Source organism: Neobacillus sp. SuZ13, from assembly GCF_030123365.1.
Lineage (GTDB): Bacteria > Bacillota > Bacilli > Bacillales > Cytobacillaceae > Neobacillus.
On sequence record NZ_CP126107.1, the window covers coordinates 5,716,542 to 5,830,134 of the forward strand.

Genomic DNA, 113,593 nt, shown 5'->3' on the forward strand with positions numbered 1-113,593 from the left:
AACTTTCCTACTTTGGTAATCCTTGGATCATCCTTCATTTTAAACATGGCACCGTCTATTTCATTGTATTTAAGAAGTTCCGCCAATCTTTCTTCTGCATTGGATACCATAGATCGAAACTTATACATCCTAAATTCCTTGCCATTTAACCCGACACGTTTTTGAGAGAAAAAGATAGTACCTTTTGGGTCTTCCACTTTAATTAGAATTGCTAAAATAACAAAAAGGAAGCCTAAAAGAATAATTCCACATAAAGATCCGATTATATCTACCAACCGTTTTGTCAAAAGATAGCTCTTCCCATTTTTTACATGAACCGATTTTTGATTTTCTAAATAGGCAACATCTTGATTTGCTAGATTCGACACTTTCGACCCTTCCCTCTCTCTATAACATTACTTTTTCTTTTTCTAATGAAGAAACTAGATTTTTTAGGTAATCTAGCATGTCGTCATGGAGGTCATCATGCTGCAAAGCAAATTCAATCGTTGTCTTCACAAAACCAAACTTTTCACCGACGTCATAGCGCTTGCCTTCAAAGTCATAAGCAAATACTCGTTGGATTTCATTTAAGCGTTGAATCGCATCTGTAAGTTGAATCTCTCCACCAGCACCTTTTTCCTGACGGTCAAGGAACATAAAGATTTCTGGGGTTAGGATATAGCGACCCATGATAGCTAAATTAGAAGGAGCTGTACCTAGTTTTGGTTTTTCAACAAAGTTATTAACTTGATAACGTCTTCCATCCTTTTTTGATGGGTCAATAATTCCATAACGGTTTGTTTCATTATCAGCTACTTGCTGCACTCCAATTACAGAAGAAAACGTTTCTTCGTATTGATTAATTAACTGTCTTAGGCAAGGAGTATCACTTTGAACAATGTCATCTCCTAAAAGGACCGCGAAAGGTTCATTACCAATAAAGTTTCGTGCAGACCAGACAGCATGTCCAAGACCCTTTGGCTCCTTTTGGCGAATATAATGGATATCCGCTAGATTTGTAGCATACTGAACTCGTTCCAAGATATCATACTTTTCTTTCTCTATTAAATTCTGTTCCAACTCCACAGCGTTGTCGAAATGGTCTTCGATTGCTCGTTTTCCTTTACCCGTTACAATGATAATATCTTCAATCCCAGATGCCACAGCCTCTTCAACTATGTACTGAATGGTCGGCTTATCGACAATTGGAAGCATTTCTTTTGGCATTGCTTTTGTTGCTGGCAAAAATCTCGTCCCCAGCCCTGCAGCTGGAATAATGGCTTTTCTTACTCTTTTCACTTTAATTCCTCCACTATTATTCTTTTGTTTATCTACTGAACTCTTTCCTTTGTTAAAGCAAAGGGGCAAAAAAATAAATATCTAATGGAATTGCAAGTGCTTTCACACTTATTCTTTCATTAGATATTTATTTTTTTTATTAGTAATCGGGCATCTAACCCGGCCTCACATCATGCTCTTGACGACAGGCGTCTAAGGTCCCAGAAGGAACCCACAGCACAATCGAGTGCCCCCATCGATATCGGATAGGAGGCGTCGCCGATCAGGCGAATTTAGCCTGATAAGGGTGTAAATTGATAACCTGTTAACACTTATCGGCTTAATCGGTTAAAAGATGTTAAAAAAACGCTTCTTTTTAATTCGTTCGGGCACTTCTTTATAAACATGACTGCCCTCAATCACTAATTCAGCATTCTCTCGGAATAAATAAACCATCTCAGTCCCGTACTTGGTCTTTATAATGTCGTACGCTTCTCTCATCTTAAACGTACGGTTGATTGTATTATGAGCATCCGATGCAATGAAATGAGTAAGGTTCGCATCGATTAATTGGAGGGAAAAACTTTTAATCTTTTTTCCAAAGTCCCCACAGATACTTGCAGCAGTAACTTGTGTTAATGCTCCCTTTTCCACAAGCTGATAAAGAATTTCAGGACGTTCAATGATTTCCTGGTTCCGTTCTGGATGAACAATCACCGGAATAAGTCCTTTTGTCTGCAAATCATAAAACAACTTCTCCGTGTATCTCGGGACATGGCCAGACGAAAACTCTACCAATACATATTGTGTGTTATCTATTGGTAGGATTTCGCCTTTTTCATATCCTTCAACCATTTCACCGTAAATTCGAGTTTCTTGGCCTGGAAGGACATTTAAATCAATTTTTTCTTCTTGTAAAGCCTGGTTTAGCTCTATGACTCTCTCAATAATGGTTTGTTTTGGATTTTCATAACGGTTGTTCAAATGATGCGGTGTGGCGACAATCGTATGAATCCCTTGCTCAACAGCCTTCTTGGCCATGTTCACACTTTCCGACAAATCCCTTGCCCCGTCATCTACGCCAGGTAATATATGACTATGCAAATCAACCATTGGTCACACACACTTTCCAATTAACTGTTATTTTTCAACGACATTTATCATAGTAACATGGATTAGGGGCGGAATTTGTCGAAATTTGTTACCTAGAACCATAATAATAATAATTTCCATTTTGGACTTCTTTATGATTCAAGACGACACCAAGTAATTTACTTTGCGCATGTTCCAGTAATTCCTTAGCTTTTTTCGCTTGGTCAATTTCTGTTTTCTCACTATATACAACCATAATTGAACCGTCCACTTGATTCGCAAGAATCTGCGGATCAGCTACCGCTAACAATGGCGGGGTATCAAAGATAATATATTCAAATTGAGACTTTGCTTCTTCAATAAATTCTTCCATTGATTTCGAGCTTAATAGTTCAGCAGGATTAGGTGGAATCGGGCCACTCGTTAGGATATATAAATCTTTTTCCTGTGTTTCAAGAACAGTCTTTTCTAGTGTCTTTTGCTTGGTTAACACCGTTGTAAAACCAAATAAGTTATTCATATTAAATGTATGGTGGACAGTTGGTTTACGAAGGTCAGTATCAACTAATAAAACCTTTTTGCCCAACTGTGCAAAAGTAACTGCAAGGTTAGCTGCTGTCGTCGATTTACCTTCCGCAGGGCCTGATGAAGTAACCATGATCGCTCTTAATTCTTTATCTAAAGAGGAAAACTGGATATTCGTTCGAATTGTTCGGTATTGTTCAGAAATAGGTGACTTTGGAGCGAGTGCTGTGACAAGCTTACGGCTTGCGTCTTTACTATTTAGTTTCTTCTTTTTAAGAGCCAAGTGTCTCACCTCTTATTGCAGATTTTCTTTCTTGCATCTTTTGATCATCAATCGTTGCAATAACACCTAAGATTGGAAGACCTAGAAGCTTTTCGATATCTTGTTCGTTTTTAATCGTGTTATTAAAGTACTCAAGTAAGAATGCAAGAACGACACCGGCCATTAAACCAACTACAATTGCAATAGCCACATTTATTAATGGTCTTGGTTTAATTGGTGAAGGATTTTCAGATACATCAGCTTCAGACAAAATGGTGACATTATTGACATTCATGATTTCGAAAACTTCTTTTTTAAATACTTCCACCGTTTTATTGGCAATTTGCGCAGCTACCTTTGCATCAGCATCCTGAACAGAAACGTTAACAATTTGGGACTCATTTTCGTTTCCCACGGTAATCTTTCTTTTTAACTGTGCAGCTGTCATGTTTAAATCAAGTTCTTTAGAAACAATATCTAATATTCTCGGGCTGGTAATGATTATTTTATAGGTATTGATTAATTGAAGGTTTGTTTGTACTTCATTCCATGATTGTTCATTTTTCTTTTGGTTCACAAGAATTTGTGTAGAAGCCTGGTAAATCGGGGTTAAGAAATAATAACTGACCACTCCACTTATGATGGCAGCAATTACAGTTATCGACACGATTAATACTAATCGTTTTTTCAATGTCTCGAGCAGCTCTTTTAAACTAATAGTCTCTTCCATTTCGTCCTCCTAAAAGTTTGTTACAAAACATTTTCTATTATATCACATTTATTACAAAACATTGACTATCATATCATAATTTGTCAGTTATTTTGTTTTGTTGTCTAATTAATTATTACTCTATCTATTAAACACCTTTTTTACATAAATATGAAGAGAAAATATATAATTGGTAGCAATTTCAATACAAGCATTTCCTAATTCCTGATTCAAAAGGACTAGAAAGCGTTATCATTTTCTAGCTCTAAAGAAACACACTCTTCCCCTCACTCATTAATCCAATTCCTTTAAAATCCCCCTGAAAAACCACAGACAAAATCCACGTGTCATCATAAAAGTTAGAAACAGTGAACTCCATGTCCAATACCAGGTCCAGTGGTGATACTCTATTAAATCCGTATATTTTTCAATCACTACCTCTGGTAATGTCAGTACCGTGCAATAGGCACTATAGTAAAGAAACTTTACGACCTTTTTGTAGGAGTGTGGATAAAATACATTAAAGATGGCAGTGACTGTTGGATAGACAAAGAATTCATACGTGAAGCTCGCACGGTTGACATCAGCGAAGAGCCTAACAGGATAGGAAATAAGATCAAACTGGACCACTAATAGGCCAAAAATCCATGTGATCGCCTGTGCAAATAAAAAGACAGTCACGGCTAAACGAATTTTATTTTTTGGAATGAGAAAAAGCAGTCCTACTGCCAACAGCCAAACCCCGAGTAGTATCCACCATTCCAGTTTCATTCAGCTGCCTCCTGTTCGATTCGAAAAAGCTCCTTGTTTTTAAAAATCCATTGATAAATCAAGTTTGTGACTGCAAAGATACAAAAGAAATCGATCCATGTAAAATACCAGGCATAGTGGACGTATTCCACCAGATTTGTATATTTCACCAGGATGACATCATAAACCGTGATGAAGGAAATCCAAACGGATAGATAGATCAATCGAGTTTTAAATGAACGTTTTGGCTCATAGGCGATATATAACCCACAAAGGAGCGGGTAAAAGAAATACTCTGTTGTAATCAGCAAGTCTGTTGCTTTCGGAAATTCACGAACCGGAAAGGCAAGCAGGTTGAATTCGACATGCACCAGCGAATTTATCCATAAAAGTGCCTGACAAGTAAGGAGAGAAAATAGTAATTTTCTGTATTGGTTTTTCGGCGTTAAGAACATATAGGCCACCACACCACTGACCCACATAGCCATAATAAATATGTAATCTACTGACATATTGAGGACTCTCCTATACTGGCTACTGCTTACGATTAGAGGTTGTAGAACTTCTCAACTACTTTAGTAATATGTCAAAGAAGCGAAGCATAAACACAATAATAACAACTGAGATGGGGTAGGTTAGTAACGGCCTTGTATAATGGAGGCGTATCATCACATACATAATGGTATAAAAGAATGGCTCCATCCAATACGCATAGCCATTATTTAGAATCAGCAGATGCATTTTATAAAAAGGATATTCGACAATCAGCGAACCCACGACCCACTTCATAATATATAGAGCTTGCTTACTCCTTGGTTTTGAATAGGGGTAATGGCTTAGGTAGAGCAAGACCAATGCAGGAAGGTTGATAAAGGTAAAAACTACATCCACCATAGTATGAGATTTTGGAAATACCTCCGGGCTATGTTTCCAAAGCATATGATCTTTACAGAGGAGATTGTAAAGCAGGTTACAGGTGCTTACATAAAACATGGTGAGGATATATTTTTGCCAATGCCGCCAATCACCCTTCCAAAACGCCATACCTATTAGGATTACGGTTAACAATGCATACATAGTACTCCTCCCACACTGGTGAGATGACCATAAGCGCTAATTGGCCGATCACTCGCCCCTATCCATCCTTGAACATATATATTTTTAATTAAAAGTATTTTTCCCTAACGCTAGAAAAATAACCGAAATATGGTTGAAGTCATAGTAAAAGGCTGACTCCTAGTTGAGTCAGCCCTCTTGTTTATTTTACCTTAACACCACTGGAGTTAAAGTAATATCTTTTACCGCCAATCGTTTCCCAGCCCGTTTGCATTACTCCACTGATGTTGAAGTAATACTTTTTGGTGCCAAGTTTTAACCAGCCAGTTTTCATGGTGCCGTCGCTGTTGAAGTAGTACTTCTTGGTGCCGAGTTTCAACCAGCCCGTCTTCATGGTGCCGTCGCTGTTGAAGTAGTACTTTTTGGTGCCGAGTTTCAGCCAGCCTGTTTTCATTGTGCCGTCGCTGTTGAAGTAGTACTTCTTGGTGCCGAGTTTCAGCCAGCCTGTTTTCATCGTGCCGTCGCTGTTGAAGTAGTACTTTTTACCGCTAAGAGTGGCCCAACCAGTTTTCATCGTGCCGTCACTGTTGAAGTAGTATTTCTTGCCGCTAAGTGTAGCCCAACCGGTTTTCATGGTACCGTCGCTGTTGAAGTAGTACTTCTTGCTGCTTAGTGCGATCCAGCCAGTTTTCATGGTGCCATCGCTAGCAAAGTAATACTTTTTCGTGCCTATTTGCACGATGCCCGTACGGCGCACTCCATCCGATCCAAAGTAGTACTTTTTCAAATTGAGTGTTAACCAGTACGTTTGCATTTCACCGTTTTTATTAAAGTAATACACCTTCGAGCTGATGGTTCGGAAGCTATTTGTTCTCAATTTGCCATCTGTTTCAAAGTAGTAGCGTTTGCCGTTCAATGACAGCCAGCCTACGGTCATTTTTCCGGTTGTTGAATGGAAGTAGTATTTGCTGCCATTGGCATCGACATACCAGCCGATTGGCGATTTTACCACCTTAACCACCATTTCACTCATGTTCCCATGTTGATCTATCGCCTGGATAAACACTGAATTATTTACCGGCTGCTTGGGAATAGTGATAGAAAAGTGACCGTTATCGTCTGACTCCCCGGTATAGGTTTGATCTAATATGATTACATTTACGGTAACGTTTGGCTCCGTGATGCCTGTTACAGCGGTCGAAAAGATATTGATGTCATCCACTGTTGGTGCGGGTGGCGGCGTTGTATCAATTTCTAAAACTTCGACGGTTTTGCTGCTTGTATTGCCTGCGTTGTCGATTGCTTGGACCTCAAGGATGGTGCCCTTTGTTTGTGCAGGAATCGTGATGTTGAATGTTCCGTTGTCTACTGCAACACCCGTTGCGATGATTTCACTGTTTTTCACTACCTGAATGGTTGCACCAGGTTCAGACGTCCCCTTTACTGTTGGGTTCGTCGTTGTTGGTGGAAAAACGAAGTCTAATGTAAGCACTGGTGCTGTTTTATCTTTTACTGTTATCGTTAACTCGTCACTGCGATTGTTTGCAGGATCGATTGCTGTGACAACCACTTGTGTACCCGCTTTGATTGGCGTAGACCAATTAAGAGTGAACACACCATCTGTGCCAGCTGTCGCTGTGCTGATAATCTTGCCTTCGGCTTGCATTTCCACTGTTGTTCCTGGCTCAACCTTTCCTGAAATCATTATGGTTTGATCAGTCAGCTCTTCATTGATTTCAAGTTTAGCTGGCAGCGTTCCATCTAAGACGATTGCTTTTGCCGGTTGACTTACATTTTTGGCTGCATCTGTGGCTGTTAGTTCGATGAGTGTTCCCACCGTTTGTTTACTGATTGGAATGCTGAAGTTTCCATTGTTATCAGATGTCCTTGTTAATTCTGTGTCGTTTATTTTTAGAGTAACGAGGGCATTCGCTTCGGATGTACCGCTTACCACTTCGCTTTGATCTGTCACTGGATTAATTTGCGGCATTTCTGGTGCGGTTTCATCTTGAACGATGATGCTTGTTTCACTTGTACGCTTATAGCTGTCTGTTACGCTGATTGTAAGATTCGTTCCCCCAGTTTGGACGGGGATTGGAATTTCGAACGTACCGTCTGCTTTGGTGCTCCCTTCTGCAATGAAGGTACCATTTTTCAATACGTTGACTGTTGCTTCAGCATCTGTGGTTCCTTTGACCATTGCTGAGCTGTCAGAAATCGGCTTAACCTGTGGGGCTAACATTGCACCCATCGGAAAGCCATTGGCAAAAGGCTTATAGGCGTATGGCTGATAATTGAGTCTATCCCCATAACCAAGATCACTGCCATCATAAACGGAACGGTTCACTAACGTTGAATCGGTGGTACCCCAATAGTTATTGGTACCATCTGCTGCCCATCCTGGTGATGGCCCATCGAGTTTCACCGCAAGCCGATTCGTACCGAAAAAATTGTTTTCGGTAATCGTCATTGGTGCCGTACTTGTATCCCTGCGGCTAAGCTTAACATCCGTATAGCCAGAGCCGTCATTGATAAACGTATTTCCTTTTACGCTCAAGTTCCCTGGTTTAAGTCCTGTAGAGGTAAAACCGATTTTCGCTTGGTCGTGAAAGAAACTATTTTCAATTGTTGCAAAGGTGCCACTTAGTGAGAGATTTGCCTTTGAAAATTCACTATTTGTCACTGTCACCTGTAAGTCTTGAATGTCCATGTTGGCATTGCTGACCACGGTATGGTCCAACTGAATGGCCGCCTCTTTGGTCCATGTCGTCCAGGCACTAATATACATACCTTGCATTTTAATCGGCTCTGCCGCTGTTCCAAGAGCCCTCAGCTTCCCATACACAGTGAACCCATTTCCAGTCCCGGGCTTACTGATTAACTCGACCCCCGGCTCAATTGTTAGGGTCGCATATTTGCCAATCTGCACCCATGCATTAATATAATACGGGGATCCCTCCTTTTTGAACACTGTATCTTCCGTAATATAATTTGTGATAACCGTGCCTTCCGCAAAGACCGGCGTATGACCCCAGGCCAGCAACACCAGCAGAGGAAGTGCCGCACTTAGCGCCACACGCTGCAGTAACTTTCTCATCTCTTTTCCCCTTTTAATAGTCTCTTAGTTTTACTATCATAATCTATTTTAAAATATTGTTATATAGGCCAATTTGTGGAATTTGGGTTGTTCATTGAAAACGTTAACAATATTAATAACTATATAATAGATGGAACTAGGTTTTTGAGGGTGCCAGGGGGACGGATCTTGTGGCACACCGCTGGGATGTGGATTCCGTCAGTTTGGACTGGAATTTCGCTAAACTGTGGCTGGATTTCGCCAATTTCAGGAGTTATTTCGCCAAACTGCGGCGGGATTTCGCCGACTTTGACTACTATTTCGCCAAACCCATTTTTTGTATGCAGGGATATTTGTTGCTCTACTTTCAGTACCTTAGATAATATAGGTGTTCAACTTTCGGCGTGGAACTATCTAAAACCGGTAACACCTGTTATTCCATCCTACATACCTTTTGATTTTGCACTTATGCCAGTAGTTGTTATGTTTTTAATACAATACTTTTATAATAGGAATCCTTGGATTATAGGACTAATTTTTGGGGTTCTTACTGCTTTTGTGGGTGAACCAATTTTTAAACTTCTTAATATTTATAATCCAACGAATTGGAAATTTATTTATTCCATACCGTTTTATACGCTAATTTACTTTCTAGCACACAAATTAGCAGCTAGGGATAAATTTAATAAACTTAAATGATAATATCCTTGTTACATGATCCAACTTACTTTAGTTTTTAAAAAAATAAAGCTACCCAATGGCAGCTTGATGTTCAACTATTGTACCCGGTATTTAAGTAACCTTTTTTACGCCAATAAGTCCCTCTTGCCACATTTGATAAATATAAAGGGTGATTGAGATTATTGTCATTATTAATATCCCTTCAATCGGCGATAAATTTCCTGCACTGGTTGTAATGTCGAGTTTTTTCCATAAAGCCCTGAAACCAAATGAATAGATACAATCTACAATCAAATTAACAACAATGTAAATCCAAAATTTACGAAATGTAAAATAAAATATCCATATGGTCCCAACCAAAAAAACACCATAAACTGTATGTGTTTGTGCAACTTTATCCCAAGAAAAAAGAGTTTCTTTATACTTCCACCAATCATACGTCCAAGCAACTTGGTACATTATTGTATTTATCACCGTTGCAAATAAGGCAACAGGCATATATCTACGAAGAGCAGAGTTGTTCAAAAAGAATAAAGAAAGCCAGGGTAATAAAAAGAAAGCCCATAAAACTAGTTTTATCATATATAGTCTCCTTTTATTTTTATCTTATTATAGTCTTCTCAAAATTCCCTTTAACCATCCATTTATTCAACGATTCTGACCATGGGGACGGTCCTGGTGGTACATCGCTGAGGTGTGGATTCCGCCAATTTAGACTGGGATTTCGCTAAACAATTGCGGGATTTCGCCAAACCCCTTTTTAGTTACCTTCCTTAATGGATCCGAGCCTAACCAAACTCAGTGGAAAGAATCTATTTATACCTTTGAAATAGCAAAAACCCCCCCTCAGATTTAGGAGGGGGGATCTAATTTAAGCAAGCCATCATGCCAGTACCATTAGCTTATAGATATTTTCAAAATGGATGAGCAGGATACACCCATTATTTATCACTCGTTAGTTTCATAGGAATAATTTCTTCCTTACCATTCCATTTAACAGTTACCTTGATAATTTCATCCTTATCCTGTATATCGCCGCCAGTTCCTTTTGAACTGGTCCGTATATATTTGGTGCCTGGAGGGCTTTCTGACCCTCTTTCGGACCCTCCGCTTGATTTATAGTTATAACTGACAATTGAATGGGAGATATCCGCATAATCACCTTTATATTCTAGCAAAAAGCTTCTTTGACCTTCATCATAATGGGTGGACGTCTTGCCTTTTCCTGAAACCAGTATAGTTGCCGCCCAATGGGTTGACTCACCGTGAAACTGATAATTATGTTCAAAAGGTGTTGTTTCTTTGCTATTGCAGCCAGCTAAAAGCGAGCATATGAAAAGAATGAATAAAGCTATTTTTGCATAACGAAAATTTAGAATTGAAGACAAACTGACACCCTCTCTCATTTAGTTGAAAAAATTCACAGTAATTTCCTTTTTTATACAATCTTCTTCCTCCGACAAATGGTGAAATAAGTAATAATAGGTGATTGAATCTAATCAGGAGGGTTCTATATGTTAGGACATTTAGGATTTTCATATGTAGGTCTGATCTATTTATTGATGTTATGGATTCCAAACACCATCTGGAGTAGGAATAAGCCAATTGATTATAACACTACCAAGGAAAACAAACTATTAGTATTGTTGGAGCGTGTGGGGCAAGCGTGCTGTACTTGTATCATACTGATTTTTACCGATTATAACCTTGCCCCATTTTCAGCATGGAGTTGGTGGCTAATAGCCTTTTTTTTTCTAATGGTCCTTTACGAGATTAGTTGGATTAGATATTTTACCCATGAACATACAGAAGAAAATTTTTATCGCAGTTTTTATGGCATCCCCGTACCTGGTGCTAGTCTACCTGTTATGGCTTTTTTGCTATTAGGTATTTACGGTAAAGTTATTTGGCTAATCGCATCCTCTATTATAATAGGCATTGGACATATCGGCATACACATTCAACATCTAAAAGCGATAAAACATGTGTGTGAGTGAACCACGGGGACAGTGAACCGTCCCCGTTTATATTGCCAGGATGGCTAGATAGATACATACAACAGCGGAAGTAAATAGGATAACAGCTGTTACACGACTCCTCCTCATCTTAATACCATAAGCAATAAAAAAAATAGCAGCAGCTGCTTTGGAAATGCTTTGAAAATAGGCATGCTTGGAATAATATGAGCTGCTAAAAATAATTGAAATAAGCAGAGTTGTAGAGATTAGTAGTTTAAACCACAAAGGTTCTGTTAGGAATTGTTTAATCATAAATTTTATCCTGTGCATGTACGGGATAACTCCCTTCAATTTTATCCTAATTAAGCATATGCGTGTTAATCCTTCGGGAGTATAAAAGAATACACCAGCATTCTATCAATTATTAGGAACTTGAAAGTTAAACGTATTGCCGACATCCGAGGAACATTTACTTAAATGGTACTCCACTCCATTTTCATTATTTGAACTTACAATATCAGAACAAGTGGCACTTTGTTTACCGGACGCTCCATAACTATCCTGAGAAGCGTCATATGTGTATTTTATTTCCTTTCCATTATAATCCAAATTATAGAAAATTGGATCCCCTTCTATGGTATAACTTGTTATACGAACTTTATCCTTAACACCCTTATTCACATGTTCAATAAACAGATTAAACTTTTCCAAATTGCTTATTTTTCCGTGTGCGTTAACGATATCCCCATTCTTTATAGCCTCTTCGGAACGATAAGGCTTTTTTGGATTGTCACTCTGCTGGCAACCTATTAAAAGCATTAATAAAAGAACGGTAGAAAAAACAAATAAACCTTTTATTTTCATAACCCACCTCCATTAAATTAGACGTGATTACCTGATAATAGTTCCGTTTATTTAATGATCCCGCTCACTTTAGTTCATAAAAAAATAAAGCTACCCAATGGCAGCTTGATGTTCAAATACTTTGGTATAACTAAACTCATAAGGAACAAGCCATAGCCTCACCACAATGGTTTGTCATGATCTCTCTTCTTCTTCTCCAATTGTTTATTAAGCAGTTTGAGAAAATGTAACTGAGCTTTTGGACTATTCATTAATCTCTTTACCCGAAACGGACTATCTAAATATCGTCGTGTTCTATAATTCATCACAAACAATTTTCGATACTTTTCTTCCTGATACAATTCTTGAAACCAAAGCTGTTTATTCAATTGATGGATATGGGTATCAATTCTTCTTGTATCAATACTTCTCCAATCATACAAAGGGCCTGTGATCGCTATGATAACATCAAGAATATAAGATATTTTCAATTTTCTTACCTCCTAAAGGAGAACATGGGGACCATTCTGGTGACTCAGAATCTACCTTTAATAATTAAAGAAACGCGCCCGTTTGTTTAAGTATAATTCTTCACAATCTTGTTCTCCAAAAAAGGAGTTACCCAAGAAGCATTTATAAAAAAATCACGAAGCAATCACTTTATTATTTCCCCCATTGTTACATTTACGTCAATACACTGTTTCTCTAACTCTAATACGGTTTATAACATGTTGGTTATAAAAAAGAATGAATTAAAAATAGAATTGCAAAAGCAACACCAGACCGCAAATGCCACTTCCGGTCCATCCTCTGATATCGAAATAGTCCCGATATAGGAACTGGAAGCAGGACTAGTAAGGAAAGCAATCCACTTATATTATTAAAATCAAATTTGAAACCATGCATAAAGACAGTTACTGTATGCAAGATTATAAAAGCGATGGCAATAATTGCTGCTGGAGTATGCCATCTTCGGGCATAACGCAACAAAGTGGACAACCACTTTTTAACCTTGCTTTGACCTTTCAGCATACGTAGCCTAATAATACGAAGAAGCACATAATAAGCAAGTACAAAAAATAAGGCAATTCTTGCATTGGAGCCAAAACCTTTAAATGTATGTTCAAACTGCCTGCTGTGCAGAGTGTTTAATGAAAGCTGTAATAGTCCCTTAAGTTCCCAAAGCATCATCGAAGCAGCGACAATAATCGTTATGATTACCAATATTCGTTCTTTTATAGGAATCAATCCTTGTTTTTGGACCTTGATTTCCCGTGTATTCATTGATCTGTCCTCCTATAAATAGGATAAGTGTTTACACTACATTTCTGCATTTTTAAATTTAAAAACAACATTTAGATTCTTAACTTGGTCATAGTCACCGAAACCCCATCTTCTACTTAAGTACCTGATAGATTAAATAAAATACTTCACATCGTTTAAATTAATTCTGTACATTCGGTTTCATCACTACGTTGTTCAAATAAACTAAATAAGCCATATAAATGCCTCCATTTTTTTATAAAACAAACCACTTAAAGTTAAAATATCCTTCAATTTTATTTAAATACAATATAGCACGATAAATAAATGCATTTTCTATATTAATGAATTCTTAATTATAAATTAATTGAAAAAATAGGTTAATATGAATAAGACAAAAAGCTATTCACTTTTCTAAGTTAACTCTATTCAGAAGTCCATTATTGCAAAAATAAACCATCCTGAAACACAGGATGGTTCTGAAATTTTAATTCAATTTGAGTTTTACAGGAGTGAACTGTTCCTACCCCTTTAGTTCAATAAAAAAGCCGTCGAAGCAGCTGCTGGATTTCAACTCTTGGAACCCATTACTTTAAGTGCAATACTTTACAATCTTCTTCATAAATCAAACAAGAATGGTGATTCCTTAATAAAGCATCCCCCCGTTTTTATAAGAAAAGCATTTTAAAATTTTAAAATGTTTTATAATCAACAGGATTTATCCCAACCGCATATACCTCAACTAATATCTCTCCTAGACTGGGAATTGTTGTTTTGACTTCTTCTACCTTCATGTCTCTCCAATGGAAACAAGAAATATGATTTAGTTGACCTTTATGTACTTTCGTGTTAATTTGTATATGCAAATGATTAAAAGGATTTGATTAAATGAATGAAGAAGAACAGGTATTAATTCATTGTCTTTACTTTACAGCCAGCCGATTTGCTCGTAACATTACAAAATTAACCGAAAAGACATTTGATTTCGGTGACCTTGCACCTTCATATCTTTACATGATAATGATTGTGAAGTTCCATCCGGAAATCACACAGAAGGAACTATGTCATAAGTTATCTATTGCACCTTCCACAAGTACGAGGTTTATTGATAAACTTGAAAAATTTAAGCTGGTCACCAGAAAAATGGATGGAAAACAAACACTGATTTCTTTAACTGAAGAAGGAGAAAAGGTGTACCTGCAGTTTCGGGTTTCTTTAAAGGAATTGTTTAATAGTTATTCCGAAATCTTAGGACGCGAGTTCAGTAAAGATTTAAGTAAAACTCTTCATGAAGCGAGCAATAAGTTAGAAAGAGAACTGTAATTTTTTTACCCATTCATTTGTATATACAAATATTTAGGAGGATTAAATATGTCAGAAAAAATATTGCTAATTGTCGGTGCTGGATCAGGGATTAGCTTAAATACAGCAAGGAAATTCGGAAAAGAAGGTTTTAAAGTTGCTCTGATTTCCCGCAGTATGAAGTCATTACAAAAATATGAAAATGAACTTAAAAATGATGGGATTGAAGCAACAGGATTTCCAGGGGATGTCTCTTCAGTAGAATCTATAAAAACAGCTATTGATGCGGTAATTAAAACTTATGGAAAAATTGATGTACTTTTATACAATGCTGCTGCAGGAAGACCAGGCAAACCAACAACATTAAGCGCTGAGCAATTAGTAGAAGATTTTAAAATCAGTGTAGCTGGAGCTCTTACTAGTGTAAAAGAAGTAATTCCCTATATGCCAAATGGAACCATTTTGTTAACCGGTGGCGGATTAGCTCTTCACCCCTATGCTGACTATGCTTCATTAGCAATTGGAAAAGCAGGTATTCGCAATTTAGCATACAGCTTACATCAAGAATTGAGCCCTAAAGGAATTTACGTTGGAACATTAACGATAAATGGGTTTGTACAAGAAGGAACCTATTTCTCAGCTAAAAATATTGCGAATACATTTTATAGTATGTACGAAAATCAAACGGAAACAGAAATTATCTTTGAAGAAAAGTAAAATTTTTTAAAATTACATTTGTATGTACAAATATTTAATTTTCAGGGAAAGAACAACAATAAGTGAAATCAAAACTAGAAAAAAAATATACAAAAGGAGACTTACTAATGAAATCTCTTGTAATTATCACCCACCCAAATTTGGAACAATCTCGAATAAACCGCACTTGGATGCAGGAATTAAAAAAACACGAAGAAATTACGATTCATACGCTTTATCAAGCGTATCCGGACGGGAAAATAAACGTAGCACACGAACAAAACCTATTAAAATCACATGACCGTATTATTCTTCAATTTCCATTCTACTGGTACAGCACGCCTTCTTTGTTAAAACAATGGCAGGATGAAGTGCTCTCTTACGGCTGGGCATATGGCGAAGGCGGCGACAAGCTTCACGGTAAAGAACTAGGTCTTGCAATTTCAACCTTTGGACCGGAAGATTCTTATCAGCCTACTGGCTATAATCATTTTACCATGGAGACCTTAACAACTCCTTTACAGCAAACAAGCAACCTCATAGGTACCCGTTTTATGCCGTTATTTGTGCTGAATGGTGTTATGCATGTCACAGATGAACAACTTGAAGAAAATGCAAAAGCATATGTAAATCACGTTCTTCAGCCATCCTTAATTGAAGCTTAATAAAAATATTTAAAAAAGGTATTTCTTACAATGAAATACCTTTTTATAATTTTTGTTTACGTGTACAGAAGAAGCTTATCAAGCTGGCGGATACAATCATTTCAGCATAAGCGAGTTAACCAAACCATTTCAGGCAACAGCCAACTTGACCGGCATGCGGTTCTTGCCCACTTTTACGAAACAGGGAGTACGCTTCTTAACGAACGAACAAGTCCTCGAAAGTGCTAAGAGCTGGTATGTCATTTGAAAAATAACTTTTAGAAAAGAGGTCTTGTAATGAATTATAAATTGTTAGGAAGAAGCGGCTTACGAGTATCTGAATTAGCTTTAGGTACAATGACGTTTGGGGAAGACTGGGGATTTGGCGCTTCTAAGGAAGAAAGCAAAAAAATCTTCAATACTTTCGTTGAAGCTGGTGGGAATTTTATCGATACGGCTGTCAATTATACGAATGGAACAAGTGAAAAATATGTTGGGGAATTTATTCGTGAAAAGCGTGAACAGTTTGTCGTTGCGACTAAATATACACTGAACACTCGCCCACACGATCCAAATGGAGGCGGTAACCATCGAAAAAATCTTGTTCAATCCGTTGAAAAGAGCTTAAAACAGCTTCAGACCGATTATATTGATTTACTTTGGCTTCATGCTTGGGATTTCATGACACCGGTTGAAGAAGTAATGCGTGCACTTGACGATTTAGTTCGTTCCGGAAAAATCCTTTATGTTGGAGTCTCGGATACTCCTGCATGGGTTGTTTCACAAGCTAATATGTTGTCCACTCTCCGTGGTTGGACTCCGTTTATCGGCTTGCAAGTAGAGTACAATTTGTTGCAGCGGACTCCAGAAAGAGATTTATTACCAATGGCACGCGCTTTAGATATTGGGGTTACTGCATGGGCACCAATGGCTGGCGGTGCACTAACGGGAAAATACCGTAATCCTTCAGCTGAAAAAGGGAGATTATCACCTCTAAGTGCACGCTTAAATGAACGCAACCGGGCTATTGCTTCAGTTGTGGAAGAAATCGCAAAAGAACTAGAAGTTTCTCCTGCCCAAGTTTCCATAAACTGGGTCCGTCAACAAGCTGGTACTGTCATTCCGCTAATTGGTGCAAAACGAGAAGAACAAATGAAAGACAATCTTGGAAGTTTGGCTTTCCTTCTTTCGGAAACCCATCTTACCCAATTAAATGAAGCTAGCAAAATTGACCTGGGGTTCCCACATGATTTTCTTGCATCTGAATCTGTATTAAATGCCATCCATGGAAAAACATTTGGAAAGATTGAAAAAAAATAATTTTAAATTGCTTGGGGAAGGGGAGAAATAGATGAAGGGGAAAATTTGTTTAATTACTGTAGGTAACTCAGGGATTGGTAAAGCAACATCCATATAATTAGCTAAAAAAGGAGCAACAATTGTTCTATTATGCAGAAATGAGGAACGAGGCAAAAAAGCGATTCAATATATTATTGAAGAAACAGGTAATACCCAAGTAGATCTCCTTCTTGCTGATTTATCATCTCAGCATTCAGTCAAAAAAGCAGCAGATCAATTTAATAAAAAGTATAACAAGTTAGATGTTTTAATTAATAATGCTGCAGTCTTTTTAGCAAAACGTTCTGAAACTGAAGATGGAATTGAAACCACGTTTGCCACAAACTATTTATCCCATTTTATCCTTTCCCACCTCTTACTGAAGCCGCTTGAAGCAAGTGGTGAAGGACGAATTATTAATGTAGCCTCCAAGCACAACGGAATTAAAATGAACTTTGATGACCTTATGACCAAACAAAATTATGCTTTTTTCAGAGCAGTAGGTCCTACTAAATTAGGTTTAATTTTATTTACAAAGGAATTTTCAAAGAGGCTTGATGGAAAGTGTGTTACCGTTAACAGCCTGCATCCAGGAATTATCCGCTCTAATCTTATGCATGACATGCCTTGGATTCTACGGACGATACTCAAAACGTTCTCAGCTAATCCGAAAAAAGGTGCGGTTACACCAGTCTATCTTGCTTCCTCCCCTGATGTTCTTGGCGTTAGCGGTAAATTCTTCGTTAACTGTAAAGAAACAGAAACGACTGAAGCGGCAAATGACCAGGATTCTGCCCGGAAATTATGGGATATCAGTATGAGCTTAATCAAGCCTGAAATCCTCTTTTAGCGGCACCAAGTTTTTTGAGATATGCACTTGATAAAAAGGATTTTATCGTTTCTCTAAAAAAACTTGACCTAAACTTTGGTTTAGGTTGTATCTTTTTAAATGTATTTAATCAATATAAACATTGGAGGAATTTAAATATGACAAAATTCGCTTTTGTAACTGGTGCTAATAAAGGTATTGGCTATGAGATTGTCCGTCAATTAGCAGAAAAAAATTATCACGTTTTTTTAGGAGCTCGTAATGAAGAACTTGGACAAAAAGCTGTACAATCTTTAGGCTTTTCGAATGTTTCCTTTGTTCAAGTAGATATTTCAGACTCTCAATCCATTCAAAACTCAAAAATTAAAATCCTTGAAGTTACGGATCACTTAGATTTGTTAATCAATAACGCTGGGATTGCACTCGATTTCGGTATTTTACCTAGTGAATTAAAATTAGAAACCCTGCGTCAAGGATTTGATGTTAACTTCTTTGGAACATTTCAGATGATCCAAACCTTTTTACCTTTAGTAAAAAAATCTCCGCGTGGAAAAATTGTAAACGTCACTACTGATATGGCTTCGCAAACGATGTTTGACAATGGGCAAGCAGGACAACTAAATATATTAGGCTATAATTCATCAAAAACTGCGGTAAATTCTTTAACATTAGCCTTTGGGAAAGAATTCGGGACAAACGGTCCTGAAATTCTAGGAGTTACACCTGGTTTTACCACTACTGACCTTAACGGCAATGCTCCTGGAGGCAAAACACCTGCGGAAGGTGCACAAATTATTGTTAATTATGCCGTAAGTAATACCATTTATAATGGTAAAATTCTGAATCAAAATGGGATCATTCCTTGGTAAATGAATTACTATGAATTACACTATTGGACAAGTCGCCAACCTGAATCATTTATCCATTTCTCAATTACGTTACTATGATAATCAAGGACTGTTCCCCTTTCTCAAAAGAACCGAAAAAGGGGACCGAGTTTTTGATGAAGATGCACTTAAATTTCTGGAAATTATTTTATGTTTAAAAAATACCGGAATGCCAATCAAGGACATTAAACAGTTTGTAGATTGGTCAATGGATGGTAAAGATACTATCACTCAACGACTAGAAATGATGAAGCAACAAGAAATCAATGTTCTACAACAAATTCGTGATTCAGAAGAAAATTTAATAAAAATTCAACAGAAAATTGTAAGACTTGAACGTGAAATGGATGAAAATCATTAATAGATTGTATAAAGCAGAAAAGACCAACGTACATACGTCTGGTCTTTTTTGTGAATATCTAATATAAATCCGTAATTAGGCATTCTATAGCATATCTTATATTAAAAAAAGCTGGACGACGGTAGCTAATTCCTCAATATTGTCCCCTTAAGTAAAAAAGATATATTCTGGGATTATTCCATCTCTAAAGCATTTGCTTTAGTTACATGAACTGTACCAAATGGATGCTGTGGAGGAGCATATATAGAATAAAGTTTTAAAGGGATATTACCTGTATTGGTAACATTATGCCAGGTTCCTGCAGGTATCATAATGGCAAAATCATCATAAACATTTTGTACAAAGTTTAAATTGTCTTTTCTGTTGCCCATTTGAACAATCCCTTGACCTTGTTCAATCCGTAAGAATTGGTCAACGTTAGGGTGAATTTCTAAACCGATGTCTTCACCAACTTTAAGACTCATCAATGTAACTTGCAAATGATTTCCTGTCCATAAAGCCGTTCGATAAGTATTGTTTTGCTTCGCAGCCTCATTAATATTGACTACAAAAGGTTTCCGCCCATAATCTTTTATCTTGTTTCTTGGGTCATCATATATATTCCAGTAGTAAGGCTGTCTTATATAATTATTATACATTGGGACATTAGCACAATAATCATTAGGATGATATGGGTATGGAAACATCCAAGGGGTATAGTACATTTTATTCAATCCCTTCACAGATTTATACAAATTATCGTATGCACTATTTATGGGAATGTACTTATGTGCAGGGCGAATTTAGCCCAAAACAGTTGGTCCATTTAATGGAACTATTGAACAAAAGATAAACACAATCTTCAACTAAACTGCTTACGTTAGTTCAAAAAGAAAAAGGGATTGCGCAGCAGTCCCAATCTTAAACTCTTGCACCCAGATAGTTTAAGTACAACATTTCACAAACTTTCTTGTGGAATAGGAAAAAACCGACCTTCATATTGAAGAATCGGACTCGTTAATTAGCTCTTTATTAATTGTTCACTGTTATCTAATGTACTATCTACCCTCCCCCTAACTTAAAGGTTGTGGGGAACCAGGTGGAACGTAAAAAGGTGGTACTCTAATCCATCCGCGTTTACGCATTAAATGTTTTAATCTAGTTGCGAAGGCAAATTTTTCTGTTTGAAACTGAATAAATAATAAACCAACATCTGTACGAATCGATTCGGATGCAGCACCAGCAGAACGCATAATTAAACTTACAATTTTTAAAGATAATTCATTTGCTATGACATCATCTGTTAATTTAACTCCAAGTGGAATACTTTTAGAGTCAGATATTGGCATATCTTCAGGTGCAGGAGGTAGAGGAATTCCTTCCTTAATCATGAAATCATGGAGGCGTTCCCTTTGACTGGTTCCTAATTTCATATCTTCTTCAAGTATTGCTTTTAGTTCATCATCTGTTGTGGTATTTATACCTGATTGAACAGATACTTTAGCTAATTCTAGTCCTGCTAAGTAAATCCAGCATGACATCACTTCTCCGACATGAAGTGGTTGGTCTTCGTCTTGAACTGTCAGTGATTTCATGGCATCAATAACTGTTTCCAATAAATTTACCATACGAATCCCTCCTGAGCTGGTACTATACAAATATTGTTTGTATAGAAAGGGTTTTTATTCAGATGTCAACACCAGCAAAATTTCAACCTAAAAAAGAAAAAAGGAGCAAAAAATAAGGCATCCTTTTCTAAAGTAATGCACCCCGTTAATTTAAGTGTTTCTTTTCACAATGTTGCTATGAACCGTCTTATTTAAGAACTAAAAAATGTTTAAGAGAAACTAGAACGGGTACATAACAAATGTAAGTCAAATAGCAATTCCAAATTTCACTAGGAGGGATCTTATTATGGCAAACAAAAACGATAACAAAGGTACTATGACAATGGAAGAAGTAGGACGTAAAGGCGGAGAAGCGACTTCACGTACTCACGATAAGGAATTTTACCAGGAAATCGGGCGCAAGGGCGGAGAAGCCACCTCTGAAAGCCACGATAAAGAATTCTATCAGGAAATTGGGAAAAAAGGCGGAAAAGCCCGAGCAGAACAACGTGATAATGATTAAAGCTTGTCTATAAAGGGAGGAGAGAATTCTTCTCTCTTCTTTTTATCCCCCACCTAGTCCTTTACCACTAAACTGCCTCGTTAGTCGAATAAAAAAAGACCGCCACTGCGATCCATTTTTAACTCAAGCACTCGTTACTCTAAGTACAATCGTTCACATATTGGGAAATCTTAAAAACTTTTTTAAAAGCTTGTCCTGGTTTTGTTTTCTGCCGTACATACCAATTTGTAATAACCTAATAAAATAAGCAAAAGGATTGGATCAATAATAGCTGAATGCCATAATTTCCACTTACCATTATTAAAGTAACCCCAAGGTTCGGGAAGTAATGTAATTGACTCATAAATTAAGATAGCTATTGTGAAGAAGAAAATATAAGAAATTTGTTTTGTAAATTTGCTTCCAAAAGGAAACCAATTCAAAAACATTATGTTTACAGGTGGTATTACAAGCAAATGTGGAAGAATAGTTGCCCACTCTAATTGATTTTTTTCGAAATACCAATATCCTTCATATTTATAAACCACAAAAACGTCAAATACACTCTGAAATGCTACCGAAAATGTCCAAATATGAAGAATTTGATTGAATGTCAGTCTTTTATTGATTTTAAATGCAATAAAATTAAATATAATTATTACGGTAATTAGACCTATCATTAAACCCCTCCCTATTCATATAATTACCATTTTTCTGGAAGGTGATTCAGTTTTTTATACTGCAATTACTAAATCCAATGTTCAACTATACAGCTTCCGTTAGCTTAAGTGCAATCCTTCACAATTATGCTATGTAATTATAATAAAAAGGAGGATACCATTTCGATTCCATCCTTATCTAATATTCCTTTTCTTTTGGTCGCAACAAAAAACCTCCTATATCGTTAAGTACACTAAAGTCAATAATCGGTGTAATTTCTTACATGACCGTTATATTGACATTTTGACTAAACGATATAAGAGGTTGAAAAATGCCATGTAGGCAATAGTTTTTTATGCGCCTTAGAGGATTCGAACCTCTGACCCTACGCTTAGAAGGCGTATGCTCTATCCAGCTGAGCTAAAGGCGCATTTATGGCTCCGCAGGTAGGACTCGAACCTACGACCGATCGGTTAACAGCCGATAGCTCTACCACTGAGCTACTGCGGAATAATTAATAATGTTTCCTAAACTTAGTCATGTTACAAGCATGTCCCCACCTCAGTAAGTAACGCAAGAAGCGGCTCGGCGTGTACAACTCGCAGCATATTCATGATGCGTTGCTCGTCTCTACTCACTGAGCTACTGCGGAACAATATGATGGGCCTAAATGGACTCGAACCATCGACCTCACGCTTATCAGGCGTGCGCTCTAACCAGCTGAGCTATAGGCCCATATTGGAGCGGGTGATGAGAATCGAACTCACAACATCAGCTTGGAAGGCTGAGGTTTTACCACTAAACTACACCCGCACTATCAAAATTAATAAAAATGGCTGGGCTAGCTGGATTTGAACCAACGCATGTCGCAGTCAAAGTGCGATGCCTTACCGCTTGGCTATAGCCCAATAATTTATAAATAAATGGGGCGGCTGATGGGAATCGAACCCACGAATGTCGGAACCACAATCCGATGCGTTAACCACTTCGCCACAACCGCCATTATAGAATCATTTGGCAGGGGTAGTAGGAATTGAACCCACACCAAAGGTTTTGGAGACCTTCGTTCTACCTTTAAACTATACCCCTATACATGGTGGAGGGGGACGGATTCGAACCGCCGAACCCTGAGGGAGCGGATTTACAGTCCGCCGCGTTTAGCCACTTCGCTACCCCTCCATATAAAAAGGTGGCTCAGGACGGAATCGAACCGCCGACACAAGGATTTTCAGTCCTTTGCTCTACCAACTGAGCTACTGAGCCACACAAAATCTATATCAACAGCAGTTACCTACTGGGGATAAAAGTACGGTCTGGACGGGACTCGAACCCGCGACCTCCTGCGTGACAGGCAGGCATTCTAACCAACTGAACTACCAGACCAATTGCGGGGACAGGATTTGAACCTGCGACCTTCGGGTTATGAGCCCGACGAGCTACCAGACTGCTCCACCCCGCGATAATAGAAATTATTAATTTTGGAGCATGCCCCATATTTTGTTACTGACCGCCCCTATTTCAGAAAGCTTATTCAAGCAGCGGCTCAATCGTTGCACTGTAGATGATTCGAAGTAGCAAGTTCGAACGTGCTCCACCCCGCGACAACTAGAATAGGTTAACATTTATGGAGGAGGAAGAGGGATTCGAACCCCCGCGCGGTATGACCCGCCTGTCGGTTTTCAAGACCGATCCCTTCAGCCAAACTTGGGTATTCCTCCAAATTAAATATAAAACTAGTGGTGGACCTTGTAGGACTCGAACCTACGACCGGACGGTTATGAGCCGTCTGCTCTAACCAGCTGAGCTAAAGGTCCAAGTTTAAATAATATATGGTAGCGGCGGAGGGGATCGAACCCCCGACCTTACGGGTATGAACCGTACGCTCTAGCCAGCTGAGCTACACCGCCATAATATCAATTTAAAATTGTTGGTGGAGTCTAGGGGGATCGAACCCCTGACCTCCTGCGTGCAAAGCAGGCGCTCTCCCAGCTGAGCTAAGACCCCGTATGATTTTAAAGAGTGGTCGGGAAGACAGGATTCGAACCTGCGACCCCTTGGTCCCAAACCAAGTGCTCTACCAAGCTGAGCTACTTCCCGTTAAAGTGCGCCCTGAGAGATTCGAACTCCCGACCTTTTGATTCGTAGTCAAACACTCTATCCAGCTGAGCTAAGGGCGCATATAAAATTTTAAATTTAAAGTGGTGCCGAGGACCGGAATCGAACCGGTACGGTAGTCACCTACCGCAGGATTTTAAGTCCTGTGCGTCTGCCAGTTCCGCCACCCCGGCAAAAATAGAGAGCGGAAGACGGGATTCGAACCCGCGACCCCCACCTTGGCAAGGTGGTGTTCTACCACTGAACTACTTCCGCATATAAAAATTAAATGGTGCGGGTGAAGGGAGTCGAACCCCCACGCCTTGCGGCGCCAGATCCTAAGTCTGGTGCGTCTGCCAATTCCGCCACACCCGCATATTAATTTTAAATGGTGAGCCATGAAGGACTCGAACCTTCGACCCTCTGATTAAAAGTCAGATGCTCTACCAACTGAGCTAATGGCTCAAAAAAGCAAAAAAAATAAATGGTGCCGGCTAGAGGACTTGAACCCCCAACCTACTGATTACAAGTCAGTTGCTCTACCAATTGAGCTAAACCGGCAAAATATGGTGGAGGATGACGGGATCGAACCGCCGACCCTCTGCTTGTAAGGCAGATGCTCTCCCAGCTGAGCTAATCCTCCAAAATGGTGACCCCTACGGGATTCGAACCCGTGTTACCTCCGTGAAAGGGAGGTGTCTTAACCACTTGACCAAGGGGCCAGATAAAATGTTGACAAAAAAAATAACCCAGATGGGCTAGCCTGGCAACGTCCTACTCTCACAGGGACGCGTGTCCCAACTACCATCGGCGCTGAGAAGCTTAACTTCCGTGTTCGGTATGGGAACGGGTGTGACCTTCTCGCCATTGCTGCCAGACTATTTAATTGAGGTTTCATTCCCTCAAAACTAGATAATGCAGAAGAAGTTTGTAAACTTTGAGTTCACCTTAAAAATGGTTAAGTCCTCGAACGATTAGTATCAGTCAGCTCCACATGTTACCACGCTTCCACCTCTGACCTATCAACCTGATCATCTTTCAGGGTTCTTACTAGCTTGCGCTATGGGAAATCTCATCTTGAGGGGGGCTTCATGCTTAGATGCTTTCAGCACTTATCCCGTCCGCACATAGCTACCCAGCGATGCTCTTGGCAGAACAACTGGTACACCAGCGGTGCGTCCATCCCGGTCCTCTCGTACTAAGGACAGCTCCTCTCAAATTTCCTGCGCCCACGACGGATAGGGACCGAACTGTCTCACGACGTTCTGAACCCAGCTCGCGTACCGCTTTAATGGGCGAACAGCCCAACCCTTGGGACCGACTACAGCCCCAGGATGCGATGAGCCGACATCGAGGTGCCAAACCTCCCCGTCGATGTGGACTCTTGGGGGAGATAAGCCTGTTATCCCCGGGGTAGCTTTTATCCGTTGAGCGATGGCCCTTCCATGCGGAACCACCGGATCACTAAGCCCGACTTTCGTCCCTGCTCGACTTGTAGGTCTCGCAGTCAAGCTCCCTTGTGCCTTTACACTCTGCGAATGATTTCCAACCATTCTGAGGGAACCTTTGGGCGCCTCCGTTACTTTTTAGGAGGCGACCGCCCCAGTCAAACTGCCCACCTGACACTGTCTCCCACCCCGATCAGGGGTGCGGGTTAGAATTTCAATACAGCCAGGGTAGTATCCCACCGACGCCTCCACCGAAGCTAGCGCTCCGGCTTCTCAGGCTCCTACCTATCCTGTACAAGCTGTACCAAAATTCAATATCAGGCTACAGTAAAGCTCCACGGGGTCTTTCCGTCCTGTCGCGGGTAACCTGCATCTTCACAGGTACTATAATTTCACCGAGTCTCTCGTTGAGACAGTGCCCAGATCGTTACGCCTTTCGTGCGGGTCGGAACTTACCCGACAAGGAATTTCGCTACCTTAGGACCGTTATAGTTACGGCCGCCGTTTACTGGGGCTTCGATTCAGAGCTTCGCTTGCGCTAACCCCTCCTCTTAACCTTCCAGCACCGGGCAGGCGTCAGCCCCTATACTTCGCCTTGCGGCTTCGCAGAGACCTGTGTTTTTGCTAAACAGTCGCCTGGGCCTATTCACTGCGGCTCTTCGAGGCTATTCACCTCAAAAAGCACCCCTTCTCCCGAAGTTACGGGGTCATTTTGCCGAGTTCCTTAACGAGAGTTCTCTCGCTCACCTTAGGATTCTCTCCTCGCCTACCTGTGTCGGTTTGCGGTACGGGCACCTTTTATCTCGCTAGAGGCTTTTCTTGGCAGTGTGGAATCAGGAACTTCGGTACTAAATTTCCCTCGCTATCACAGCTCAGCCTTCGCGAGAGGCGGATTTGCCTACCTCTCAGCCTAACTGCTTAGACGCGCATATCCAACAGCGCGCTTACCCTATCCTCCTGCGTCCCCCCATTGCTCAAACGATAAAGAGGTGGTACAGGAATATCAACCTGTTATCCATCGCCTACGCCTTTCGGCCTCGGCTTAGGTCCCGACTAACCCTGAGCGGACGAGCCTTCCTCAGGAAACCTTAGGCATTCGGTGGATGAGATTCTCACTCATCTTTCGCTACTCATACCGGCATTCTCACTTCTAAGCGCTCCACCAGTCCTTACGGTCTAGCTTCAACGCCCTTAGAACGCTCTCCTACCACTGACATCAAAGATGTCAATCCACAGCTTCGGTGATACGTTTAGCCCCGGTACATTTTCGGCGCAGAGTCACTCGACCAGTGAGCTATTACGCACTCTTTAAATGGTGGCTGCTTCTAAGCCAACATCCTGGTTGTCTAAGCAACTCCACATCCTTTTCCACTTAACGTATACTTTGGGACCTTAGCTGGTGGTCTGGGCTGTTTCCCTTTTGACTACGGATCTTATCACTCGCAGTCTGACTCCCACGGATAAGTCTTTGGCATTCGGAGTTTGTCTGAATTCGGTAACCCGATGAGGGCCCCTAGTCCAAACAGTGCTCTACCTCCAAGACTCTTACTACGTGAGGCTAGCCCTAAAGCTATTTCGGAGAGAACCAGCTATCTCCAAGTTCGATTGGAATTTCTCCGCTACCCACACCTCATCCCCGCACTTTTCAACGTGCGTGGGTTCGGGCCTCCATCCAGTGTTACCTGGACTTCACCCTGGACATGGGTAGATCACCTGGTTTCGGGTCTACGACCACATACTCATACGCCCTATTCAGACTCGCTTTCGCTGCGGCTCCGTCTCTTCAACTTAACCTTGCATGGGATCGTAACTCGCCGGTTCATTCTACAAAAGGCACGCCATCACCCATGAACGGGCTCTGACTACTTGTAGGCACACGGTTTCAGGAACTATTTCACTCCCCTTCCGGGGTGCTTTTCACCTTTCCCTCACGGTACTGGTTCACTATCGGTCACTAGGGAGTATTTAGCCTTGGGAGATGGTCCTCCCTGCTTCCGACCGGATTTCACGTGTCCGGCCGTACTCAGGATCCACTCAGGAGGGAACGAAGTTTCGACTACAGGGTTTTTACCTTCTCTGACGGACCTTTCCAGGTCGCTTCATCTACCCCGTTCCTTTGTAACTCCATGTTGAGTGTCCTACAACCCCAAGAGGCAAGCCTCTTGGTTTGGGCTATGTCCCGTTTCGCTCGCCGCTACTCAGGGAATCGCGTTTGCTTTCTCTTCCTCCGGGTACTTAGATGTTTCAGTTCCCCGGGTATGCCATCAATACCCTATGTATTCAGGTAAAGATACTGTTCCATTACGAACAGTGGGTTCCCCCATTCGGAAATCTCCGGATCAAAGCTTACTTACAGCTCCCCGAAGCATATCGGTGTTAGTCCCGTCCTTCATCGGCTCCTAGTGCCAAGGCATTCACCGTGCGCCCTTTCTAACTTAACCTAAAAGGTTTATAACTCTTACTAAATAAGAGAGAAAAACTAAAATGGCGATTACTCGATGTTTACTTTGCTTCTTCATTACGATTATCTAGTTTTCAAAGAACGAATGGTTTGAGAGAATTGCACTCTCAAAACTAAACAAACAAAGATCGATGCACAAACTGTTTTGTCTGGCTCACAGGTCCAGCTTTATCCTTAGAAAGGAGGTGATCCAGCCGCACCTTCCGATACGGCTACCTTGTTACGACTTCACCCCAATCATCTGTCCCACCTTAGGCGGCTGGCTCCTTACGGTTACCCCACCGACTTCGGGTGTTACAAACTCTCGTGGTGTGACGGGCGGTGTGTACAAGGCCCGGGAACGTATTCACCGCGGCATGCTGATCCGCGATTACTAGCGATTCCGGCTTCATGCAGGCGAGTTGCAGCCTGCAATCCGAACTGAGAATGGTTTTATGGGATTGGCTAAACCTCGCGGTCTTGCAGCCCTTTGTACCATCCATTGTAGCACGTGTGTAGCCCAGGTCATAAGGGGCATGATGATTTGACGTCATCCCCACCTTCCTCCGGTTTGTCACCGGCAGTCACCTTAGAGTGCCCAACTGAATGCTGGCAACTAAGATCAAGGGTTGCGCTCGTTGCGGGACTTAACCCAACATCTCACGACACGAGCTGACGACAACCATGCACCACCTGTCACTCTGTCCCCCGAAGGGGAAAATCCTATCTCTAGGAGTGTCAGAGGATGTCAAGACCTGGTAAGGTTCTTCGCGTTGCTTCGAATTAAACCACATGCTCCACCGCTTGTGCGGGCCCCCGTCAATTCCTTTGAGTTTCAGCCTTGCGGCCGTACTCCCCAGGCGGAGTGCTTAATGCGTTAGCTGCAGCACTAAAGGGCGGAAACCCTCTAACACTTAGCACTCATCGTTTACGGCGTGGACTACCAGGGTATCTAATCCTGTTTGCTCCCCACGCTTTCGCGCCTCAGCGTCAGTTACAGACCAGAAAGCCGCCTTCGCCACTGGTGTTCCTCCACATCTCTACGCATTTCACCGCTACACGTGGAATTCCGCTTTCCTCTTCTGCACTCAAGTCCCCCAGTTTCCAATGACCCTCCACGGTTGAGCCGTGGGCTTTCACATCAGACTTAAAGGACCGCCTGCGCGCGCTTTACGCCCAATAATTCCGGACAACGCTTGCCACCTACGTATTACCGCGGCTGCTGGCACGTAGTTAGCCGTGGCTTTCTGGTTAGGTACCGTCAAGGTACCGGCAGTTACTCCGGTACTTGTTCTTCCCTAACAACAGAGCTTTACGACCCGAAGGCCTTCATCGCTCACGCGGCGTTGCTCCATCAGACTTTCGTCCATTGTGGAAGATTCCCTACTGCTGCCTCCCGTAGGAGTCTGGGCCGTGTCTCAGTCCCAGTGTGGCCGATCACCCTCTCAGGTCGGCTACGCATCGTCGCCTTGGTGAGCCGTTACCTCACCAACTAGCTAATGCGCCGCGGGCCCATCTGTAAGTGTCAGCCGAAACCGACTTTCAGCTTTTCCTCATGAGAGGAAAAGGATTATCCGGTATTAGCACCGGTTTCCCGGTGTTATCCCAGTCTTACAGGCAGGTTGCCCACGTGTTACTCACCCGTCCGCCGCTAGACTCCGAAGAGTCTCGCTCGACTTGCATGTATTAGGCACGCCGCCAGCGTTCGTCCTGAGCCAGGATCAAACTCTCCAAGAAAGTTGATTAGCTCATAAAAGTTACGTTGGCTCATGTTCTTGCTATTATATATAGAAGAAACACGATAATAATTGTTTGTTTGCACGATTTTGTTTGTTTAGTTTTCAAAGAACAATACATCACTTCAATCAGCGACAACGAAATTAATCTTAACATTTCGCTTCGTAGAAGTCAATTTCTTTTTTAAATTAACTTCGCCGCCTCAGCGACGAATATTAATATAACAAATAATCTGCATGTAAGTCAACTTCTTTTTGCAAAAAAGTTTAAACATATAAAGAAGTTTTTAAATGCATCATACTCTAACCCATAATTATATAAGGAAGTTCGTACTTTTTCTAACAACTGTTTCATAATTTCTTCACAGCTTGGACTCACTAATTAACTCTCCGCATCCATATTATTCTTTAAGAAACGCTACCCGTTATTTTAAGTGTAGATTTTCACAAACTCTTTCAACAAATGAATTAATGGTAATTGAAATTGTGCTTAATGTAACAATTGGAAGAAATTTAAATATTTATCTGTTAAACGAGAATAATACCTTTAACAAGAAGTGGGAGGAACAAGATGGATAGGAATACATTTGTTGAAGCACAGATTACGGAACATCAGCAAAACAAAAAATTAACTGCTTCAGAACTAGCAGATTTGTTTGCTAACTTTCAGGGAGATAGTATGTTTTCTTGTGTTTTCGAACATTTTCTTCAAGTCGTCGAAGACGATGAGGTTAAAGATTATGTAGAATTTGCATTAGCACTTTCTAAGAGACATGTTAAGCAAATAAGTGATATTTTTGCTATGGAAAAAATACCTATACCTGTTGGTTACGGGGAACAGGATGTTCGAAAAGATGCACCCCGCCTATTTAGTGATATGTTCATGATTTTTTATACTACACAAATGGCAAGTATATCAATGACAATTTATAGTGGTGCTTATGGAAATGCTAGTAGACAAGATATTATGAATTATTTTAGAAACAATATTAATGATTCAGCAGAAACTTATGAAAGAGGAATCCATTTATTACTTTCTAAAGGAATGGATATAAATTCCCCAACTATTCCTTATGCTAAAAAGGTTGATTTTGTTGAGGAAAAATCATTTATATCAATATTTACTGGAAGAGATAGACCACTTACCGCACCTGAGATTAAACAGATACATTTTCTAATCAATACTAATGTATTAGGTAAATCATTAATGTTAGGTTTTAGCCAAGTTGCCTCTTCTGAGAAAATTAGAAAATACTTTCAAGAAGGTGCAAAACTTGCAGGTAAACAAATTACAGGGTTATCCGTACAATTAACAAATCAGGACTTACCCTCTCCTAAATTAATGGATGCACATATAACAGATTCAACCAGTTCTCCTTTTTCAGATAAACTTATGATGTATCATGGGTCATTAGCAGGAAGTATAGCCCTTACCAACTTGGGTACTGCCCTTGGACAAATGATGAGGCACGATTTAGCAGCATTGATTATGGGTTTCATCCCTGCAGCTGGAAAGTATAACAATGATGGTCTAAATATGATGATTGAACATGGGTGGGTGGAAGAACCATTTACAGCTCCGGATCGAAAGAAACTCTCTGAATCTTCACCAGGGAATCAGACTTAAATTAGGAAGATAAAAGTGAATAAGAATGCGTTTGAAAAACTTTTATGGTCTATCGCATTACCTGGTTTTGGACAAATACTAAATCAAAAGTATATAAAAGGCATTTTGTTTATATTCCTTGAATTTCTGGTAAATATTCAATCCAATTTTAATAAAGCGATCATTTCGAGTTTTCTAGGAACGCTTTTTCGTCTTCTGATGAAAAATTGCGTTCTTTTTATGCATTTTACCACCATTATTTTTCAACTAACCTCCCCCGTTACTTCAATAAGAAACAGCATTACCGTTGTTCCAGTAATGCTACCCATTAATGTAATAACACTTTTTATTAATCTTGGATCGTTTCACGGGCCCTTCCAGATGTTCGGGATGGATTGAAACCAGTTCATCGTCGTATTCTATATGCTAAGCATGATCTTGGAATGCATTCAGACAAGCCCTAAACTATTAGCTGGTTTAGTTCAAGAACCAATAATGTCCTTTGTATAAATAAAGCCTATTCTTCGATTAAATTCCCATTTTCATCATAATACTTATATTTATATTCCGCAGATTTATGTTTAGGCAAATCAATCCACGCTACTGAACTTTCGTGTACTTTAAGTTCCTTTTTAAAGATTTGTCCGTTCACGTCTAATTCCACTTTTGCAATCCCATTTTCTTCATTAGTCACGAACAAAAACTTTAAATTAGGTAACTCCCCACCTTTGAGTTTGACCAGGAACGAAGCGAAAGACTGATTTTCCATCTTCTCAATATGATTCCATTCATAGTTCCCTCTTTTATTCTTGGTAAACTGAATATAACCAGGATTATTATTTAATAAAAATGGAACAATCCGCTCATTTTTTATATCCTTAATTTCTAATATTTTTATAGATTGATAGTTATATCCATCAATAGATCTAATCACCTTTAAAATGGATTCTTCATCATTACCATACTCTCTCTTCGTAGCGTTTAATATGAATGTTATTAAAATAAGTACTATGATTACTAAAACAACATAAAGGATTTTTTTATTCTTAATTACCATAAACCAATCCCCCCTCATATCTTTATTCTACAAAAATCCAGCACGGCTCCGTTAGTCAAATAAGAAAATAAGATCGCCTTCGTTGATAATTCTTTATCTCAAATACCCCTTACTAAATTAACGTTCCGATACCGTACCCCAGTGTTTAACTAAAGCACCCCGTTACCTCAATAAGGAAGATTATGACTTCTTGAAAATGCTATCTATATAATCCCGCCAATAATCAACTAACCAATTATTATATTTATGATACAAATGTACCAATTTCTCAACTTCATTAGAATGTATTAAACAACCTCTATCATCATACATATGAAATATTATGCCCTTTTCGGTGCTAATAAAGTAAACAGATTGTCCAATAGAAGGTTCTCTTCCTTGTTCATAATTTCCTATACCTTCAAGTATTTCCTTGTAGGTAATAGACTTTAATTGTGAATATACAATTTTCACTTTGTATTCATTCTTTATTTCTATTGTTTGACCCGTTATATCATCATAATCCTCATCTATATCAAATAAAATTTCCTCTTCTATATTTAAGTTACTTAATAAATCATATACGTATTCTGGAGTGGTTTTTCCAAACATAATATCCTCTGTTACTTCCCAATCTTTTATATAAACATATATAAAATCATCAGGCTTGAACACTTCTTCAAACAATGTAGTAACTCTCGTAACAACTTGATTAATTCTTTCATTTGTTCCGTTTTCATATGGCTCACCTAGTTCAAACCTTAGATGCACATCACTTGTTAAGTTAGGAAAATTATTATCTATGTACTTCAATATTTTTTCTTTCATTGGAATTACTCCCTAATATAAATTCTGTATTTGATCTCCATTCTGCTTGTAAATTCGATATCTCTATATAAGTTTCCTTCTTAAACTACACTGCTTCATTAGTTCAACAAGAAAAAGGAGCTGCGATCACAACTCCATCTTAAACTCAAACACCCGTTACTTTAAGTACAGTATTTCACAATCTAACTCGTTAATCGAACAAGGAAGAGTAGATGCATTATTTAGGCATCCTACACTGTTAGTTAATAAGCATCATTGACAAACCAGAATATTAAATTATAAAACGAAGATTTTTGTGGACTACACTAAAAAATTAATATGGGTTAGGTTGATAAAAATAATTGGGTTTTTTAATGTCATTATTATATGGTTTGTGGAAAATATGAGTTGCAGCTGGTGACAGTGGTGGAATAAGCCACGTCCAGTCGCCTGTAATAGATCTTTCACTTGCCCTTTCTTTTTCTTCGAATTTTTTGAATTGTTGTGCAGCCGTATGATGGTCTACAATACTAACCCCATCCTCCTTAAAGGAATGTAAAACTGCAGTATTCAATTCTAAGAGTGCCCTATCCTTCCATAAAGATATATTACTTTTTATGTCCAACCCCATTAATTTTCCTATTTGAGGAAGCATATTATACCGCGATTCATCCGCAAAGTTCCTTGCCCCTATCTCAGTCCCCATATACCAGCCATTAAAAGGAGCAGCGGTATACGTAATGCCGCCAATTTCTAAAATCATATCCGAGATCATTGGTACTGCATACCATTTCAAATTTAAATCATTAAACCATTTGTAATTGGGATGACGAATTGGCACTTCGAGAAGAAGCTTTTCTGGAATCTGGGCTACTTTTGGATGATGATCATTTATTTGAACAACTAAGGGTAAAACATCGAAATTTCCAAACTTCGGTTCCCATCCTAAATCTATACAGGTCTCGGTAAAGGAAATGGAGTGTGGATCCCCTAAAACACCATGTTCCGTTTTGTAACCTGCATAGCGAATTAATTGGTTATTCCATATACGAACTTTTTGGTTCGAAGCTTTTTGTGAAAAAATGGTGATTGTAGGGCGTATTCGACCCTTATTCGTTGCATATTCAATGTGTTCAAATAAGGCTTCGATAATTTCTTCTTCTGTCTTTAGGTTCCTCTTATCGATCACGTTTAATTGATCCCAAAATAATCTTCCTATACAACGGTTACTATTACGCCAAGCCATTTTTGCCCCATATTCAAGCTCTAGGTTGGTGTGTTCATAAAAACCTTTATTCCGTATCTGTTCATTCAATTCATTCAATCTATGTTCCACTTCCTGCTCTGTTTTATTTAATTCTCTATAACAGGTCCGGATAAATTCCTCAGCTTCCTTTAGTAAATCAGTAATCAAAACAAATCCTCCTTGGGTATATGGCAGATAATATCCTATTATGTAAAAAAGATCCAATCCTAAACAAATAATATTGTTTCAAAATCAACTTTACCATTTAACCCAAAGAGATTTCCATCCCATTTCAACAATCCTACTCCGTTAGCACAGGATAGGTTTATTTGGTTATGTTACTAATACACAGCTTCTTACTCATCTTGTATGGAAATTTGTATTTGTAATTGGTTTGTCATGGGATGTTTATTTTAGTTTCAAAAAGTTCAATGAAGAGGTTAAAGGTGACGATGATACACCTCAATCTATTAAACTAGCAATTATCGGAATTACTTTAATTTTCTTAGTTGGACCTTTATATTTCGGCTTATTTAATTATGCATTTAAATAAAATAGTTTATTTTTCCTGGGTCACTACTCCTATTATTTCAACCATTACCGGAGTACCCTAAAGGGTACTTTGGTTATTTTTTGAGACTTATTTTGCTCCTTCAAAATATCGGTCAAGTTCGACCTAAAAAAATAAATCCCTTATTAAACTATCTTGCTCGGATAGCTTAAGTACACTCCTTCACAATCTCTCCTATATTGCTCATTAATCCTTATAAAAATATGGTGTATCTTATTACCATTCCCTTTGGAATTACGTACTATGAAAAACCTCCAATTTACTCCAAGTCGCTTTCCACTTCTTTTTTGTGATGCGATTTTCGTAGATTTCTACTCTTTCTTTCGTCTCTGTAAACAAAGGGGTCGGTTTTACTATCAAATTGACGACATCACTAATGCCCCATGGAGCCGTTAGGATAACATGGTCATTTTCATCCAATTTCACTCCTAAAGCTGTCGCTGTTTCCGGAAACTTCGAGATTGCATCAACAGAGGATGTATAGGGCGGTACATTGCTTTTCATGTGCATTCTTGCTTCATTTTTTACAGACCATGGAATGGCAGGGTTCAAGGATTTAAGTCTTTCTTCCAGAATCTTTTCCTCTATTTCATCAATAATAGTAGGATCAAAATATATGACATCAATATCTGGGATCGGCGTTCTTTCCTTGAAATGGTGTAAAGTATCCCATATTTTCGAACGAACAAAACCAGCACAAATCCACCAATCCGGTAAATTCAATGATTTTGCACATTTCAGTATTTCCATCATCCATTGATCTTCTTTAATAAGCATCTTAATTCTTTCTTCATTCATCACTTAAACGGACTCCTCATCCAATGTATTCCTTTCAATATTCTTTAACCTTGGATACTAATCCTTCCCAACCTGATTCTCTAGAAACTATTATTTTGCGTTAAGAAAAAGTTAAGGCTCGTCAGACATAATCATTCTTGTAAACAAGAAAACAACAAATGATAAATCATCAATTTCAGTTTGGGAGGAATGTTAATATGAAGAAAAAATGGTTATTTTGGCTTCCAGTTGGCGCAGCTACGATTTGGGCAGGTTCACATCTACTTCGGGGATTTGGGCACTTTGGTCACTTCGGCGGTCATGACATGATGCAGGCAGGTGCTGGCCAAGGGATGATGCAAGGCGGTCAAGGTCCTGGCATGATGGGACATGGAGGCAGGCATGGATTTGGATTTGACTTTGGTTGGACAAAAACCCTTATCGGTGCCGGGATTGCACTCTTTGGTATCTCACTTCGCAAACATGCTGGAGATAAAGTATGGAAAAAATGGGCTGGTTACGGATTAATCGGTGTTGGCCTTGTCACCGCTTTAAAGGCAGCCCTTCCGTTTCTAGCGATTGGCGCGGGTGCTTACTTGTTGTTTAAGAAAGTTGGCTCCACTAAATCAAAAGAGTTCAGCCCCATCGGCTACACGGCACCTGTGGTAAACAACAACTCACAAATTTTGGATACATGGGAAAAGAATCTTTCTAAGGAGGAAAAGTAAAATGGGTATTTTTAATCGAGGAAAAGCAATGGTGATGGCAGATATACATGAAGTCCTGGATAAGGTGGAAGATCCAATCAGTTTAATGAATCAATATATGCGGGAATTGGACGAGCAGGTGGATCAGACAAAGGATGCGTTAGTACAGCAATTGTACTTAGAAAAACGTCATGGGCTACTGGTTGCAGAGGCACAAGTTTTGGTTGCAAAACGTACTCGCCAAGCAGAGCTTGCCGTTGCAAACGGTGAGGACACAATCGCAAGGATTGCTCTTCAAGAAAAGTTAAAAGAGGAAGCCAAACTGAAACTCTATGCAGAGCAGTATGCGGCAATGAAACAGCTGACGTCTACGCTCCGTGATCAAATTGATGTATTACTTGAAAAATACAACGAATTAGCAAACAGGCGTCTAGTGCTCCTCTCACGTGCACATGCGGCAAAAGCGCAAGAGCAGTTGCAAGCAGCGATTGCTTCCTTCAACACGGACAATGCCTTAAAGGGATTCAACCGAGTGGAAGATTATGTCCAGCAATTAGAGGCACAGGCGTTGGCCGCTTCCTACTTTATCCCATCTGCCCCACCTGTAAACTTGGAAATACAGGAAGCGGTAGAACGTGAATTGGCCCAACTGAAGGAAAGTAAGTAACATTATGAAGGAATCGAAAAAGAAGAGGAAAGGTTGGCGCTGGCTGCTTGGAGCTTTTGTTTTAAGCGTTGTTGTACTATTTCTTGGCATGCAATATGCCAAACCTGGTGGAGTGATCCACGCCTTTATTCAGGACATAATCAGTCAAGGTACTGATTTGATAAAAAACTTGGGGACTGATCTGAAATCAAACATAATCGAGCAGGGACAGGCTTTCGTACCAGATAGTGTAGCAGCAATGGTTTCACCATTGAGCACACCGTTAGGGATAAGTGCGGATGAGTTCGTTTTGTTCAGTATTTTATTTGCCGCCATAACACTCGCTGCATTACTAACAGGCTGGTACCTTCGCAAGTTTGGCAAGAAAAAATGGTTAGGCTATTGTCTTAGCTTCATTGGCTTTCTTCCCCTCCTACCTGTGATGGTTGCTGGCTCGCTAGTCTATTGGATGGGTAAAAAATATTGGATGGGTGGTAGAGTCCAGTCGAAAGTGGAATCAGTAGAACCGCGAAATCATCCGGCACCTGATAAAGGGGCCAGTCCTGTTGATGATTGGGGACAGGCATTTAAGAGGATGGAGAAATTACAGGCATAGTGAAACGAAAAGGCCGAAATAGTGCTATATAGAGGCCTTCAGGCTGTCGAAAAACTTTCGGCAGCCTTTTTATTATTCTTTATATTACATTTTATGGAGTTCAATTAGAATTTATGTGGATTTGTAATTACTTATGACATAATTTTTGATACTTATGACACATTTTAAGAGATTTATGACATATTTCAAAGCACTTATGACGTGTTTTGCGAAACTTACGACATTTACTGGATAATAATTGGAAATCAACCAAAACTTTTGGTATTTATGACATATTTCAGGGTTTTGTCAATCTCATCAATGCTTCATTCCGGGTAAATCTACCTCTTAAACTATAAATCTCATGATTTTTCTAACGACTTAACTAGTGTATGGGCGAATTATGGTGATTAATGAGCGGATTCCAATGTACAATGAGCGAATTTTCAGCCTCAATGAGCGAATTTCGATGTACAATGGGCGAATCTATGAAAGCAACAATCCAAGTCGTAACAGATGATTGGTATTGTACATTCCGACAATATGTATTTTTCATTATCTAACAACTTTTAAAATTATCCTAGTTTTTTCCTACTATATGTCCATTGTATCAGGGCTTCTTCTTCGAAAGGATCCTATGTGAAAGTCGGAACCGTTTCTGGTTCAACCTTGAGTTATACGAACAAAGGGTTAAAAAAAGGAAGAACGTATTATTACAAAGTGAGAGCCTATAAAACGGTAAGTGGAAAGAAGATTTACAGCAGTTATTCCTCTTACATGTACCGTAAGGCAATATAACGTAAAAAAAGTTAGCCTCACAGCTGAGGCTAACTTTTTTATTGAATAGCGAGTAAAGTCATTTGCTGACCCCGTTTCCCTTCAAGGGTTAGAGTTACTTTCTGCCCAAAATGTTCTACTAATTCCTTTATCAACTTTCCTGATGCTTTGGCAGTATACGTGTTTCCATTCGCCGTACTAAAACGAAATGTTCCATTAAGGTCTACGGCTTGAAGTTGCGCTGATACTTTTATTTGATTAGTTGTGGCAGCTTCACTATTGGCAGGGATGTTAATCTTTTGCCCGATTTTCAAGCTTATAGGGTCAACGGTTGGATTTAGCTCCTGAATGGATGAGACTGAGATATTTAAGGCTTTACTGATTTTAATAAACGTGTCACCGGGCTTGATCACATACGTAGCTGAACTTGGTTTTGTTGTGGCCGGTTTGTTCATAGTTAAGTAGGTTTCGCTGACAAACGCTGCTTTGCCGTTGAATTGAATCTGCGCCCATCCTTTACTAGACGATTTCACCGACACTTGATCGTTTAATTTTAACGTACCTATTACCGTACCACTCGTAGAGGCAGCGTCTCTCACTTTTAATGTTGTCGCATTTACATACATCGTTTTGGCTTGAGTGATAGCTGGCTTCGTCGTTTCACCTGGTGTGGTAAGAAAACTAGCACTCACAAAACAAACTCTTCCTTTGATCAGAATGCCTGCCCAGCCGTTTTCGACGAATGAAACCTTGACAACTTCCCCTTTTTTATAGGTTCCTATGATACTGCTGTCTGTCGTCGGATGTGACCGGACATTTAGGGTTGTCGCATTCACTGTTCTATTATGTACTTTTGGTAAAAGAATTTTTTTACCGTTAATGGAAGTCAGTCCATTGGCCTCTAAAATTCCATGCACGGTTACTCCATGTGCTGCCGCAATCGCTTCGATTTTTTCGCCGCTTTTTACCTGATATGTATATTCCTGAATAAATGCCGCATTGGCTGTGCTGGAAAAAAAGCTAAGGACAACGGTAAAAATCCCCGTCACGACTAGTTTTTTTACTGGGCTATTTTGAATCATTTGGTTAACCTGTGATACATATGTATTCCAATTGGCACGAATATCTTTTAAGAATCCTTTGATATCTAATACATTGCGAATATCAAAATAACTGACTCTTTGATCATATTCGCGTTTTTCCATTCTCGAAGTGAACTCTGGTGCACTTAATTGCTTGCTTTTTCCATGAGTCTCTTTCCTGTTAAGGGCTAATTTACCATTTACAAATAAATCGTTCGTCATATTCACTATTTCTCCTATTCCCTTTTGTCGCTGTCTTAAGGGGACGATCATGTGTCTAACACTAAATGCGGCCCATGACCATTTACCCCCCACTGTAAGATTCGACAGCATCCAGCATTTTTTGACCATATTTTAGTGATATAAGAAAATTTTGGACTAAAAAATAAAAGAACCGACAATTCTTTCTTAAATCTATTTTTTATATAAAACACCGAAAATGTAATATAAAATGGCTATCAATTTGCATATGAATTTGAAGGGCATACTATTAGTTTTCTTAGAATTTTTGATCTATGGATAGTTAGGATTTATAATAATTGAATTTTGTCTATTTTTGTAATGTTTTGATATCTTTTGTAGAAACTATTTTTATTTTTCTAAATATAATCCATAATATTTTTGGTAAGATTCCAAGCTTTTATGGAAATGGAAAATTGAAATCTTAAAAAAATATAATCTAAAGTAGTCCCAATGACGGAATGACTGATTTTGCAAGAATAAAATAGTAACAAGAATATTTTTTTTACACCAATCGGGACATTTTATGTCTATATAGGACAAATTATGTCCCAATACATTTTGTTGCAATATATTCAAAATATATTAAAAAAATTCAAGGAGGATTTATTATGCCAACAAACGTATTATCCTTAACAGCTTATCCTTTTTATATAAATGGGGAATGGAGAGAAAGTAAGTCTGGTGAAACAATTAAAATCACGTCACCTTATCTTTATGAAGTCCTTGGAGAAGTACAGGCGATTACAACTGAAGAGGTAGATGAGGCAATTTATTATGCTCATATAGCCCAAAAAAATTGGGCAGATACTTCACTTCAAGAACGGGCAAAATTTTTGTATCAATGGGCAGATGAATTAGAAAACATGCAAGAGGAAATTGCTGAAATCATTATGAAAGAAGTTGGGAAAAGTTTTAATGATGCAAAGAGTGAAGTCGTACGTACTGCCGGTTTCATTCGATACACGGTAGAAGAAGCGATGCATATGAAAGGAGAGAGTTTAAAGGGAGATAGCTTCCCGGGCGGTTCTAAGTCTAAGATTGCGATTGTTGATCGTGTTCCACTTGGAATAGTCCTAGCCATCCCTCCATTTAACTATCCGGTCAATTTAGCTGCTGCTAAACTGGCACCTGCACTTATTTCCGGGAATGCAGTCATCTTTAAACCTGCTACACAAGGCGCGATCAGCGGGATAAAAATGATTGAGGCTCTTCACAAAGCAAACTTTCCAAAAGGTCTTGTCAATATCGTGACAGGTCGTGGTTCGGTTATTGGTGATTACTTGGTGGAGCATAAAGGAATTAATATGATTTCCTTTACAGGTGGCACAAATACCGGAACTCGCTTAGCGAAAATAGCGGGCATGATTCCACTTGTACTTGAGCTTGGTGGGAAAGATCCTGGTATTGTGCGTGAAGATGCTGATTTAAATGAAGCGGCGAAACATATTATCAGCGGTGCATTTTCTTATTCCGGTCAGCGTTGCACAGCGATTAAACGCGTATTAGTTCATGACAGTGTTGCGGACCAGCTTGCTTCGATTTTAAAAGAAGAAATTGAAAAACTGGTGGTAGGTTCCCCGGAAGACGGCAGCACGGTTGTCCCGTTAATTGATAAACAGTCTGCTGACTTTGTTCAAGGATTAATTGAGGATGCCATTGAAAAAGGCGCAACCCTTGTAACAGGAAATAGGCGTGAACAAAATTTAATTTACCCTACTCTTCTTGATAATGTGACAGAAGACATGACCGTAGCTTGGGAGGAACCGTTCGGACCTGTGCTTCCAATAATCCGTGTATCCTCTGATGAAGAAGCGATTAATATTGCGAATGAATCTGAATTTGGCTTACAGGCAAGTGTTTTTACCAAGGATATTAATAAAGCATTTGCGATTGCGAATAAAATTGAAACAGGCTCAGTTCAAATAAACGGACGTACCGAACGCGGCCCGGATCATTTCCCATTTATCGGTGTAAAAGGATCCGGAATGGGTGCGCAAGGTATCCGCAAGAGCATTGAATCGATGACGCGTGAAAAAGTAACTGTATTAAATCTTACTTATTAATTTAAAGTTGAAAAATTGTAACTTTAATTCCTACTAAAGGGGCCTTGTTGGCCCTTCTTTGTTAATTTCCCTTGGAAGCTTTAAATGCAATTTACGTTGCATTGGCACCAGAAATTCCAGGGGTTCCACCAAATAAAAGGAGTTGGAAGATTTATGAAGAATACTAATAGCCCTACTATAGAGGAATTAGAAAGACGAATTGCTCATTTTGAGGATCGTCTTAAGGATTTTATTATTACCGAGGAACAAATTGAGTTTATCAAAGAAAGGTTAAGGGAACTAAAAAACGCAAAAGAGTGTTTATCATCGGAATGGGGTCGGTACCTGCCAGTCAAGTAGCGTTACAGAAAGCAGGGCTTAGTATTCAGAAAATTGATTTACCCCTTAAAGTACTTTATTCATTGATCTTAAAAAGGAATAAGTCGGTAATTGATTATATAGATGAAAATGGTTAGACATCTCAATATTTTGTATAACAAATATAAACCGCTCCTAAAAAACATTTTAAAGCGGAGACATGCATTATCAATCTTTCTGGCTCGATTTTTTGTAAATCAATAAGAGGTGAGTAGATTGAAAACAAGACAAGAGATACTTGGAGAGTTGAAAACAGAATTGCTACGGATTGGTTCAACTAACCAAAGGGATTATGATTTGTTGAAGAGGAAAGGACAAGTTTATAGTACAACCATTTGTCGCAGGTTAAAGTTAAGCTGGCCTGAAGTCGTCAAGCAAACTGGATTAAAGTTTTTTTCTACATAGAAGGAGCATTAGATAAGTCCAATGTTTATTCTTCCTGAATACCAAAGTAACAGGGGCGTTAGTTCAATAACAATTAATTAAGGAACGCACATATTATACACATCTAATATGTGCGTTCCTTTTTTTATGTGTTATGTGATTTACCCTAAACATAATAATACTAACGAATATTTCATTTTCATATAATATTATGCATTTGTATCTACTTCATTACCTTTCAGTATCATTTCTTTATATGAAGTAATTTTATGTTCTAACATTTTATTCGTTTCTTTCAGTGTCTTTATCTGGTTTTCTATGGAACTTTTATGATCTTCTAATAGTTTTAATCGATTAATTGCTGTATGTTCTCCTTCAGTATACAAGACGGCATACTCTTTGATTTTTGTGATCGGCATTTGCGTCTCTTTTAATTTTAAAACAAATTTTAGCCATTGAAGATGTGATTCAGTATATTTTCTTTCTCCATGTTCATTACGATCTGGAAGAATGATATTCTCTTTTTCATAGTAACGTAATGTATGTGTGCTAACTCCTACTAGTTGTGCCACTTCGCCAATTGTATACATAAAACCCTCCATTTTTAACCAATGATAATCAAGTGTAAAAAATAGGTTTGACTTAGAGTTTGCTCTAACCACTATAATAAATCCTAAAAGTTAACAATCAATTTTTGTTAGTATAACAAAATATTAGGAGGCAATAAAATGAAAAAATATACAGTTATTACAGGTGCAAGTTCTGGTATTGGATATGAAACAGCACTTGCTTTTGCTGCTCGTGGTAAAAATTTAGTCATTGTGGCACGAAGAACTGAGGAGCTTGAAAAACTAAAATCAGAGATCGTGAAAGTAAATGCAGAATTAGATATCGTTATAAAAACAGTTGATTTATCAAATATAAAAAATGCTTATACATTATATGAAGATTTAAAGGAATATGAAATTGAAACGTGGATTAATAACGCAGGATTTGGCAATTTTGCATCAGTTGGAGATCAAGATTTAACTAAAATTGAGAGAATGCTTAATTTAAATATCGAGGCTTTAACTATTTTAACTTCTCTTTATGTGCGTGACTATTCCACAGTTGAAGGAACACAATTAATTAACGTTTCATCAGGTGGGGGTTATACGATTATTGGAAATGCAATCACATACTGTGCTTCTAAATTCTATGTAAGTGCCTTTACTGAAGGGCTTGCACATGAATTAAAAGAAAAAGGGGCAAGCATGCAAGCAAAAGTATTAGCTCCTGCTGCAACTGAAACTGAATTTGCAAAAATATCGTATGATTTAGAAGAAAATGTTAAGTTTGAAGGACTTCTTCCTAAATACCATACAGCCAAAGAAATGGCAGGATTTATGCTTGATCTTTACGATAGCGAAAAAATAGTTGGAATTGTAGATGGTCTTACTTATGAATTTCAATTAAAAGATCCAATTTATCCTTATGCAGTAAGAATGAGAAGCTAATAAGGTTGATTTATCAGCGATATTCAAAAATTTCTGGATTATTATCTTTATACTTTTACGTATATAAGAAGTTCTTTACTAATTGTATTATCCTATCAAAAAGAGGTTCTTCCATTAGGAGAACCTTTCATATATTTGTTCAACTAACAGGTTAGGTAAGTTCAAGAAGCTATCGAAAATGGATAGTAGGAAGGGCCCAGTTTAGCGAACTGAGCCTTTTTATTTTGATTACAAAAACAGATACAAACAGCGGTACAAAATTAATTACATATTTGATTGCATTTTCGGGTTTTGTGATAGGAAACTGAACCCGTTACTCTGTTGCTCTTCTATTTTTTATAATTCCGACTTGACCGATTGGAATAATAGTATTATAGTATTTTTAAAATATACATAATCGTTATAGGGGGATTAAAATTGGATACTATCTTGATCATCATTAATATTGCCGTTTTCCTACTGCTTGTCGTTGGATTGTTCGCGATGCAGAAAAAGCATGTGTCTTTTTCTAAGCGTGTATTTACTGCACTGGGTTTGGGGATTGTTTTTGGATTTATCATTCATCTTATTTATGGGACAACGTCCAACATTACGGTAAAGTCCATCGATTGGTTTGCGATCGTTGGAACGGGATATGTAAAACTATTGCAAATGGTTGTCATGCCGCTTGTGTTTATTTCGATTGTTGGAGCATTTACGAAATTAAAGTTGACTAAAAATATCGGGAAAATTAGTTTTCTTGTGATTGCCATTCTTCTTGGAACGACGGCTATTTCTGCAGCGATTGGAATTGGTTCCGCGCTAGGATTTGGCCTGGATGGAATTCAATTAAATCAAGGGGATGCCGAAGCAGCTCGAAATGCTGAATTGGAACAAAAAGTAGTGGGCGTTCAAGACATGACGATTCCACAGCAAATCATCGAGTTACTTCCAAGTAATCCATTTGCAGATCTAACAGGTGCCCGTCCAACCTCTACAATCGCCGTTGTTATTTTTGCCGCAATTGTGGGTATGGCTTACCTTGGAGTAAAGCGAAAAGATCCGGAGCATGGGGAATTTTTTGCAAAAATCATTGATACTTTTTACGCGATTATCATGAGGGTCGTCACACTTATTCTTCGTCTTACTCCATATGGTGTACTTGCGTTAATTACGAAAGTGATGGCGATGAGTGATTATGCAGCGATCGCGAAATTAGGGAAGTTTGTGATTGCATCCTATGTGGCTTTAATTGCGATGTTTGTCGTGCATCTGCTGCTACTATTACTAGCTAAATTAAGTCCTGTAAACTATGTAAAAAAAGCATTGCCTGCACTAACATTTGCCTTTACTTCTCGTACAAGTGCGGGGACATTACCTTTAAATATCAAAACACAAACAAAAGACTTTGGTGTATCGGAAGGGATTGCTAACTTTGCCGCATCTTTCGGACTTTCCATCGGCCAAAACGGCTGTGCTGGTATTTACCCTGCAATGCTAGCCGTCATGGTTGCACCTTCTGCGGGCATCAATCCGTTCAGCCCATCGTTTATTATTACGCTAATTTTAGTAGTAGCGATTAGTTCATTTGGGGTTGCTGGTGTTGGCGGCGGCGCCACATTTGCCGCATTGATTGTTCTATCCGTATTAAACCTGCCAATTGCCATTGTCGGACTATTAATCTCAGTTGAACCCTTAATTGATATGGGTCGTACCGCCTTGAATGTCAGCGGAAGCATGACCGCCGGCGTGCTGACTGGTAAGATCACAGGTGAATTAGAGAATGAAGTTTACCAACAGCCTAGAGTAATCGAAGCTTAATAGAATTTACGGGATAGCCTTAATAAGGGCTATCCTTTTTTGTTTATCGATCATAGGGATAGTTCTAGTAGTCACTTTCACCTCAAAAATGTCCCTGTTTTTTTGAGGTGCTCGCGGACCGCCCAACTACCAACTTATAAACATTTCAATATATAGAGGATAATTTGCTTTTAAGGTGAATAAGTAATAAAAAATGATTAGTTAAAAGGAAACGAAGATCGGGGGTAAAATGGAAACTGGTATCGGAAACTTTATGAAAAGAAAATTGATTGCAACAAGTGTTTCCACTATTGTTACTACGGGACTGTTATTGTTTTTCAGCATTCAAGCTAATCCTGAAGATGTATATAATCAAGGAAATCAATTCATTGGTTGGTTTTTATTTTTTTTAATTTATATTGGAGTTATTGTCCTAATTTACGGAAATCTGGTGTCTATAGGAGTAGAGTATATTCAAAGAAAATGGTTTAGGCAGCACGATTGGTTATATGTATTAATTGTTGGTGCATTTGGATCGGTAATCGGAGTAGTTCTAAAAGAGAAAACACTTGCCTTTTATGGTATGTTTGCTGCAATACTGTATGCAGTGATTGATAAATGGCTATATAAATGGGCGTCAAAGAACAAACGTGTGAAAATGCTTTTTCTTTTTCCACTTGCTTTCCTATTCATAGCTTGGGGATATTTACAATTCATTTCTCCGCCAATGCCTCCATTTACAAAAGAAAAGGCTGTTGAATTCGCCACTGATGGTTCTGAAGGTACTACCATAGAAAAATTCCCTAAAAAAATAGGGAAATGGGAAGGCACTATTGATGGATATCAAGTAAAAAGAGAAACGAATGTCCAAGAAAAGGAAGACGAGGTTTATATGGTTACCTTTACGGAAAATTGGAGTAAGGGATCGGTCAAAGGTTATTGGATTTTATCTTATCAAGTAGAACGGGGATCTTCATCCGCTAGTGCAGAAAAAGGCACAATGCCACCGTACTACGAAAACAATTAATTCGAACCTTATAAAAAAATCAATTCTTACTTAGTAAGTATTGGCTTTTTCAAAGACCGCCGGCGTGCTAACTGGTAAGATCACAGGTGAATTAGAAAATGAAGTTTACCAACAGCCTAGAGTAATCGAAGCTTAATAGAATGTACGGGATAGCCTTAATAGGGCTATCCTTTTTTGTTTATGGTTTACGAAATCCTCCCCTGTGGTTTTTTGAACAGCACTTTTTAGCCGGAATCTACTAAACTATTAATTTCTATGAATTCACAAAGAAATAGTGAAGTTTCCGGTAACAAATGGGACAGATTCGCAAATAAACTTTCTTTTTTTACGATTATGAGGACTAAAAGTGGAGAAATTTGGCCACCTAAGAATTATATCAGCGAATAACGGGAGTTTATCAGCGAATATGACCTTTTTATCAGCGAATTCCGATGTTCTATCAGCGAATTCTCGGATTCTATCAGCGAATCCGTTTCAATGGGCGAATTTTCCCCTTTAATGAACGAATTCCCTACGATTCATTGAGAGAAAACACACTTTTATCAGCGATTTATCTCCCCAAAAAACAAAAAACAGGCATTTGAGCTGGAACAAATCATTATTTTTCCCTCTTAAGCTACTTTTTCATTAAATCTCTGTCATTAGGAGTCTGCCATTTTTTCAAATAAATTATGACACACTCTGTAGGATAAATAAGCAGATACGCTTCCAAGAATCAGAATAGAAATTGGAAAAAGATAAATAAAAAGAATAGTTAAAAGTAGGATACCCACTAATAACATTGTTTTTAATGGATAGGCGATTGCCATTGTCAGTGAATTTCGAATCATATTTTTCCAATTTGTATTAAAATGAGCCATGGCAGGAAATAGATACACCGTAATGGCTAAGAAAATTAGAGTAACAAATCCGAGGATAAAGAACGATCCGTTAAATCGCATGATGTGATAATCAAAATATAGAAAGAATGCTAACAAGAACCATCCGATCGAAATTCCAAAACTTTGCACAAAACACTCCCGAAATAATGAAAAATAGATACGAAAGATACCATTAATATCCCTGCCTGAAACCCATTTCCTCACTACACCATATAGGGCAACAGTTGGGGCCAAAGCTGCTGAAGTACTCCTAAAAAAACTAAGTAAACCATCCAACCGCTTTAGAGAATATAGGCTCCCTACACAAATGGTCATTAGGAAATCTTTTTAGAAAAATAACTTGCTCTAGGGAAAATAAAAAACCAAGGAATCCTTGGTTTTTTGTTTGTTTTTTATAACCAATATTAACGTCTAAAAGGCATTATAGTATAAAGTTATTTAAGCTATTATCCAGTCCCTCATTATTTATTCCGATATATTGTAAAGTTATTTTAGGGTGCGAATGATTTAACATCATTTGTAGTTTAGCAACGTCCTTTGTCTGTTTGTAGTACCAGTAGCCAAAAGTTTTTCTCATGGTATGGGTTCCTATACCGTCCTCTATATCCACCATTTTTGCGGCCTTATTTAGCTGTCTATAGGCTTGAATCCGTGTTATAGGCTTATCACCCTTACGGCTAGGAAATAGCCATTCTGACCCCTCTAACGTCTTTATATATTCATTTAATTCCTTGTAGACATTAGCTAAATGAATTGTTCTAGGCTTATTTGTTTTACCTTCCTTAACAGTGATTTTCTTTTTCTTCTTAATATCTTTGACCCTTAGATTTAATAGATCAGTAACACGTAAACCGGTATTGATTCCTAAAAGGAATAAAATATAATCCCGATCACCACACCACTTTTTTAAGGACCACTTCATATCGATTATCTGGTCGTAGTCTCTTAGTGGTTGAACATCCTTAATTTCATCTTTTTTACTCAATTTTGTTAACCCCTCCTTCATATTCAGTAAAACCAAGTTTCCGAATGTAACACTTTTTGTTTAACGTTAATTTAGCTTAAGATAAATTACAATAGTCCAAGAGCACGAATGTAACTTTTTATCTATTAAGTTACCAATTTCTTTTCTTTTCTCGTGTGCGAAAATCAATATAAATCCTTATTATTAATTTGGAGGGAGCAAATTGGCCAAAAAGCACAGGGTATTTATCTATTAGGGGGTAAATACTAAGTGTCCTAACCAAGCCAAATCACACCGAACCTCAAATGCTAGAGAACTTTTCGCTGGGACAATGAGTATGACAAAATAATGATAGAAGGAACTAGTAGGTGTCCTGTGGCCCGAACAACATTACTTTTCTAAGTTTATTCCCGCTTAGACTAGGAATAATGGTAATAAGGGTTTTAAGGAGGCTATTATTAAAACGTGACATTTTTAAATGATTATTTATGGACACCTTTTATGGTGTTTTCTTTAGGATTTTTATTGGTGAAATTTGCTGGAAAGAGGTCAGTTGCGCAAATGACTGCCTTCGACCTGATGTTTATACAGATCATGGGAACTGCTATAACTGAGCCAATTGTTTCAAAAAACAACTGGTCAGCTGCTTGGTATTCTTTTGCAATTGCTCTTTTATATATCATTTTATCGAGACTGGCATTAGTCAACAAGTTGAAGTATTGGATTTCTCACAGCCCCACTTGTTTAATTCGGGGAGGGGATATCGACGAAAAAGGGTTAGCAAGAGTTCGATTAACGGTTGAAGAACTTCAAGGTATCCTTCGAACCAAGGGATATACTAGCATATTAGATGTGGAGATGGCGGTGATGGAGGAGTCTGGACAGGTTAGTATCATCCCCAAGTCTGATAAAAGACCCTTACAACCCAGTGACCTAAATCTTCAACCTAGTCCTACCTTTATATCAATCCCCTTAATTATGGACGGTGATATCATCCAGCATAATTTAAAGTTCGTACATAAAAATTTGGATTGGCTGTATTCTCAAATGAGCATCCATCATCTCAGAAAAGAGGACCTACATAAAATTACTTTAGCTACTTATAATCAACAAGGTAATGTTGAGTTTGATATTAAAAAAAAGCGTGATGAGACTATTAGCACTTATAAACCGGGGAATGAGAACTAACATAAAAATAGCACTTTTCGGTTGGAGGATTAGGGTGAGCACCTGAGCTGGTAAATAGACGGAAGAATTCCGCTTAATTAGTAATTATGATTAAAAAAGGGTTAAATAGACGGAGAAATTCCGCCTATTTACTCGAAAAGTTCGAAAAAGGGAGATTTTGCTTTGCATAACCGGAAAATCTCCGTTTATTTTACTTTTGCTGGTTACTCAATTAAGGACAAGACATCTTATTTAAAATGGAGTGAATTCCAAGTTTTTATATTCCTATTAAAGAAACTCGCCATTTTTTTGAACTGACCCAAAAAAGTTAGACAAATACTTTTATGCAACTTTTAAGACTTGAGTTCGGAATTCTACTGGACTCAGGTCTTTTAATTTTGACTTCATTCTCTTGTGATTGTAATAGTAAATATAATCAGCTAATTCCCGTTCAAAATGCTCTAAACTATCAAATTCCTGTAGATAAAGGAGTTCGGACTTTAATAAGCCAAAGAAATTTTCCATGACTGCATTATCAAAACAATTTCCTTTCCGGGACATACTCTGTGTAATTTGATGTTGTTTCAATTTTTTTTGATATTTTCCCATTTGATAGTGCCAACCCTGATCTGAATGAAGAATGACCTTGTCTCCGGGCTTAAGACGTTCAATTGCTTGATTTAACATGTCTCCTACCAATGTATATACAGGACGATTCATGACGCTATAGGCAATGATCTCACCATTACACAAATCCAGGACAGGAGAGAGGTAGCGCTTCTCACCAAATAGGCGGAATTCTGTAACATCTGTTACCCATTTTTCATTCATATTCTCAGCAGTAAAATCTCGATTTAAGACATTCGGAGCTATTTTGCCTTCCTTACCTTTATAAGATTTATACTTCTTCATACGCACCATACATTTTATCCCCATATCATTCATTAAACTATTGATGGTTTTGGGATCATGGTGGAAACCTCTTTTTTCTAATTCTTTCGTGATTCGACGGTACCCATAACGACCTTTATGTTCATGGAAAATCTCTTTAATTGCATCCTTTATTTTTTCATATTTATCAGGCTGATTTAATCGTTTTTCCCAATAATAATACGTGCTGCGTTTCATGTCAGCGACTTCAACTAGATCCACAACCTCATACTTTTGCTTTAGATCAAAAATTACTTGCGCTTTGATTTTGTTTGTAATTTTTCCTGCATTTGAACTAAAGCATTCAACTTTTTTAAGTAGGCAATCTCCATTTCTAAACGTTCAACTTTTGATTGTAAAAACTCCAAAGATTCTTCGCTATGTATTGGTTTGTTGGCTTTTTGTTTCTGTGTTTCTGTTTTCACTGTTTCTTTTTTCATGGATGGACGCCCCTTTTTCTTTAATTTAAGGGCATCAATTCCATGTTCCTCGAACTGCCTGCTCCATTTTCGAATGGTAGAAGGATCAGCTATCTTAAAAATAGCAGCTGTTTCATTCGGTGACGTCCCGTAGTTATTCATATATTTTAGTACGTCTAGTTTAAACTCTGTTGAGAAACTTGTATAGGATTTTTGAAACGCTTCTACACCGTTTATCTCGTATTGCTTCACCCAAGTTTTTATGAGAGAAGAGTGTGCTCCAATGGAATCACCAATCTTTTGATAACTATCATTGCCATTCAAATAGCGCTGAGCAGCAGCTATTTTATCCTCCGAATTAAATTTAGCCATAAAAAACACCCCGTAAATGTTAGAATGGTGTCTAACATTTACGGGGCAGATCATTTTTCTATGGCGAGTTTTACTTTTTTATATTCCAATATGACTGTCATTCCGGCACGTATTTTAAGAAAAGCACCTCAAACTTTTCATTGCATGCTATCTTTGTCCTTTTATTTTCCGTTCTCATGTTTGGGAACATTACATAGAGCTAATTAAATCTGCTATTAAAATATAGCGCTGCGGTGCGTTGCCAATGTATGAAAATGGATAACAGGTCGTAACCGTCAGGGTAGCCCTCGGTTTAGGGACAATCACGGTCCGATCATCGGCATCAACAATTCGTGTTCTTCTTACTTTATAGGTAAACTTGCCCGCAGATGTCCTTACAATGAGTAAATCACCTTTTCCGATCTTTCCCAGTTGTCTAAACACCGTATCCCTGTGTCCTGAAAGAACGGAATTATCCTTTTCGCCAGGCAGCACGCTACCTGCAAAATGGCCGACTCCTTTTTCCAGTTCATCTTCATTTGCCCCATGAAAAATCGGCAAGGTCTTAGAAAGCTTCGGGATTTCCAAGTCTCCGATCCGATCCCCTATTTTGTAACGGACTGCGTAAAGTGACTTCGAATCAACTTTTTCTTTTACTGCTTTGGGTGCTATTTTTTCCTGTTTATTTTGGAATTGACTCTCATTTGTTTGTTGAAAAATGGGCCTGATGTTTGATAACACAATCCCTAATCCTACAAGGACTAGGAGGATGCTCATCCACTTTCGAGCCGGAATTTTCTTTTTCATTAGGCTTGCTCTTTCCTCTTGCGATAAAAAATAGCACCTACAAGAATCATTAATGAACCAACCAGTACCCAATCCATATAATGGCCTGCTGTATTTGGAAGTTTACCACCTTTAATCGTTCGTGGCTGCTTTTCCTTTGTGCTTATTACAGCCGTTTCGATTTTTTTCACATCTTTTACCGTTTCATCTATTAATTCAGAATTAAGCATGTCTGCAGGAAATAACACATCCGCAAGAAACTTACCCTCTTTATTATAAAGCTCGATTAACAAGCCATAACCTTGTGCATCTTTCATCTTGACAAGCTCATTAATGGTAACTGGTTTCTTTTTACTGTCCTTGACAAGATAAAACTTAGGCTTTAATTCAACGATGTTAAAGATTTCATCTACAATGCTGGCCAACTCGGCAGCCTGTTCAGTTGTAAGCTCGCTGGCCGTTTCTAAATCAATAAATGGTTCAAGACGTTTCTGAAATGATGCCATTTTTTCTTGAACCGTCGCTTCATCTAGTTTGAGGCTTTCAAAATGGGCCATCATTGCCATGATTTCGGTTTCTGTAATGCCTATTTCGGAAACAATATCCTCTATTCCATTTCCGCCGCCCAAATACAAAGCTACAGCCATATCCAGATCTTCAATCGTTTCATAATCGTCCAGTGAATCGTCATTCTTTTTCAATAAATCCTTCAATTCCTGAAGAGTCAAATCATAATCTTCAAGAAGTTCATTGAGGTTTTCATCTGTAATCGGGGTGCCGATGTCTTCTGTATAATAATAAACAGTATCCTCAAGGGCATTCATATATCGAAAGACATCCTTAATATTTTCACCTTTTTCCATTTCCCCGTTTTCGATAAGGAAGGCAACAAGGTCTGCTTCATTTTGAAACTCGTAATCTTTTATAAATTTCTGTAGATTTTCTTCAGTAATTGGCTCACCTAGCGTTTCTTTTAATTCATCAATCGTAGAAAAATCTTTCAAGCTCATATCATAGTAATATTCCAGATAGGAGTCTAAATCCTCTTCTGTCCACTTCGTTTCGGTTAAAAATGCGTTTAACTCATCTGGCGCGACTGCATTACCTACAGCTGGAAAACAACCAAACAGAAGGACAACCGCCAATAAAATCTTTTGAAATTTCATCACTTTTTTATTTCCCCCTATATTTTTTAGAAAAAAAGTGTTCCAACTATGTATTTTAGAGGAAATATGAGGGTAAAAATAGAGTCTTTTTGACGAAATATATGGAAATTAAGTAGAAGATTGTAAAAGAGGTTTCCTCACTTTATGATTTTTCCCAAAGTTAATTTACAACTTATTAAAGAACATGGTTTTTTATTTTTCGTAAATAAACTAAAGAGAAAGAAAGAAAAAGGATCAGATCCATGATTCACAAGGATCTGATCCTGTTTTAGTGATAACCTGTTAGGGACTTTCCCAAGCCTGTCACATTTCGCGGTCTAATGTTCTAGCACTGCTACTGAGCGTCAGGAAGCTGTGATTTCTCCTCTTGTTTTTCAATTTTTATAGCACATGCCTTAAACTCGGCTGTTCCGGCAAGTGGATCGGTAGCAGGATTGGTTAATAGATTTGTATTTACCTTATCAGGAAAATGAAATGTCATAAATACTAAGCCTCTTGGCTGCTTATTGCTTACTCTTATTTTAGTGATAATACTTCCTCTTCTGGAGCTTACCCTGACCGGATCACCATCGTTAAATCCATATTGAGCTGCATCATCTGGATGAATTTCTATCGCTTCCTCCGCATTTTTCACCTTCTTATAATTACTAGTTTGTACCCCAGTATTATAAAATTGGAGTCGACGTCCTGTTGTCAGCATCAAAGGATATTCCTTATCTGGGACCTCCGCTGGCGGCTGGTAATGGGTAGGCATAAATGTCGCTTTCATGCCTACATCTTTTGACCATAAGCGGCCATGGAGAAATAATGTACCTGGATGATTTTCATCAGGACACGGCCATTGCAGACCTCCTTCTTCGTCAATTCGCTTATACGTTACCCCGGCAAAATTAGGTGCTAGCAGACGAATTTCCTCCCAAATTGCCTCCGCCGACTCGTACTTCCAGTTAGCGCCCATTTTATTCGCAATATCCTGCACGATCTCATGATCATGACGGGATATGCCTGGCCCTTTTAATGCAGGACGGACTCGTTGGATGCGGCGTTCAGAATTGATCAATGTACCATCGTTTTCAGCCCATCCTTTTGCTGGGAGGACTACATCAGCCAGCATGGCGGTTTTTGTCATCAAAATATCTTGAACGACTAAAAAATCAAGATTCTCAAAAATCTTCTGGATTCGATTTCCATCGGCATCTGATTGTACAGGATTTTCGCCAATCACATAAAGGTATTTAATTTCTTTCTTTTCCATTGCATCTAGCATTAATGTCTGATGTTTCCCCATCTTTTCAGGGACGGGTACACCCCATACTTGTTCATGAAGCTTCCTGCCTTCTGGATCATTGTAATTCCAGCCGCCGACAAGGCGATTTGGCAAAGCTCCCATATCTCCGCCGCCTTGTACATTATTTTGTCCACGCAGCGGATTTAGACCAGAACCATATTTTCCAATATGACCGGTTAATAACGCTAAGTTAACTAGAGCAAAGACATTTTCAGTACCGTTATGGTGTTCCGTTATGCCTAACGTCCAGCAAATCGTTGCTTTCTCAGCGGTAGCATACAGGCGGGCAATTTCGCGAATATCTTCTGCTGGTATGCCAGTAATTTTTTCAGCATATTCCGGCGTATATTGCTGGACGGCTTCTTTATATAGTTCAAATTGTTTTGTGGCATTTTTAATAAAATCCTTATGCACTAAATCCTCTTCAATAATCACATACCCCATCGCATTCGCAAGTGCAATATCCGTTCCCACCCGAACAGGTAAATATTTATAGGCAAGCTTTGCTTGATCGATTCGGCGTGGATCAATTACAACCATTTTTGTACCATTTTTTATCCCGCGACGCATATGATTAAAAATGATTGGGTGACACTCCTGGGTATTGCTTCCCCAAACAAGAATAACATCCGTATTTTCTAATTCATCATAGGACCCTGTCGCTGCACCCGTACCAAACACAGTCACCAGACCGGTGACACTAGGAGCATGTCACGTTCGGTTGCAGCTATCAATATTATTCGTGCCGATGACCGTACGCATCAATTTGCTAACAAGATAGTTTAGCTCATTCGTCGATCTAGAAGAACTGAAGCAGCCAAATGCATCTGGACCCTCCTTCTCTTTTATGGCTGAAAATTTTTCAGCTATAAGTGTCAAGGCTTCATCCCAACTGGCAGGCATAAGCCTGCCATTTCTTCGAATGAGCGGCTCCGTTAATCTTCTATCACTATGGATGTACTCCCAGCCAAGTGCACCTTTGACACAGGTTTCTCCATGACTTGAAGGATTTTCTTTATGTCCTTTCACTTTACTGATTTTTTCATTTTCCACCTCAACATCAAGACCACATCCAGTTCCACAGAAACTGCAAATGGTCTCAACTAGTTTTACATGAGTTTCTATGACAATAACCCCTCTCTATTAACCTTGTTTTCTCGTAATTTCAAGATTCAACAATTCTATCTAGTCGAGTATAAACATTCAACGAATGTTTTCTTATAAAACCAACCGTAGTAATGCCTAATTCTTCGGCAAGTTCGAGGGCTAATTCTGTAGGAGCTGATTTGGATAAAACAACCTCACACCCAATTTTGGCCACCTTTGCTAGAATTTCAGAGGAAAGACGTCCGCTAAAAACAATCACTTTATCTCTTAATGAAATTTGATTACGTAGACAATATCCATATATTTTGTCCAGTGCATTATGTCTACCGATATCTACTCGGGAAAGAATGATTCCGTCTTTACTACATAGAGAAGCATTATGAACTCCTCCCGTTTCGATAAACTCACTTGAGCTTTTTTGCATTTCCTCCATTAAGTGAAAACATTCTTTATATGTTATTTTTACGTGAACGTCTTTAAATTTGCGTGACATTTTAGCATCATTGAAAAAAACAAATCCCTGTCTGCTCTTTCCACAACAAGAGGTTATATATCTTTTTGAGTGGAATTTTTTGTAAAAATGATTAACGTAGTTTGTTTTAACATGGGCAAAACCTTCTTTTACTTGAATCCAAATATCATCAATGTCCTCAAAACCTCTTATTACCCCTTCTGAAACTAAAAAACCAATGACCATATCCTCTATATATTCAGGGGTACAGACTAGTGTCGCAAATTCATTTTGATTCAATTTGATAGTGATCGGATGTTCGGTAACAATAGAATCTTCTATTTCTTCAATGTTCCCATGTGTATAACGGGTAATAGTTCGTTTAATAATTGTATTCTTCACTTCCACTAGTTCCTCCCCGTATACTTAACTAAAAACGCAGCCTATGTGCCTTTAATTTAAATTGTAATTTCTGCTTCTTTTTGTTTTCGAAGCTTCGAAATCTCAACACGTATTAACAATGAAAAAACTAGTGCAATGATAAATAATCCTGCAAAAAAGGTTAAGCTTCCTGCGTAAGTACCAGTTGTATCTTTAATATATGCTGCAAACATTGGACCTACGAGACCGGCCGCTGCCCATGCTGTTAAGATATAACCGTGAATCGCACCCAGCTGCTTTGTTCCAAATAAATCACCAATATATGCTGGAATGGATGAAAACCCTCCACCATAACAGGATATAATAACGGCTAGCATGACTTGGAATAAAAGAATATTTGATGTATGCGGTAATAGAAAAAACAACCCGATTTGGAGAACGAAAAATGTGGTGTACGTGTTTGGACGACCTATATAATCAGACATGGATGCCCATCCAATCCGGCCCAATCCATTAAAGAGTCCAATTGCACCCACAAGGGCCGCTGCTGCGACAGTATCGATGCCAATCGATTCCATTGCCAGTGGTTTTGCAACAGCCAAGATGGCAATACCGCACGTGACGTTGATAAAAAGCATCAGCCACAAATACCAAAAACGGCTTGTTTTCACCGCTTCGTTCGCAGTCAATTCGGATAAATCTAATCTTGGTTTAGCTGCACCTGATTCGACTTTTGCCTTATATCCCTTTGGCATCCATCCTTCAGGTGGTTTTTCCATATATAAGGAGGATGCAGTCATCAGCACAAAGTAAGCGCTCCCTAAAATAAAGAAGGTGTTGGCTACCCCCACACTTTCAATTAGGCTATTCATAATGGGACTAGAAATAGCTGCGGCAAAGCCAAACCCCATGATGGCAAGACCAGTAGCAAGTCCACGACGGTCAGGGAACCATTTTACTAATGTTGATACGGGAGCTATATAACCAACTCCAAGGCCAATTCCTCCCAACACGCCATAAAAGAAATATAGTAATAATTTCGAACCTACTAGTACCGCAAGCCCAGAACCAGCAACACCTACTCCAAAAAAAGTTGCTGCCAGCAGTCCAGCTTTTCTAGGTCCATGCTTTTCAACAAAATGCCCTAAAAAAGCAGCCGCGAGACCTAAGAACAAAATGGCAATACTAAATGTGAAAGCAACTTCAGAATCTGACCAGCCAAACAAATCTTTTAAAGGAACAGTAAAATTACTCCAAGCATATACAGAACCGATTGAAATGTGGATTCCGACACCAGCTGCCGCGATAAGCCATCGATTCTTATTCGTTTCTGCCATACAGCATAGTCCTCCTCTTTTTTATTCAATTTGAATACATCACAACCACCAATTTCTTCAATTGATCAGGCATACACCCCTTATAAGTAGTTTTGAGCACACTCCAACTTAGGGCAGGCGTCCATAAAATATCTATGCAGTAAATGCGCAGATAATACGATTTTTAAAGCGGGATGTCAGAATCATAGGTGCACTCTGTTCATAAAGAAAGAGGCGTCCCAAATTAATTAAACAGACTATAAAGAGGATACGATGTTCAATATGAGGGTAAGGTATGAAAAATGGCTGAATATGATCGTGCACAATTCAGTAAAGAAGAAGTATTACCTCATTTAGTAAAATCGTTACAGAGTGACCATAGAGGGGTTCGTTATTGGACTGCACAAATTGCTTCATCTTTTCCTGATAAACAACTAATAGAACCACTTTATTCTATGGTGAATGAAAAGGATGCTGATATAAGGTGGGCTGCTTATATTGCATTAGAGGCAATTCGTGACAAATCAGTATTATTAATTCTAAAGAATGCGTTACGAAATGAAAAAGAACCAGATAACTACGAAAAGCTGGAAGACATTATTGAAAATTATGAGTAGTTCTTCACTAACGGGTAGCAATAGTTGCAAAATTTTTTGTTATTGTCTTGACGGTTAGGATATTTAAGGGAGTAAATTATTCATCGTGTAATTCTGTATTTCGAGGACAAAATATGTTAAGGGATTGTACTGGAAAAGCACTGCCCATTTTTTAATAAGGAGTGAAATGAATGGCTGATAAAAACGATCGCAATCGAGTCGATAACGATGCTGGTGAGGCTGTAGGTGCTGTTGTTGGTGCTGTCTCTGGTGCTACCGTGGGTCTTGCTTACGGTCCGATTGGTACTGTAGTAGGAGCAATTACAGGTGGAGTGATGGGTAACAATCTCGGCGAAGGAGCCAATGAAGCTAATGACGGTGATGCGAATCGAGAAGATTAGATTAATACAAAGAGGTACATGCATTAAGACTTTCAAAAAGGGAGTCCTTTTATTTTTCTATTAATTAATCTTTTTTAGGTAAATTTCCAAAAAAGATTGTGAAATGTTTCACTTAAAGTAACGGGTAGCGTTAGTAAAACAATCTAAATTCTCAATGAAGCCAAAGTATGGATTATTTTATTCACTCAAATGCATATTTTGGTTTCTTTATTATGCAGTAGGTTTTTTATTAATTGGTAAATCTCTTGGCGTACATTGGTAAAAAAGATGGCAAGGGTGGTAAAATCTTGTGAACGTAATCAATAATGCCTAGAAAACGAAAAAGAAGTCTACCTCATAATAGAGATTAGACTTCTTTTTCGTATTATTGTTGCTTTTCAAATTGGAGAATCCCTTTGTCAACAGATACCCATCCCTTATAGCCAAGATGGATGGTATCCTTAAAGAAATATTTATCATATTCATGACTGGATAAATCTAAAATAGGAAATCCGTTCTTTTCAACCTGTTTTTTTACCTTCACATAGTAATCCGTGCGTCCTTTGGCTGGAAACCCAGTATAATCTGACCAGTAACCATTAACAGGAACGGAAACAAATAAGGGTTTTGCACCTGCTTCTTTTAGTACATCGAGAACCAGCTGCAGATCTTGATATTGTTTCGATGTTGCATAACTGGCTCCCTTTTTGTACCCGTGAAGTTTGTCCAATTTAGGTTGTAACATTGCTTTATAATAAAAATCATTCACAAAGAACGGATTGTCTGCCGCTTTTTTTGCAGCCAAATGACTGGCCGCATCTTCAAGCTCAGCCCAGGATTTGTTCTGTGTGAGGGCTGGTTTGGGATGTAGCTTTTTCAAATGAACATCGAGTAAAGAAAGAATTAAATCCCTTCGTTCTAATACATGTAAAAAGCCATAAGCAAAGGGCTTGATGACCATCGCTTTGGTTTGATGCCATTTATCATGATATAAATTCGCCTCCAAAAGCGAAGAAAGCATCCAATCACTTTTTACAACATTATAGGCTAAAAGGCGTTTTGAGCCTTCTATTACTAATGAGTGATTTACCTTTGGGTTTAACGCAAATTGGTACCCTTGTAAAACAGAAAAGTTGGGTGCGAAGTGGGATTCATCCGAGCCTTCAGGTACAAACCATTGTGGTGATAAGACGAAAACGATTCTTTTGCCCTTCAACTGATCTGCATGTGCTGAAAAGTTTAAAAAGTGAAGAAGTGCCTCCGTTCCCCCTCTTCCGACTAAAAACGGCGTGAAGCCCTGTGGATTCACATGAAAATAGTTTGACGGATGAAAAGGGTCTAATCGAGCCAATTCCGAAGAACCATAAACAGGCAAATAAGCAGGATCATCTAACATCTTTTGTTGAACCAAATATCCTTGAAACATATTGGGGTCTAATCCTACAGATTCTCGCTCCACCAACTTATCATTAATCCAAGGCAGTAACCATTGCGCTGGAAACAACAACAGAATGGAGAATAAGATGACTGCCACCATCAAGGGTTTAAAGGAGGAGCGGACCATTAACGATTCTCCAATTGACCAATAATTGCATTCGGAGTATTCCATTCTTCTCTGTCAAAATCAGAAATCCCCACTGTAATTTCTAAACGTTCTTCAATTTCAACAAGCAATGAAACCGTTCCGAACGAGTCCAATAGACCTTCCTTAAATAAATCAATATTTAAATTTTCACGTACGATATCCGTATCACAAATCTCTTCTAAAATATCTAATACTGTCTCTTTAACTGACATGATCATTCCTCCTAATATATTAAAATAATCGACCGGAAAAGATTAAAAATCCAAAGCAAATGAAGTGGAAGGTGATGACAATTGCGATTGCATGTGTCCATTTATTCTTTTTCCAGAATGAATATTTTTTGTTTTTTCGTTCAAACCAATCAAAACTGATGATTAACAGAGCATGATATAATCCATACACAATATAATGAAGTTCTAGACCGTGCCACACACCCATTAATAAAAAGAGAAGCAGATAACCGAGATAGGAAATGGTGAAACGGTTTTTAATCCACTTTTTCTTTTGCATCATGAAGGCAAATCGCATGTACACATAATCCCGAAACCAAAATGAAAGTGACATGTGCCAACGGTTCCAAAAGTCTTTAATATTTCTGCTCATAAAAGGAAGATTAAAGTTTTCAGGCGTTTTAATCCCCATAATATAGCTGAAACCGATGGCAAAATTGCTATAGCCAGCAAAGTCGAAAAATAAATATAAACTGTACAGATACATATAACAAATATCGGATAGCGGCGTATGATTTTGGATAAAAAGGGTTGAAATTAGTTTACTATTGATAAGAAACCCGATAATAAATTTATATAAAAAGCCTAAAAATATCTTATTAATTCCTTTATAAAGAAGCTCATGATACTCTTCTCTGGTTGGAACATTATCTATATCCTTTTTAAAGCGTTTATAACGGTCAATTGGACCGGAGGATATAGTGGGAAAAAACAATAAAAACGAAAGCTGTTCTTTTAAGGTTAAAGATTTTAACGAGCCATCTCGAATATCAATGACCATTTGGATATTTTTAAAGGTTAAATAAGAAATTCCTAAAAAGCCAAACCAGTAATTCAATTCGAAGGCAGGCAGGATCTTTATGAACAATAAAGGGATGATGGATAGAAAAATAGCTAGATAAAAGACCAGTGACGAATTTCGCTTTGATCGATACCGTAAATAAACAGAAACAAGGATGATCTCCCAAATGACATAGGCCATAAGGGAATACGCTTGGTGAAGGTCAGCTCCAAATGCCAGAAAGAGAATGACAACCGTAACGAAAGCATTATACCCACCTAACCTCTTTTGCCTGTATCCAGCTGCGACGACAGGGATAAGCAAGATGCCCACAATCATAAAATAAAGTAAAGTGGCATAGGGCGTCATGCAGTAACCTCTTGTAATACTCGTTTGCGGTCAACCTTTCCGTTATTTGTCATCGGAAGAGCCGGTCGATAAACAAACTTTCTCGGTATCATGTATTGCGGTAATAGAGCACGCAGTTCTTTTTTTAAATGACTGGTAACGTGAAATTCCTTTTCGAATTCATGTGGAGCGGGAACAATCACTGCTGTTAAAAATTCGCATTTTCCGTCTTTGTAATTAGGCACAATCATGACGCTTTGCACTAACGGCAGGGAAGAAAGCTGCGCCTCAATCTCTTCTAACTCCATTCGGTATCCATTCACTTTCACTTGGAAATCCATTCTTCCAGCGTAAAATAACAATCCATCTTTTTTATAGCCAAGGTCTCCTGTTTTATAAGCAGGCTCCCCATTGAAGACGAAAAATGATTTAAGAGTCAAATCTGGCTGGTTCAAATACCCTTTGCTTACATGTGGGCCTGCTATGATGATTTGGCCTTTTTCCCCATCTGGCAGTTCATCAAATGTTTCTGACAGAATATAAACTTCGCCATCTTCTTTCGAAATCCCAATTGGTAATGATTCGTACTTTTCAATCAAAGAATCATCCACTTTGATAGAAGTTGCTGCCACTGTACATTCAGTAGGACCATACGTATTGAAAATAGTGGCTTCTGGGAACCTTTTTCTCAATTTTAAAGCTGTAGCATTTGGTAAAGCTTCTCCGCAAAATAAAAATGTGGTTAATTCAGGGAGCAGAGATGCTGAAAACTGTTCATCTGATAGGCAGTAGTCCACAAAGGATGGAGTAGATGTCCACACATTCGCGGAGGACTTTTCTAGCGATAAAAATAATTCTTTTGGCGCTGCCACATACTCTTTTGGCAGCATCCAAAGGGTTCCTCCTAAGAATAAACAAGGGTACAGATCCATCACTGACAAATCAAACGAAAAAGGTGCTTGGTTTAAAAAGACTTGATGGTTTGCTAAACCGAAGTCATTCGTCATCCAGTGAGTAAAACTCATTAAATTGTTATAAGAAATTTGGACCCCTTTTGGATTGCCTGTGCTCCCTGATGTATAAATGATATAAAAGTTTTCATCGTTGAGAACATATGACTCGGAAGAAACGGTTTTTCCTTGATTCCTTACGAATGCATCTCGTAAACGATCACCATTCAAACGATGGGAAAGATGTTCGAATCCTGCTTGAGGCAGCTCAATAGGAGATAACATCATCTTAGCCCCAGAATCTTCTATAATTTTTGCCATTCTTTCATCTGGTATAGAGGTATCCACCGGTATATACGGATGACCTGCTTTAACACATGCTAGAAAACAAACAAGCATCAAAGGTTCCATATGACCATAAACCACAATAGGAGTAGAATCATCCAGCAAAAGATTGTTTAAAAAATAAGCTAAAGACTCGGACATATTATAAAGCTGCCTATAGGTAAGGCTCTCATTTCCGCATGAAAAAACGGTCTTTTCAGGATATAATTCAGACCATTTTTGTAGTTGTGAATAAAAATTCATGGTGTCACCTCTAAAATTCGTTATAAATAAAAGTACCGGAATTTTTAAATCCATAAATGGTTAGTAAGCCTAACAGAATTAAAAAATAATATAAAAATCTCATCATCCACCTTGTGGTAGGATGACAGAATAAAGATTTTACATAATGAAAAAATGAATTCATAAATGCCTCCTAACTGGGAAGTAAAGCACTTGATGATTTTACTATAAAATCCTATTTGATTTAGGATTTTAATCAAAATTTAATCCTTGGCTTTTGACAGATTAGTGGAATTTAGAATAAAGGGAGCAGGAAATGTATGAGGAATTTAATATTTTTGAAAAGGAACGGATTTTTGTAAAATATTGAGATTCCAGGATTAATATTAATCTTAGTACTTGTACTAATTGTTTTTGGACCTAAAAAACTTCCTGAACTTGGTCGTGCTGTCGGCCTACTAAGAAAAAAACTTCAGTTTACATTAGAGATTTTTATTTAATTATGCAACATTCGAATGGATAGATGATCAAATATTAATCCAATTTAAATCAGGATCCATGATAAATACCCAAGAACTTTTACACAAAAGCGCATAAACTCTACTGTAGAAATAAAAGAGGAGGATGAATATGATTCCTAATTATGATGCATATGAAAGGGTTGGTTTAGGTGGACCAGGCTCAGGTTTTGGTTTCTCTCCGGGTCTTGGTTTAGGTGGACCAGGTTCAGGATTAGGTTATGGACCAGGACTTGGTTTTGGAGCTCCTGGTTATCCGCACCCGCACCCACACTACCCGTACTACCATCATCACCACTATCCATACCACCATTATCCGTACCACCACTATCCATACCATCACCACCACTATCCTTATTAAAATTTGTTAATAAACTTGCCGTTCAAATAAAAGGGAACAGAAATTTCTGTGAAACAGGTGTGTTTCTGCAATAGTAGAAACGCCTGTTTCCTTTAGGAACGGTAGGCTGATTAGTTGAAGAACAATATGAAAAAGAAGAAGCAAAAAATTTGTGGTTAATCAGTTCGTAAAGACTTAATTAAATGAGCATAGACTTCTCAGGTATGATGAGAAGTCTAAGGAAAATGGACAAAATAGCTTATTCAGATAGCTAAAAAAGTAGTTAGGCAATATTAACATGCTAAAGTAAATATTTCTTAATGAGAAAGTAATGTCACTTTGTTAAACAAAATGAAACAGGTACCCAAAAGGGCACCTAGAGTAAAGGGAAAAAACTTTTATTTACATATAATATTCATTAGTGTCTTATTTTGTACGGGCTATAATTTATCTAACTTTTATCAATTTAGGTCTTGATAAAATTAATGGAATGCCCCCATTGGTATTAAAAAATATCCTTCAGGATTTCATGTTGTGTACAAATAGCAACATGAGAAATGAAATACCGATCATACTTGATACCCATAACCATGCCAATTCCATATTTCCGGAATCAATGGCTACATAAATCGCGGTTGGAATGGTTTGGGTTTTTCCTGGGATGTTTCCAGCAAACATTAAAGTCGCTCCAAACTCCCCCAATGCTCTCGCAAAACTCAATATTGCACCTGAAATGATCGCTTTCCGTGCAAGCGGCATGGAAATAAACATAAATAATTTGAACTCATTTGCTCCGTCCACACGAGCGGCATGCTCAATTTCTCCATCAATAGCTTCAAACCCTGTCTTAGCTGATTGATACATAAGAGGGAAAGCGACAACTGAAGAGGCTATTACAGCCGCCCACCACGTAAACATAACAGGTTGTTTAAACAATTCTTCTATCATTTGTCCTATTGGACTATTCCTTCCAAAGATAACAATTAACAAGAAACCTACGACAGATGGCGGCAATACCAGCGGTAAAAGGAACACAGTTTCAACTAAGGTCTTCCCTTTAAATCTCGTATTAGCCATCACCTTCCCAAAAAATAATCCTAAAATTAATACCCATACCCCGGAGACAGCTGCTATCTCGATGGATAGTCTGACTGGTGACCAAAAGTCAGTTGCCATTGTCTATTAATTTATTCCTTTGAATCCAAACTTCTCAAAAGTTTTCATCGATGTTTCATTTTGTAGATAATCATAGAATAGTTGGGCTTCTTTAGGATGGCTGCTGTTCTTAATCACACCTAATGGATAAATAATTGGGGCGTGAGTATCTTCCTCCGCGGTGGCAACAATTTTTACTTTTTGAGAAACTAAAGCATCTGTTTTATATACTATTCCTGCGTCCACATTGTTCGTCTCTACATATGTAAGTACCTGCCGAACATCCTTAGCATATACCACTTTTCCTTCAATCCCTTTCCAAACATTTACTTTTTCTAATGTTTCCTTCGCATATTGTCCTGCTGGCACAGCTTCAGGGGTACCAATGGATATTTTATCTGTTTTGGTAAGGTCCTCGAATGCTTTAATCGCTTTTTTTGAATCGTTTGGTACCACTAATACTAGTTCATTTCCAACTAAATCTGTTCCTTTGGACTTGTCGATTAGTCCGTCTTGCACCAGTTTATCGAATTTGTCCTCAGCGGCAGAGAAGAAAAGATCGACAGGTGCTCCTTGAGAAATTTGCTGCCCAAGTGCTCCTGATGCTCCAAAGTTATAGTTTACTTTCACATTAGGATGTTCCTTCTCAAAGGTTGCTGTAATCTCATTTAAGGCATCTTGTAAACTAGCAGCCGCTGATATCGTCAATTCCACTTTCTTTTCAGAAACTTTTTTATTCTGTTCTACTGGCTGTTTCGTTTGTTCATTAGCTGAACATCCAGATAAAACCAGTACTAATACCAGCATAGAGTAAATTAAAAGTTTTTTCATTATCCCCCTACCCTTCTAACTGTTTATAATTAGTTATAACTTATTATAATTAGTTATAACTGAAATGAATATAAGAAAAATCACATTTTTTATCAGGAATATACTTTTTAACAGGTATTCAGTTAAAATAAAAGTTGGAGGGATGTAAATGTCAAAGGAACTTTCCTATACGATCGAAGAGGTGTCGCAGCTATTAAAGGTATCGAAATTAACCCTTTATGACCTGGTTAAAAAAGGGCAGCTACCTGTATTCCGTGTAGGTAGACAGATGAGAATTGATTCAAAAGACTTGGACGTTTATATAAACAAACATAAGACAAATCAAAATACTACATTCCCACCTCCTGCTGCCGATTCTAACAGGAACGAAACAAAGGAATCCCCTAACATTGTCATTAGCGGGCAAGACCTAGTTTTAGATATATTAGGTAAACACATCGAGAAAAATTCAGCCTATAAACCATTAAGATCTTTTACGGGAAGTTTAAACAGCCTAATCTCCATGTACAATGGAGAGGGTGACATTGTTAGCTTACATCTTTTTGATGGGGATACTGGACAGTATAATCTTCCGTACATAAAAAAAATATTAGTGGGATTTCCATTTATTTTAATAAACCTTCTCTCAAGAAAAGCAGGTTTTTACGTTAAAAAGGGCAACCCTTTAAATCTCACCTCTTGGACTGATTTAAACCGAGAAGATGTGAAAATTATTAATCGAGAGAAAGGGTCAGGAGCGCGAATCCTTCTTGATGAACAACTCAGAATCAACGAGATTCCTTCTAGAAACATAAAGGGTTATGACCAGGAAGAGACCAACCATTTAAGCGTGGCTTCCGCTGTCTCGACTGGAATAGCTGATATAGGTGTGGGAATAGAAAAAGCTGCGAAAATCGTTGGAATTGATTTTGTTCCATTAATAACAGAACAGTATGACCTGGTTATTATAAAAAACCCCAAAACGGAACGACTAATAAACACCGTAAAGGAAATTTTATCATCCAGTCATTTTCAGACTGAAGTTAACTCTTTAGGCGACTATGATACATCCCAGACGGGGAAAGTTATTTATGAAACATATTAAAAAAAGAAGGCTGCTGAGTTTTCAGTAGCCATTTTTTTTATGAAAATAATATTCATTTATCTGAGACAATTCCTCTAAGAGCCGACCCCGCGGTCCTTAGGATCTGCATTTTATTATTTTCCTATGTAAAGGAAGAAAAAAGCTAAATACCACAAAATACAACGGTATGGAGATGAAGAAGCTCCAGCCATGAGGCTTCATATATCCCACTTTCCTCATTCCCCATTCAATTAACGTTGAAATGATGGTAAAAATAATGACTAAAGTCCATTTATTTGTTTTCTTAAAATAGTTTAAATAAATAACGGCTAGAGACGAAGGAATTAAGCTGTAACTTAGAAACTCTCCTATTCCCGTGATATTGGGGTTGCCGAAATCAACCAAGTCAAACATTTTTCCAAATAAGGAATCACCAATCCAAGCAAAGTACCCAATAACCCCAAATGTAATATACCATTCCCTCCACCCGATCTCTTTTTTGGGCATAAATAGTGCATATAAAAACAATAGCAACGATAAGCTGACCGGCAGCCAATTTCCTTGAGCATGTAAATCTAAATTCTTTATTATTGAACTCACTCAAATCACCTCATATTTACTATCTCCAAAATTAAAGGTGATTATTTCCAAGTTACTTTTGGGCATAGAAAAAAGACCGCCGAAGCGATCCTAATTGTTATTTTGTGTATTTCTTTTGAAGCCATATAAATACATTTGTTATCATTTTTGCTGCTATAAATCCTAATACATATATAATCAATAGATAAAAATAATTCATATTTCCATACATCCGGAACAAGCCTAACCCCGAGAGTATAGGTTTAAAAACAAATGAAAAAAATACTGCTGTAATTGTAGAATACACGTAGAAATTTTTGTTATTATTTAGCGTCCATTGATATACAAGCATAAAAGTAACCGGCACAATACTTGTATCTATAGATACACTAGGAAGGAACGGTACTAGTGGAAATGGATAATTCCACTTTCCACTATTTATCGCAAATATGTCTATGTACGCAGCTAGCACATGGATGCTATAGCCATAAAATGCGATTAAAAACATCTTAGTCTTATCAATTTTGAAGACTAGAAAGATGAGTGGGACTAAAAGTATCGCCACCATGATCCAATATTCTAAAGAGGCATATAGCACATGGTCTCTCCAATAATCAATAAATGCATCCGTTGACTCTTTTCTTAATTTCACCGCTTTATCAAATTGTACTATTCGACGGTCTGACAATTTTATCATCCTTTTAAATAGGTAATAATGTTTATGATTACCAGTAAAAAAGATAATATGCCTTACTACAAATTAATCCGATCGTTATTATACCTATCTAATTGTTCTTGTAAAATCATTATATAATTCGTCATCGCCATTCTAACGATCGAAGGATAGTAACGATTGTTAAGTTCTTCTTCACACTCCTCTAAATCCATCTTTTTTACTGCAATAATTTTATTTAATTCTTCTAAGCTCATTGAACTCCACCCCTATAAAACTAGTTTTATAGTGTAAGGATAGACAAAAATTTCATAGTTTATACCAGTCAAGCATCTTATAAAAATGTAATATTTACCCCAGACAAAGTCCATGGGGGCGGTTCTCAAAGGCAAACTAGCCTCAATAAAGCTATAAGAACCGTCCCTATGGAGTATGGAGTTATTTTTTTGCCGTCATGGAAGCAAGTGCAGATTCATTGAATCCTTTAACGATGAGCCATACTGCTAAAATCATTTCATTAGCTGCTACTGGCAGCGCCAAAATACCACCCCAAACCGAAATTTGCTGAATGACACCGAACATGACTAACAGGGCACAAATAAATACAAGCGCTGCTCCTGTTATTCCCAGGATGGGTATAAACCTGGGTACGAGCTTGGTTCTATAAAATATATAACTGTACATCATTGTATTGATACCCAGCATGAAAAGTGGCCCAAGCATAAATGTCCAATCATGTACCGCTTTTAAAATAGTACCTGATGCATAAAACGAGGCCGAATCCTGGGCACCTGCTGCTACAAATTCCCGGCTTAAGGTCAATAGGGACAGGACGCTGATTACACCAACGGTAATGATAATCGCTTCAAGAAACCTGAAGCATACATGCCAAAGAGCGATCGTTTCATTGTATTTTCTTAAAATAGGAAACATGGTAGTTGCCGTACCAACCGCTGATACGACAAGCATTAATTCCATTACAGCCCCAAGGATTACCTGGTTGGCGTGTTCGGAACCTGTAATCAGATAATCGGGACCCTTTAGGATGGGATCATATAATTTAAGACCGATTATTGCCGTAACGGCCGCCAGTATAAACAGGACTCCCACAATTTTTGCTGCCCTTTTGTTTGAATTCATGTTGTATCTCCCCTTTTTTTTATAAACTCAAAGCTTTGTATCTTCCCCATAAAAGAAGACCTCTTCCAACGGTAAGCTAAAGGCATGAGCAATTCGAAAAGCGAGTTCTAAAGATGGGGAGTAATTTCCCTTTTCGAGTGCCACGATGGTTTGCCTAGTTACCCCCACCTTGTCAGCAAGTTGCTGCTGGGTCATTTCATTATGGTTAAATCGTAATTTTCTGATGTGATTGCCGACAAGCGTCTTTCCCATATTAGACTCCTTTCCGATAGTGATAAAGTTTCGTAATGGAGCCAGTCACATCGGAAATGAATCCTGAGATTACGAGGATCATGAACATCACCTGTGAAGGCTGATAGATGATTAGCGATCCCATTGCAAAAAGAAAGCCGAGAATGAACACAAAGAAAGAATTTCGATGCGCCCTCAATTCAATTAATCTATCTAATTCATCCGCAAATGCCGGTTCTTTTTCTCTGGTTGTAATTCTAAAGACGATGTTAAAAATAATACTGATAATGATGTGGGCAACGATTGATACCACCGTCAAGATGAGGACGAAGGAACCCCAATAGCGAAAGGTTTCTTCAGACTCCAGCCCTCCTGCGGGCAATCGCGGGTACATGTACAAGCAATAAGATCCAAAAATGATTATAGCGCTGATCAACGAAACAATGCTCTTCTTTTCTTGATAAGTCATGGTTGACACCCCCTGTATGGTCACTTTTACATCGTGCATAGCATTATATGCATGATGTAAGGGAAACTTTACATGAGGTCAAAAATAATTTACACAAATAAGGGCGTCGTCTTCTATGGTTACCGTCGAGGCTATTTTTTTACCTTCGCGGGCAGCATACGACTCCTATGGTTACCGCAGATGCTTTTTTTCTACCTCCGCGGGCACCATACACTTCCTATGGTTACCGTTTAGGTCACTTTTTTTCCCCCGCGGGCATCATACGCTTCCTATGGTTACCGTTGAGGCCACTTTTTTACCCCCGCAGGCATCATACACGCCCTCAAATCCCTAAAACACACAAATAGCCAGCGAGATAACCTCGCTGGCCTTATATTAATCTTCTATATTATATATATTTTTAACCGACCATTAAGTTTTTCAAATCTGCTTTTAGGTCTGCGATTAGTTTTTCTAGGGTGATTTCTCTCTCGTTAACGCCTGTTTCATAAGCTTTTCTGACGATTTCTGAGAAATTAGATATTTGAGAGCTTTTAGCCTCTACTGACCGATCCACCTTTCTTTTCCTCCTTTAGTTTAATCTAATTGACAATTTTACTAGATTAGCAACAAGATGTAAATCTATTTCCAGTGAACTTTGTTGTAATTTAGTGAATTTTGCAAGGATTTGTTCTAATTGCTGAAAAAATAATCGACTGACTTAGTTAGGTTGCCATCTTGATTATTTTGATAATTCAGCAAATATACCAATTTTCGCTAACAATTAAGGAAATATTTACATCTTTTTCTCCGAAATACTAGCAAACTATGGTAAAATTAATAAAACTGTGAAAAAAATAGAGGTGATTTGCTAGTGAAGAAAACTATTGTTCGTGCCTTATCGACAGCTGCCCTGCTTTCGACCGTATTTGCAGGCACTGCCCTGGCCGATACATACAAGGTTCAAAAAGGCGATTCCTTATCGAAAATCGCGCAGAAATATCATACAACTGTCAAAGAAATCAAAACAGCAAACGGGTTGAAGTCGGACTTTATCTCTGTCAATCAAATGCTCAAGATTACGGTAGCGAGCAAAATGACCCAAGCATCACAGCCCACCACTTACACCGTTGTAAAAGGTGATGCCTTGATTAAGATTGCCAACCGTTTTCATGTGACTCTTGCTGAACTCAAGAAGTGGAACAATCTTAATAATACCCTCATTCATGTCGGGCAAAACCTAAAAGTTTCCGCCCCAAAACAGACAACGACACCAGCTAAGCCAGCGACACCAGCAAAGTCACCGGCCACGACAACCACGACAACGACAACAACTACGTCGAGTGTCTATACAGTTAAAAGCGGAGACTACCTTGGCAAGATTGCTAGTAAACATTCAACCTCCGTGTCGAACCTGAAATCACTGAACAAACTAAAATCTGATATGATTTATGTCGGTCAAAAGCTCAAGGTTCCGGCGAAGAAAGCACCAGTGGCACCTGCGAAACCTGTAGTCACCACACCCCCGAAAACAACAGCTCCGACAACAAGTGTGAAGGAAACGACGGATTACATCGTCCAAAGCGGGGATACACTTGGAAAGATTGCAGGCAAATATAAGCTGACCGTCAAGGATTTGAAGGCGCTCAATAAACTTACTTCCGACAATATCTTTGTCGGCCAAAAGCTAAAAGTTCCTGGGACAAAGACGGAACCAACCGTTAATACTGATCTTGCCGCAAAAATGATCGACAGTGCCAAGAAACTTATTGGCATTCCTTATGTCTGGGGCGGCAGTACGCTCAAGGGCTTTGACTGCAGCGGATTCATCTATTATGTGGCTAATCAAGCTGGGATGGAAATTGGCCGTTATTCAGCGGAAGGTTTCTATGACCGCACCTATTATGTCGACACACCGAAAGCCGGCGACATTGTCTTTTTTGAAAATACATATAAAAAAGGTATTTCTCATCTAGGAATCTATCTCGGAAACAACCAATTTATCCATGCTAACGATGATGGTGTAATGATTTCTAATTTACAAAGCTCGTATTACCAAGCCCATTTTGAGAGCTTTAAACGTTTTTACTAATATATGGACAAATTCTAAACAACGTTCTAGACTGTTCAACTATGCCGCCTTTTTTGGGCGGTTTTGTCATGGGACGAGGAACCCAGGGGACGAATCTAGTGGCACAATTAACCAAATAAAACGCCATTAGAACCGTCCCCATGGTTCCGCTTTATTGCTATAATACTAGCTAAATTATAAAAGATTAGGAGAGAAATGAATGGCTAAGAAATGGATTTCTGTGCTGATGGCAGCATTTTTGTTTGCGGTTACAATTTTTTCTTCAGCGCCGGTTGGGTTTGCTGAGGATGATGTGACTCCGTTGAAACTGAAGGCTGCTTCGGTTAATCTAAAGGATGCGAAAATTGGCGATACAATTGTGTTTACGTTTGAGGTAGAAGAGGATTTGGAGTCAGGGATTGCTGAAGATGGACATGGGATTACCATAAAACATTCATCCGGCAGTGAAATTGCCTCTAATTTGTTTTATAAAGGAGATAATACCTTTGAGTTCCGATGGAAACTCGATTCATCAACGCTAAAAGGGACTTGGTCTGTCGATTATATCTCGTTATATGATGCGGCTGGGAATAAAAGTGAATACTATCGCAATGACCCTTTGATTGAGGGATTAACTTATCATGTGGTCGATGGCGTGGAGGATACCACCCCGCCTCGCCTGACAAATATGGCGCTGTTAACAAAAGATGCGCAGGCCGGCGGACAGGTGAAAATGACCTTTTCGATCTCAGAAATTAGCGGCCTGGGAGAGTCGTACGTTTATTTTAAACATGAGCGTACAGAGAATTGGCTGCAGGGGAAAATTGTCTATAATAGCAATGCCAAGCGATATGAGGCGATTCTTGATGTCCCTAAGGTCATCCAGAACGGGAAATGGACATTAGATTTTCTTCGACTCGCTGATATACACGGAAATGAGGAATGGTATCGAGCGTCTGAACATACCTTCCTGGGTGGCAAAACGATTAACATTACGGGTGGCACTGACGACTTCGATGCGCCTGTTTTTAAATCTATTAAGCTATCGACAACAAGTGTGTATGGCGGGGATACGTTTACGGTCTGGGTCGGTGCTGAGGATAAAAGCGGGCTAAAAGAAGGAAGTATTTCCTTTAAGTCGGCTAATGGGAGCTTCTGGGCCCCGTTTGAATGGGATATGTATAAGAACATGTTCCGCGCTGACATTACACTGCCGCCTGGGCAAATGAGCGGACAGTATTCTATTGAACAAATCTATTTGAGAGATAATGTAGACAACCTAGGATTCATTTATGATCCACAGGATGGGAGTTTCCCAGTTTTAACAGTAAAATCTGTCTTTACTGGCGTGGATTCGATCTTTATGGTCCGTGGCGAAAGCTTTGATCCACTGGCCGGTGTTAAGGCTTTTTCTTCGAAAGAAGGAGATATGACCAAGTTGGTGACAGTCAGCGGTACGGCCGACTCACAAACCAACGGGATTTATTTATTGAAATATGCGGTGACGGGGCCAACTTCAGGCTTTACCTTTAAGGGCTACCGATGGATTACGGTCAATGATGGAAAAAATGTGAATCCAACAGCGAGCACGATGTATTTTAATACAGATGTGAAGCTGGGAGTTGCTCAAAATGAAAAACTCACGCTTGCAAGCGGAAGCAAAGTGACGACGATCAATCAAACCACCAGTCTAAAAACGGATGGAGCTTATCAAGTTTCAGCCGCCTCTGATGTGGGGACGTCTTCTACTTTTTCACGGGCTGCCGTGGTCAAGTTAGCGTTAGGCAATAAAATTTCCTTTGTGATTGATAAAAAAGCACCTGCTGCTCCTTCTGGATCGGTTGTGACTGACAAGTCTAGTGCTGTCAGTGGCAAAGCGGAAGCGTATGCTAATGTTGCTTTGTATCTCAATGGAAAGTTTATTAAGAATGTTAGAGCAGACCGGTCGGGAGCGTTTAAATTTCCGATTGGGAAGCAGTCCATTGGGACAGAAATAAAAGTGAATGCGACGGATCGGGCGTCGAACATGGGCCCATTCCGAACAGTAAAAGTGGTTCATGCGCCAACCCTTAATACGGTCAGTAATAAATCCGTTTCTGTTTCAGGACTGACGCTGCCTTATGCTACGGTGAAGGTCTATATTAGCGGAAAGTATTATAAAAGCGGCAAAGCCGATAGTAAAGGCAAATATAAAATCAAGATCAGCAAACAAAAGGCTGGAAAAAGCATTTCTGTTACTTCGACCTATGGGAAAGACAAAAAGGTCAGTCCGGCTGTGAAGACGACAGTATTGGATAAGATTGCACCAGGAACTCCGACTGTGTATAGAGTGTCAGCTTCCTCCTCATCTGTTTCAGGCAAGGGCGAGGCACGTGCGATCGTGTATGTGTTTAATGGCAAGAAGCAAGTTGGTAAAGGCACTGTATCAAGTAAAGGTAACTTCAAAGTGCGGATAGCGAAGCAAAAAAAGGGTTCGTATTTGTCAGTTTATTTGGTCGACAAAGCGGGGAATAAAAGTAAAAAGAAGACAGCGAAAGTGTACTAAGTTGGTGCTGGATATTTCTTAAAGGGATGACCGAGGAGGTGTAGTTTACCTTTGTGGTCATCCTCTTTTTTATAAGAAAGGACCAAGGAGACTGTTCTGGTGGCGGACATTATACTTAAATAAAGCCATGAGAACCAACCCTGTGGAGTTTTGGCATTAGTCCATTCTTTCTTGAATATATGTAGGTTAAAAGTGTAAAAGGAGTGATTATGATGTCTTTTGTTGCGATCTATACTGTCGGCAGACTAAAACATCCGTATGAACATCCTGCCTCTCGTGAGTTTTTTGAAGTGGGATACGGAGTCATGCGACAGGCTTCTCGTTCAGGGCAACTTATTGAGGAGTTTTCTTCTCATGGTGTGCCATTCCCTGAAGAAGTGATCAAAGGAGAAGGGTTTCCTATTCTTACACTAACAGTATGGAAAAGCCTTCAATCTTTATACCGTTTTACCTATTCAGGGCTACATAAGCAAGCCTTACGTGACAGGAACAAGTGGATTGAATTCCATCAAGAGAAGCAACCTACATATGTGGTGTGGTGGACGGAGAAGGTGCCGGATGTATCCTGGGAGGAGGCTTTCAAGAGATACAAATATTATCTTCAGCATGGACCAACTCCTTTTGCGTTTGACTTTAAGCACACATTTGATGAAGGCGGAGGACCCTTGGACCATGGGGACGGTTAAGTTAGCCTTAATTAAGTCAGTAATTAAAGCCATAAAAACCGCCCTCCCTGTGGTTATTTTCCTATTCTTTACTTTCTCGTGCTGCTTTTTTCCTGGCTTTTTTTACTTTGTGTCAACTCTGCTCCAAATTCAGTATCAGCGGCTTTACTACCTCCAGTATGAGGCTGTTTTCGATTGTCATTACGGTTTGTCATGATCGTCCCTCCTTTGTCATTTGATGTTCAAAAGTACTATGATAGGCTGGTTACTTACTAAAAAGTTTTAGCAGCCCATTTTAGCGTTCTTTTTTATTGACAAAATTATTCTAGAATAACAAAAAGTCCTCAACATGTGTGCTTAAGGACATAAGAAACGCCCCTGCGAAATGTAGATTGGTTTCAGAATGAACGTAAAATGGAATATATTAGTACATGTATACATATTGAATATTTAAACGTAGTATTGTATAATTATACTGGGTTGGATGGTAATCGTGGCCATCATCGTATTTAGCGTAGGTGGGGCTGGTACGAACTAAAGCAAGAGCTGGCAAGCTCTTTTTTTATTGGGGAATTATTCTATAATTATGAAAAAAAAAGACCTTTGATCAATAAGATCAAAGGTTAAAAGAAAGCTTAGTGGTCTAGTCTAAGCCTTATTAGGAGGTCTAAACTCAGAAGAATTTAAACTATAGAAATATTATCACTTTTTTAACATTATCTCAATAGGTTAACGTATTAAATATAGTTAGGATTTCCTTTTTTATTTCTATGAAATACAGATGCATCATAAATAACAACCATTTCATCATATATAACAGCCAATTTAGGAATCACCCTTCAATTCTACTTTTTTTCCACCCTTCGTTCGGTAAAGCGTTAATGAAGCTCCTTCTTCTGAATGAGGATAGTATTCAACTTCACAGAAATATCTTCCTGCACGCACTGTATCATCATATGTATCCGAACCAAACCAAATGTTGTGCTCCCCAAAGTTAGCCTCTAGATGGGCCCCTTTACCAGAGTCAATCACGATTTCACATTTCCCATCATATTTGGCAGGCTGATTTGACAATACCTCAGGTAAATCTTGAACATAACTAACGAAGAAAAATCCGAAGATCAACAGGCCCAAAAAAGAGGATCCTGTTTTCTTTAACGGTATTTGATACCTTTCTCCTTTTCTCCATTTTTCGATAAAAATAAAACCAAGATACCCTATCGAAGAAATCAATAAAAAAGTAGACAAAATTAAGATTACGTAATATCTAACCAATCATTTTTACTCCCATCCATACATAGTGGTCAAATCTCTGGGTAAGCCTATTAATACTTAAACTATGTGGACTAGACTATATCTCTTAATTAAAATGGAGGTTCTAATCATGACTTCTATATATGAATCACTAAAAGACTTCTTACAAATGAGCTTAGATGGTGAACCGAAAAATCCTCTTCACGTAGGTGAAGTTATGGCTTGCTGGACGTATCAAACCATTATGGATGAGTCTAGTGTTTTTCTTCAAATTGGATTAAACACTTCTACAGACGATGATGTAGTCAGGTGCTTGAATGAAAGTTTAAAACAATGCCAAACACAAGGTCAGAGGTTTAAGAAATTTATGATCAAAGAAGGCATTCATCTACCACCAACGAGTGAAGAGCGTCCTAATTCCAATCCTGATGGCGTCCCTTTAGGAACAAAACTAACGGACGATGAAATCATGAATGGTTTAAGTATTAAAACAGTTGCAGCTATTGTCCATTGCGCCACAAGTGCAGCACAATCAATTAGAAATGATGTTAGTACAATGTTTACTCACGCCATGTTAGAAAAAATGCAATTTGGTTCCTCTTTAAAAGACTTAATGAGAAAAAGAGGTTGGATTAAAGTCCCACCTTATTACTATCCTCCTGGGGCACCAAAAAAATAGTCTGGTGCCTTCTTCTCTGATTAATACGGAGTTCGATTTCATAGATACTTCTCCATACGAATATCCGTCCACATTTTTCCCTGCCAATATGTAAAGTTGTCGATCCGGCCGATTTCTTTGTAACCAAGCTTCTGGTAGAGTTTCTGAGCTTGTTGGTTAAATTCAAACACACCCAATTCGATCCGCTTCAGCCCCTGCTCTTTCACCTGTTCCTCCAAATATTGAATGGCTGCATAACCAACCCCTTTGCCTCGCCCGATGGTTTCACCAATCGTGATGCCAAGCCAGGCAGTTCCAGGCTCTTTTTTGAAGAGAAACGGAGGATCAACCACATAGTTCATTTCACCAATCAACTCGTCATCCAGGTAAATCAGATAGATGTAATGGTCTTCCATCCGTTTTGTTAAATCCTCGAGGGACACGATGTCTCGACGATCCAATTCAGATTGGGTTTTGTTGGGCCTCGTTAATGGAATTAATGCTGGGTCATTTTCCCACCGATTAAGCACCTCAACAATATTTGAGGTGGGTTGAGCTAATTTTATAAAAGTAGTAGTCATTTTGCTCTCCTCACGCAGGTTTTAGTTCTTGGGTCTATTTTTAAGACGAACTGACCCAATACCAATTGTCAGCATACTTTTTTATCTCTATGAAATCCTCATCAAGATCCTTCTCTATCGCTTTTTTGCCGTTGGGTGAATATACAAATCCCGAAAAATTATCTAAAAGTCCTCGAAATGTAAAGAAAAGTATGGTGTAGTGCTCACCATTTTTTACCGCAATCACCTCTCCGCCTCCCTTAGAAAGATGATCATATTTTTTCGGCAGGCGGATGAGTGAAGGGCTGTCCGGGACATTATACGTTATCTCCCCACTTTCCACCATGTTCACTACCTCTTCTCTATCACCTTTGTGCATTTTAAAATCAAGATCTAACATCGTTTCTGTAAAAGGAAAGTAGAACAAAAATACGATCGTGACTATCTGAATAGCTAATGGCTGCCAATTTTTAATTTTGAACCATTGAACAATGGCTTGTACTGTTACTACAATAAAAAATCCAAACAACAATAGCCAAACTGGTAACATTAAAAATGGGGTTATTATGTCCATAATACTCCATTGAAAAAAGCCATTTAAGATGACTAAAAGGCTGCTAACAATGGATAAATATAATAATTTCTTTTGAGGTCGCAATGTTTACCCACTTCCTATGTAAATTGTTTCCACTCTACTAATAATACCCCGATTCATTCCTCCTAAGTTACCTTTTCAATAAAAACCATGTCATTATTTATCGGCCTCTTACAAACACTCATAAAAAAAAGATGTACCAAATAGTACATCTTAAATAATGGTTCCGTACATTCGTGAATCCAAGTGATTCTAGGCTTGTCTAAACACTGTTCAATGTATAGTTACCACTTATTCACTTTTAAAGTATACTTTTACCTTTGAACTCTCTAGCATACCGTCACTTTTTACTGTTAAGTATACATATCCCTTTTTTACCCCAATCTGCTTTATACGAATTAAAACGGATGAGGATGTTGCTTTCTTTGAGGCAATTTTTTTCTTTTTTGAATTGTAAACATATATCAGGTCATTTTTCTTTAAGTTAGTAACGGAAATCAAATCACTCTTTTTCTTGTGATTGGTAATTTTCACTTTCTTGCTGCTTAAAGCCTTTGTTACTTCACCCTTAAATGAAATAGCCGTTTTTTTACTTTCTAGCATACCGCTTTTAGTGATCGTTACGTACATAAAACTAGTTTTAGTACCTAATTGCTTTAAGCTAATCGAAATAGATTTGCCGCTCATTACTTTTTTAGAAACTAGTAATTGGTTGGTCCGAGAATATATTTTGATTACGTCAGAAACAGCAATATTACTAACAGAAACAATATCACTCTTTCCTTTATTATTTGTCGTTTTCACTTGTTTTGAAGAGATGGTATCAGATTGCTCACCTAAGTAACTAATGGCTACACGATCACTCTCTATTAATCCAGGGATTGTTACGGTAACATATAAATTTCCATTTACTTTTCCTAATTGAGAAAAAACAAGTTCTGCCGACGTAGTTGTTGATTTCAGTGAACGAACTGGTAATCCGCCTGTTTTTGTCGTATAGGCCTTTATTGTTGCTCCTACTGGTATGTTTTTAAACTTGGCTACGTCTGCTTTCCCTTTATTATTTACAATCACAGCGTTTGATTTTGACGGTGCAGGTGTTAGCACTTTTTTTACTGTCATTATTGGCATCGTCGCTTTTTCACTATTCTTTTTGAAAGTTAAAGAGACTTTTGAACCTGAAGCAAGTCTTCCGGTTTTCAAAGAAAAATCTCTTCCTTCCGCAATAGGATATGGGCCATAAATCTTAGTTTTTGATGCTGATACATTTACTGATAACTGTTGAATTGTCGGTGGAGTAACCTCGACAGTTACACTAGTACCAAATGAACTATTACCTGTGATCATTTCGGATGCATCATTAATATCATTAATGTAGACCTTCTGGACATCTGTTTTTTTAGAAATTGATATGCCTGTTTTAGTTGAATAAGCTCTTACTGAGATAAAATCATCTGCGACTAGATTGCTTACTGCTAATTTATAGAACCCAAAATCATCGGTAGTCGTTACCCCTAATAGTTCTTTCGTATCTAAATTGGTTATCTCTATACCTTGATTCGGGGTTGCTCGGCCACTAATCTCTGTTGAAAGATTGGTTATTGGGTTGATTTGTAATCCTGACAAATATTCGGGTTCTCCGTATCCAATGAAATTGTCAAAAATCGGATCGAATACACACACATAAAAATTAGGAAAAACTCCACCCGTTGCTTTTTCTTTATTAAAATTCCCATTTTCGTCTGCATAGAATTCTATTAATCTATTCCGATCAAAGTAATATGGTAAATAACCAACATAATAAAGCAAATGGGCATTAGGAATGGATACAGTCCCTTTTATTCTTTCAGAAGAGTTAGACATAGGATAAATAAAAAGATCCTTTTTAGAGAGAGCAACGACCTTTTTGATGGTTACGATATCGCCTGTTGATAAATGAAAATTAAAAGTAAGAAACTCTCCAGGATTCAATTTGGGAGCTTTCATATTCCGCTGTGAGGAAGTCGCTATAACTTTGTCATTTGCAACTAAATCAACTCGCGAAAAACTATTCCCCGAAAAGGTGATATTTTCAGTGTCGGTGTTGACAGGTGAAACTTGAAATGGCCTTTCGCTTCGCATTGTCACTATTTCATCATCAACAAAATCTCCATTTTCATCATACACTTCAAGTATAATATCTTTTCCTGCACTTGGATTATAAGGTTTATAAACCAGTTTAAAATCTCCTTTTTCGTTTGCTTTAGCTCCCAAAATGGAAGGAAAACTATCGTAACCATCAAAGACCTTAATTCTAGCATTTTTAACAGATGTGTGGCCTGAAATGTATTCATCTCCAATATAATACCTTTCTATTGTCATTAAATCCGTTTCGGCCTTTACATGTAAGTAAGGATTAAAGAATGGCATGATCATACAGATAACTAAAGAATAGATAAAACTCTTACTCACCTTCATATAAACTCCTTATTTCATTTGACATATTTTTCATTTTACAATTATTAGGTATAAGCGTCTACGCTATTTGAATCATTTATAAAAATTTCCCTAAACATTTATTTGCATGCTATAGTGTGGTTTATAAAGAATTTTTTTGAAATGAGGTTTGTTTTCATGAAGGTGATAGAAACGGATCGGTTAATCCTTCGTTGGTTAACACCAGATGATAACGAGTTTATTCTTGAGCTGTTGAATGACCCTTCGTGGGTGCGCTTCATCGGTGATCGCGGGATACGTACGTTGGACGATGCTCGAAACTATATTGTATCAGGACCAATGGAGATGTACTCTAGACTGGGATTTGGTCTATTTTTGACGGAATTAAGGGATGAAGCCAGGACCCCGATTGGAATTTGTGGATTGATTAAACGGGATGGATTGGACGATGTTGACCTTGGCTTTGCCTTTTTAACTAGATTTCAGGGAAAGGGATATGGCTTTGAGGCGGCTGCGGCCACGCTAGAGTACGCAAGAGATGGGCTCGATCTGAAGCGAATTGTAGCGATCACTTCTAATGACAATGTCGGGTCTGCTCGGGTTCTTGAGAAGATTGGCATGAAGTTTGAGGATATGATTAAGCTGCCGCATGATGCGGAGGAGTTGAGGTTGTTTGGAGTGGGGTTGTAATTGAGCCCCTTGCCACCCTCTACCTACTAAAAATCCAGGCGGTTGAGCCTGGATCAGGTCATTGTCTTTTTTCTCTAGGAATCTCTTTTAATAGGAACCTTTATTTACTGTCCACTTTTCATATGTTACTGTCCGCTTTTGAGACTTTATTATCGACTTCTATTGATTTACTGTCCACTTTTACTGATTTACTGTCCAAAATCACACATTTACTATCCACAGCCTCAAGACACTCTCAAACCTACCAAAAAGACAGGCTTTTAGCCTGTCCTAGGTAACATTTATTCTCATTTTCCGGCACACCAGCCGAATTTCAAGACCTAGTTACCTTTTTTATAATAACCCAGCCGCCTACATGGGACCGAGAAAATTATATCTGCCGCTTTGGGCCATTTATCTGCCGCTTTTTCATTTTATCGGCCACTTTACGATTTTATCTGCCACTTTTCGCGATTTATCTGCCACTTGCCATTTTGCCCCTTTTTTCCTAGTTCATATAATAATTCTTCAAAAAAATAGCCCTGAAGACTGTTCGAAAACAATCCTCGAGGGCATCAAGTAATATATCAAAGGGGGTCTTGAAAAAGATTATCTTTATAATAGTTGATTATTCTTAAGAAAATCTTAACATCCTGCATTAGAAGCCGTTTCACCGCTACTTTTTAAATTTGTCTGTAATTTTACTAAAGAATGGAACCATTCCTTTAAATAAGGGTTTATATTGTTCGGTTGTCTTGATGAGAGTGTCATAGGTTTCAAACAACAATTCTATATCCACATTGTTCATGAAATCCTCCACTTTATTCTGAACAGGTTGCTCCTGATCCTGCTTTTGTTCATTCTCCTTTTTTCTGCGTCCAAAAAACCAATCTGCTCGGGAATCTGAGCTGCCTTTAGAATGGGATGTACCTCTTGGCTCACGATTGCCAAACATTATTCTTGAAAAATGGTCGACATCTCTTTTCGACCCTCGATGATGCTCATTATCCTCCAATAGCTTTCCTCCTCTCTTATTCTCTCTAAATAAGCTATGATGCGTTGTGTACCAAAGTGTGGATACTTGTCATGTAATTTATAAATAGTAACTCATAACAATCAGCTCACCTTTTGGTCCCATTCGCCGTTCCCCCTCGTCTATAAACCCGCACTTTTCATACAAAGCTTGCGCTGCCTCGTTTCCCACGTTAACGGCTAAGACCATTTCATTAATTTCCCTAAAATTCTCTTTTACAAAAGCAGGTAACCGCATTAATGCCTGTTTTGCATACCCCTTGCCTTGGTGACGAAAATCGGTTGAAAAGGCTCTTAACAAAATGGCGTGGTCATTGTCCGAATAGGGTTTGACCCCCTCATTAATATGTAAAACGAAAAACGTGACGAGCTCATTGTTTTCCATGGCTAAGATGGAAGAACGCTCGGAATCTTCGTTTGATAGTTTGATACAATCTTTTGGATCACCCGTATAGCGACGCTGGTCCTCGCTTAGTTGATACTGGCCAATTGCAACTTTGAAACTCTCATTATAAAAATAAAATTGCAATGTAGACTCCCCCTTTCAAAAAGAACGCCCTATTTTAATAGTATTATAATACTTTTACCAATAAATAACTGTCCACCATTTATTTCCTTTCTATTATATTTTAACAGGTAATTTATACTAGATTATTTGTGGCACGATTACCGTGATACATATAAACCTACCAAAAATTTAGGCGCTCGAGCTTGGATTTTTTCGAAAAATCCCCATACCCTTTTTACACGCTTATCTGTCCTTTTTCCTACTATTCATTCATATTTTGGGAGGAAAAAATTAAATTCACTTATGAGATTTAGAGGTCAACCTATTGAAATTAGAGATCATTTTGGTAGAGTTCATCGAGGATTCATGGATGGGTTTGACCCTCCAGGAAGAGGCGTGTTTATTCGGGATGGCTTTTTTGGAAGAAGATTTATCCCCTTCTTTGTCATCTTTGCTATCTTCTTCAGAGGACGCCGCATTTTCTAAAAAAACCGCTGATAAATGAATTAACATGATGAAAGGAAGAGCCTGTCTATTTTAGGTTCTTTCTTTCATTATGCCTGGAAGATTGCTTTATGTTTATTTTGAAATCTTTCTTAGTTATTGGGAATTTAATGCCGTGGTGCAGACAAAATGACCGCTGCGCCGATCAGCCAGATTCCGGCACCGACCCAATCGTATAAATCCGGGGTTTTGTGCAAATTCAACACGGTTTAGTACAATTTCTAATGGGTTATGTACGAAAATCATAGGGTTTTATACAATTAGACAATATCTGGTAAATAACCACTCCAAAATGGGGACTCAATTCGAATAAAATACAGTATAATTGCGGATTTTTCAAACAGGTTGGCACTTGTCCAATCACCTTTCCCTGTAAAAAATATAATAACGTTGAGGATAGATTTTTACATCCTAATTACCAGTAAAAGGTGGTGAAACATTCATGGGCTGCGGATATGGATATGGCGGCGGTTATGGCGGCGGTTACGGCTACGGCAGTACTTTCGTTTTAATCGTTGTACTTTTCATCTTGTTGATCATTGTAGGCGCTACTTTTGTTGGCTAATCTAACATGCCAATCGATTGAAGGCAAGAAGGACAGATTCGAGTAATCTGTCCTTCTTTTCTTACATTAACTTTTATTCTCAAACACACCTTCAGATAGTTGGATTAATTCTCTATTTCTTCCCCATAAGCATACCATTCTCACTGTCCAGCAGGCTTTTAGCTTTCTGATAATCATCCAAGTCCGCTTTTATATCTGCCTGTAATTTCTCTTTAAAATGGCGGTATGAAACCTCCCATTCAACTAAACTTTCAAAAAGTTTTGAAAAACTCGGCTTCATACTTTCCCAATTGGAATAAATGTTATTACACCTTTCCAATAAATCTTCACGGTAGTATAGTTGTTCCGCTAACTCCAGACCTTTAGCTGTCTCGACCTCAAAAACCTCTTGAATAGCATTGGCTGCCAATAATTCATTTTCGATTTGTGGTTGCACATCTAATTCCAAACGATGATCAGCATCAATTTCCAGTTCTTCTTGACTAGCATCCGTTCCCAAACGTGGTGCATGCTCTTCCAATGCCAAACGATAATCAGAAACGATTTCAAGCTCTTCTTGAGAAGCGGCTGATTCCAATAATTCTTCATGGATTTGTGTTTGCTCTTCTATTTCCAAACGATGGTCGGAATCGAAATCCGTTCCTTTGAATACCTGTTCCCACTGTTCATATAGGCCTTTAGCTGTTAGATAGTCCTCGAATTCCACGTTTTCATCTGCTTGTAATTTCTCTTGTAATTGACGGCAAGCCCCTTCCCACTCCTCTAAACTCTCCGTATCCAAGCGGCTTGAAACTTTTGGTTTCAAACTATTACAATAAGAATTAAAGTTATTACACCATTCCAACAATTCATCACGGTATTGTTTTCGATATTCCATTTCGGCACTTACCCCTCACATCTGTTATTCATTTATTTCTAATTTTTCATGACTACAAATTTATCCTATGTACTACGATTGTCCTAGGATTAGACATTTACCCATATGTAGATAACAATATGATGTTAGTAAATACACGGAGTAGGCTATTTGACTTTTTAAAAAGAGATTTAATCTTTCTAAAGTTTTTTCAATTTCAATACTAAGCCAAAATTATGGTATACAAAACGGGAAATACAAACACAATAATTTTGGAAATGAAAACATTTTATATCTGCAGAAAATAGGAGTAAAAACATGATTCTTTTTTTAGGTGAATTAATATTGTTATTTATTATTTTTATCATTAGTGTTAGGTTCCTAGGGAAAGCAGCATTAGCTCAGTTAACTGCTTTTGATTTTGGGGCGATTATTTTTTTAGCTTACTTGGCATTTGCTCCGATTGAAGTAAAAGGACCGATTCAAGGAATGGTCGGAATGCTTGTTATTACTCTTTTGCATTTTTTGATTTCAAAACTAAACCTCTATAAATGGTTTAACCATATTATTTCAGGAGAACCTACGATTTTAATCAAACACGGGAAATTAATCCCGAATAACCTGAAACAGACAAGATTCTCACTTATGGAGTTATTATCGACTATTCGTGCAGCTGGAGTACCCGATATTGAAGACATCGAATATGCGATTCTTGAACCAAACGGAGAAATAACCATCCTTCCACAAGTCGATCTAATTCCTGTTACACCAAGGCTGCTAAAAATTGATATGGAGTATAAAGGATTACCCATTGCGGTCATCTTGGAAGGGAAAATTCAACATAAGAACTTAAAGTTAATTCATAAAGACGAAACATGGTTACATAGTGAACTAGAGAAGAAGGGATATAAAGAGATAAAAAATATTGTCTATGCTTCCGTTAGAGATACGAATCATTCCTTAAATATTTATTTAGATAAATGATTGAGCTGCTACTTCCATGAAATATAAGTTTACTTCCCTCCAATCCACGAAGTGGTTAGACCAACAGTGGTAATAGCCACACATGAATAAAGAACGGAGTCTAATGAGAGTAAAGTCAGACTTGCCACAACAATAAGACCATCAATGGCTATAATTACTATGGCTATATCTACAGTAAAGGTTTTAGAAATGATTTTAGCTAGTAAATCAGTCCCTCCAGTGCTTGTCTGATATCGGAGCATTAAACCAACACCCATTCCAATGAGTACCCCTCCTATTAATGCGCTTAAAAGGTGGGAAAGGTAAATTTGCGAACGAAGCGGAGCAAGCAAATCAATAAACAAAGAAGACACCAAGAGCCCTTGTAAACTACTAAAAAAATATCCCCTTTTATTCATTGATGCGTATATACAGATTGGGAGGCTCAAAGCGACCATTGTAATCCCTGTCTGAAAATCAAAGAAGTAATGAAGTATCAATGCAATTCCAAGGATTCCACCGTCAATTAAATGATTAGGCACCAAGAACCCATTAACCCCAATTCCTAATAAAAAGCTGCCAATAATCGTAGCCATTAATTTTTGAAAAATAACGATCACCTTGTCCTGTCTTTTTTATCTATAAATATGTAGCCATTTAAAAATTAAGAATGATGAGCAAAATTTTTAATTGGCATGGCAGAAATGTATTGGATCTTTAATCAAAAACTAACCCGTAAACGGATATTCCATTTACGGGTTTTGTATTTAATACTATTTCAATAAAAATGTATGACTTGAACAATTCAAATACAACATCTCAACGCCAGATAAAAAAATAAAGAGTGGAAAATTTACTTTCCACTCTTTATTGTTGGACTGTGAATTGAAAGAGACTTTTGGTTTAATCAAATGGAGGTTCGAAAGAATAGAGTATCTGGATTTGCTGGAGATACGGAAGAACATAAGCCAATGAGCCCTGGTCAATTCCTGTTGCTTAGGAATACTTAGAAAAATAATGTTGAAAAAAATAATCAATTTGATCGCCAATGGGAATTGGGTTCCAATCTATGGGCATGTTTTTTTTGCAAGCCATCAGGGTCGGAAAAAAGATGGCAGCATGGATTTGCCTCATCATCATGACAAGAACATCCTGATCTTTCTCTCCCGTAATTTCTTGTAACGTAGCAATAATTTTGGTGAATCCCATTGTTTGCATATAATCTTTGTATTCTAATTGCGACTCAAATGAAATATTGCCCTTCCCGAGAATTTCCCGGACGAGTTCAGGATACTTTATAATTGAATTTGCAAATTGAACCATGAAGGTTTTTAATCTTTCCTTTGGAAGAATAGAATGATCATCTAAAATGAGAAAAGCTTCTCGAAAGGAAGCCAGTAACACTTTCAAAGCTTCATTGATCAATTTATCCTTTGACCCAAAATAATAATTTATTAGCGCAAGATTAACTTCCGCTGCTGCTGCGATTTTGCGCAAGGTTACATATTCAAGACCTTCTGTCTTAATTAATTCCAGTGTTGAACTCAGTATATTTTCCTTTGTTGTCCTATCTTTTTCGGAGCTTTTGGTCATCTTATAACTCCCCTAATACACTTGTTTTGGAAATTTATTTGTTAAAAACGTAAATTTAAACTTTGTTTAATTTAACACTAATACTCATGGTCTTTCTGTGTCAAGGTTCCATTATATTATTTTACCATTTGGACCTCCCATGAATAAATTTTTTCTTGACAGATCGGTGGAAAAGATATAAATTTTTGTTTAAACGTTGTTTAAAACGCCGTTTAATTAATCGTTTAGATTGATGATTAAGTTTTTAGAAAAGGAGATGATTTTCGTATGTCAACAAAAATAGAAAATAATAATGAGGCCTTTTCTATTAAAACCATCATAGGACCAATGCTTGCTGTCATTGTGGGTATGATAATGGTTATTCTTGATAGTACGGCGATGAATGTTGCGCTTCCTGGAATAGTAAAAGATTTTAAATCGGATGTTTCGACCATGCAATGGTCCATAACAGGTTATACCCTTGCATTATCCGCTGTCATTCCTTTAGCTGGCTGGATGACGGACCGATTTGGGGCAAAAAAGATATTTTTAATTACGATCGCCTTGTTTACGCTCGGTTCCGTACTATGCTCTATAGCCCAAACCCCTGAACAGCTAATCCTCTATCGGGTGATTCAAGGCCTGGGCGGAGGAATGGTTGCTCCAATAGGAATGGCCATGATTTTCCGACTTGCTCCTCCAGAAAAAATGGGTGCCGTCATGGGAACACTTGGGATTCCAATGCTATTAGCACCTGCACTAGGGCCTGTTTTAGCGGGATATCTTGTAGAATACGTTACTTGGCACTGGATTTTCCTTATAAATTTGCCAATCGGTATTATTGCCATTTTGGTTGGAATAAAATTTTTACCTAATGTTGAGCGTAAAACAGTTCCAACACTTGATTTTTTAGGAATTCTTTTAGCACCTATTGCCTTCTCCATGCTTGCCTATGGAGTAAGTGAAGGGGGTAAGAGCTGGACTTCATCTGAAACTCTGACTGGATTAATTGTAGGTGGAGCGGCTCTCCTTATGTTCATTTTCGTCGAACTTCGTCAAAAACAGCCTTTATTAGAACTGAGAGTTTTTGGATCATCTGACTTTAGAAAAGGTATTGTGATCACATGGATTTCCCAAATCGCATTATTTGGGGTTATGATTATTGTCCCGTTATTTTTGCAAACCGTTAGAGGTTACGGTGCTTTGGATACTGGATTAATTCTACTTCCACAAGCTCTAGCATCAGGTGTTATGATGCCAATCGGAGGGCGTTTATATGATAAAATCGGTGCTCGTCCTTTAGCCATAACAGGATTGTCTATTATTACTGCAGCGCTATTTATGCTTTCACGAATTTCTATGGATACAACTACTGGATTTATCATTACATGTTTAGTGATGATGGGAGCAGGTATGGGACTATCCATGATGGCTATTAATACCCATGTTCTTCAATCCGCTCCAAGACATCTTGTTAGTCGCGTCACACCATTAACGACAGCGGCTCAACAAGTCATGGTTTCATTTGCAGTAGCAGGTATGACTGGTTTCTTAACATCAAGAATCACTGATCATATGACAGGTACAACTAACCCCATTGAAGCAGCCGTTTCTGCCTATGGTGACACGTTCCTTCTAGCTTCAGGGATTGCGTTAGCTGGTGCACTCTTAGGAACCATCCTAAGCAGACCAAAACAACAGCCGGACCCTGCATCAGATGATGATTCAAATGATGCGAAAGTCGCCATGATGGCAGGGCATTAACAAGAAAAATGGATGACTTTTTCTCGATAATGGGAAAAAGTCATCCATTTTTTCTTTTAGGGGTATTAATAGCATAACGAGGTTTTCAACGATTATTCTAGATTCGGAAAATCCTAATCTCTCTGTGATTTATATGAGAAGTATAACAATCTCTTTAAGGATTTTCTGTGGGTGATTCGGCAATCTTTTTGTCGAGTAATAGGACGTAAGCCGGAACACCTTGGTCAATCATTACATTTAATATAGTAATTGCATTTGAAATCGCTTGGTTAAAGGGTTTTATAACCACTAATTGGACAATGTGGGGTGGTAAATTAATGGCAAGGGCAAAAAAGGTAGACAGGTTCTTTAATTATTTACTTCGTATGGCTTTAAATTTAAAAGCAAGTGCGAACTACTTTGCTGAATATAAATTAAACAATGTTAGTGACCTAAAAATTTTTACCGAAAAGATGAAAGAATTTGAATCTAATGGAGATACCATGGTACATGATCTAATAATCGAACTAAATAATGCTTTCATCACTCCAATTGAGCGTGAAGATATTTTAGCTCTTTCCATAAGCATGGATGATATTTTGGACGGGTTATACCATACAGCTTCTATATTTGAAATGTACTCTATAATAGAAATAGACGATTATATGCTTACATTTGTGGATGCGATCAAAAATTGTATAACCGAAATTGATGCAGCTACGAAACTGCTATCTACAAAGAATTGGCTTCATTTAAGAGAACACACAATCAAAATTAAAGAAATTGAGTCTGATTGCGACCACATTTTACGTGATGCCATAAAACATTTGTTCACCAGCCAGAAAGATCCAATCCGAATTATTAAATACAAACAAATCTATGAAGGTCTAGAAGAAATCGCTGACAGCTGCAAAGCGGTGGCTAATTCGTTTGAAACTATAATTATGAAGAATGCTTAACATAGATATCAATTCCTCAAAAAAAAGACCCCGTATGGGGGTTTATAGACCGAAGCTTTTCAACTTCGACTTGTCGATCGTTTTTTCCTGTTTCATACCTTTTTCATGTTCTTTACGGAGTAATCCACCTTGTTCCATATCCCGTTGAATCAGGCGTTTGATATATGTGGCAAACTGAATGTACTGGTTACAATGTTCTAGAAGCTCTCTTTCATAGGGGTCATCCAGGTTGAAAGGGACCGACTTGACCTTACGATTCAGTTCATTCATCCTCAAAGACCACTTTCCCCATAGAATAATATCCGAAAGCGTTGGCATATTGCGGACTGTATACTTTGGGCCCGTTCTTCCGGTAGAGGACGGGTTTGATTAGCTTTATATTTTTAAAATGCCTTTTAATATATGGGTAAAGATATTCAGCAATTCCCCCGCAAAGATATGTCGGCTCGACCAAGTCCCATTTGCCTCGAACTTCCGCCAGGATGGCTTCCGCCATTTGTTTTTCTGTTATATCCATGTGTGTTTCAGCCCCGAAAGCAAGGGTCCCGCTTTTCCTGTCAATAAAATAGCCATCTTCCACTCTTAAATAGTTCAAGGTACTACTTCCAGCGTCGATGATATTCGCAATGTCCTCCGGCCTATCATCCATGCTGAAGTATGCCCCAGATCCTTCAGGCGCAACCCTAACATCATCGATGGAAAATGTTTTCTTTACATTGTTCACCGTGATCGTGTGTGACCCTTTCAGCATTTTCTCAATCATTTCCCTGTCTTTATCCACCATGCCTCGGATCGGCTGCCCAATCACTACACAATTCCCGCTCGTTCTTCCATACTGATGAACGGCCACCAGTACTCTGATCTTTGTTTCTTCATGCGCTTTCGAAATATCTCTCGGCTCTCTGATCGCATGGCATTCCCGCCAGGCAATATTCCCCAAGAACAGCTTCTCGTCTTCATACTCGACGATGAAGTCCCCGGCTTCCATTTGGTTGCCATCAGCATTCACCAAATGAAGATGGCGGTAAGGCCCAATGGTTGACCTAAACTTAAACACATGGTCCCTTGTTCTACCTTTCACCTCGTAGGCGCCTGCATCGATTGCTAAAATCCATTTGAGATCCATTTTCCCTACCCCTTTTGTGCATATGTCATACATCTACCTAGTTTCAAACCCATTATATGATTTAAGTACCACATGTGACACACACTGGTCATACAAAACTGTTAGTGGTCAAGCCATTTCTACCGAATTTGATATATTCTCAAAATCTGCGTCATAAAGTACTGTGATGACAACTATCACTTGAAGGGAGTATTTTTTATGAAAAAACTCTCTAAATTTGTAGATGAACTCCCGATTCCGCCGATTTTAAAACCACAATGGAAGGACTCATCTTATACTTTTTATGAAGTGAAGATGACGGAATTTAGGCAATCACTCCATCGTGAGTTGAATGATACAACCGTTTGGGGCTACGAGGGCAGCTATCCGGGCCCGACCATTGAGGTGGAAAGCAACGAAAATGTGTATATCAAATGGATCAACGATCTTCCAGATAAGCATCTCTTGCCAATCGACTATACGGTTCACGGCGCCCATAAGGATGTGCCGGACGTCCGGACGGTGGTGCATGTCCACGGTGCCTGCGTGGAATGGGAAAGCGATGGCTATCCTGAGGCTTGGTTTACTAAGGGATTCGAAAAAGTGGGGCCCTATTTTAAAAAGCAAGTCTACCACTATACGAATTGCGACCATGCATGTACGCTTTGGTACCATGACCATACCCTGGGGATTACGAGGCTCAATGTCTATGCAGGATTGGCGGGATTCTACCTCGTCAGGAACCAACGTGAGCGGTCTTTGAATTTACCAAGTGGAAAATATGATATTCCCCTGCTGATTCAAGACAAGACTTTCCATCAAGATGGTTCGCTTTTTTATCCAAAGCAGCCGGAAAAACCTGTCCCGGGATTAGAAACTTCGATCGTTCCTGAATTTTTTGGCGATACCCTTTTGGTGAACGGTAAAGTAAATCCTTTTTTAAAAGTAGAGCCTCGTAAATATCGCTTTCGGCTTCTCAATGCCTCTAATAGCCGGTTTTTTCGGATAAAGCTGGATTCGGGTCAGCGGATGTACCTGATTGCGACGGAACGGGGATTGATGCAGCAGCCAATAGGTGTCAAGGACATTCTGTTATCTCCGGCAGAACGGGCTGAGGTGATCATTGATTTTACCAATCTGGAGGGTAGGAAAATTATCATGACTAACGATGCGCCTGCCCCCTTTCCAAGTGGAAAGCCAGTGGATGAGCAAACGGGGAGCGTGATGCAGTTTCAAGTGACCCTCCCGTTGTCTAGTGTTGATACGAGTGTGATTCCGGCTTCTATGATGCCTATTCCGTTCATGCACGAACAGGCGGCTACTACGTCTCGATACTTAACGTTGAATGACAGTATGGATCAGTATGGCCGTCCATTGATGTTATTGGATAATAAACAGTGGGATGACCCGATTTCCGAAAATCCAAAGCTGGGCTCCACCGAAATCTGGTATCTGATTAACTTATCTCCGGATTCCCACCCGATTCATCTACACTTAGTGGAGTTTCAAATCCTAGACCGGCGGGGGTTCGATGTTGACAGGTATAACCAGGAGAAAACAATCCATTACACCGGTCCGGCGATTCCGCCTGAACCCCAAGAACGAGGCTGGAAGGATACTGTTCGTGCGGACCCGAATCAGATCACGCGGATTATCATGAAGTTTGGCCCCTTTACAGGGTTGTATGTCTGGCATTGTCATATGCTGGAGCATGAGGATTATGAAATGATGCGGCCGTTTATAGTGATACGATGAGCTGAGGCAGTGTGAGTTTCCATACTGCTTTTTTGCATGCTCGCAAGTAAAAATGAGGAATTTTTTAAAGGCATTCCCCCAATTATTTGCATAAGGATATAGTGAATGGAGTGAATACAGTGAATGCTCAAAGTGAAAAGGCAAAGCCTGCCAAGGAGAATAGTACTTCTGATAATAATGAAGAATTGCTTTTACAGCTTGAGAAACAAGTCTCTGTTGCCGTCTGGATTCAATTTATTGGTCAAATCATGGAGGCATATTATTTATCTAAGATTATGTTGGTTAATGAGGAAGTCAGAGAGGATGTCAATGAAAGACAGATTTTACTGGGAGTATTGATTCAAACCGCAGGACAATTTCTAGAAGGTGTTGGTACGACTAAACAGCTGTATACGGATGATGAAACGCTCACGCTGGAAGCGCAACAAATCACCAGTCTCGGGGATTGGCTGCAATCTTTAGGGGTTACTTTGGAAGCAAACGCAGGTACACAAATCATTCTTGAGGAAATAAAGGAATTTATCCCATAAAGGTATTTGTGCTTTAAACTACATTGAAAAAAGGAAATGGTTATAAATGGATCAATCATTATTTAAAGAAAATGAACTAAGACGGATATTTATTCGGCCTCATGTTTTTCATTATCATCCTTTTCATTTTGGAAGTCCATTTTTCGGCGGATGGTATGGCAGCCCCTTCTTACATTCATATGGTTATGGCTATGGCTACCCTTATTATGGGTATGGTTATCCTTACTATTAGCGGGATGGAGAGTATCTAAAAATCTAGGAGTTCCAGCCTGGATTTTTAGACGCCCCTGCTTCGAAACTTGATTTTGAAACTGAATTTCCCTTCTGAAGATACCTTTTTTATAAAAATCTGGCCTTCAATTTTAGTGGGTGGGATTTTATCGGCCGTTTTTAGGATTTATCGGCCACTTGGAGCCATTTATCTGCCGCTTTTTTATTTTATCGGCCACTTAACGATTTTATCGGCCACTTTCAGCCATTTATCGGCCACTTGCCTTTTTCCATCACCAAACCTGTTCCAGTTTCCCCACTACATAAAAAAATCCAGGCACTCAAGCCTGGATTACTATCCTTATTTTTTTAAAAGTTTACCTAAGAACCTCTTCACAATTAAGAAAACCCAAGCAATGGCTGCGAAGGCTATGAAAAATGCAATATACCCCCATAATCCCACAATTGCATCTTGAAATTCCATGTTCCCTCTATTCGTGATCGCTTGTTGTATTTCTATCGCAAAAACCAAAACTACCATAAACGTGAACGTATAGAGGAATGATAGAATAGTGATCCCATAGGGCATTTTAGAGATAATTTTAGAAAAAATAAGGACAACCACAAATACAAAGATGCCGATAATACCCATAATCCAAAAGTGTAGGTCTTTATCATTTAAACCAAGATTCAAATAATCATTTGTATATAGTTGAATGAAATCATGAATATTATTTAAAAGTTCAGTAAGCATGAGAATTATTTCTTTCAATTAAACCACTCCTTCCCTACATTGTAGAATAGTCATATCATTTACGCTAACCCAAATTTCTCCACCTTTTTGTATTTTTACAGGTATAAGAGAATGATAGTTTGGCAAAAATGATGATAGTTTCAAAATCGAGGGGGTAACGAGGATGAAGGAGAATAAATTACTATTATCGGAGTTTGCTAATGAGGATGGTTTTGAACTTAACAGCTATTTAACGCACTTATTCGAATATTTTTCCAGTCTATCAAAAACTGAAGTTGCAAAAATCGAGCCAACCCCGTGATTGTTTTAAGGGGCTGGCTCTTTTTTGTTGCAGGCCAATCCTATTAATAGTAGGACAATTTAATGACTACTTTTCCTTTTTTATCAACAAAACCCGCTTTTCCGTTTTTCTTCACGTAAACCAGCCCCTCTTTGAAAGAGCGCACTTCGTCATACTGAGGGGTGATGGCGATTTTCCCTTTAGCATTCATAAAACCATATTTACCTTTATACTCAACAAGAGCTAAATAATAATCGCTCTTGTAAAAAGGCTGAATGTCGCTATATTTCGGTTTGACAAGGACTTTCCCTGTTGACGCCAGGAGTCCATATTTTGACCCTTTCTTCACTCGAATCAAGCCTTTATATTGGAACGGATCGAGTCGGTCATATTTAGGTTGAATGAAAACTTTACCTTTGCCGTTCAGCGCGCCTTCTTTGTTATCCTTTTTAAAAATAACAAAATCATCCGTAAACTGTCCATCTCCATAGGTTGCAAGTCTTAAATAATCATAGGTTGGCTTAACGATCACTGTCCCCTTTTCATTTGCAACACCATATTTATTATTTTGTCTAATAATCGCTAAGCCTTTTTTATTAAACAAACTAATCGAGTCGTAACTAAAATCGAGGATCACTTGACCTTGTTTATTTATCATTCCATACTTTCCGTTTTTAGCCACAACAGCCGCGTTTTGCCAAAATTCATAAAGTGCGCTTCCATCACCATCGTAGGCTTCCTCATACTGGGGTTGAATAATTACTTTTCCAGTTGTATCTAGATAGCCCAGCTTTCCATTTGTGATAACTGGAGCTAAACCTCTTCTAAACACACTAACCGAATCATAAACCGGTTCAGCAATAATATTCCCCTTGCTGCTAATAAAGCCCCATTTTCCGTTTAATCTCGTTTGGGCAAAACCATTAAAAACCTCAGATATCCCATCATATTTGGGGGTAACAATTGTTTGACCACTTGCGTTAATGATTCCATATTTCCCATCATTTTTTACTTTAAATAACCCTTTAGCAAAAGGGGTTATGGATGTATAAGCTGGGGTTATGATGACCTTCCCTTGCTTATTGATTAATCCTTCCTTTTTATCTTGGGAGACGGTAAAGACTCCATTCGTGTTATCTGTAATCTCATCATAGGTTGATGGAAGGATAATCTTGCCCTTTGCGTCGATGATTCCAAACTTACCGTTGCTTTTGTAGTAGGCAACACCATTATGGAAATCGCCAATCGTTTCATATTTTGGTTTCACAATCGTTTTACCAGATGTGCTGATCAATCCATACTTACTGTTCTTTATAACGATGATTGGATTATTCAAGCCAACCTCTGCAAAATCATACTGCGGTTTAACAATGACTTTTCCCTTTTGATTTATGAACCCGTACTTATTATTCTTTTTCACGCGTAATAAATTGGTTCGCTTGGATTGATCGATCGCTTGGTATAGTGGTTTAATGGCAACCTTCCCTTTTTTATCGAGCATTCCATACTTGCCATACTGCTTAAATAAAACGAGACCATTGGTAAATTCAGTACCAAGGACCTTCTTACTTGTAGCTGCATAAGTGGTCGATTGTGCCGTACCCATAAGCAAGCTAAATAGAATCATAGCAACGAGCCAAACCTTCAAATGATTTTTCATATGTCCCCCCCTTTTTTCATCCAAATTATAGCATTTAGTTCCTAAATTTATCCATTATTATTTATTGCACTTTTTTGGTGTTAATTACATTTTGGGTGTCAGGCACCTTGTGAAATTTTCACAGGGTGCCTGACACCGATTTTTTGGGTATAATAGTGAAATATGGATTTTTACAAAAATTTGACTGGGTTTGGTAAAGGGGGTTGTGGCTTTGGAGTCGACACCTGCAAGTGAGAAGATTGAGCTTTTTGGGGATCAGGTGCGGGAATTGCTGCACCCAACGGTGACGGAGGATGCGCGGCTGGTTCAGAAGGGTTTGATGTTGTACCGGCAAGGGCTGGTGAAGCAAGTACAGATATGGGATAAGCAGATTACGGCGATGGTCCAGGATGTGACGCCGTGTTATGTGAAGTTGAATTTTGAGTTTTTGTCGCAAAGTGAGTGTACGTGTCCCGCCGAGGGCTTTTGCCGGCATCAGATGGCAGTGTTTTTTGCAGCGTATGCCAGGGTCGGTAGTGTAACTGATTGGGTGGCCGAGTGGCGCGAGCCGATGCAGGAGTCGAAGTCAATTTCAAGCTGGGGTTTGCAGACGGCGAAGGATTTGATTAAGGCGAATGGGTCCTCAAAGCCAGATTATGGACGCTGGGTCCATTCGTTTGAGGTCAGTTTTGATACGCTGCTGGCGACGAAGAAGTACACGAGTCCGTATGTAATTCCGGAGTTGTTTGGAATTTATGAGCGCCGGATTCATGCGAGTGCGCCAGTAGAGCAGGAATGGCGCCTGCTGTATGAGTTGGTCGGGATTGTCGTGTCGTTTCGAAAGTTGGCTCGATTGAGTGATCAGCTAGGTCATGATGACGATACAGTGAAGCGGGCTTATTTGCATTTGTTCCATAATTTGATGGATGATGCCGAGGAGCTATCGATTAAGATTGGCACACAGTCGCTGCCGTTTGATTTTGATGAGTTTGTTGATAATTTGCGGGCGGACACGTTTGAGCTGCTGACCTGTACGCAGGGGTTGGAGTATGAGCGGATTTTCTTGTACCGGCTGTTGTGGATTCATTTTTTCAAAAAGAAGGCCTGGCGTGAAGAAGAGTTGGTGAGGATTCAGGCACGGCTGAAGGAACTGCAGGATTGGGAGAGCCCGGCGCCATTAATGCTGGCTGGGATTCATTTGAATTTCTTGCTTGGAGATGATGAGGCAGCCCTGAAGTTGGTCCGACCCTTTAGTGATGCCGAGATTGCGCCATATCTTTTGTTTTGGATTGAGTACTTATCGGGGCTGAAGGCGTGGAAGCGTGTCGGCGCGGTTATTGAGTTATTTTTGCAAAAAGTGAAGGGTTATTTGGAATGGCTCGGCGGTTATCATAGTTGCTCGACATTTGTTCGGAATGCACTGAGGGCGGTGGCGCCTTATTGTGCGGAGAGTGACCGGGTGGATTTGTATGAGCGCGCGCTGCTAGCGATGCTTCCCTATAGTTTTGGCGATTATGAGCATGTGTTGTTTGAACGGAAGCAGTATGACCGCTGGGGCGAACTGCAGGCGTTTATTGGTTTGGATTATTATGAGCTGCCGAAGGACCGGTTGAAACTGATTGAAAAGGAGCGGCCTGAGGTGCTTCTGGGGATGCTGCATCAGACGGCGCAGAAGGAGATTGATCAGAAGAACCGGTCAAGTTACCGTTTGGCTGTGCGGCACTTGAAGAAACTTCGGACGCTTTATAAGAAGTTGAAACGGGTCGATGATTGGGAGTATTTCTTGGATACATTGCTGGAGCGGACGAAGCGGCTGCGGGCGTTTCATGAGGAGTGTAAGCGGAGTAAGTTGATTGAGGGCTAGCGATAAAGAAGGTGCCGATATTGCTGGCACCTTTTGTTTTTGGCCTTTGACTCGGGTCTTGCTGGCTCGCACTTATTTGAATGATCAATCAATTTTTTATAAAAAAGGAGACAGTTTCAAATGACTACTTCTGAAAAGTATTTAAGGACTTGCGATCAAGGACACCAATTTTATAAAAGCAGCGACTGTCCGACCTGTCCAACGTGTGAGAACGAACGCAAACCAGCAGATGGATTTCTTTCAGTCCTCTCGGCACCAGCAAGACGGGCATTAGAAAACAACGGGATAACTACTTTGCAGCAACTATCCACGTTGACTGAAAAAGAGATTTTGCAATTTCATGGCATGGGACCAGCTTCATTACCTAAACTTAGGTCCGCTTTGAAGGAAAATGGGTTAGCATTCAGGGAGTAAAATCACTACCAGTCCTGGATTTGTGAAGAATCTCCATGTCTTGATACATACATGAAGCTCGCTATTGTATTGCGGGCTTTTTCTTGTTTTTATTTGCTGTCATTTTTTCTAAAATCATCAGAATAATAGGCGCCGGTATCACTTTAAAGTGATCTATTTCAATTCCGAACATCCCGCTTTCAAGATAATTCAGGCATCGCCCTCCTCTAACCAAGCATTTTTGGTTATAATAAAGAAATATGGATTTTTCTGTGAACTTATTGGGGACATTGTGGGTGTCAGGCACCAACCGTGGACACTTTTGGAATTCTGTCCATTTGTCACGGACTTTTTCTGGTTTAGTATGGATTTTATTTAGGTATATGGATATTGATTTATATATTATTTTTATTTGGACAATTTCCGTTGGGTTTAGTGCAATATTATTATGGTTTTGTACGAATTTAGGGGTTTATGTGCAATTTTTTATATGTTTTGTACGATTTTTAAGGGGTTTTGTACAATTAGACATTATTTGGAAACCTCCAGCTAGTAAAATAGCCTATGATGTTCTTTTCCCCCACTAAAAGGAGTTTTGTATCGATGCTTAAAACAAGGTTTATGAAGTTGCTGACAACCAAAATCGGGGAAGGCCGTTTTCTTCTTACTGCTGAGGATGAACAAGGTCGTGTGATGAGTCCATTTAGGTGGAAGAATCTCGTTTTCAGCAGTCATGAAGAAAGCTTCTTTGGTACGCTCCTTGAGACGGAGACCATTAATGATGTCGAAGGTGTCGTTGTGAGCAGTTGGCATTTGGTCTCGCTTTTTGCCAAGGAGTCATTTAATCGATTTATCGATTGGGATTGGAATGAACAATCCGAGATTTGCCTTGCGGCCGGCCTTGCGCTTTATGAAGGAATCCTCGAAAAAGATTGGCTGCCGGACTTTTCGGTCTGGGAGCATGGCGATTTCCGCTGGAAACTTCCTGAACGCGTCAAGGATGAGTTCGACCCATCATTTTGGGAGCAAATGATTGAAGAACCCGGCATGGATGATGATTCGACGGATCCCAACCTTTGGATGACCGGATCTCAGCTCGGGACGACTAAAAACTACATTTCCGACTTGTACAATGATGCCCTGGATGGCTACTTGACGCGGAATGCCGCGATGAAGGAGCTATTTGGACCGAAGCTCGACTTGCTCCGTAAACAAAATATTTCCGGAAGTGAACTTGCTCGCTATTTTGATGAAGAAAGCTGGCTGGAATGGGTCGGGATTAAGGAAAGCGACACGCCGTTTACGATTGGGCTCCGCCTAGATGAACCGCTTGATGGTGAAGGCGCATGGAGCCTGGATTTATTTTTACGAGGAAAGAAAAATGTTGATGATGTTTATGATGTTGAGGGTTCCGCGAAGATCCCAGCGAAGTGGCGGCCATTTTTGGAAAAAGTCGACCGTGAGCGGGAACGGTGGGTCCGCTTGATTCCGTGGTTAGGCGAAGATGGCTTTTTCAAAACGCATCTAAGTGAGGAAGAAGCGTGGATGTTTTTGACGGAGGCAAGTGAGACGCTGGTAGCCTTGGATGTCGAAATCCTCCTCCCTTCTTGGTGGCAGGCGATGAAGAATGCCAACTTGAAGGTGAAAGCGTCGCTAAAAGGTACCTCGAGCCACCGGCCATCCTTTGTCGGACTTCAGGCTATGCTTGATTTTAACTGGCGCTTTTCGATGAATGGTGTCGACCTGTCCGAAGATGAGTTTGGGAAACTTGTCGAAGAAAAAAGACGTCTTGTCTTTATTCGCGGCCGCTGGGTGAAGCTGGACCCGCAGTTTATTCGACATATTCAAGATATGATGAAACGTGCCGAAAAAGAAGGCTTGCATGTCCGCGATTTGCTTGAGCAGGAATTGATGGAGACAGAAGTGACCGAGGATGAGCTCGAGAATCCAAAGGCATTTGCCAAAATTCAAATTGAATTGAACCGACAATGGAAGCAGATGGTTAAGCAGCTGTCGGAAGTGAACGAAATACCACTCGAGGATGTACCGTCTGGTTTACAGGGAGAGCTCCGACCGTACCAGCAACTCGGCATGAGTTGGCTCTGGTTCCTGCGCCAATATGGATTTGGCGCCACCCTTGCTGATGACATGGGACTCGGGAAAACCGTCCAGCTCCTCTCCTATTTATTGAAGGTGAAAGAAGTGGTCGGTGATGAGTTAACGCTGGTGCCTGACACCCCAAATGAGGTGAAAAAGCGCCGCAAAAAAGATGAAGATGCTACCGTTGAGCCTGCTGTTAAGGTTCCGACGAAAGCTGCGCTGATTATTTGCCCGACTTCTGTGCTCGGGAACTGGCAGAAGGAGATTGAGCGGTTTGCTCCAGAGATGAATGTGTATCTGCATTACGGGTCGAATCGTCTGAAGGAGGAAGCTTTTGTCGAGAAGGCGAAAGATGCCGATATTGTTTTAACTTCCTACGGGCTTAGTCATATCGATTTGGTTGAGTTCGAATCGCTGATTTGGAGTTCGATTGCCATCGATGAAGCACAGAACATTAAAAATGCCCAGACCAAGCAGTCGAAAGCGGTACGCAGGCTGCGCGGCCGCCACCACATTGCCCTAACAGGGACTCCGATGGAAAACCGCTTATCTGAGCTGTGGTCGATCTTTGATTTTACCAATCATGGCTACCTTGGCAGCTTGGGGCAGTTTCAGAAAAAGTTCGTGATTCCGATTGAAAAGGATGAGAAGAAAGAAAAGGTGCAGCAGCTGCAATCATTAATTCGGCCGTTCTTGCTGCGCCGCACGAAAAAGGATGAAGAAGTTGCGTTGAATCTCCCTGATAAGCTGGAGCAAAAGGAATATTGTCCGCTTACGGCTGAACAGGCGTCGTTATACGAGCAGCTGATCCATGATACGTTCGCAGAAATTGAGAAACTCTCTGGCTTTGAGCGCAAAGGGTTAATTTTACAAATGCTAAGCCGGTTGAAGCAGTTGTGTAACCACCCTGCTCTCTATCTGAAGGAAAAGTCGGCTGGGCGTGAACTGCTTGAGCGTTCGAATAAGTTGGAAAAACTTGTTGAATTAATTGATGCGGTTTTAGAACAGGGCGAAAGCTGTCTGATCTTCACCCAATATATCGAAATGGGTGAAATGATTCGAAGCACCTTGAAGAAGAAATTTGGCATCGAAGTGCCGTTTTTGAATGGTAGTGTGGCGAAGGCGAAGCGTGACGAGATGATTGAGCAATTCCAGAACCAGGAGTTCCCGGTGTTCTTGCTGTCATTGAAGGCCGGCGGAACCGGGCTGAATCTGACGGCGGCCAATCACGTCATCCACTATGATCGCTGGTGGAATCCGGCAGTTGAAAATCAAGCCACTGACCGCGCCTATCGTATCGGGCAATCTCGCTTTGTCCACGTGCATAAGATGATTTGCACGGGAACACTTGAAGAAAAGATTGACGCAATGCTGGAGAAAAAGCAATTCCTGAATGACCAAATTATCCAAAGTGAGAACTGGATCACCGAGTTATCGACCGATGAACTTAAGGACTTGGTGTATCTGGGGTGATGTTGGTGGTCTTGGTGGTGTTGGTGGTGTTGGTGGTGTTGGTGGTGTTGGTGGTGTTGGTGGTGTTGGTGGTGTCAGGCACCGTCCGTGGACAATCGATCCCTCTTGTCCATATTGAGAGGACATAAAAATGGTGTCACGCACCACTATGTTATAAAGAGGATAAAGCCGCAATGGTTTTATCCTTTTTTTGTTGGTATTTATGCTTGAAACGTTGGTAAGATATTTGCCTTAACTCTCTCACTTTTCTGTATAATTTTGCTATTCCGCGTATTTTGTAACCGCTTTTATGTGAATGGATTCACAAGTATAATAGAGACATAAGAATCCATTAACCCATTATAGGGAGGAAATTATGATGCTTACAGACTTTTTGTTTGAGCTTAAAAACTGGTGGTTTGGCGAAACATTTGATGAAGTCGAGGAATTTGAGCGCCTAGAGTCCAAACATACCAGGGTTCACCATGATGAAAATATTTACGAAATCATCCGAGTCCATTAATTAACCTTTTACGCCAAGTAAGCCTTCTTGTTAAGAAGGCTTCTTTTTTGACCACTAGAATGTTTTTTACAGAATAACGGTGTCCTTCTAAACGTTTCTATTCGCGTTTATTTTTGCTGAAAGAGTACTATAGAATTTCTGTGGTTCATCAAGACGGAGATGGGCTTTGGTTACTTTTTTCTTAAAGCCATAAATGAAGCTTGCTTCGAGAGGATGAAAGAACTCGACTTCAAACATGGGTTTTTCTTTAAAAAAATCAGCAGCGCCCCCATCGAAAACTTGTTTAGCTTCTTCTTTTGATAATGTTTCAGGACCATCGTAAGGATGAATACTTTTAATTTCCTCTAGCGGTATAATTAACTGTTTCATGAGTCCAACCTGCAGATACAGATGCCAATCCGTGATCATGATCGGGCAATGCCGAATTGCTTGGATTTCTGCTAGAAAGAATAACAAGGTATACACATTTAAGACGAGCGCGATGATGGCAACAAGCGGGCTCCACGAATGAAGGAGAAAATGAAAGCCTACAGATTCCAACACAAGGGCGTGAATGAGCATGACGTATAGCGTAATTGTGCCGGTTTTTTTATGGTAGGTGTACATGCGTTTATCAAGTGTGGCTGGTTTCCTACGCCAAGAAAATAGGCTGTAATAATACATCTTCACGTCAGTGAAAAAAATTTCTTGGACCCTAGTTGGTTTGAGGTTCTGATCCCATGCTTTTTTCATTCGATAGGTGAAAGTGGGAAATTCGCTTTCAGACTTGCGGTAACTTTTGACGATCGCAGGTATTTTTGCCAGCAATTGAATGACGACGTAAAGTTCGAGCAGGAAAAAAGCAGCTTCGCCGGCTAATAGGATATATTTTACAAAGGAATAGGCTGACAGGAGGTGATGCGGAATTACTATGACCGCAGCGCCGTATCCCAACAGCATCACTGGGAGTAGATATTTTAGGGAATAGCGTTTTCTGATGATGAAGAAGTACACGAGTAACGGTATGGTGATGATGAAATCAAATAATGAACCTAATGCCATTCCTGTTGGGATTGGTCCTAAACTTTCAAGGCGGTAAATCAGGAAGTTGGAACATACTACTAAGGCGAGAATGAAGCTGAACCAGAACCATTTTTTTATTGGTAGAGTCATCTTTTCTAACCTCCTTTGCTAATAATATTTTAACATAAATATCCATTTATAGTGGTTACTTTGCACTATAAATATCATGAATATCTATCTATTGAGCCCGAAGCAAAAAGGGCCTTTAGCTGGCCCCTTGGAGATTACTCTTTCACTCCCATCACGCGAATTCGCTTATAATCCGCGATCCATGTACCGTTCTGATATAAGTCATCTCTTAAATTTTTGGTGGATTCTGATATGATGCGCTCTTTGGATTCGGTTGTGAGGCCATCCAGCATACTAGCGGCGAACATCTCAATCCAGTTTCGCAACCCGTTTTCTCCGTTTAATGGTGTAGGCCGATCGAAATGTTGGGCATGGGTGACTCGAAATCCGACTTGTTCCATTAATGAGGTGTATTCACCGATGCTAGGGTAATACCAAGGAAATTGCTCGGTTTGATAGCTGGTTCCTAATTGATGAATAAGTTCTTTGGTGATTTTTTGGACGTTGCCCTTCCCGCCGAATTCTGCGACAAATCGGCCGCCAGGTTTTAAGGCTTGATAAATGGATTGCAAGGCCTGTTTCGGAGTTTTCACCCAATGCAGTGTGGCATTAGAAAAAACGGCATCGAATTCGTTTCTGTAATTCATGGTTGCAGCTTCCTGCACCCTAAAGGTTAGACCTGGATACTTTTTTTGTGCCTGCTGGACCATGTTTTCGGATTTATCTATCCCAATTATGGTTGCGCCCATCTGTTTCATTTGGTTGGCCAGATCCCCAGTCCCACAGCCAAGGTCGAGAACTTTTTCACCCGGCTTCAGTGCTAGCCATTGAAGCAAATTCCCGCCAAAATGCGAAACAAATGCATGCTGTTGATCATATAAACTAGCATTCCAGCTATCTTTCGTAACTCTATTGGACATCCTTCCCCACCCCTTAATTTCAATTTTTTAATAATTATAACAAAATATTGGGAAAGATAACCACAAATGTGTCCATGTGCGGTGCCTGACACCTGGTTTCGGTAAATGAAGCAGCGCTCCTTTTACCGAAAGAGGCGATTTTTCCCTTGAACGGTAAATGCAGCAGCGCTCCTTTTACCGCAAGTGACGATTTTTCCCTTGAACGGTAAATGCAGCGGGACTCCTTTTACCGAAAGTGACAATTTTCCCCTTGAACGGTAAATGCAGCGGGACTCCTTTTACCGTAAGTGACAATTTTTCCCTTGAACGGTAAATGTAGTAGCTTTCCTTTTACCGCAAGTGACGATTTTTCCCTTGAACGGTAAATGAATGAATAAAAAAACGACCAATCTTCGAATGAAAATTGGTCGATTCATAATATTCTAAAATACTTAGAAATCAAAGTTGTCGGGGTCTGGGCCGACGCGGTGGTTTTGGTTCAACTCGTTGATTCGGTGCATGTCCTCTTGCGTGAGTTCGAAGTCGAATACTTGTGAGTTTTCGATGATTCGGTGTTCTTTTGTTGATTTTGGGATGGTGATGACGCCATTTTGCAGATCCCAGCGTAAGATGATTTGGGCAACTGATTTATTGTATTTAGAAGCAAGTTCCACCAATACCTCATTGTCTAATAATTGACCTTGCATTAATGGTGACCAGGCCTCCATCTGAATCCCGTTCTCGCGGCAGAATGTTTGAACCTCTTTTTGAGTTAAGCGCGGATGGTATTCAACTTGGTTCACCATTGGCTTGATTTCTGCGTCCTTCAAAAGGTCTTCCAGGTGGTGTACTTGGAAATTGCTGACCCCAATCGCTTTCACTCGTCCTTCTTTGTAAAGAGTCTCTAACGCTCTCCACGCTTCCTTGTATTTTCCAGCTACTGGCCAGTGAATGAGGTAGAGGTCCAAGTACTCTAAACCTAGCTTATCTAGGCTTGTTTGATACGCTGCTAAGGTTGATTCGTAGCCAAGGTCAGCATTCCAGACCTTTGATGTAACGAATAAATCTTCTCTAGCGATGCCGGATTCTTTAATCCCTTGTCCTACTCCCTCTTCATTTCCATAAATGGACGCCGTGTCAATGCTGCGGTAACCATGTTTAATTGCCGTTTTCACCGCGTTCACTAACTCCGGTCCTTCCTCAACCTTAAAGACACCCAGGCCAAACCATGGCATTTTTACCCCATTATTTATTGTTGTTGTACTTTGTAAATTGTTTATCATTTTTAATACCTCCAATTGTATTTTGTTAATTCACGCAACTGTCCTACTCACGAGGACAGTTGTGCTTTTGTGGTGCCTGACACCACTGACTCTGCGTCTTTCTTTTCTAGTGCTCGGCTCACCCCTGTTAGGATGGCCGCAGCGAATACCATTAATGCTCCGATCCATGTGGTGTGGATGAGTCCTAGCGTATCAGTGATAGTGCCGCCTAGGTAGGAGCCGATGGCGATTCCTGCGTTGAAGGCGGCGATGTTGATGGCGGAGGCTACATCGACTGCACTTGGGACGTAGCGTTCCGCGAGGATGACCACATAGACTTGCAGTCCTGGTACGTTCATAAAGGCGAGCAATCCCATAAAAATAATCGTGATTAAGCCCGCAATTTTAAACGGTGCGGTGAACATTAGGACAAGCAGAACAACAGCTTGCACAATAAACATATAAAATAGCGATCCAATAGGATTGCGGTTCGAGAGCTTGCCGCCCATCATGTTGCCAATGGCGATCGCCAATCCGTACGCCAATAGAATTATCGCAATTGAACTCTCGTTAAATCCGGTTATTTCCTGTAGCAATGGTGACAAATAAGTAAAGACAACAAATGTCCCGCCATACCCCAGGGCCGTGATGACGAATAAAAGTAGGAGTCGGCCATTGGTCAGGAGTTTGACCTGGTCTCGCATGCTGGTCTGGGTTCCTTTTTTCAAAAAGGAAGGTATGAGAATCCAGTTGGCGATGAAGCCGATGACTCCAACGATGACGATAAGGATGAACGCAAGCCTCCAGCCGTATTGTTGGCCGATGAATGTACCGAATGGCACGCCTGTGACGGTGGCGACGGTAAGGCCGGAGAACATGATTGAGATGGCGCTCGCGCGGCGGTTGGCCGGGACGAGGTCGGCCGCGATGGTAGAGCCGATCGACATGAAGACACCATGTGATAGAGCCGAAATCACTCGGGCGGCGAGCAATACGCTTATGGTTGTCGCGCTCGCGGCTATTCCGTTACCAATGATGAAGACAATCATGATCCATAATAATAGGGTTTTACGTGACATGCGCGATGTCATTGATGTCAGCACTGGTGCTCCGAATGTGACCCCGAGGGCGTATAGGGAGACGGTCAGTCCCGCGGTGGTGACGGGTATGTGCAAGTCTTGGGCGATGAGCGGCAGCAATCCGACGCTGATAAATTCGGTGGTGCCGATTGCAAAGGCGCTGACGGCTAAGGCCAGCAGTGCGAATGTGCTTTGCTGTTTATTTAAAGACATAAATGTTCCTCCTCATTTGTGTAGGTTTATTTAAAAAGGTATGATTGTTTTCATCCGGCAAATGTTATTATGGAGGATATCTAAGATTATCGGAAGTACGCACTTTAAAGTGATATAGGTACCTGACAGTGCTATAGGTACTTTTTGGTACCTATCTGCCTGTCCGCTTGTCTTTGAAATGAGGAGGAAAGAGAAGATGGAGAAGAAAAAATATAATATATCGGTTGAAGCGACGCTTGAGGTGATTGGCGGGAAGTGGAAGTGTGTGATTCTCTGCCATTTGACGCATGGAAAAAAGCGGACGAGTGAATTGAAGCGACTGATGCCGAATATTACGCAGAAAATGTTGACGCAGCAGCTGCGGGAGCTGGAGGACGATGGCGTAATTAATCGGATTATTTACAATCAGATTCCCCCAAAAGTGGAGTATGAATTAAGTGAGTACGGCCGGAGTCTGGAGGGGATCTTGAATTCGCTCTGTACATGGGGCGAGAATCATATTGAGAGGGTTTATGGGGATAAGTTCTCCGTATTAGAGAAAAGTGTTTTGAATGATCATCTTAAATAAATGGTGTCAGGCATCATTTATTATTTAGCACTAGTGGCAATGGTGTCATCGGTGTCAGGCACCACATTTTAGCGCCAATGCCGATGCCAAAGGAGAAAGGCCATAGGCCGCTATCGCGGACTGTGGCCCTATTTTTTATGATTGGATATATGGTCGTTCTTTTAGATGGTCGGTATGCTCCAGCATGTGCATGTAAAAAAGTTCGTAGCGGACCCAGCGGAGTGGGAATGAAAATGCAACTTCGTTTTTCTTGTTATAGATGAGAACGTGCTTTTTGCTATACTCTACTTTTTTGATCTCATGCAAGCCGATGGTGTGCTGCTTCGCTCCGTTTTCCATCACTAGCTGCTGGCCAATGACCTGGATTTTTCTTTTCTTATTTTTAGTAAGTTCATAAAGACACATCGCACCACCGATAACAGTTAGTGCCACTAAGATAAGAATCCCGTCTTTCGGAAACCCTGTTACCGCTTCTTTAATCCAGTGAACCACCGCGAGGCCGAGGAAGAACCAGGCACCCCGACTTAACCGCGGCGAGCTTTCAAAGTAAATACTGGACTCATGTTCTTCCTTTTCCTCTGCTCTCTTTTTGAAAAAAGCGGCTTTATGTTCTTCGATGCTGGCTGAATCCCATTCGACAAAATCAGTATAGCTGCCGTCCCATAATTCGGCCGTATCGTCTCCATCCTCAAGCGCATAGCCGCCTGCCCAGCCCACGTATCGGGTCCCGATATGCATGAAACTCAGCAAATAATAGCGTATCGGCTGGCGATATGTGTTTTCCGTTTCGATCGTATCGATGACCTGAATGTCTTCCGGAAAGCGGATGACTCCCTCCTCTTCCTCAGGCAGGTTGATAATCGTCGAAAAGAGTCTCGTCTTCGCCAAATGCGGCTGCTTTCCTTTCGTGATAGGATACAGATGCTCTAGATTCCTTTCCTTTAACTCCCAATAAACCATTTCTGCACTCTCAATATGCTCTGCTGCTTCTATGAGCGTGTTCTGTTGATACGGAAGGTTTTTGGCCACGCATACCAACAGCGCCTGCGTTTTTATCAACGGATCGCGGAAGGTCATGGCCTGCTCCAACTCGACACCGATGTCGGCTGAAAAATAATATTCCATTAAGCTAATAAATAATTTCATTTTTGTTCGGACTGCAAAATAGCTATCCTTCCAAGCGGTATAAACAAATTTGCTCGAAAAATCAGCGTCAAATTTCAGATACTCCTGTTTCTCTACGTGATAATCTTTGAGCAATGACGGAAGGATGACCTCCCTCTTATAGCCTTTTTCTAGACCTGAGTCGTTCAGTGACAATACTAAACTATAAAGCAACAATTTATAATGCTCTGTATTAAGTTTGTCGAGGGTTTTATCAAGGATTCCCTTAATCAGCATCGGATAAGGATCCAGTTCATTGATTGGAATATGGAATTCCTCGGTCTGGATTAACTCGACGATTTTTTCCTCAAGTATATAAAAAATATCCTCGTCTTCTGTTGTGAGCAGCATTTCAATTGCCCGCTCTTTTGCCCGCATGTCTAAGTCGTCAAAATGCTTGAGGAGCCCTTCCACCACTTCCGGCATCGGAAAATCGCAGACAAAGTCAATGAGATAAAAGGAGGGATTGTCCCAGCGATCGACAGGCTCAGGAAATCTGGATGCCGCCGTTTTGATCATATCCTTTAATACATCGATTTGAATCTCGAGTCCTTCATCCAGTTTATATTGAAAAAGCTGGTCAAGCGCTTCAAATCTCTTTTGAGGATCCTCACTTTTTACCTTACTTAAAATCGAACGCAATTTTAACTCATTCACTTAACTAATCCCTCTCTTATACTACCGATTTATAACAATATGAATTAATTTTATTTCATAAAAACAAAATCAGCAACGATTGGGTCTCAGGCACCGCACCGACATAAAAAGACCTAACAGTTTCCTGTTAGGCCTTGATTTTAGTCTAGTACGATGATTTTTATGGTTTTTCTGCCCCATTGGATGCATTGGGATGTGGTTGGCAGTAATACGTCGATTTTATGGCCTTTGATTGCCCCGCCTGTGTCGCCTGCAACAGCAATGCCATAGCCTTCAACCCAGACTTTTTTTCCAAGTGGAATGACTCTTGGGTCGACGGCAATTAATTTCATATTTGGATGTTTCCTAATATTGTAGCCAGCTGCCGTAATGTGGAAGGATTCTTCCGGGCTGTATGCAGTCGCAGTCACATACATTTCCTTCCCATTGATAGCCGCCGCAGTTGTTTCTTTATTTGAAGTCGGCGCCGGTTTTGCTTTTGAAGCTGTAGTACGTGTCTTAGTACGGGTCTTCGCCTCTTCTTGATCACTTTTGATTTTGGCTTGAATATCCTTTAGTTGTGATTCAATGCCTGCCTTTTCCTGCTCGGCAAGCGCCATTTGTTTAAGGATTTGACTATATTTTTGCTGCATTACGGTTAAGGTTTGTTGACTTTTTTGGCTGTTTTGATCAAGTATTTGCTGTTGTTTCGCAAGTTCCTCTTGATCTTCTAATAAAATTTGTTCTTGTCTATCAATCTCTTTTTTGTCTTCCTCAATCTGCAGCAAGTCTGCCTTTTGAGATGTCAAGATATCTTTATCCGCATCCATTAGGGTAGAAACGGCGCTCGCGCGTTGGATAAAATCTGAGATACTATCAGATTCGAAGAATAAATTGATGATGACATTAATATTATCCGTTTGTTGAAGTGAGACAGCTCTCTGCTTCATAATTCCTTTACGGGCAAGGATTTTGTCCTCAAGGACAACAATTTCTTGTTTCTTTTTTTCAATGAGTTCATTCGTAGCGTCTATTTTTTGTTGCGTTTTGGCCATTTCTTCTTTGTTTTTTGTAATATCACTGTACAGGGCATTCAAATCTTGCTGAATTTTTACAATCTCTTGATTAACATTCTGCTTTTCTTGCGCTTTTTGCTCTACTAATCTTTGTTTTTCGGCTAGTTCTTCTTTAGCGTTATGTAGGGCTTCCGTGCTTGTTTGTGCATATGTAACCATAGACCCCGATACTGATAATATGATTGTAAGTAACATGAGAATGATACGCTTTCTTGTCGTTTGCATACACTTTCTCCTTTCCTTAGTACTCTATTTATACCAGAAGAATGTGCCAGTAATGTTACAAAAATATTAAAAGTACATCACTTTTTGTCATATTACACATATTAGTGTCAATTCTGTGTCATAACAGTGTTAAATTTTAGGGCTCAAATTACATTGAATTTTCTTACTCTCCGAGAGTGCACTGTTTGGTTTGTCCTTCGCTAGTCTCTTCTTTCCATTCGGGAATTCGGTTAAAAAAGACACCTTGTCCCCTTCTTTGATGGCAAAGTGGGTGAGGAACTCAAAAACTTCTGTTTCAGTTAAATCATTATTTTCTTTATAGATTTGTAAGGAATGCTGCTCGTACGTAATATGAATTTCGGAATTAAAGCTATGGATGGGAATAATTGCTTTCTTATGAAATGGAATAGATTGATAAGGAGTAACCTCATATGTTTGGGGCGACCGAGTTGAGAGTTGGACTGCATCAAAAAAGCTTGGTTTACTGTCGATTTCTATTTTCTTCTTTCTAGTTGGTTTGCCAATAAATATTATTGAGTTTTTCTCCACAAAGATACCTACCTCCATAAAATACAATAATTTACATCACCTAACATTATTCGACGATAACTTACAAATTCCTTTAAGGTGATTTTGTCACTTCTCATATTTTTTCTGGAACGTTCACTATTTTTACATAAATCGATCATAAAGGATTTCCTAATGCCTAAATCAAAGAAGCCGCTGACGAGTTCAGCGGCTTCTTTTTAAAAAAAACAGGGGGGTTTTTCTATTAGTTTATCCCGTTGGAATTTTTTTATACGTGCCAATCACAAAAAAAAATTCCGGCAAGTAACTGCCGGATAAATGGAGATCATCTCGGAGGTGGCATTGATTCTTTATCAAAAAGTGAGTTGCGGGGATAATTTTTGAAAATCCTAAAAACGAAATGGAATTGTTGGTGAAGGTTCGTGTGGATGAGAGGAGTAAATTCTAATGAGGTTGTCTCTTTCCTTGATTTCATGCTGTTGTTCCTTAATAATCCATTCCAGCTGGCTAACGCGTTTCTGGAGGCTGTCAAAATTTTTATTTGAATTTCCAACCATTTTGATTAAACTTTCCAATAATTGCTCGAGGTTTCTGGTCATTTCATCGTTAGACACCAATCGTCATTCCTCCTTTTTTGGAGGAGCTTCCACTTCATGCGGCTGCGGCTTGGAGCTTAGGAACTGTACCGTTTCCGCGACTACCTCTGTGACATACACCCTTTTCCCCTCTTTGTTATCATAGTTCCGCGTCTGCAATCGCCCCGTGATTCCGATTACTGCACCTTTCCGGCAATATTGACACGTATTTTCGGCTGTTTTCCGCCAAAGTGTGCATTGAACAAAGTCAGCTTCGATTTCGCCGTTTTGGTTGCGAAAGTGACGCGACACCGCCAGGGTGACTTGGGCCACGGCCGTCCCTTCTGTCGTCTGTTTTAATTCGGGGTCCCGCGTCAACCTGCCAACAAGTGTGACTTGATTGATCATACCTTCAACTCCTTCTTTGTTTGACGGTACTAGCATAGCCTGTTGGTGTCCTTGTTGTAAAACGGGGAAAAAACCATTATTCGACCGGTTTTTAGAAGATAAACGGTTTTTCAAAGGGGTTTTTGTAAAAAAATGGCTTGTAAATTTTCGGAAAAGCTATCTTCTAAATTTCGACAAAAACTTTTCGACATTTGCTTTAAGTGAACATATGTTATAATTTAGGAAAATGCAATCAGGAGGTTATGATGAA

Annotated in this window: 117 protein-coding genes, 24 tRNA genes, 3 rRNA genes and 3 pseudogenes (2 of these 147 only partly in view); 50 read left to right on the forward strand and 97 right to left on the reverse strand. The window is 39.3% G+C overall.

From position 1 onward, the window contains the following. From QNH17_RS27895 to QNH17_RS27935, 9 genes are all read right to left on the reverse strand, one after another. Window positions 1–368, reverse strand: the 5' portion of a protein-coding gene (locus tag QNH17_RS27895) for a sugar transferase (RefSeq protein ID WP_283876573.1). It extends 307 nt beyond the left edge of the window; only the first 368 of its 675 coding nucleotides appear in the window; it begins with the start codon at window positions 366–368; its stop codon lies beyond the left edge, outside the window. A gap of 19 nt (window positions 369–387) precedes the next feature. Next, on the reverse strand, window positions 388–1,281 hold the full coding sequence (gene galU, locus QNH17_RS27900; protein ID WP_283876574.1) for a UTP--glucose-1-phosphate uridylyltransferase GalU: 894 nt from the start codon (window positions 1,279–1,281) through the stop codon (window positions 388–390). Between the two features lie 327 nt (window positions 1,282–1,608). Next, a complete protein-coding gene (locus QNH17_RS27905; protein ID WP_283876575.1) occupies window positions 1,609–2,373 on the reverse strand; it encodes a tyrosine-protein phosphatase in 765 nt (254 codons plus the stop codon). 88 nt (window positions 2,374–2,461) lie between these two features. After that, the gene (locus tag QNH17_RS27910; protein ID WP_283876576.1) at window positions 2,462–3,160 is read right to left on the reverse strand and encodes a CpsD/CapB family tyrosine-protein kinase; all 699 of its coding nucleotides are present in this window, start codon (window positions 3,158–3,160) and stop codon (window positions 2,462–2,464) included. Continuing rightward, on the reverse strand, window positions 3,150–3,869 hold the full coding sequence (locus tag QNH17_RS27915) for a YveK family protein (RefSeq protein WP_283876577.1): 720 nt from the start codon (window positions 3,867–3,869) through the stop codon (window positions 3,150–3,152). Before QNH17_RS27915 ends, QNH17_RS27910 begins: the two co-directional genes overlap by 11 nt. Before the next feature lie 273 nt (window positions 3,870–4,142). After that, window positions 4,143–4,619, reverse strand: a complete 477-nt coding sequence (locus tag QNH17_RS27920) for a CBO0543 family protein (protein WP_283876578.1) — start codon at window positions 4,617–4,619, stop codon at window positions 4,143–4,145. Beyond that, entirely contained in the window at window positions 4,616–5,110 is a 495-nt protein-coding gene (locus QNH17_RS27925) for a CBO0543 family protein (RefSeq protein ID WP_283876579.1), read from the reverse strand. The genes QNH17_RS27920 and QNH17_RS27925 overlap by 4 nt, the downstream gene beginning before the upstream one ends. A gap of 58 nt (window positions 5,111–5,168) precedes the next feature. Further along, the gene (locus tag QNH17_RS27930) at window positions 5,169–5,675 is read right to left on the reverse strand and encodes a CBO0543 family protein (protein WP_283876580.1); all 507 of its coding nucleotides are present in this window, start codon (window positions 5,673–5,675) and stop codon (window positions 5,169–5,171) included. 181 nt (window positions 5,676–5,856) lie between these two features. Next, window positions 5,857–8,751, reverse strand: coding sequence for an Ig-like domain-containing protein (locus tag QNH17_RS27935; protein ID WP_283876581.1), 2,895 nt, complete (start codon window positions 8,749–8,751; stop codon window positions 5,857–5,859). Between the two features lie 170 nt (window positions 8,752–8,921). Between QNH17_RS27935 and QNH17_RS27940 the strand changes: the two genes are divergently transcribed. Both QNH17_RS27940 and QNH17_RS30120 read left to right on the forward strand, forming a co-directional pair. Beyond that, window positions 8,922–9,113 (forward strand): hypothetical protein, encoded by a 192-nt coding sequence (locus QNH17_RS27940; protein ID WP_283876582.1) that lies wholly within the window; start codon window positions 8,922–8,924, stop codon window positions 9,111–9,113. Next, a complete protein-coding gene (locus QNH17_RS30120; RefSeq protein ID WP_481858640.1) occupies window positions 9,040–9,429 on the forward strand; it encodes a CBO0543 family protein in 390 nt (129 codons plus the stop codon). Before QNH17_RS27940 ends, QNH17_RS30120 begins: the two co-directional genes overlap by 74 nt. 93 nt (window positions 9,430–9,522) lie before the next feature. Here QNH17_RS30120 and QNH17_RS27945 read toward each other — a convergent pair whose 3' ends face one another. Continuing rightward, complete coding sequence (locus QNH17_RS27945) at window positions 9,523–9,993, reverse strand: hypothetical protein (protein ID WP_283876583.1); 471 nt, start codon at window positions 9,991–9,993, stop codon at window positions 9,523–9,525. A gap of 359 nt (window positions 9,994–10,352) precedes the next feature. Continuing rightward, window positions 10,353–10,799 carry a hypothetical protein gene (locus QNH17_RS27950; protein WP_283876584.1) on the reverse strand — a complete coding sequence of 149 codons (447 nt, stop codon included), beginning with the start codon at window positions 10,797–10,799 and terminating at the stop codon, window positions 10,353–10,355. 126 nt (window positions 10,800–10,925) lie between these two features. Here QNH17_RS27950 and QNH17_RS27955 point away from each other — a divergent pair, with 126 nt between their 5' ends. Beyond that, a complete protein-coding gene (locus QNH17_RS27955; RefSeq protein ID WP_283876585.1) occupies window positions 10,926–11,408 on the forward strand; it encodes a hypothetical protein in 483 nt (160 codons plus the stop codon). 27 nt (window positions 11,409–11,435) lie between these two features. On the opposite strand, the gene QNH17_RS27960 is transcribed toward QNH17_RS27955, so the two are convergent. The 4 genes from QNH17_RS27960 to QNH17_RS27975 all read right to left on the reverse strand — a co-directional run bounded on the left by QNH17_RS27960 (window position 11,436) and on the right by QNH17_RS27975 (window position 13,496). Next, complete coding sequence (locus tag QNH17_RS27960; RefSeq protein WP_283876586.1) at window positions 11,436–11,699, reverse strand: hypothetical protein; 264 nt, start codon at window positions 11,697–11,699, stop codon at window positions 11,436–11,438. 87 nt (window positions 11,700–11,786) lie between these two features. Next, on the reverse strand, window positions 11,787–12,233 hold the full coding sequence (locus QNH17_RS27965; protein WP_283876587.1) for a DUF4362 domain-containing protein: 447 nt from the start codon (window positions 12,231–12,233) through the stop codon (window positions 11,787–11,789). A gap of 158 nt (window positions 12,234–12,391) precedes the next feature. Continuing rightward, window positions 12,392–12,703 carry a hypothetical protein gene (locus tag QNH17_RS27970; protein WP_283876588.1) on the reverse strand — a complete coding sequence of 104 codons (312 nt, stop codon included), beginning with the start codon at window positions 12,701–12,703 and terminating at the stop codon, window positions 12,392–12,394. Window positions 12,704–12,947: 244 nt separating this feature from the next. After that, window positions 12,948–13,496 carry a hypothetical protein gene (locus QNH17_RS27975; RefSeq protein WP_283876589.1) on the reverse strand — a complete coding sequence of 183 codons (549 nt, stop codon included), beginning with the start codon at window positions 13,494–13,496 and terminating at the stop codon, window positions 12,948–12,950. Between the two features lie 867 nt (window positions 13,497–14,363). On the opposite strand from QNH17_RS27975, the gene QNH17_RS27980 reads away from it, so the two are divergent. From QNH17_RS27980 to QNH17_RS28015, 8 genes and pseudogenes are all read left to right on the forward strand, one after another. Continuing rightward, complete coding sequence (locus tag QNH17_RS27980) at window positions 14,364–14,798, forward strand: MarR family winged helix-turn-helix transcriptional regulator (RefSeq protein ID WP_133340397.1); 435 nt, start codon at window positions 14,364–14,366, stop codon at window positions 14,796–14,798. 48 nt (window positions 14,799–14,846) lie between these two features. Then, window positions 14,847–15,494, forward strand: a complete 648-nt coding sequence (locus QNH17_RS27985; protein WP_283876590.1) for an SDR family oxidoreductase — start codon at window positions 14,847–14,849, stop codon at window positions 15,492–15,494. Window positions 15,495–15,601: 107 nt separating this feature from the next. After that, window positions 15,602–16,138, forward strand: a complete 537-nt coding sequence (locus QNH17_RS27990; RefSeq protein WP_283876591.1) for an NAD(P)H-dependent oxidoreductase — start codon at window positions 15,602–15,604, stop codon at window positions 16,136–16,138. 52 nt (window positions 16,139–16,190) lie between these two features. Beyond that, on the forward strand, window positions 16,191–16,385 hold the full coding sequence (locus QNH17_RS27995; RefSeq protein ID WP_283876592.1) for an NAD(P)H-dependent oxidoreductase: 195 nt from the start codon (window positions 16,191–16,193) through the stop codon (window positions 16,383–16,385). A gap of 29 nt (window positions 16,386–16,414) precedes the next feature. Next, window positions 16,415–17,437, forward strand: a complete 1,023-nt coding sequence (locus QNH17_RS28000; protein WP_283876593.1) for an aldo/keto reductase — start codon at window positions 16,415–16,417, stop codon at window positions 17,435–17,437. A 109-nt stretch (window positions 17,438–17,546) separates the two neighbouring features. Then, window positions 17,547–18,305, forward strand: a pseudogene (locus QNH17_RS28005) (SDR family oxidoreductase); the annotation flags it as partial. Between the two features lie 137 nt (window positions 18,306–18,442). Further along, a complete protein-coding gene (locus QNH17_RS28010; RefSeq protein WP_283879617.1) occupies window positions 18,443–19,153 on the forward strand; it encodes an SDR family NAD(P)-dependent oxidoreductase in 711 nt (236 codons plus the stop codon). A gap of 10 nt (window positions 19,154–19,163) precedes the next feature. Further along, window positions 19,164–19,532 (forward strand): MerR family transcriptional regulator, encoded by a 369-nt coding sequence (locus QNH17_RS28015; protein WP_283876594.1) that lies wholly within the window; start codon window positions 19,164–19,166, stop codon window positions 19,530–19,532. A gap of 173 nt (window positions 19,533–19,705) precedes the next feature. On the opposite strand, the gene QNH17_RS28020 is transcribed toward QNH17_RS28015, so the two are convergent. Both QNH17_RS28020 and QNH17_RS28025 read right to left on the reverse strand, forming a co-directional pair. Then, window positions 19,706–20,236 carry a cupin domain-containing protein gene (locus tag QNH17_RS28020; protein ID WP_283879618.1) on the reverse strand — a complete coding sequence of 177 codons (531 nt, stop codon included), beginning with the start codon at window positions 20,234–20,236 and terminating at the stop codon, window positions 19,706–19,708. A 348-nt stretch (window positions 20,237–20,584) separates the two neighbouring features. Further along, window positions 20,585–21,139: a DUF3231 family protein gene (locus tag QNH17_RS28025; protein WP_283876595.1), complete on the reverse strand. Its 555-nt coding sequence runs from the start codon at window positions 21,137–21,139 to the stop codon at window positions 20,585–20,587. 286 nt (window positions 21,140–21,425) lie between these two features. On the opposite strand from QNH17_RS28025, the gene QNH17_RS28030 reads away from it, so the two are divergent. Next, the gene (locus QNH17_RS28030; protein ID WP_349632555.1) at window positions 21,426–21,641 is read left to right on the forward strand and encodes a KGG domain-containing protein; all 216 of its coding nucleotides are present in this window, start codon (window positions 21,426–21,428) and stop codon (window positions 21,639–21,641) included. Window positions 21,642–21,823: 182 nt separating this feature from the next. Here the strand turns inward: QNH17_RS28030 and QNH17_RS28035 are convergent, their stop codons facing one another. The 28 genes from QNH17_RS28035 to QNH17_RS28170 all read right to left on the reverse strand — a co-directional run bounded on the left by QNH17_RS28035 (window position 21,824) and on the right by QNH17_RS28170 (window position 29,999). Then, entirely contained in the window at window positions 21,824–22,300 is a 477-nt protein-coding gene (locus tag QNH17_RS28035; RefSeq protein WP_283876596.1) for a hypothetical protein, read from the reverse strand. 336 nt (window positions 22,301–22,636) lie between these two features. Continuing rightward, a tRNA-Arg gene (locus QNH17_RS28040) sits at window positions 22,637–22,710 on the reverse strand. 5 nt (window positions 22,711–22,715) lie between these two features. Continuing rightward, window positions 22,716–22,790: transfer RNA gene (locus QNH17_RS28045), tRNA-Asn, on the reverse strand. Between the two features lie 151 nt (window positions 22,791–22,941). Further along, window positions 22,942–23,015 (reverse strand) — tRNA-Ile (locus QNH17_RS28050). A gap of 4 nt (window positions 23,016–23,019) precedes the next feature. Then, window positions 23,020–23,093 (reverse strand) — tRNA-Gly (locus QNH17_RS28055). A gap of 20 nt (window positions 23,094–23,113) precedes the next feature. Then, window positions 23,114–23,188, reverse strand: a tRNA-Gln gene (locus QNH17_RS28060). 16 nt (window positions 23,189–23,204) lie between these two features. Next, a tRNA-His gene (locus QNH17_RS28065) sits at window positions 23,205–23,280 on the reverse strand. 15 nt (window positions 23,281–23,295) lie between these two features. Continuing rightward, a tRNA-Trp gene (locus tag QNH17_RS28070) sits at window positions 23,296–23,369 on the reverse strand. 5 nt (window positions 23,370–23,374) lie between these two features. Next, window positions 23,375–23,459: transfer RNA gene (locus QNH17_RS28075), tRNA-Tyr, on the reverse strand. An 11-nt stretch (window positions 23,460–23,470) separates the two neighbouring features. Beyond that, window positions 23,471–23,543: transfer RNA gene (locus tag QNH17_RS28080), tRNA-Phe, on the reverse strand. A gap of 46 nt (window positions 23,544–23,589) precedes the next feature. Further along, window positions 23,590–23,663, reverse strand: a tRNA-Asp gene (locus tag QNH17_RS28085). 2 nt (window positions 23,664–23,665) lie between these two features. Next, window positions 23,666–23,739: transfer RNA gene (locus QNH17_RS28090), tRNA-Met, on the reverse strand. Between the two features lie 166 nt (window positions 23,740–23,905). Next, window positions 23,906–23,998 (reverse strand) — tRNA-Ser (locus QNH17_RS28095). Between the two features lie 19 nt (window positions 23,999–24,017). Then, a tRNA-Ile gene (locus QNH17_RS28100) sits at window positions 24,018–24,094 on the reverse strand. A 16-nt stretch (window positions 24,095–24,110) separates the two neighbouring features. Further along, a tRNA-Met gene (locus QNH17_RS28105) sits at window positions 24,111–24,187 on the reverse strand. Between the two features lie 21 nt (window positions 24,188–24,208). After that, window positions 24,209–24,284 (reverse strand) — tRNA-Ala (locus QNH17_RS28110). A gap of 16 nt (window positions 24,285–24,300) precedes the next feature. Beyond that, window positions 24,301–24,377 (reverse strand) — tRNA-Pro (locus QNH17_RS28115). 6 nt (window positions 24,378–24,383) lie between these two features. After that, window positions 24,384–24,457 (reverse strand) — tRNA-Arg (locus tag QNH17_RS28120). 22 nt (window positions 24,458–24,479) lie between these two features. Then, window positions 24,480–24,568: transfer RNA gene (locus QNH17_RS28125), tRNA-Leu, on the reverse strand. 10 nt (window positions 24,569–24,578) lie between these two features. Then, a tRNA-Gly gene (locus tag QNH17_RS28130) sits at window positions 24,579–24,650 on the reverse strand. Window positions 24,651–24,664: 14 nt separating this feature from the next. Beyond that, a tRNA-Leu gene (locus QNH17_RS28135) sits at window positions 24,665–24,749 on the reverse strand. Between the two features lie 14 nt (window positions 24,750–24,763). Beyond that, a tRNA-Lys gene (locus tag QNH17_RS28140) sits at window positions 24,764–24,839 on the reverse strand. Window positions 24,840–24,859: 20 nt separating this feature from the next. Beyond that, a tRNA-Thr gene (locus QNH17_RS28145) sits at window positions 24,860–24,935 on the reverse strand. A 6-nt stretch (window positions 24,936–24,941) separates the two neighbouring features. After that, window positions 24,942–25,017 (reverse strand) — tRNA-Val (locus QNH17_RS28150). A 4-nt stretch (window positions 25,018–25,021) separates the two neighbouring features. Next, a tRNA-Glu gene (locus QNH17_RS28155) sits at window positions 25,022–25,096 on the reverse strand. A gap of 39 nt (window positions 25,097–25,135) precedes the next feature. Then, a 5S ribosomal RNA gene (gene rrf / locus QNH17_RS28160) occupies window positions 25,136–25,252 on the reverse strand. A 76-nt stretch (window positions 25,253–25,328) separates the two neighbouring features. After that, window positions 25,329–28,263, reverse strand: a 23S ribosomal RNA gene (locus QNH17_RS28165). A 198-nt stretch (window positions 28,264–28,461) separates the two neighbouring features. Beyond that, a 16S ribosomal RNA gene (locus tag QNH17_RS28170) occupies window positions 28,462–29,999 on the reverse strand. The 16S, 23S and 5S rRNA genes sit together here with 24 tRNA genes alongside, the layout of an rRNA operon. A 570-nt stretch (window positions 30,000–30,569) precedes the next feature. Between QNH17_RS28170 and QNH17_RS28175 the strand changes: the two genes are divergently transcribed. Beyond that, window positions 30,570–31,625 carry a DUF3231 family protein gene (locus tag QNH17_RS28175; protein WP_283876597.1) on the forward strand — a complete coding sequence of 352 codons (1,056 nt, stop codon included), beginning with the start codon at window positions 30,570–30,572 and terminating at the stop codon, window positions 31,623–31,625. Between the two features lie 332 nt (window positions 31,626–31,957). Continuing rightward, window positions 31,958–32,065 (forward strand): annotated as a pseudogene (locus QNH17_RS30125) (DNA gyrase subunit A); the annotation flags it as partial. A 56-nt stretch (window positions 32,066–32,121) separates the two neighbouring features. Here the strand turns inward: QNH17_RS30125 and QNH17_RS28180 are convergent. The 4 genes from QNH17_RS28180 to QNH17_RS28195 all read right to left on the reverse strand — a co-directional run bounded on the left by QNH17_RS28180 (window position 32,122) and on the right by QNH17_RS28195 (window position 36,062). Continuing rightward, entirely contained in the window at window positions 32,122–32,661 is a 540-nt protein-coding gene (locus tag QNH17_RS28180) for a hypothetical protein (protein ID WP_283876598.1), read from the reverse strand. Window positions 32,662–32,841: 180 nt separating this feature from the next. Continuing rightward, window positions 32,842–33,468: a DUF3885 domain-containing protein gene (locus QNH17_RS28185; protein WP_283876599.1), complete on the reverse strand. Its 627-nt coding sequence runs from the start codon at window positions 33,466–33,468 to the stop codon at window positions 32,842–32,844. A 313-nt stretch (window positions 33,469–33,781) separates the two neighbouring features. Beyond that, window positions 33,782–34,861, reverse strand: a complete 1,080-nt coding sequence (locus QNH17_RS28190) for a nitric oxide synthase oxygenase (RefSeq protein WP_283876600.1) — start codon at window positions 34,859–34,861, stop codon at window positions 33,782–33,784. 637 nt (window positions 34,862–35,498) lie between these two features. After that, entirely contained in the window at window positions 35,499–36,062 is a 564-nt protein-coding gene (locus tag QNH17_RS28195; protein ID WP_283879619.1) for a nucleotidyltransferase family protein, read from the reverse strand. Between the two features lie 197 nt (window positions 36,063–36,259). On the opposite strand from QNH17_RS28195, the gene QNH17_RS28200 reads away from it, so the two are divergent. Genes QNH17_RS28200 through QNH17_RS28210 form a run of 3 tightly spaced genes read left to right on the forward strand, consistent with a single transcriptional unit; the run spans window position 36,260 to window position 38,010 of the window. Beyond that, window positions 36,260–36,769: a hypothetical protein gene (locus QNH17_RS28200; RefSeq protein ID WP_283876601.1), complete on the forward strand. Its 510-nt coding sequence runs from the start codon at window positions 36,260–36,262 to the stop codon at window positions 36,767–36,769. A 1-nt stretch (window position 36,770) separates the two neighbouring features. Further along, on the forward strand, window positions 36,771–37,415 hold the full coding sequence (locus QNH17_RS28205; protein WP_283876602.1) for a PspA/IM30 family protein: 645 nt from the start codon (window positions 36,771–36,773) through the stop codon (window positions 37,413–37,415). 4 nt (window positions 37,416–37,419) lie between these two features. Then, window positions 37,420–38,010 carry an MFS transporter gene (locus QNH17_RS28210; protein WP_283876603.1) on the forward strand — a complete coding sequence of 197 codons (591 nt, stop codon included), beginning with the start codon at window positions 37,420–37,422 and terminating at the stop codon, window positions 38,008–38,010. Between the two features lie 815 nt (window positions 38,011–38,825). Here the strand turns inward: QNH17_RS28210 and QNH17_RS28215 are convergent. Then, window positions 38,826–40,070, reverse strand: a complete 1,245-nt coding sequence (locus QNH17_RS28215) for an SH3 domain-containing protein (RefSeq protein ID WP_283876604.1) — start codon at window positions 40,068–40,070, stop codon at window positions 38,826–38,828. Window positions 40,071–40,699: 629 nt separating this feature from the next. Between QNH17_RS28215 and QNH17_RS28220 the strand changes: the two genes are divergently transcribed. The 3 genes from QNH17_RS28220 to QNH17_RS28230 all read left to right on the forward strand — a co-directional run bounded on the left by QNH17_RS28220 (window position 40,700) and on the right by QNH17_RS28230 (window position 42,916). Next, complete coding sequence (locus QNH17_RS28220) at window positions 40,700–42,154, forward strand: NADP-dependent glyceraldehyde-3-phosphate dehydrogenase (RefSeq protein WP_283876605.1); 1,455 nt, start codon at window positions 40,700–40,702, stop codon at window positions 42,152–42,154. A gap of 153 nt (window positions 42,155–42,307) precedes the next feature. Continuing rightward, window positions 42,308–42,493 (forward strand): hypothetical protein, encoded by a 186-nt coding sequence (locus tag QNH17_RS28225; protein WP_283876606.1) that lies wholly within the window; start codon window positions 42,308–42,310, stop codon window positions 42,491–42,493. Window positions 42,494–42,727: 234 nt separating this feature from the next. After that, window positions 42,728–42,916, forward strand: coding sequence for a hypothetical protein (locus QNH17_RS28230; RefSeq protein ID WP_026568333.1), 189 nt, complete (start codon window positions 42,728–42,730; stop codon window positions 42,914–42,916). Window positions 42,917–43,104: 188 nt separating this feature from the next. Here the strand turns inward: QNH17_RS28230 and QNH17_RS28235 are convergent, their stop codons facing one another. After that, window positions 43,105–43,485, reverse strand: a complete 381-nt coding sequence (locus QNH17_RS28235; RefSeq protein WP_283876607.1) for a MerR family transcriptional regulator — start codon at window positions 43,483–43,485, stop codon at window positions 43,105–43,107. Between the two features lie 138 nt (window positions 43,486–43,623). Between QNH17_RS28235 and QNH17_RS28240 the strand changes: the two genes are divergently transcribed. From QNH17_RS28240 to QNH17_RS28250, 3 genes are all read left to right on the forward strand, one after another. Beyond that, window positions 43,624–44,391 (forward strand): SDR family NAD(P)-dependent oxidoreductase, encoded by a 768-nt coding sequence (locus QNH17_RS28240; RefSeq protein ID WP_283876608.1) that lies wholly within the window; start codon window positions 43,624–43,626, stop codon window positions 44,389–44,391. Window positions 44,392–44,808: 417 nt separating this feature from the next. Next, window positions 44,809–46,191 carry an L-cystine transporter gene (locus QNH17_RS28245; RefSeq protein WP_283876609.1) on the forward strand — a complete coding sequence of 461 codons (1,383 nt, stop codon included), beginning with the start codon at window positions 44,809–44,811 and terminating at the stop codon, window positions 46,189–46,191. Between the two features lie 229 nt (window positions 46,192–46,420). Next, on the forward strand, window positions 46,421–47,197 hold the full coding sequence (locus QNH17_RS28250) for a hypothetical protein (RefSeq protein ID WP_283876610.1): 777 nt from the start codon (window positions 46,421–46,423) through the stop codon (window positions 47,195–47,197). A gap of 641 nt (window positions 47,198–47,838) precedes the next feature. Here the strand turns inward: QNH17_RS28250 and QNH17_RS28255 are convergent. Together QNH17_RS28255 and QNH17_RS28260 are read right to left on the reverse strand one after the other, a co-directional pair. Then, window positions 47,839–48,393, reverse strand: coding sequence for a YesL family protein (locus tag QNH17_RS28255; protein ID WP_283876611.1), 555 nt, complete (start codon window positions 48,391–48,393; stop codon window positions 47,839–47,841). Window positions 48,394–48,499: 106 nt separating this feature from the next. Continuing rightward, window positions 48,500–49,000, reverse strand: a complete 501-nt coding sequence (locus QNH17_RS28260; protein ID WP_481858641.1) for a tyrosine-type recombinase/integrase — start codon at window positions 48,998–49,000, stop codon at window positions 48,500–48,502. Between the two features lie 507 nt (window positions 49,001–49,507). On the opposite strand from QNH17_RS28260, the gene QNH17_RS28265 reads away from it, so the two are divergent. After that, on the forward strand, window positions 49,508–50,230 hold the full coding sequence (locus QNH17_RS28265) for a DUF421 domain-containing protein (protein WP_283876613.1): 723 nt from the start codon (window positions 49,508–49,510) through the stop codon (window positions 50,228–50,230). A 321-nt stretch (window positions 50,231–50,551) separates the two neighbouring features. Here the strand turns inward: QNH17_RS28265 and QNH17_RS28270 are convergent. The 6 genes from QNH17_RS28270 to QNH17_RS28295 all read right to left on the reverse strand — a co-directional run bounded on the left by QNH17_RS28270 (window position 50,552) and on the right by QNH17_RS28295 (window position 58,425). Further along, a protein-coding gene (locus tag QNH17_RS28270; protein WP_283876058.1) for an IS3 family transposase occupies window positions 50,552–51,930 on the reverse strand; the annotation gives its coding sequence in 2 pieces (ribosomal slippage) (window positions 50,552–51,456 and window positions 51,456–51,930; 1,380 coding nt in all). Window positions 51,931–52,119: 189 nt separating this feature from the next. Then, window positions 52,120–52,716, reverse strand: coding sequence for a class D sortase (locus QNH17_RS28275; protein ID WP_283876614.1), 597 nt, complete (start codon window positions 52,714–52,716; stop codon window positions 52,120–52,122). After that, window positions 52,716–53,861, reverse strand: a complete 1,146-nt coding sequence (locus tag QNH17_RS28280; protein WP_283879620.1) for a processed acidic surface protein — start codon at window positions 53,859–53,861, stop codon at window positions 52,716–52,718. The genes QNH17_RS28275 and QNH17_RS28280 overlap by 1 nt, the downstream gene beginning before the upstream one ends. 334 nt (window positions 53,862–54,195) lie before the next feature. Continuing rightward, entirely contained in the window at window positions 54,196–56,280 is a 2,085-nt protein-coding gene (gene fdhF / locus QNH17_RS28285; protein ID WP_349632596.1) for a formate dehydrogenase subunit alpha, read from the reverse strand. A 34-nt stretch (window positions 56,281–56,314) separates the two neighbouring features. After that, a complete protein-coding gene (gene fdhD, locus QNH17_RS28290) occupies window positions 56,315–57,109 on the reverse strand; it encodes a formate dehydrogenase accessory sulfurtransferase FdhD (protein ID WP_283879622.1) in 795 nt (264 codons plus the stop codon). Window positions 57,110–57,165: 56 nt separating this feature from the next. Then, entirely contained in the window at window positions 57,166–58,425 is a 1,260-nt protein-coding gene (locus tag QNH17_RS28295; protein ID WP_283876615.1) for an L-lactate MFS transporter, read from the reverse strand. A 281-nt stretch (window positions 58,426–58,706) separates the two neighbouring features. On the opposite strand from QNH17_RS28295, the gene QNH17_RS28300 reads away from it, so the two are divergent. Together QNH17_RS28300 and QNH17_RS28305 are read left to right on the forward strand one after the other, a co-directional pair. Next, the gene (locus tag QNH17_RS28300) at window positions 58,707–59,021 is read left to right on the forward strand and encodes a HEAT repeat domain-containing protein (RefSeq protein ID WP_283876616.1); all 315 of its coding nucleotides are present in this window, start codon (window positions 58,707–58,709) and stop codon (window positions 59,019–59,021) included. A gap of 170 nt (window positions 59,022–59,191) precedes the next feature. Further along, on the forward strand, window positions 59,192–59,401 hold the full coding sequence (locus QNH17_RS28305) for a hypothetical protein (protein WP_283876617.1): 210 nt from the start codon (window positions 59,192–59,194) through the stop codon (window positions 59,399–59,401). Between the two features lie 364 nt (window positions 59,402–59,765). Here QNH17_RS28305 and dltD read toward each other — a convergent pair whose 3' ends face one another. From dltD to QNH17_RS28330, 5 genes are read right to left on the reverse strand one after another with little or no spacing between them, the layout of a single operon-like run. Beyond that, the gene (dltD, locus tag QNH17_RS28310) at window positions 59,766–60,944 is read right to left on the reverse strand and encodes a D-alanyl-lipoteichoic acid biosynthesis protein DltD (RefSeq protein ID WP_283876618.1); all 1,179 of its coding nucleotides are present in this window, start codon (window positions 60,942–60,944) and stop codon (window positions 59,766–59,768) included. Next, a complete protein-coding gene (gene dltC, locus QNH17_RS28315) occupies window positions 60,944–61,177 on the reverse strand; it encodes a D-alanine--poly(phosphoribitol) ligase subunit DltC (RefSeq protein ID WP_420491385.1) in 234 nt (77 codons plus the stop codon). The genes dltD and dltC overlap by 1 nt, the downstream gene beginning before the upstream one ends. Before the next feature lie 19 nt (window positions 61,178–61,196). After that, window positions 61,197–62,345 carry a D-alanyl-lipoteichoic acid biosynthesis protein DltB gene (dltB, locus tag QNH17_RS28320; protein WP_283876619.1) on the reverse strand — a complete coding sequence of 383 codons (1,149 nt, stop codon included), beginning with the start codon at window positions 62,343–62,345 and terminating at the stop codon, window positions 61,197–61,199. Beyond that, window positions 62,342–63,862 carry a D-alanine--poly(phosphoribitol) ligase subunit DltA gene (dltA, locus tag QNH17_RS28325; protein WP_283876620.1) on the reverse strand — a complete coding sequence of 507 codons (1,521 nt, stop codon included), beginning with the start codon at window positions 63,860–63,862 and terminating at the stop codon, window positions 62,342–62,344. The genes dltB and dltA overlap by 4 nt, the downstream gene beginning before the upstream one ends. 10 nt (window positions 63,863–63,872) lie before the next feature. Next, window positions 63,873–64,025 (reverse strand): teichoic acid D-Ala incorporation-associated protein DltX, encoded by a 153-nt coding sequence (locus QNH17_RS28330; RefSeq protein ID WP_283876621.1) that lies wholly within the window; start codon window positions 64,023–64,025, stop codon window positions 63,873–63,875. A 181-nt stretch (window positions 64,026–64,206) separates the two neighbouring features. Between QNH17_RS28330 and QNH17_RS28335 the strand changes: the two genes are divergently transcribed. Both QNH17_RS28335 and QNH17_RS28340 read left to right on the forward strand, forming a co-directional pair. Next, window positions 64,207–64,341, forward strand: coding sequence for a twin-arginine translocase TatA/TatE family subunit (locus QNH17_RS28335; protein ID WP_349632597.1), 135 nt, complete (start codon window positions 64,207–64,209; stop codon window positions 64,339–64,341). Between the two features lie 130 nt (window positions 64,342–64,471). Further along, window positions 64,472–64,720, forward strand: a complete 249-nt coding sequence (locus QNH17_RS28340) for a hypothetical protein (protein WP_283876622.1) — start codon at window positions 64,472–64,474, stop codon at window positions 64,718–64,720. 498 nt (window positions 64,721–65,218) lie between these two features. Here QNH17_RS28340 and modB read toward each other — a convergent pair whose 3' ends face one another. Together modB and modA are read right to left on the reverse strand one after the other, a co-directional pair. Further along, complete coding sequence (gene modB, locus QNH17_RS28345) at window positions 65,219–65,875, reverse strand: molybdate ABC transporter permease subunit (RefSeq protein ID WP_283876623.1); 657 nt, start codon at window positions 65,873–65,875, stop codon at window positions 65,219–65,221. 6 nt (window positions 65,876–65,881) lie between these two features. After that, on the reverse strand, window positions 65,882–66,685 hold the full coding sequence (gene modA / locus QNH17_RS28350) for a molybdate ABC transporter substrate-binding protein (RefSeq protein ID WP_283876624.1): 804 nt from the start codon (window positions 66,683–66,685) through the stop codon (window positions 65,882–65,884). A gap of 148 nt (window positions 66,686–66,833) precedes the next feature. Here modA and QNH17_RS28355 point away from each other — a divergent pair, with 148 nt between their 5' ends. Beyond that, window positions 66,834–67,769, forward strand: coding sequence for a helix-turn-helix transcriptional regulator (locus QNH17_RS28355; protein WP_283876625.1), 936 nt, complete (start codon window positions 66,834–66,836; stop codon window positions 67,767–67,769). Between the two features lie 96 nt (window positions 67,770–67,865). On the opposite strand, the gene QNH17_RS28360 is transcribed toward QNH17_RS28355, so the two are convergent. The 7 genes from QNH17_RS28360 to QNH17_RS28390 all read right to left on the reverse strand — a co-directional run bounded on the left by QNH17_RS28360 (window position 67,866) and on the right by QNH17_RS28390 (window position 71,396). After that, window positions 67,866–68,348: a hypothetical protein gene (locus QNH17_RS28360; RefSeq protein ID WP_283876626.1), complete on the reverse strand. Its 483-nt coding sequence runs from the start codon at window positions 68,346–68,348 to the stop codon at window positions 67,866–67,868. A gap of 97 nt (window positions 68,349–68,445) precedes the next feature. Then, entirely contained in the window at window positions 68,446–69,024 is a 579-nt protein-coding gene (locus tag QNH17_RS28365) for a hypothetical protein (RefSeq protein ID WP_283876627.1), read from the reverse strand. A gap of 56 nt (window positions 69,025–69,080) precedes the next feature. Further along, window positions 69,081–69,257, reverse strand: coding sequence for a hypothetical protein (locus QNH17_RS28370; protein ID WP_283876628.1), 177 nt, complete (start codon window positions 69,255–69,257; stop codon window positions 69,081–69,083). Between the two features lie 181 nt (window positions 69,258–69,438). Further along, on the reverse strand, window positions 69,439–70,140 hold the full coding sequence (locus QNH17_RS28375) for a DUF4386 domain-containing protein (RefSeq protein ID WP_283876629.1): 702 nt from the start codon (window positions 70,138–70,140) through the stop codon (window positions 69,439–69,441). Between the two features lie 27 nt (window positions 70,141–70,167). Then, window positions 70,168–70,392 (reverse strand): helix-turn-helix transcriptional regulator, encoded by a 225-nt coding sequence (locus QNH17_RS28380; RefSeq protein WP_283876630.1) that lies wholly within the window; start codon window positions 70,390–70,392, stop codon window positions 70,168–70,170. A gap of 1 nt (window position 70,393) precedes the next feature. Beyond that, window positions 70,394–70,840: a hypothetical protein gene (locus QNH17_RS28385; RefSeq protein WP_283876631.1), complete on the reverse strand. Its 447-nt coding sequence runs from the start codon at window positions 70,838–70,840 to the stop codon at window positions 70,394–70,396. Between the two features lie 400 nt (window positions 70,841–71,240). Beyond that, window positions 71,241–71,396 (reverse strand): YwzD family small protein, encoded by a 156-nt coding sequence (locus QNH17_RS28390; RefSeq protein ID WP_283876632.1) that lies wholly within the window; start codon window positions 71,394–71,396, stop codon window positions 71,241–71,243. A 297-nt stretch (window positions 71,397–71,693) separates the two neighbouring features. Here QNH17_RS28390 and QNH17_RS28395 point away from each other — a divergent pair, with 297 nt between their 5' ends. From QNH17_RS28395 to QNH17_RS28405, 3 genes are all read left to right on the forward strand, one after another. Continuing rightward, complete coding sequence (locus QNH17_RS28395; RefSeq protein ID WP_283876633.1) at window positions 71,694–72,911, forward strand: C40 family peptidase; 1,218 nt, start codon at window positions 71,694–71,696, stop codon at window positions 72,909–72,911. A gap of 199 nt (window positions 72,912–73,110) precedes the next feature. Further along, window positions 73,111–75,435 carry an Ig-like domain-containing protein gene (locus QNH17_RS28400; protein WP_283876634.1) on the forward strand — a complete coding sequence of 775 codons (2,325 nt, stop codon included), beginning with the start codon at window positions 73,111–73,113 and terminating at the stop codon, window positions 75,433–75,435. A 212-nt stretch (window positions 75,436–75,647) separates the two neighbouring features. Next, a complete protein-coding gene (locus QNH17_RS28405; RefSeq protein WP_283876635.1) occupies window positions 75,648–76,121 on the forward strand; it encodes a DUF3291 domain-containing protein in 474 nt (157 codons plus the stop codon). Between the two features lie 68 nt (window positions 76,122–76,189). Here QNH17_RS28405 and QNH17_RS28410 read toward each other — a convergent pair whose 3' ends face one another. Beyond that, entirely contained in the window at window positions 76,190–76,315 is a 126-nt protein-coding gene (locus QNH17_RS28410; protein ID WP_283876636.1) for a hypothetical protein, read from the reverse strand. A 610-nt stretch (window positions 76,316–76,925) separates the two neighbouring features. Then, window positions 76,926–77,375, reverse strand: a complete 450-nt coding sequence (locus QNH17_RS28415; RefSeq protein WP_283876637.1) for a hypothetical protein — start codon at window positions 77,373–77,375, stop codon at window positions 76,926–76,928. A 109-nt stretch (window positions 77,376–77,484) separates the two neighbouring features. Here QNH17_RS28415 and QNH17_RS28420 point away from each other — a divergent pair, with 109 nt between their 5' ends. Beyond that, window positions 77,485–78,033 carry a DUF3231 family protein gene (locus tag QNH17_RS28420; RefSeq protein ID WP_283876638.1) on the forward strand — a complete coding sequence of 183 codons (549 nt, stop codon included), beginning with the start codon at window positions 77,485–77,487 and terminating at the stop codon, window positions 78,031–78,033. A 38-nt stretch (window positions 78,034–78,071) separates the two neighbouring features. Here QNH17_RS28420 and QNH17_RS28425 read toward each other — a convergent pair whose 3' ends face one another. From QNH17_RS28425 to QNH17_RS28435, 3 genes are all read right to left on the reverse strand, one after another. Further along, window positions 78,072–78,593, reverse strand: coding sequence for a GNAT family N-acetyltransferase (locus tag QNH17_RS28425; protein ID WP_283876639.1), 522 nt, complete (start codon window positions 78,591–78,593; stop codon window positions 78,072–78,074). 40 nt (window positions 78,594–78,633) lie between these two features. After that, window positions 78,634–79,230 (reverse strand): hypothetical protein, encoded by a 597-nt coding sequence (locus tag QNH17_RS28430; RefSeq protein WP_283876640.1) that lies wholly within the window; start codon window positions 79,228–79,230, stop codon window positions 78,634–78,636. A 228-nt stretch (window positions 79,231–79,458) separates the two neighbouring features. Beyond that, window positions 79,459–81,618 carry a hypothetical protein gene (locus tag QNH17_RS28435; protein ID WP_283876641.1) on the reverse strand — a complete coding sequence of 720 codons (2,160 nt, stop codon included), beginning with the start codon at window positions 81,616–81,618 and terminating at the stop codon, window positions 79,459–79,461. A gap of 162 nt (window positions 81,619–81,780) precedes the next feature. On the opposite strand from QNH17_RS28435, the gene QNH17_RS28440 reads away from it, so the two are divergent. Then, window positions 81,781–82,293 carry a GNAT family N-acetyltransferase gene (locus QNH17_RS28440; RefSeq protein ID WP_283876642.1) on the forward strand — a complete coding sequence of 171 codons (513 nt, stop codon included), beginning with the start codon at window positions 81,781–81,783 and terminating at the stop codon, window positions 82,291–82,293. 655 nt (window positions 82,294–82,948) lie between these two features. Here the strand turns inward: QNH17_RS28440 and QNH17_RS28445 are convergent. Then, window positions 82,949–83,287, reverse strand: coding sequence for a hypothetical protein (locus QNH17_RS28445; RefSeq protein ID WP_283876643.1), 339 nt, complete (start codon window positions 83,285–83,287; stop codon window positions 82,949–82,951). A 78-nt stretch (window positions 83,288–83,365) separates the two neighbouring features. Beyond that, window positions 83,366–83,833: a GNAT family N-acetyltransferase gene (locus tag QNH17_RS28450; RefSeq protein WP_283876644.1), complete on the reverse strand. Its 468-nt coding sequence runs from the start codon at window positions 83,831–83,833 to the stop codon at window positions 83,366–83,368. A gap of 304 nt (window positions 83,834–84,137) precedes the next feature. Here QNH17_RS28450 and QNH17_RS28455 point away from each other — a divergent pair, with 304 nt between their 5' ends. After that, window positions 84,138–84,317, forward strand: a complete 180-nt coding sequence (locus QNH17_RS28455; RefSeq protein WP_283876645.1) for a hypothetical protein — start codon at window positions 84,138–84,140, stop codon at window positions 84,315–84,317. 106 nt (window positions 84,318–84,423) lie between these two features. Here the strand turns inward: QNH17_RS28455 and QNH17_RS30130 are convergent. Further along, window positions 84,424–84,507 (reverse strand): annotated as a pseudogene (locus QNH17_RS30130) (YnfA family protein); the annotation flags it as partial. 251 nt (window positions 84,508–84,758) lie between these two features. Between QNH17_RS30130 and QNH17_RS28460 the strand changes: the two are divergent. Next, window positions 84,759–84,881 (forward strand): YjcZ family sporulation protein, encoded by a 123-nt coding sequence (locus QNH17_RS28460; RefSeq protein ID WP_283876646.1) that lies wholly within the window; start codon window positions 84,759–84,761, stop codon window positions 84,879–84,881. 112 nt (window positions 84,882–84,993) lie between these two features. On the opposite strand, the gene QNH17_RS28465 is transcribed toward QNH17_RS28460, so the two are convergent. After that, window positions 84,994–85,758 (reverse strand): hypothetical protein, encoded by a 765-nt coding sequence (locus QNH17_RS28465; RefSeq protein ID WP_283876647.1) that lies wholly within the window; start codon window positions 85,756–85,758, stop codon window positions 84,994–84,996. Window positions 85,759–86,055: 297 nt separating this feature from the next. Between QNH17_RS28465 and QNH17_RS28470 the strand changes: the two genes are divergently transcribed. Continuing rightward, on the forward strand, window positions 86,056–86,721 hold the full coding sequence (locus QNH17_RS28470; protein ID WP_283876648.1) for a DUF421 domain-containing protein: 666 nt from the start codon (window positions 86,056–86,058) through the stop codon (window positions 86,719–86,721). 29 nt (window positions 86,722–86,750) lie between these two features. Here QNH17_RS28470 and QNH17_RS28475 read toward each other — a convergent pair whose 3' ends face one another. After that, window positions 86,751–87,320: a YitT family protein gene (locus QNH17_RS28475; protein ID WP_283876649.1), complete on the reverse strand. Its 570-nt coding sequence runs from the start codon at window positions 87,318–87,320 to the stop codon at window positions 86,751–86,753. Window positions 87,321–87,696: 376 nt separating this feature from the next. Beyond that, complete coding sequence (locus tag QNH17_RS28480; RefSeq protein ID WP_283876650.1) at window positions 87,697–88,293, reverse strand: TetR/AcrR family transcriptional regulator; 597 nt, start codon at window positions 88,291–88,293, stop codon at window positions 87,697–87,699. 267 nt (window positions 88,294–88,560) lie between these two features. On the opposite strand from QNH17_RS28480, the gene QNH17_RS28485 reads away from it, so the two are divergent. Both QNH17_RS28485 and QNH17_RS28490 read left to right on the forward strand, forming a co-directional pair. Further along, on the forward strand, window positions 88,561–90,036 hold the full coding sequence (locus QNH17_RS28485) for an MDR family MFS transporter (protein ID WP_283876651.1): 1,476 nt from the start codon (window positions 88,561–88,563) through the stop codon (window positions 90,034–90,036). Window positions 90,037–90,353: 317 nt separating this feature from the next. Continuing rightward, on the forward strand, window positions 90,354–90,974 hold the full coding sequence (locus QNH17_RS28490) for a DUF47 domain-containing protein (RefSeq protein WP_283876652.1): 621 nt from the start codon (window positions 90,354–90,356) through the stop codon (window positions 90,972–90,974). A 42-nt stretch (window positions 90,975–91,016) separates the two neighbouring features. Here the strand turns inward: QNH17_RS28490 and QNH17_RS28495 are convergent, their stop codons facing one another. Both QNH17_RS28495 and QNH17_RS28500 read right to left on the reverse strand, forming a co-directional pair. After that, window positions 91,017–91,244 carry a hypothetical protein gene (locus QNH17_RS28495; RefSeq protein WP_283876653.1) on the reverse strand — a complete coding sequence of 76 codons (228 nt, stop codon included), beginning with the start codon at window positions 91,242–91,244 and terminating at the stop codon, window positions 91,017–91,019. Next, window positions 91,237–92,100, reverse strand: coding sequence for a ParM/StbA family protein (locus QNH17_RS28500; protein ID WP_283876654.1), 864 nt, complete (start codon window positions 92,098–92,100; stop codon window positions 91,237–91,239). The genes QNH17_RS28495 and QNH17_RS28500 overlap by 8 nt, the downstream gene beginning before the upstream one ends. A 198-nt stretch (window positions 92,101–92,298) precedes the next feature. On the opposite strand from QNH17_RS28500, the gene QNH17_RS28505 reads away from it, so the two are divergent. The 3 genes from QNH17_RS28505 to QNH17_RS28515 all read left to right on the forward strand — a co-directional run bounded on the left by QNH17_RS28505 (window position 92,299) and on the right by QNH17_RS28515 (window position 94,596). After that, the gene (locus QNH17_RS28505; protein ID WP_283876655.1) at window positions 92,299–93,834 is read left to right on the forward strand and encodes a multicopper oxidase family protein; all 1,536 of its coding nucleotides are present in this window, start codon (window positions 92,299–92,301) and stop codon (window positions 93,832–93,834) included. A 119-nt stretch (window positions 93,835–93,953) separates the two neighbouring features. Further along, on the forward strand, window positions 93,954–94,364 hold the full coding sequence (locus QNH17_RS28510) for a hypothetical protein (protein WP_283876656.1): 411 nt from the start codon (window positions 93,954–93,956) through the stop codon (window positions 94,362–94,364). Between the two features lie 46 nt (window positions 94,365–94,410). After that, the gene (locus QNH17_RS28515) at window positions 94,411–94,596 is read left to right on the forward strand and encodes a hypothetical protein (protein ID WP_283876657.1); all 186 of its coding nucleotides are present in this window, start codon (window positions 94,411–94,413) and stop codon (window positions 94,594–94,596) included. Between the two features lie 339 nt (window positions 94,597–94,935). Here QNH17_RS28515 and QNH17_RS28520 read toward each other — a convergent pair whose 3' ends face one another. Continuing rightward, window positions 94,936–95,346: a hypothetical protein gene (locus QNH17_RS28520; protein WP_283876658.1), complete on the reverse strand. Its 411-nt coding sequence runs from the start codon at window positions 95,344–95,346 to the stop codon at window positions 94,936–94,938. A 145-nt stretch (window positions 95,347–95,491) separates the two neighbouring features. Between QNH17_RS28520 and QNH17_RS28525 the strand changes: the two genes are divergently transcribed. Beyond that, on the forward strand, window positions 95,492–95,629 hold the full coding sequence (locus QNH17_RS28525) for a hypothetical protein (protein ID WP_283876659.1): 138 nt from the start codon (window positions 95,492–95,494) through the stop codon (window positions 95,627–95,629). Between the two features lie 43 nt (window positions 95,630–95,672). Here QNH17_RS28525 and QNH17_RS28530 read toward each other — a convergent pair whose 3' ends face one another. Further along, on the reverse strand, window positions 95,673–97,268 hold the full coding sequence (locus QNH17_RS28530; protein WP_283876660.1) for a WG repeat-containing protein: 1,596 nt from the start codon (window positions 97,266–97,268) through the stop codon (window positions 95,673–95,675). A 211-nt stretch (window positions 97,269–97,479) separates the two neighbouring features. Between QNH17_RS28530 and QNH17_RS28535 the strand changes: the two genes are divergently transcribed. From QNH17_RS28535 to QNH17_RS28555, 5 genes are all read left to right on the forward strand, one after another. Beyond that, on the forward strand, window positions 97,480–99,111 hold the full coding sequence (locus QNH17_RS28535) for an SWIM zinc finger family protein (RefSeq protein WP_283876661.1): 1,632 nt from the start codon (window positions 97,480–97,482) through the stop codon (window positions 99,109–99,111). 120 nt (window positions 99,112–99,231) lie between these two features. Beyond that, window positions 99,232–99,525, forward strand: a complete 294-nt coding sequence (locus tag QNH17_RS28540) for an RNA polymerase alpha subunit C-terminal domain-containing protein (RefSeq protein WP_283876662.1) — start codon at window positions 99,232–99,234, stop codon at window positions 99,523–99,525. Between the two features lie 582 nt (window positions 99,526–100,107). Beyond that, window positions 100,108–103,077 carry a DEAD/DEAH box helicase gene (locus QNH17_RS28545; protein WP_283876663.1) on the forward strand — a complete coding sequence of 990 codons (2,970 nt, stop codon included), beginning with the start codon at window positions 100,108–100,110 and terminating at the stop codon, window positions 103,075–103,077. Further along, a complete protein-coding gene (locus tag QNH17_RS28550) occupies window positions 103,046–103,195 on the forward strand; it encodes a hypothetical protein (protein WP_283876664.1) in 150 nt (49 codons plus the stop codon). Before QNH17_RS28545 ends, QNH17_RS28550 begins: the two co-directional genes overlap by 32 nt. Window positions 103,196–103,435: 240 nt before the next feature. Further along, window positions 103,436–103,579: a hypothetical protein gene (locus QNH17_RS28555; RefSeq protein ID WP_283876665.1), complete on the forward strand. Its 144-nt coding sequence runs from the start codon at window positions 103,436–103,438 to the stop codon at window positions 103,577–103,579. An 87-nt stretch (window positions 103,580–103,666) separates the two neighbouring features. On the opposite strand, the gene QNH17_RS28560 is transcribed toward QNH17_RS28555, so the two are convergent. The 4 genes from QNH17_RS28560 to QNH17_RS28575 all read right to left on the reverse strand — a co-directional run bounded on the left by QNH17_RS28560 (window position 103,667) and on the right by QNH17_RS28575 (window position 108,163). Further along, window positions 103,667–104,731: a hypothetical protein gene (locus QNH17_RS28560; protein ID WP_283876666.1), complete on the reverse strand. Its 1,065-nt coding sequence runs from the start codon at window positions 104,729–104,731 to the stop codon at window positions 103,667–103,669. 134 nt (window positions 104,732–104,865) lie between these two features. Further along, the gene (locus QNH17_RS28565; RefSeq protein ID WP_283876667.1) at window positions 104,866–105,630 is read right to left on the reverse strand and encodes a class I SAM-dependent methyltransferase; all 765 of its coding nucleotides are present in this window, start codon (window positions 105,628–105,630) and stop codon (window positions 104,866–104,868) included. Between the two features lie 431 nt (window positions 105,631–106,061). Beyond that, complete coding sequence (locus QNH17_RS28570) at window positions 106,062–106,892, reverse strand: aldo/keto reductase (protein WP_283876668.1); 831 nt, start codon at window positions 106,890–106,892, stop codon at window positions 106,062–106,064. 47 nt (window positions 106,893–106,939) lie between these two features. Beyond that, the gene (locus tag QNH17_RS28575) at window positions 106,940–108,163 is read right to left on the reverse strand and encodes an MFS transporter (protein ID WP_283876669.1); all 1,224 of its coding nucleotides are present in this window, start codon (window positions 108,161–108,163) and stop codon (window positions 106,940–106,942) included. Window positions 108,164–108,359: 196 nt separating this feature from the next. Here QNH17_RS28575 and QNH17_RS28580 point away from each other — a divergent pair, with 196 nt between their 5' ends. After that, window positions 108,360–108,731: a winged helix-turn-helix transcriptional regulator gene (locus tag QNH17_RS28580; RefSeq protein ID WP_283876670.1), complete on the forward strand. Its 372-nt coding sequence runs from the start codon at window positions 108,360–108,362 to the stop codon at window positions 108,729–108,731. A gap of 135 nt (window positions 108,732–108,866) precedes the next feature. On the opposite strand, the gene QNH17_RS28585 is transcribed toward QNH17_RS28580, so the two are convergent. The 5 genes from QNH17_RS28585 to ssb all read right to left on the reverse strand — a co-directional run bounded on the left by QNH17_RS28585 (window position 108,867) and on the right by ssb (window position 113,343). After that, the gene (locus QNH17_RS28585) at window positions 108,867–110,552 is read right to left on the reverse strand and encodes a hypothetical protein (RefSeq protein WP_283876671.1); all 1,686 of its coding nucleotides are present in this window, start codon (window positions 110,550–110,552) and stop codon (window positions 108,867–108,869) included. 140 nt (window positions 110,553–110,692) lie between these two features. Further along, window positions 110,693–111,832 (reverse strand): 3D domain-containing protein, encoded by a 1,140-nt coding sequence (locus QNH17_RS28590; RefSeq protein WP_283876672.1) that lies wholly within the window; start codon window positions 111,830–111,832, stop codon window positions 110,693–110,695. A 129-nt stretch (window positions 111,833–111,961) separates the two neighbouring features. After that, window positions 111,962–112,381, reverse strand: a complete 420-nt coding sequence (locus QNH17_RS28595) for a hypothetical protein (RefSeq protein WP_283876673.1) — start codon at window positions 112,379–112,381, stop codon at window positions 111,962–111,964. Window positions 112,382–112,749: 368 nt separating this feature from the next. After that, complete coding sequence (locus QNH17_RS28600; RefSeq protein WP_283876674.1) at window positions 112,750–112,974, reverse strand: hypothetical protein; 225 nt, start codon at window positions 112,972–112,974, stop codon at window positions 112,750–112,752. Window positions 112,975–112,980: 6 nt separating this feature from the next. Further along, window positions 112,981–113,343, reverse strand: a complete 363-nt coding sequence (gene ssb / locus QNH17_RS28605) for a single-stranded DNA-binding protein (protein WP_283879624.1) — start codon at window positions 113,341–113,343, stop codon at window positions 112,981–112,983. A 245-nt stretch (window positions 113,344–113,588) separates the two neighbouring features. On the opposite strand from ssb, the gene QNH17_RS28610 reads away from it, so the two are divergent. Continuing rightward, a protein-coding gene (locus QNH17_RS28610; RefSeq protein ID WP_283876675.1) for a YwpF family protein crosses the window boundary here: on the forward strand, window positions 113,589–113,593 show its 5' end (the start). It continues 430 nt past the right edge of the window; 5 of the gene's 435 nt are visible here — the first part of the coding sequence; its start codon is at window positions 113,589–113,591; its stop codon lies beyond the right edge, outside the window.

What these genes read in the sequence shown, in the direction of transcription:
- QNH17_RS28210 (WP_283876603.1), top strand. Translation starts at nt 37,420, where the DNA reads ATGAAGGAATCGAAAAAGAAGAGGAAAGGTTGGCGCTGGCTGCTTGGA.
- QNH17_RS28405 (WP_283876635.1), top strand. Translation starts at nt 75,648, where the DNA reads ATGTCTTTTGTTGCGATCTATACTGTCGGCAGACTAAAACATCCGTAT.
- QNH17_RS28235 (WP_283876607.1), bottom strand. Translation starts at nt 43,485, where the DNA reads ATGTATACAATTGGCGAAGTGGCACAACTAGTAGGAGTTAGCACACAT.
- QNH17_RS27980 (WP_133340397.1), top strand. Translation starts at nt 14,364, where the DNA reads ATGAATGAAGAAGAACAGGTATTAATTCATTGTCTTTACTTTACAGCC.
- QNH17_RS28015 (WP_283876594.1), top strand. Translation starts at nt 19,164, where the DNA reads ATGAATTACACTATTGGACAAGTCGCCAACCTGAATCATTTATCCATT.
- QNH17_RS28420 (WP_283876638.1), top strand. Translation starts at nt 77,485, where the DNA reads ATGACTTCTATATATGAATCACTAAAAGACTTCTTACAAATGAGCTTA.
- QNH17_RS28175 (WP_283876597.1), top strand. Translation starts at nt 30,570, where the DNA reads ATGGATAGGAATACATTTGTTGAAGCACAGATTACGGAACATCAGCAA.
- QNH17_RS28410 (WP_283876636.1), bottom strand. Translation starts at nt 76,315, where the DNA reads ATGACAAACCGTAATGACAATCGAAAACAGCCTCATACTGGAGGTAGT.
- QNH17_RS28340 (WP_283876622.1), top strand. Translation starts at nt 64,472, where the DNA reads ATGATTCCTAATTATGATGCATATGAAAGGGTTGGTTTAGGTGGACCA.
- QNH17_RS28365 (WP_283876627.1), bottom strand. Translation starts at nt 69,024, where the DNA reads ATGATAAAATTGTCAGACCGTCGAATAGTACAATTTGATAAAGCGGTG.
- QNH17_RS28010 (WP_283879617.1), top strand. Translation starts at nt 18,443, where the DNA reads ATGACAAAATTCGCTTTTGTAACTGGTGCTAATAAAGGTATTGGCTAT.
- QNH17_RS28550 (WP_283876664.1), top strand. Translation starts at nt 103,046, where the DNA reads ATGAACTTAAGGACTTGGTGTATCTGGGGTGATGTTGGTGGTCTTGGT.
- QNH17_RS28560 (WP_283876666.1), bottom strand. Translation starts at nt 104,731, where the DNA reads ATGACTCTACCAATAAAAAAATGGTTCTGGTTCAGCTTCATTCTCGCC.
- QNH17_RS28180 (WP_283876598.1), bottom strand. Translation starts at nt 32,661, where the DNA reads ATGGTAATTAAGAATAAAAAAATCCTTTATGTTGTTTTAGTAATCATA.
- QNH17_RS27935 (WP_283876581.1), bottom strand. Translation starts at nt 8,751, where the DNA reads ATGAGAAAGTTACTGCAGCGTGTGGCGCTAAGTGCGGCACTTCCTCTG.
- QNH17_RS28545 (WP_283876663.1), top strand. Translation starts at nt 100,108, where the DNA reads ATGCTTAAAACAAGGTTTATGAAGTTGCTGACAACCAAAATCGGGGAA.
- QNH17_RS28400 (WP_283876634.1), top strand. Translation starts at nt 73,111, where the DNA reads ATGGCTAAGAAATGGATTTCTGTGCTGATGGCAGCATTTTTGTTTGCG.
- QNH17_RS27905 (WP_283876575.1), bottom strand. Translation starts at nt 2,373, where the DNA reads ATGGTTGATTTGCATAGTCATATATTACCTGGCGTAGATGACGGGGCA.
- QNH17_RS28295 (WP_283876615.1), bottom strand. Translation starts at nt 58,425, where the DNA reads ATGGCAGAAACGAATAAGAATCGATGGCTTATCGCGGCAGCTGGTGTC.
- QNH17_RS28220 (WP_283876605.1), top strand. Translation starts at nt 40,700, where the DNA reads ATGCCAACAAACGTATTATCCTTAACAGCTTATCCTTTTTATATAAAT.
- dltB (WP_283876619.1), bottom strand. Translation starts at nt 62,345, where the DNA reads ATGACGCCCTATGCCACTTTACTTTATTTTATGATTGTGGGCATCTTG.
- QNH17_RS28590 (WP_283876672.1), bottom strand. Translation starts at nt 111,832, where the DNA reads ATGCAAACGACAAGAAAGCGTATCATTCTCATGTTACTTACAATCATA.
- QNH17_RS28385 (WP_283876631.1), bottom strand. Translation starts at nt 70,840, where the DNA reads ATGACTTATCAAGAAAAGAAGAGCATTGTTTCGTTGATCAGCGCTATA.
- QNH17_RS28465 (WP_283876647.1), bottom strand. Translation starts at nt 85,758, where the DNA reads ATGGAATATCGAAAACAATACCGTGATGAATTGTTGGAATGGTGTAAT.
- QNH17_RS28490 (WP_283876652.1), top strand. Translation starts at nt 90,354, where the DNA reads ATGGCAAGGGCAAAAAAGGTAGACAGGTTCTTTAATTATTTACTTCGT.
- QNH17_RS28505 (WP_283876655.1), top strand. Translation starts at nt 92,299, where the DNA reads ATGAAAAAACTCTCTAAATTTGTAGATGAACTCCCGATTCCGCCGATT.
- QNH17_RS28000 (WP_283876593.1), top strand. Translation starts at nt 16,415, where the DNA reads ATGAATTATAAATTGTTAGGAAGAAGCGGCTTACGAGTATCTGAATTA.
- QNH17_RS27965 (WP_283876587.1), bottom strand. Translation starts at nt 12,233, where the DNA reads ATGAAAATAAAAGGTTTATTTGTTTTTTCTACCGTTCTTTTATTAATG.
- modA (WP_283876624.1), bottom strand. Translation starts at nt 66,685, where the DNA reads ATGAAAAAACTTTTAATTTACTCTATGCTGGTATTAGTACTGGTTTTA.
- modB (WP_283876623.1), bottom strand. Translation starts at nt 65,875, where the DNA reads ATGGCAACTGACTTTTGGTCACCAGTCAGACTATCCATCGAGATAGCA.
- QNH17_RS28370 (WP_283876628.1), bottom strand. Translation starts at nt 69,257, where the DNA reads ATGAGCTTAGAAGAATTAAATAAAATTATTGCAGTAAAAAAGATGGAT.
- QNH17_RS28540 (WP_283876662.1), top strand. Translation starts at nt 99,232, where the DNA reads ATGACTACTTCTGAAAAGTATTTAAGGACTTGCGATCAAGGACACCAA.
- QNH17_RS28425 (WP_283876639.1), bottom strand. Translation starts at nt 78,593, where the DNA reads ATGACTACTACTTTTATAAAATTAGCTCAACCCACCTCAAATATTGTT.
- QNH17_RS28555 (WP_283876665.1), top strand. Translation starts at nt 103,436, where the DNA reads ATGCTTACAGACTTTTTGTTTGAGCTTAAAAACTGGTGGTTTGGCGAA.
- QNH17_RS27985 (WP_283876590.1), top strand. Translation starts at nt 14,847, where the DNA reads ATGTCAGAAAAAATATTGCTAATTGTCGGTGCTGGATCAGGGATTAGC.
- QNH17_RS28250 (WP_283876610.1), top strand. Translation starts at nt 46,421, where the DNA reads ATGGAAACTGGTATCGGAAACTTTATGAAAAGAAAATTGATTGCAACA.
- QNH17_RS28515 (WP_283876657.1), top strand. Translation starts at nt 94,411, where the DNA reads ATGGATCAATCATTATTTAAAGAAAATGAACTAAGACGGATATTTATT.
- QNH17_RS28205 (WP_283876602.1), top strand. Translation starts at nt 36,771, where the DNA reads ATGGGTATTTTTAATCGAGGAAAAGCAATGGTGATGGCAGATATACAT.
- QNH17_RS28275 (WP_283876614.1), bottom strand. Translation starts at nt 52,716, where the DNA reads ATGAAAAAGAAAATTCCGGCTCGAAAGTGGATGAGCATCCTCCTAGTC.
- QNH17_RS28280 (WP_283879620.1), bottom strand. Translation starts at nt 53,861, where the DNA reads ATGAAATTTCAAAAGATTTTATTGGCGGTTGTCCTTCTGTTTGGTTGT.
- QNH17_RS28525 (WP_283876659.1), top strand. Translation starts at nt 95,492, where the DNA reads ATGAAGGAGAATAAATTACTATTATCGGAGTTTGCTAATGAGGATGGT.
- QNH17_RS28195 (WP_283879619.1), bottom strand. Translation starts at nt 36,062, where the DNA reads ATGAATGAAGAAAGAATTAAGATGCTTATTAAAGAAGATCAATGGATG.
- QNH17_RS28200 (WP_283876601.1), top strand. Translation starts at nt 36,260, where the DNA reads ATGAAGAAAAAATGGTTATTTTGGCTTCCAGTTGGCGCAGCTACGATT.
- QNH17_RS28485 (WP_283876651.1), top strand. Translation starts at nt 88,561, where the DNA reads ATGTCAACAAAAATAGAAAATAATAATGAGGCCTTTTCTATTAAAACC.
- QNH17_RS28020 (WP_283879618.1), bottom strand. Translation starts at nt 20,236, where the DNA reads ATGTACTATACCCCTTGGATGTTTCCATACCCATATCATCCTAATGAT.
- QNH17_RS28330 (WP_283876621.1), bottom strand. Translation starts at nt 64,025, where the DNA reads ATGAATTCATTTTTTCATTATGTAAAATCTTTATTCTGTCATCCTACC.
- dltC (WP_420491385.1), bottom strand. Translation starts at nt 61,177, where the DNA reads ATGTCAGTTAAAGAGACAGTATTAGATATTTTAGAAGAGATTTGTGAT.
- QNH17_RS27915 (WP_283876577.1), bottom strand. Translation starts at nt 3,869, where the DNA reads ATGGAAGAGACTATTAGTTTAAAAGAGCTGCTCGAGACATTGAAAAAA.
- QNH17_RS28225 (WP_283876606.1), top strand. Translation starts at nt 42,308, where the DNA reads ATGAAGAATACTAATAGCCCTACTATAGAGGAATTAGAAAGACGAATT.
- QNH17_RS28355 (WP_283876625.1), top strand. Translation starts at nt 66,834, where the DNA reads ATGTCAAAGGAACTTTCCTATACGATCGAAGAGGTGTCGCAGCTATTA.
- QNH17_RS28530 (WP_283876660.1), bottom strand. Translation starts at nt 97,268, where the DNA reads ATGAAAAATCATTTGAAGGTTTGGCTCGTTGCTATGATTCTATTTAGC.
- QNH17_RS28025 (WP_283876595.1), bottom strand. Translation starts at nt 21,139, where the DNA reads ATGGTAAATTTATTGGAAACAGTTATTGATGCCATGAAATCACTGACA.
- QNH17_RS28300 (WP_283876616.1), top strand. Translation starts at nt 58,707, where the DNA reads ATGGCTGAATATGATCGTGCACAATTCAGTAAAGAAGAAGTATTACCT.
- QNH17_RS28305 (WP_283876617.1), top strand. Translation starts at nt 59,192, where the DNA reads ATGGCTGATAAAAACGATCGCAATCGAGTCGATAACGATGCTGGTGAG.
- QNH17_RS28480 (WP_283876650.1), bottom strand. Translation starts at nt 88,293, where the DNA reads ATGACCAAAAGCTCCGAAAAAGATAGGACAACAAAGGAAAATATACTG.
- dltD (WP_283876618.1), bottom strand. Translation starts at nt 60,944, where the DNA reads ATGGTCCGCTCCTCCTTTAAACCCTTGATGGTGGCAGTCATCTTATTC.
- QNH17_RS27990 (WP_283876591.1), top strand. Translation starts at nt 15,602, where the DNA reads ATGAAATCTCTTGTAATTATCACCCACCCAAATTTGGAACAATCTCGA.
- QNH17_RS27920 (WP_283876578.1), bottom strand. Translation starts at nt 4,619, where the DNA reads ATGAAACTGGAATGGTGGATACTACTCGGGGTTTGGCTGTTGGCAGTA.
- QNH17_RS28580 (WP_283876670.1), top strand. Translation starts at nt 108,360, where the DNA reads ATGGAGAAGAAAAAATATAATATATCGGTTGAAGCGACGCTTGAGGTG.
- QNH17_RS28255 (WP_283876611.1), bottom strand. Translation starts at nt 48,393, where the DNA reads ATGACCATTTGTGTAGGGAGCCTATATTCTCTAAAGCGGTTGGATGGT.
- QNH17_RS28575 (WP_283876669.1), bottom strand. Translation starts at nt 108,163, where the DNA reads ATGTCTTTAAATAAACAGCAAAGCACATTCGCACTGCTGGCCTTAGCC.
- dltA (WP_283876620.1), bottom strand. Translation starts at nt 63,862, where the DNA reads ATGAATTTTTATTCACAACTACAAAAATGGTCTGAATTATATCCTGAA.
- QNH17_RS27945 (WP_283876583.1), bottom strand. Translation starts at nt 9,993, where the DNA reads ATGATAAAACTAGTTTTATGGGCTTTCTTTTTATTACCCTGGCTTTCT.
- QNH17_RS28240 (WP_283876608.1), top strand. Translation starts at nt 43,624, where the DNA reads ATGAAAAAATATACAGTTATTACAGGTGCAAGTTCTGGTATTGGATAT.
- QNH17_RS28380 (WP_283876630.1), bottom strand. Translation starts at nt 70,392, where the DNA reads ATGGGAAAGACGCTTGTCGGCAATCACATCAGAAAATTACGATTTAAC.
- QNH17_RS28460 (WP_283876646.1), top strand. Translation starts at nt 84,759, where the DNA reads ATGGGCTGCGGATATGGATATGGCGGCGGTTATGGCGGCGGTTACGGC.
- QNH17_RS27925 (WP_283876579.1), bottom strand. Translation starts at nt 5,110, where the DNA reads ATGTCAGTAGATTACATATTTATTATGGCTATGTGGGTCAGTGGTGTG.
- ssb (WP_283879624.1), bottom strand. Translation starts at nt 113,343, where the DNA reads ATGATCAATCAAGTCACACTTGTTGGCAGGTTGACGCGGGACCCCGAA.
- QNH17_RS27955 (WP_283876585.1), top strand. Translation starts at nt 10,926, where the DNA reads ATGTTAGGACATTTAGGATTTTCATATGTAGGTCTGATCTATTTATTG.
- QNH17_RS28495 (WP_283876653.1), bottom strand. Translation starts at nt 91,244, where the DNA reads ATGAATGAACTGAATCGTAAGGTCAAGTCGGTCCCTTTCAACCTGGAT.
- QNH17_RS28570 (WP_283876668.1), bottom strand. Translation starts at nt 106,892, where the DNA reads ATGATAAACAATTTACAAAGTACAACAACAATAAATAATGGGGTAAAA.
- QNH17_RS27930 (WP_283876580.1), bottom strand. Translation starts at nt 5,675, where the DNA reads ATGTATGCATTGTTAACCGTAATCCTAATAGGTATGGCGTTTTGGAAG.
- QNH17_RS28375 (WP_283876629.1), bottom strand. Translation starts at nt 70,140, where the DNA reads ATGAATTCAAACAAAAGGGCAGCAAAAATTGTGGGAGTCCTGTTTATA.
- QNH17_RS27960 (WP_283876586.1), bottom strand. Translation starts at nt 11,699, where the DNA reads ATGCACAGGATAAAATTTATGATTAAACAATTCCTAACAGAACCTTTG.
- QNH17_RS28035 (WP_283876596.1), bottom strand. Translation starts at nt 22,300, where the DNA reads ATGATAGGTCTAATTACCGTAATAATTATATTTAATTTTATTGCATTT.
- QNH17_RS28470 (WP_283876648.1), top strand. Translation starts at nt 86,056, where the DNA reads ATGATTCTTTTTTTAGGTGAATTAATATTGTTATTTATTATTTTTATC.
- QNH17_RS28565 (WP_283876667.1), bottom strand. Translation starts at nt 105,630, where the DNA reads ATGTCCAATAGAGTTACGAAAGATAGCTGGAATGCTAGTTTATATGAT.
- QNH17_RS28440 (WP_283876642.1), top strand. Translation starts at nt 81,781, where the DNA reads ATGAAGGTGATAGAAACGGATCGGTTAATCCTTCGTTGGTTAACACCA.
- QNH17_RS28260 (WP_481858641.1), bottom strand. Translation starts at nt 49,000, where the DNA reads ATGAAGTGGTCCTTAAAAAAGTGGTGTGGTGATCGGGATTATATTTTA.
- QNH17_RS28185 (WP_283876599.1), bottom strand. Translation starts at nt 33,468, where the DNA reads ATGAAAGAAAAAATATTGAAGTACATAGATAATAATTTTCCTAACTTA.
- QNH17_RS28215 (WP_283876604.1), bottom strand. Translation starts at nt 40,070, where the DNA reads ATGACGAACGATTTATTTGTAAATGGTAAATTAGCCCTTAACAGGAAA.
- QNH17_RS28030 (WP_349632555.1), top strand. Translation starts at nt 21,426, where the DNA reads ATGGCAAACAAAAACGATAACAAAGGTACTATGACAATGGAAGAAGTA.
- QNH17_RS27975 (WP_283876589.1), bottom strand. Translation starts at nt 13,496, where the DNA reads ATGAATACACGGGAAATCAAGGTCCAAAAACAAGGATTGATTCCTATA.
- QNH17_RS28500 (WP_283876654.1), bottom strand. Translation starts at nt 92,100, where the DNA reads ATGGATCTCAAATGGATTTTAGCAATCGATGCAGGCGCCTACGAGGTG.